97 protein-coding genes, 1 tRNA gene and 1 riboswitch (2 of these 99 only partly in view) are annotated in these 113,233 nt (G+C 66.6%); of the genes, 57 read left to right on the top strand and 41 right to left on the bottom strand.

The window, feature by feature from the left end; all coding sequences use genetic code 11:
* On the top strand, positions 1-665 hold the 3' portion of the coding sequence (locus ACTPOI_RS16305; RefSeq protein ID WP_440110650.1) for a helix-turn-helix domain-containing protein. The gene continues 541 nt to the left of window position 1, outside the view; only the last 665 of its 1,206 coding nucleotides appear in the window; the start codon falls outside the window, past its left edge; the stop codon is at positions 663-665.
* 44 nt (positions 666-709) lie between these two features.
* Here ACTPOI_RS16305 and ACTPOI_RS16300 read toward each other — a convergent pair whose 3' ends face one another.
* Positions 710-1,525, bottom strand: a complete 816-nt coding sequence (locus ACTPOI_RS16300; RefSeq protein WP_440110648.1) for a TOBE domain-containing protein — start codon at positions 1,523-1,525, stop codon at positions 710-712.
* Positions 1,526-1,615: 90 nt separating this feature from the next.
* On the opposite strand from ACTPOI_RS16300, the gene modA reads away from it, so the two are divergent.
* From modA to ACTPOI_RS16280, 4 genes are all read left to right on the top strand, one after another.
* Positions 1,616-2,380 (top strand): molybdate ABC transporter substrate-binding protein, encoded by a 765-nt coding sequence (gene modA / locus ACTPOI_RS16295; RefSeq protein ID WP_440110646.1) that lies wholly within the window; start codon positions 1,616-1,618, stop codon positions 2,378-2,380.
* Positions 2,381-2,409: 29 nt separating this feature from the next.
* A complete protein-coding gene (gene modB / locus ACTPOI_RS16290) occupies positions 2,410-3,096 on the top strand; it encodes a molybdate ABC transporter permease subunit (protein WP_440110644.1) in 687 nt (228 codons plus the stop codon).
* Complete coding sequence (gene modC, locus ACTPOI_RS16285) at positions 3,096-4,193, top strand: molybdenum ABC transporter ATP-binding protein (RefSeq protein ID WP_440110642.1); 1,098 nt, start codon at positions 3,096-3,098, stop codon at positions 4,191-4,193. Before modB ends, modC begins: the two co-directional genes overlap by 1 nt.
* Positions 4,194-4,315: 122 nt before the next feature.
* Positions 4,316-6,034, top strand: a complete 1,719-nt coding sequence (locus ACTPOI_RS16280) for an EAL domain-containing protein (RefSeq protein ID WP_440110640.1) — start codon at positions 4,316-4,318, stop codon at positions 6,032-6,034.
* Positions 6,035-6,047: 13 nt separating this feature from the next.
* On the opposite strand, the gene ACTPOI_RS16275 is transcribed toward ACTPOI_RS16280, so the two are convergent.
* From ACTPOI_RS16275 to ACTPOI_RS16260, 4 genes are read right to left on the bottom strand one after another with little or no spacing between them, the layout of a single operon-like run.
* Positions 6,048-6,881: a molybdate ABC transporter substrate-binding protein gene (locus ACTPOI_RS16275; RefSeq protein WP_440110638.1), complete on the bottom strand. Its 834-nt coding sequence runs from the start codon at positions 6,879-6,881 to the stop codon at positions 6,048-6,050.
* A 9-nt stretch (positions 6,882-6,890) separates the two neighbouring features.
* Complete coding sequence (locus tag ACTPOI_RS16270; RefSeq protein WP_440110636.1) at positions 6,891-7,661, bottom strand: substrate-binding domain-containing protein; 771 nt, start codon at positions 7,659-7,661, stop codon at positions 6,891-6,893.
* Between the two features lie 50 nt (positions 7,662-7,711).
* On the bottom strand, positions 7,712-8,518 hold the full coding sequence (locus ACTPOI_RS16265; protein ID WP_440110634.1) for an ABC transporter ATP-binding protein: 807 nt from the start codon (positions 8,516-8,518) through the stop codon (positions 7,712-7,714).
* Positions 8,515-9,252 carry an ABC transporter permease gene (locus tag ACTPOI_RS16260; protein WP_440110632.1) on the bottom strand — a complete coding sequence of 246 codons (738 nt, stop codon included), beginning with the start codon at positions 9,250-9,252 and terminating at the stop codon, positions 8,515-8,517. Before ACTPOI_RS16260 ends, ACTPOI_RS16265 begins: the two co-directional genes overlap by 4 nt.
* Before the next feature lie 50 nt (positions 9,253-9,302).
* Here ACTPOI_RS16260 and ACTPOI_RS16255 point away from each other — a divergent pair, with 50 nt between their 5' ends.
* The 3 genes from ACTPOI_RS16255 to ACTPOI_RS16245 all read left to right on the top strand — a co-directional run bounded on the left by ACTPOI_RS16255 (position 9,303) and on the right by ACTPOI_RS16245 (position 13,072).
* Complete coding sequence (locus tag ACTPOI_RS16255) at positions 9,303-10,430, top strand: substrate-binding domain-containing protein (protein WP_440110630.1); 1,128 nt, start codon at positions 9,303-9,305, stop codon at positions 10,428-10,430.
* Between the two features lie 182 nt (positions 10,431-10,612).
* The gene (locus ACTPOI_RS16250) at positions 10,613-11,248 is read left to right on the top strand and encodes a TRAP transporter small permease subunit (protein WP_440110628.1); all 636 of its coding nucleotides are present in this window, start codon (positions 10,613-10,615) and stop codon (positions 11,246-11,248) included.
* Between the two features lie 18 nt (positions 11,249-11,266).
* On the top strand, positions 11,267-13,072 hold the full coding sequence (locus ACTPOI_RS16245; RefSeq protein ID WP_440110626.1) for a TRAP transporter large permease: 1,806 nt from the start codon (positions 11,267-11,269) through the stop codon (positions 13,070-13,072).
* Positions 13,073-13,837: 765 nt separating this feature from the next.
* Here ACTPOI_RS16245 and ACTPOI_RS16240 read toward each other — a convergent pair.
* The 5 genes from ACTPOI_RS16240 to xseB all read right to left on the bottom strand — a co-directional run bounded on the left by ACTPOI_RS16240 (position 13,838) and on the right by xseB (position 19,596).
* Complete coding sequence (locus ACTPOI_RS16240) at positions 13,838-14,920, bottom strand: TRAP transporter substrate-binding protein (protein ID WP_440110624.1); 1,083 nt, start codon at positions 14,918-14,920, stop codon at positions 13,838-13,840.
* A gap of 230 nt (positions 14,921-15,150) precedes the next feature.
* A complete protein-coding gene (locus ACTPOI_RS16235) occupies positions 15,151-16,233 on the bottom strand; it encodes a TRAP transporter substrate-binding protein (protein ID WP_440110622.1) in 1,083 nt (360 codons plus the stop codon).
* A 151-nt stretch (positions 16,234-16,384) separates the two neighbouring features.
* A complete protein-coding gene (gene dxs, locus ACTPOI_RS16230; protein ID WP_440110620.1) occupies positions 16,385-18,274 on the bottom strand; it encodes a 1-deoxy-D-xylulose-5-phosphate synthase in 1,890 nt (629 codons plus the stop codon).
* A gap of 120 nt (positions 18,275-18,394) precedes the next feature.
* The gene (locus ACTPOI_RS16225) at positions 18,395-19,357 is read right to left on the bottom strand and encodes a polyprenyl synthetase family protein (RefSeq protein WP_440110618.1); all 963 of its coding nucleotides are present in this window, start codon (positions 19,355-19,357) and stop codon (positions 18,395-18,397) included.
* Positions 19,354-19,596: an exodeoxyribonuclease VII small subunit gene (gene xseB / locus ACTPOI_RS16220; RefSeq protein WP_440110616.1), complete on the bottom strand. Its 243-nt coding sequence runs from the start codon at positions 19,594-19,596 to the stop codon at positions 19,354-19,356. The genes ACTPOI_RS16225 and xseB overlap by 4 nt, the downstream gene beginning before the upstream one ends.
* 339 nt (positions 19,597-19,935) lie before the next feature.
* On the opposite strand from xseB, the gene ACTPOI_RS16215 reads away from it, so the two are divergent.
* From ACTPOI_RS16215 to flhC, 5 genes are all read left to right on the top strand, one after another.
* Positions 19,936-21,087, top strand: a complete 1,152-nt coding sequence (locus tag ACTPOI_RS16215) for an aromatic ring-hydroxylating oxygenase subunit alpha (RefSeq protein WP_440110614.1) — start codon at positions 19,936-19,938, stop codon at positions 21,085-21,087.
* 252 nt (positions 21,088-21,339) lie between these two features.
* Positions 21,340-22,251: a DMT family transporter gene (locus tag ACTPOI_RS16210; RefSeq protein ID WP_440110612.1), complete on the top strand. Its 912-nt coding sequence runs from the start codon at positions 21,340-21,342 to the stop codon at positions 22,249-22,251.
* Positions 22,252-22,357: 106 nt separating this feature from the next.
* Positions 22,358-23,260, top strand: coding sequence for a sulfurtransferase (locus tag ACTPOI_RS16205; protein ID WP_440112646.1), 903 nt, complete (start codon positions 22,358-22,360; stop codon positions 23,258-23,260).
* A gap of 428 nt (positions 23,261-23,688) precedes the next feature.
* Positions 23,689-24,015 (top strand): flagellar transcriptional regulator FlhD, encoded by a 327-nt coding sequence (flhD, locus tag ACTPOI_RS16200; protein ID WP_069103380.1) that lies wholly within the window; start codon positions 23,689-23,691, stop codon positions 24,013-24,015.
* 47 nt (positions 24,016-24,062) lie between these two features.
* Positions 24,063-24,617 carry a flagellar transcriptional regulator FlhC gene (gene flhC / locus ACTPOI_RS16195; RefSeq protein ID WP_440110609.1) on the top strand — a complete coding sequence of 185 codons (555 nt, stop codon included), beginning with the start codon at positions 24,063-24,065 and terminating at the stop codon, positions 24,615-24,617.
* 168 nt (positions 24,618-24,785) lie between these two features.
* On the opposite strand, the gene ACTPOI_RS16190 is transcribed toward flhC, so the two are convergent.
* Together ACTPOI_RS16190 and ACTPOI_RS16185 are read right to left on the bottom strand one after the other, a co-directional pair.
* Entirely contained in the window at positions 24,786-25,355 is a 570-nt protein-coding gene (locus ACTPOI_RS16190; protein ID WP_440110607.1) for a FlgO family outer membrane protein, read from the bottom strand.
* The gene (locus tag ACTPOI_RS16185; protein ID WP_440110605.1) at positions 25,352-26,125 is read right to left on the bottom strand and encodes a hypothetical protein; all 774 of its coding nucleotides are present in this window, start codon (positions 26,123-26,125) and stop codon (positions 25,352-25,354) included. Before ACTPOI_RS16185 ends, ACTPOI_RS16190 begins: the two co-directional genes overlap by 4 nt.
* A 269-nt stretch (positions 26,126-26,394) precedes the next feature.
* On the opposite strand from ACTPOI_RS16185, the gene ACTPOI_RS16180 reads away from it, so the two are divergent.
* Positions 26,395-27,723: an AI-2E family transporter gene (locus ACTPOI_RS16180; RefSeq protein WP_440110603.1), complete on the top strand. Its 1,329-nt coding sequence runs from the start codon at positions 26,395-26,397 to the stop codon at positions 27,721-27,723.
* 238 nt (positions 27,724-27,961) lie between these two features.
* Complete coding sequence (locus ACTPOI_RS16175) at positions 27,962-30,361, top strand: putative bifunctional diguanylate cyclase/phosphodiesterase (protein ID WP_440110601.1); 2,400 nt, start codon at positions 27,962-27,964, stop codon at positions 30,359-30,361.
* A gap of 105 nt (positions 30,362-30,466) precedes the next feature.
* Here the strand turns inward: ACTPOI_RS16175 and ppc are convergent, their stop codons facing one another.
* Positions 30,467-33,256, bottom strand: a complete 2,790-nt coding sequence (gene ppc, locus ACTPOI_RS16170; protein WP_440110599.1) for a phosphoenolpyruvate carboxylase — start codon at positions 33,254-33,256, stop codon at positions 30,467-30,469.
* A gap of 125 nt (positions 33,257-33,381) precedes the next feature.
* Here ppc and hemC point away from each other — a divergent pair, with 125 nt between their 5' ends.
* The 10 genes from hemC to galU all read left to right on the top strand — a co-directional run bounded on the left by hemC (position 33,382) and on the right by galU (position 45,165).
* On the top strand, positions 33,382-34,329 hold the full coding sequence (gene hemC, locus ACTPOI_RS16165) for a hydroxymethylbilane synthase (RefSeq protein ID WP_440110597.1): 948 nt from the start codon (positions 33,382-33,384) through the stop codon (positions 34,327-34,329).
* An 8-nt stretch (positions 34,330-34,337) separates the two neighbouring features.
* Positions 34,338-35,153: a uroporphyrinogen-III synthase gene (locus ACTPOI_RS16160; protein ID WP_440110595.1), complete on the top strand. Its 816-nt coding sequence runs from the start codon at positions 34,338-34,340 to the stop codon at positions 35,151-35,153.
* Positions 35,150-36,265: a uroporphyrinogen-III C-methyltransferase gene (locus ACTPOI_RS16155; RefSeq protein ID WP_440110593.1), complete on the top strand. Its 1,116-nt coding sequence runs from the start codon at positions 35,150-35,152 to the stop codon at positions 36,263-36,265. Before ACTPOI_RS16160 ends, ACTPOI_RS16155 begins: the two co-directional genes overlap by 4 nt.
* Positions 36,266-36,409: 144 nt before the next feature.
* Positions 36,410-37,687, top strand: a complete 1,278-nt coding sequence (locus ACTPOI_RS16150; RefSeq protein ID WP_440110591.1) for a heme biosynthesis HemY N-terminal domain-containing protein — start codon at positions 36,410-36,412, stop codon at positions 37,685-37,687.
* A 365-nt stretch (positions 37,688-38,052) separates the two neighbouring features.
* Complete coding sequence (locus ACTPOI_RS16145) at positions 38,053-38,631, top strand: cytochrome b (protein ID WP_440110589.1); 579 nt, start codon at positions 38,053-38,055, stop codon at positions 38,629-38,631.
* Positions 38,632-38,718: 87 nt separating this feature from the next.
* Positions 38,719-39,294, top strand: a complete 576-nt coding sequence (locus tag ACTPOI_RS16140) for a YceI family protein (protein WP_440110587.1) — start codon at positions 38,719-38,721, stop codon at positions 39,292-39,294.
* 204 nt (positions 39,295-39,498) lie between these two features.
* Positions 39,499-40,077, top strand: a complete 579-nt coding sequence (locus tag ACTPOI_RS16135; protein WP_440110585.1) for a YceI family protein — start codon at positions 39,499-39,501, stop codon at positions 40,075-40,077.
* Positions 40,078-40,276: 199 nt separating this feature from the next.
* Positions 40,277-40,897, top strand: coding sequence for a VOC family protein (locus ACTPOI_RS16130; protein ID WP_440110583.1), 621 nt, complete (start codon positions 40,277-40,279; stop codon positions 40,895-40,897).
* Positions 40,898-41,289: 392 nt separating this feature from the next.
* Positions 41,290-44,187 (top strand): valine--tRNA ligase, encoded by a 2,898-nt coding sequence (locus ACTPOI_RS16125; protein WP_440110581.1) that lies wholly within the window; start codon positions 41,290-41,292, stop codon positions 44,185-44,187.
* Positions 44,188-44,277: 90 nt separating this feature from the next.
* On the top strand, positions 44,278-45,165 hold the full coding sequence (galU, locus tag ACTPOI_RS16120) for a UTP--glucose-1-phosphate uridylyltransferase GalU (RefSeq protein ID WP_440110579.1): 888 nt from the start codon (positions 44,278-44,280) through the stop codon (positions 45,163-45,165).
* Between the two features lie 153 nt (positions 45,166-45,318).
* On the opposite strand, the gene ACTPOI_RS16115 is transcribed toward galU, so the two are convergent.
* From ACTPOI_RS16115 to cysM, 3 genes are all read right to left on the bottom strand, one after another.
* Positions 45,319-45,546 carry a sulfurtransferase TusA family protein gene (locus ACTPOI_RS16115; protein ID WP_069103394.1) on the bottom strand — a complete coding sequence of 76 codons (228 nt, stop codon included), beginning with the start codon at positions 45,544-45,546 and terminating at the stop codon, positions 45,319-45,321.
* A 23-nt stretch (positions 45,547-45,569) separates the two neighbouring features.
* Positions 45,570-46,139 carry an NUDIX hydrolase gene (locus tag ACTPOI_RS16110; RefSeq protein WP_440110576.1) on the bottom strand — a complete coding sequence of 190 codons (570 nt, stop codon included), beginning with the start codon at positions 46,137-46,139 and terminating at the stop codon, positions 45,570-45,572.
* 87 nt (positions 46,140-46,226) lie between these two features.
* Positions 46,227-47,129 (bottom strand): cysteine synthase CysM, encoded by a 903-nt coding sequence (gene cysM, locus ACTPOI_RS16105; RefSeq protein WP_440110575.1) that lies wholly within the window; start codon positions 47,127-47,129, stop codon positions 46,227-46,229.
* Positions 47,130-47,169: 40 nt separating this feature from the next.
* Here cysM and ACTPOI_RS16100 point away from each other — a divergent pair.
* A tRNA-Leu gene (locus tag ACTPOI_RS16100) sits at positions 47,170-47,254 on the top strand.
* Positions 47,255-47,555: 301 nt separating this feature from the next.
* Here ACTPOI_RS16100 and ACTPOI_RS16095 read toward each other — a convergent pair.
* The 4 genes from ACTPOI_RS16095 to ACTPOI_RS16080 form a co-directional block, all read right to left on the bottom strand.
* On the bottom strand, positions 47,556-48,686 hold the full coding sequence (locus tag ACTPOI_RS16095) for a sensor histidine kinase (protein ID WP_440110573.1): 1,131 nt from the start codon (positions 48,684-48,686) through the stop codon (positions 47,556-47,558).
* A 100-nt stretch (positions 48,687-48,786) separates the two neighbouring features.
* On the bottom strand, positions 48,787-49,143 hold the full coding sequence (locus tag ACTPOI_RS16090; RefSeq protein WP_440110571.1) for a linear amide C-N hydrolase: 357 nt from the start codon (positions 49,141-49,143) through the stop codon (positions 48,787-48,789).
* 88 nt (positions 49,144-49,231) lie between these two features.
* Positions 49,232-50,746, bottom strand: coding sequence for a phospholipase D family protein (locus ACTPOI_RS16085; protein ID WP_440110569.1), 1,515 nt, complete (start codon positions 50,744-50,746; stop codon positions 49,232-49,234).
* A 104-nt stretch (positions 50,747-50,850) separates the two neighbouring features.
* On the bottom strand, positions 50,851-51,594 hold the full coding sequence (locus ACTPOI_RS16080; protein WP_440110567.1) for a DUF3047 domain-containing protein: 744 nt from the start codon (positions 51,592-51,594) through the stop codon (positions 50,851-50,853).
* 715 nt (positions 51,595-52,309) lie between these two features.
* Here ACTPOI_RS16080 and ACTPOI_RS16075 point away from each other — a divergent pair.
* Positions 52,310-53,932, top strand: coding sequence for a methyl-accepting chemotaxis protein (locus ACTPOI_RS16075; RefSeq protein WP_440110565.1), 1,623 nt, complete (start codon positions 52,310-52,312; stop codon positions 53,930-53,932).
* Positions 53,933-54,131: 199 nt separating this feature from the next.
* On the opposite strand, the gene ACTPOI_RS16070 is transcribed toward ACTPOI_RS16075, so the two are convergent.
* The 3 genes from ACTPOI_RS16070 to ACTPOI_RS16060 all read right to left on the bottom strand — a co-directional run bounded on the left by ACTPOI_RS16070 (position 54,132) and on the right by ACTPOI_RS16060 (position 56,797).
* On the bottom strand, positions 54,132-54,470 hold the full coding sequence (locus ACTPOI_RS16070) for a DUF1090 family protein (protein ID WP_440110563.1): 339 nt from the start codon (positions 54,468-54,470) through the stop codon (positions 54,132-54,134).
* Between the two features lie 180 nt (positions 54,471-54,650).
* Positions 54,651-55,532: a DUF6279 family lipoprotein gene (locus ACTPOI_RS16065; protein WP_440110561.1), complete on the bottom strand. Its 882-nt coding sequence runs from the start codon at positions 55,530-55,532 to the stop codon at positions 54,651-54,653.
* Between the two features lie 293 nt (positions 55,533-55,825).
* Positions 55,826-56,797 (bottom strand): LysR family transcriptional regulator, encoded by a 972-nt coding sequence (locus ACTPOI_RS16060; protein ID WP_440110559.1) that lies wholly within the window; start codon positions 56,795-56,797, stop codon positions 55,826-55,828.
* A gap of 202 nt (positions 56,798-56,999) precedes the next feature.
* Between ACTPOI_RS16060 and ACTPOI_RS16055 the strand changes: the two genes are divergently transcribed.
* Together ACTPOI_RS16055 and ACTPOI_RS16050 are read left to right on the top strand one after the other, a co-directional pair.
* Entirely contained in the window at positions 57,000-58,196 is a 1,197-nt protein-coding gene (locus tag ACTPOI_RS16055; RefSeq protein WP_300460429.1) for an acyl-CoA dehydrogenase, read from the top strand.
* A gap of 108 nt (positions 58,197-58,304) precedes the next feature.
* On the top strand, positions 58,305-59,576 hold the full coding sequence (locus ACTPOI_RS16050) for a CaiB/BaiF CoA transferase family protein (protein ID WP_440110557.1): 1,272 nt from the start codon (positions 58,305-58,307) through the stop codon (positions 59,574-59,576).
* A 237-nt stretch (positions 59,577-59,813) separates the two neighbouring features.
* Here ACTPOI_RS16050 and ACTPOI_RS16045 read toward each other — a convergent pair whose 3' ends face one another.
* The 3 genes from ACTPOI_RS16045 to ACTPOI_RS16035 form a co-directional block, all read right to left on the bottom strand.
* Positions 59,814-60,365 carry a 6,7-dimethyl-8-ribityllumazine synthase gene (locus ACTPOI_RS16045; RefSeq protein ID WP_440110555.1) on the bottom strand — a complete coding sequence of 184 codons (552 nt, stop codon included), beginning with the start codon at positions 60,363-60,365 and terminating at the stop codon, positions 59,814-59,816.
* Between the two features lie 126 nt (positions 60,366-60,491).
* Positions 60,492-60,691: riboswitch (FMN riboswitch) on the bottom strand.
* Between the two features lie 120 nt (positions 60,692-60,811).
* Positions 60,812-61,300: a hypothetical protein gene (locus tag ACTPOI_RS16040; protein ID WP_440110553.1), complete on the bottom strand. Its 489-nt coding sequence runs from the start codon at positions 61,298-61,300 to the stop codon at positions 60,812-60,814.
* Positions 61,301-61,440: 140 nt separating this feature from the next.
* Positions 61,441-62,409 carry a LysR family transcriptional regulator gene (locus ACTPOI_RS16035; protein ID WP_440110551.1) on the bottom strand — a complete coding sequence of 323 codons (969 nt, stop codon included), beginning with the start codon at positions 62,407-62,409 and terminating at the stop codon, positions 61,441-61,443.
* A gap of 158 nt (positions 62,410-62,567) precedes the next feature.
* On the opposite strand from ACTPOI_RS16035, the gene ACTPOI_RS16030 reads away from it, so the two are divergent.
* From ACTPOI_RS16030 to ACTPOI_RS15995, 8 genes are all read left to right on the top strand, one after another.
* Positions 62,568-63,575 carry a TRAP transporter substrate-binding protein gene (locus ACTPOI_RS16030; RefSeq protein WP_440110549.1) on the top strand — a complete coding sequence of 336 codons (1,008 nt, stop codon included), beginning with the start codon at positions 62,568-62,570 and terminating at the stop codon, positions 63,573-63,575.
* Positions 63,576-63,781: 206 nt separating this feature from the next.
* Entirely contained in the window at positions 63,782-65,563 is a 1,782-nt protein-coding gene (locus tag ACTPOI_RS16025; protein WP_440110548.1) for an IlvD/Edd family dehydratase, read from the top strand.
* Positions 65,564-65,780: 217 nt separating this feature from the next.
* Complete coding sequence (locus ACTPOI_RS16020; RefSeq protein ID WP_440110546.1) at positions 65,781-66,995, top strand: fumarylacetoacetate hydrolase family protein; 1,215 nt, start codon at positions 65,781-65,783, stop codon at positions 66,993-66,995.
* Positions 66,996-67,122: 127 nt separating this feature from the next.
* Positions 67,123-67,680, top strand: coding sequence for a TRAP transporter small permease (locus ACTPOI_RS16015; protein WP_440110544.1), 558 nt, complete (start codon positions 67,123-67,125; stop codon positions 67,678-67,680).
* 21 nt (positions 67,681-67,701) lie between these two features.
* Positions 67,702-68,982, top strand: a complete 1,281-nt coding sequence (locus ACTPOI_RS16010; protein WP_440110542.1) for a TRAP transporter large permease subunit — start codon at positions 67,702-67,704, stop codon at positions 68,980-68,982.
* A 369-nt stretch (positions 68,983-69,351) separates the two neighbouring features.
* Positions 69,352-70,311, top strand: a complete 960-nt coding sequence (locus ACTPOI_RS16005) for a chemotaxis protein (protein WP_440110540.1) — start codon at positions 69,352-69,354, stop codon at positions 70,309-70,311.
* A gap of 452 nt (positions 70,312-70,763) precedes the next feature.
* Complete coding sequence (locus ACTPOI_RS16000; protein WP_440110538.1) at positions 70,764-71,261, top strand: hypothetical protein; 498 nt, start codon at positions 70,764-70,766, stop codon at positions 71,259-71,261.
* A 47-nt stretch (positions 71,262-71,308) separates the two neighbouring features.
* A complete protein-coding gene (locus tag ACTPOI_RS15995; RefSeq protein ID WP_440110536.1) occupies positions 71,309-71,953 on the top strand; it encodes a DUF4124 domain-containing protein in 645 nt (214 codons plus the stop codon).
* A gap of 125 nt (positions 71,954-72,078) precedes the next feature.
* On the opposite strand, the gene ACTPOI_RS15990 is transcribed toward ACTPOI_RS15995, so the two are convergent.
* Positions 72,079-73,029 carry an SDR family oxidoreductase gene (locus tag ACTPOI_RS15990; RefSeq protein WP_440110534.1) on the bottom strand — a complete coding sequence of 317 codons (951 nt, stop codon included), beginning with the start codon at positions 73,027-73,029 and terminating at the stop codon, positions 72,079-72,081.
* Positions 73,030-73,140: 111 nt separating this feature from the next.
* Between ACTPOI_RS15990 and ACTPOI_RS15985 the strand changes: the two genes are divergently transcribed.
* From ACTPOI_RS15985 to ACTPOI_RS15970, 4 genes are all read left to right on the top strand, one after another.
* Positions 73,141-74,214 carry a CDP-6-deoxy-delta-3,4-glucoseen reductase gene (locus tag ACTPOI_RS15985; protein ID WP_440110532.1) on the top strand — a complete coding sequence of 358 codons (1,074 nt, stop codon included), beginning with the start codon at positions 73,141-73,143 and terminating at the stop codon, positions 74,212-74,214.
* Positions 74,215-74,330: 116 nt separating this feature from the next.
* Positions 74,331-76,514 carry an ATP-binding protein gene (locus ACTPOI_RS15980; RefSeq protein WP_440110530.1) on the top strand — a complete coding sequence of 728 codons (2,184 nt, stop codon included), beginning with the start codon at positions 74,331-74,333 and terminating at the stop codon, positions 76,512-76,514.
* The gene (locus tag ACTPOI_RS15975) at positions 76,511-77,179 is read left to right on the top strand and encodes a response regulator transcription factor (protein WP_440110528.1); all 669 of its coding nucleotides are present in this window, start codon (positions 76,511-76,513) and stop codon (positions 77,177-77,179) included. Before ACTPOI_RS15980 ends, ACTPOI_RS15975 begins: the two co-directional genes overlap by 4 nt.
* Before the next feature lie 257 nt (positions 77,180-77,436).
* Positions 77,437-78,429 (top strand): Bug family tripartite tricarboxylate transporter substrate binding protein, encoded by a 993-nt coding sequence (locus ACTPOI_RS15970; RefSeq protein WP_440110526.1) that lies wholly within the window; start codon positions 77,437-77,439, stop codon positions 78,427-78,429.
* A 212-nt stretch (positions 78,430-78,641) separates the two neighbouring features.
* On the opposite strand, the gene folK is transcribed toward ACTPOI_RS15970, so the two are convergent.
* The 4 genes from folK to hda all read right to left on the bottom strand — a co-directional run bounded on the left by folK (position 78,642) and on the right by hda (position 82,308).
* Positions 78,642-79,127 (bottom strand): 2-amino-4-hydroxy-6-hydroxymethyldihydropteridine diphosphokinase, encoded by a 486-nt coding sequence (gene folK / locus ACTPOI_RS15965; RefSeq protein WP_440112644.1) that lies wholly within the window; start codon positions 79,125-79,127, stop codon positions 78,642-78,644.
* A 73-nt stretch (positions 79,128-79,200) separates the two neighbouring features.
* Entirely contained in the window at positions 79,201-80,823 is a 1,623-nt protein-coding gene (pcnB, locus tag ACTPOI_RS15960; RefSeq protein WP_440110524.1) for a polynucleotide adenylyltransferase PcnB, read from the bottom strand.
* A 40-nt stretch (positions 80,824-80,863) separates the two neighbouring features.
* The gene (locus tag ACTPOI_RS15955) at positions 80,864-81,574 is read right to left on the bottom strand and encodes an HAD family hydrolase (protein WP_440110522.1); all 711 of its coding nucleotides are present in this window, start codon (positions 81,572-81,574) and stop codon (positions 80,864-80,866) included.
* A gap of 35 nt (positions 81,575-81,609) precedes the next feature.
* A complete protein-coding gene (gene hda, locus ACTPOI_RS15950) occupies positions 81,610-82,308 on the bottom strand; it encodes a DnaA regulatory inactivator Hda (protein ID WP_440110520.1) in 699 nt (232 codons plus the stop codon).
* Positions 82,309-82,579: 271 nt separating this feature from the next.
* Here hda and ACTPOI_RS15945 point away from each other — a divergent pair, with 271 nt between their 5' ends.
* From ACTPOI_RS15945 to ACTPOI_RS15935, 3 genes are all read left to right on the top strand, one after another.
* Positions 82,580-83,797, top strand: coding sequence for an MFS transporter (locus tag ACTPOI_RS15945; protein WP_440110518.1), 1,218 nt, complete (start codon positions 82,580-82,582; stop codon positions 83,795-83,797).
* Between the two features lie 76 nt (positions 83,798-83,873).
* Entirely contained in the window at positions 83,874-84,944 is a 1,071-nt protein-coding gene (purM, locus tag ACTPOI_RS15940) for a phosphoribosylformylglycinamidine cyclo-ligase (protein ID WP_440110516.1), read from the top strand.
* Between the two features lie 183 nt (positions 84,945-85,127).
* Positions 85,128-86,129, top strand: coding sequence for an AI-2E family transporter (locus ACTPOI_RS15935; protein ID WP_440112642.1), 1,002 nt, complete (start codon positions 85,128-85,130; stop codon positions 86,127-86,129).
* Positions 86,130-86,327: 198 nt separating this feature from the next.
* Here the strand turns inward: ACTPOI_RS15935 and ACTPOI_RS15930 are convergent, their stop codons facing one another.
* On the bottom strand, positions 86,328-87,482 hold the full coding sequence (locus ACTPOI_RS15930; RefSeq protein WP_440110514.1) for an extracellular catalytic domain type 1 short-chain-length polyhydroxyalkanoate depolymerase: 1,155 nt from the start codon (positions 87,480-87,482) through the stop codon (positions 86,328-86,330).
* A gap of 506 nt (positions 87,483-87,988) precedes the next feature.
* On the opposite strand from ACTPOI_RS15930, the gene ACTPOI_RS15925 reads away from it, so the two are divergent.
* The 3 genes from ACTPOI_RS15925 (at position 87,989) to ACTPOI_RS15915 (ending at position 90,369) form a co-directional block, all read left to right on the top strand.
* On the top strand, positions 87,989-88,549 hold the full coding sequence (locus tag ACTPOI_RS15925; protein WP_440110512.1) for a cysteine hydrolase family protein: 561 nt from the start codon (positions 87,989-87,991) through the stop codon (positions 88,547-88,549).
* The gene (locus ACTPOI_RS15920; RefSeq protein ID WP_440110510.1) at positions 88,546-89,196 is read left to right on the top strand and encodes a DJ-1/PfpI family protein; all 651 of its coding nucleotides are present in this window, start codon (positions 88,546-88,548) and stop codon (positions 89,194-89,196) included. The genes ACTPOI_RS15925 and ACTPOI_RS15920 overlap by 4 nt, the downstream gene beginning before the upstream one ends.
* 132 nt (positions 89,197-89,328) lie before the next feature.
* Entirely contained in the window at positions 89,329-90,369 is a 1,041-nt protein-coding gene (locus tag ACTPOI_RS15915; RefSeq protein WP_440110508.1) for a GlxA family transcriptional regulator, read from the top strand.
* A 28-nt stretch (positions 90,370-90,397) separates the two neighbouring features.
* Here the strand turns inward: ACTPOI_RS15915 and ACTPOI_RS15910 are convergent, their stop codons facing one another.
* A complete protein-coding gene (locus ACTPOI_RS15910) occupies positions 90,398-92,311 on the bottom strand; it encodes a methyl-accepting chemotaxis protein (RefSeq protein WP_440110506.1) in 1,914 nt (637 codons plus the stop codon).
* 294 nt (positions 92,312-92,605) lie between these two features.
* On the opposite strand from ACTPOI_RS15910, the gene ACTPOI_RS15905 reads away from it, so the two are divergent.
* Positions 92,606-93,526: a LysR family transcriptional regulator gene (locus tag ACTPOI_RS15905; protein ID WP_440110504.1), complete on the top strand. Its 921-nt coding sequence runs from the start codon at positions 92,606-92,608 to the stop codon at positions 93,524-93,526.
* A 364-nt stretch (positions 93,527-93,890) separates the two neighbouring features.
* Positions 93,891-94,769, top strand: a complete 879-nt coding sequence (locus ACTPOI_RS15900) for a plasmid replication/partition related protein (RefSeq protein WP_440110502.1) — start codon at positions 93,891-93,893, stop codon at positions 94,767-94,769.
* Between the two features lie 74 nt (positions 94,770-94,843).
* On the opposite strand, the gene ACTPOI_RS15895 is transcribed toward ACTPOI_RS15900, so the two are convergent.
* On the bottom strand, positions 94,844-95,695 hold the full coding sequence (locus tag ACTPOI_RS15895; protein WP_440110500.1) for a SirB1 family protein: 852 nt from the start codon (positions 95,693-95,695) through the stop codon (positions 94,844-94,846).
* A 93-nt stretch (positions 95,696-95,788) separates the two neighbouring features.
* On the bottom strand, positions 95,789-97,354 hold the full coding sequence (gene murJ, locus ACTPOI_RS15890; RefSeq protein ID WP_440110498.1) for a murein biosynthesis integral membrane protein MurJ: 1,566 nt from the start codon (positions 97,352-97,354) through the stop codon (positions 95,789-95,791).
* Positions 97,355-97,620: 266 nt separating this feature from the next.
* On the opposite strand from murJ, the gene rpsT reads away from it, so the two are divergent.
* Entirely contained in the window at positions 97,621-97,923 is a 303-nt protein-coding gene (rpsT, locus tag ACTPOI_RS15885; protein WP_069103429.1) for a 30S ribosomal protein S20, read from the top strand.
* A gap of 313 nt (positions 97,924-98,236) precedes the next feature.
* Here rpsT and ACTPOI_RS15880 read toward each other — a convergent pair whose 3' ends face one another.
* On the bottom strand, positions 98,237-98,563 hold the full coding sequence (locus ACTPOI_RS15880; protein ID WP_440110496.1) for a DUF3579 domain-containing protein: 327 nt from the start codon (positions 98,561-98,563) through the stop codon (positions 98,237-98,239).
* A 263-nt stretch (positions 98,564-98,826) separates the two neighbouring features.
* On the opposite strand from ACTPOI_RS15880, the gene ACTPOI_RS15875 reads away from it, so the two are divergent.
* From ACTPOI_RS15875 to ACTPOI_RS15865, 3 genes are read left to right on the top strand one after another with little or no spacing between them, the layout of a single operon-like run.
* Positions 98,827-100,023 (top strand): aspartate aminotransferase family protein, encoded by a 1,197-nt coding sequence (locus ACTPOI_RS15875; protein ID WP_440110494.1) that lies wholly within the window; start codon positions 98,827-98,829, stop codon positions 100,021-100,023.
* Positions 100,024-100,046: 23 nt separating this feature from the next.
* Positions 100,047-100,967 carry an ornithine carbamoyltransferase gene (gene argF, locus ACTPOI_RS15870; RefSeq protein WP_440110492.1) on the top strand — a complete coding sequence of 307 codons (921 nt, stop codon included), beginning with the start codon at positions 100,047-100,049 and terminating at the stop codon, positions 100,965-100,967.
* Between the two features lie 18 nt (positions 100,968-100,985).
* Positions 100,986-101,666, top strand: a complete 681-nt coding sequence (locus ACTPOI_RS15865) for an HD domain-containing protein (protein WP_440110490.1) — start codon at positions 100,986-100,988, stop codon at positions 101,664-101,666.
* Between the two features lie 87 nt (positions 101,667-101,753).
* On the opposite strand, the gene ACTPOI_RS15860 is transcribed toward ACTPOI_RS15865, so the two are convergent.
* Positions 101,754-103,739 (bottom strand): S9 family peptidase, encoded by a 1,986-nt coding sequence (locus tag ACTPOI_RS15860; RefSeq protein ID WP_440110488.1) that lies wholly within the window; start codon positions 103,737-103,739, stop codon positions 101,754-101,756.
* Positions 103,740-103,888: 149 nt separating this feature from the next.
* Between ACTPOI_RS15860 and ACTPOI_RS15855 the strand changes: the two genes are divergently transcribed.
* The 4 genes from ACTPOI_RS15855 to kynA all read left to right on the top strand — a co-directional run bounded on the left by ACTPOI_RS15855 (position 103,889) and on the right by kynA (position 107,288).
* The gene (locus tag ACTPOI_RS15855) at positions 103,889-104,221 is read left to right on the top strand and encodes a YkgJ family cysteine cluster protein (RefSeq protein ID WP_440110486.1); all 333 of its coding nucleotides are present in this window, start codon (positions 103,889-103,891) and stop codon (positions 104,219-104,221) included.
* A gap of 106 nt (positions 104,222-104,327) precedes the next feature.
* Complete coding sequence (gene kynB, locus ACTPOI_RS15850; protein ID WP_440110484.1) at positions 104,328-104,978, top strand: arylformamidase; 651 nt, start codon at positions 104,328-104,330, stop codon at positions 104,976-104,978.
* A gap of 90 nt (positions 104,979-105,068) precedes the next feature.
* Complete coding sequence (gene kynU / locus ACTPOI_RS15845; RefSeq protein ID WP_440110482.1) at positions 105,069-106,379, top strand: kynureninase; 1,311 nt, start codon at positions 105,069-105,071, stop codon at positions 106,377-106,379.
* Between the two features lie 18 nt (positions 106,380-106,397).
* Positions 106,398-107,288: a tryptophan 2,3-dioxygenase gene (gene kynA, locus ACTPOI_RS15840; RefSeq protein ID WP_440110480.1), complete on the top strand. Its 891-nt coding sequence runs from the start codon at positions 106,398-106,400 to the stop codon at positions 107,286-107,288.
* A gap of 172 nt (positions 107,289-107,460) precedes the next feature.
* Here kynA and ACTPOI_RS15835 read toward each other — a convergent pair whose 3' ends face one another.
* The 4 genes from ACTPOI_RS15835 to acnA form a co-directional block, all read right to left on the bottom strand.
* Positions 107,461-107,820 carry an MliC family protein gene (locus ACTPOI_RS15835; RefSeq protein ID WP_440110478.1) on the bottom strand — a complete coding sequence of 120 codons (360 nt, stop codon included), beginning with the start codon at positions 107,818-107,820 and terminating at the stop codon, positions 107,461-107,463.
* A 900-nt stretch (positions 107,821-108,720) separates the two neighbouring features.
* Entirely contained in the window at positions 108,721-109,998 is a 1,278-nt protein-coding gene (locus ACTPOI_RS15830) for an FAD-dependent monooxygenase (protein ID WP_440110477.1), read from the bottom strand.
* Between the two features lie 25 nt (positions 109,999-110,023).
* On the bottom strand, positions 110,024-112,543 hold the full coding sequence (locus ACTPOI_RS15825; RefSeq protein WP_440110475.1) for an EAL domain-containing protein: 2,520 nt from the start codon (positions 112,541-112,543) through the stop codon (positions 110,024-110,026).
* Between the two features lie 410 nt (positions 112,544-112,953).
* Positions 112,954-113,233, bottom strand: partial view of an aconitate hydratase AcnA gene (gene acnA, locus ACTPOI_RS15820; protein WP_440110473.1) — the end only. It continues 2,555 nt past the right edge of the window; 280 of the gene's 2,835 nt are visible here — the last part of the coding sequence; its start codon lies beyond the right edge, outside the window; the stop codon is at positions 112,954-112,956.

Below are 113,233 nucleotides of genomic sequence, written 5' to 3'. Positions count from 1 at the left end.
GCATCGGCATGCTGGACCTGACCGGTATCGATGTGCCCGAGCGGCCCGAGCTGCGCCATCTGGTCGCACGATCTGCCCGCGCCATGGAAGATGCATTGCTGCAGCAGCAGCCGCACGCGTTGCTGCTGCGGCTGAACTGGCCGGGCTGCGCACTGGGCGGCGAAGGCGACGGCCTGCTGGCGCTGGACGCTGATGGCGTGGTGCTGGGCGGCAATACCGCAGCACGCCAGTTGTTGCCGCTGTGGGCCACATCGCCTGCTGCACCCACGCATTGCAGCGACCTCATCGCATTGCCGTGGATGCAACTGTTCGATGCGGCACGCAGCCGCAGCGCCCATGCACCGCTGGATCTACCCCTGTGGTCGGGCCTGCGCCTGCAGGGTCTGGCCCGGCAGCCCGCGCACGCCGCGGGGTACCTGGCCGATCTGCACGTCCCCACGTTGGCCGCATCGCACCCTGCAATGCGACGCCCCGGGACAGCGCTGGAGGCTGGCACCGATGCATCCCTGGCGACTGCACCGCTGCGGCAGGCAGAAACCGCACTGATCCGCCGGGCCGTGCAAGAAGCGCGCGGCAATGTGGCCGAGGCCGCGCGGGCGCTGGGCATCAGCCGCGCCACGGTGTACCGCAAGCTGGGCACCCCGAAAGGGCCGGGGCGCAGCTGACTACGCGACCGCCGCATCCGGCCTTGCGCAGCAACGCAGCAGTGTCAGACCTCCGCCAGCGCCAGCACCACCGCACTGTCTTCCACCGTAAGCGCCACCCGGCTGCCTGCACGCAGCCCGCTGCCGGCTGCGGCAAAGCCGACCATCTGCACGCCGGCATCGAGCAGGGCCGACACCTCGTCGCCCGAGGTGCCACGCGCCACGCGCACTGCCCGGGCGGCAAAGCAGAACGCGTCTGGCGTCACACCCTGCGCCGCCCTGGACGGGACCGTAGCGCGCACAACGCGCACCGCTGTGGCCTTGCACAGCGCCTGTACGGCTACGCCGGGTTGCAATCCCATCAGCTGCGCGCTTTCCTGTGTGATGCGCGAAGCCAGCGCCGTCGGGGCGCTGCGCAAGTCGCCGCCTGAAGCCAGCACCTGGGTCTCCAGCGCCAGGTGCACACGCACGATCTGCCCCTGCAGTTCGAGCCGCTGTACCACGCAGGGCCATTGGTTGCGCATGCTGGTGCGCACCGCCAGGCGCGCAAGGGCCGTGCCGGTGCAGGCTGTGGCCTGCCAGCGCGACAGCACCGCCCCACGTGCCTGCGCCATGGCATCGGCCGCCGCCAGCAGCTGACGGCCCGCTTCGGTCAGCTGTGCTCCACCACCGCCCGCACCTCCCACGGCGCGCGCCACCAACGGGGTGCCTGCCAGGTTGGTCAGCGTATCCACCGCCTGCCAGGCGGCCTTGTAGCTCACCCCGGCAGCACGGGCCGCCTGCGAGATGGAACCGCCCTCCCCGATCTGGCGCAGGATATCGATGCGCTTGTCGGCAAGCGCGTTGCCAAGGGCGGTGGCAATGGACAGCGGAGCAGTCACAGCGATCCTTGGAGATGGATGGGGCGGGTGTCCGCACTTGCGCTATTCTATGGATGAATAGCGCTCCTTCACGACATGCTGCACGCCGGAATGCTCCGCCTCCTTCAGCCGTTTCGCCGTCTCGCCTGCCTGGTGCTGGGTGCCACCTTGGCCCAGGCAGCCGGGGCGGCCACGGTGTCGGTAGCCGTAGCGGCCAACTTCATGGCGCCCATGCAGAAGATCGCTGCAGCGTTCGAAGCCGACACAGGCCACCAGACCACGCTGTCGTTTGGCGCGAGCGGAAAGTTCTATGCCCAGATCACGCACGGGGCGCCCTTTCATGTGCTGCTGTCGGCCGATGAAGCCACGCCCGCGCGCCTGGAGCGCGAGGGCAAGGCAGTGGCAGACACACGCTTTACCTACGCCACAGGCGCACTGGTGCTGTGGAGCGCCCAGCCCGGGCTGGTGGACGAGCAGGGCGCAGTGCTGCGCACTGGCAACTTCCGGCACATCGCACTGGCCAACCCCAAGGTCGCGCCCTACGGTGCGGCAGCCGTGCAGGTGATGGACAAGATGGGCCTGGCCGCCAACCTGCAACCACGCTGGGTGCTGGGCGAGAACATTGCCCAGACGTTCCAGTTTGTCGCTTCGGGTAACGCACAGCTTGGCTTTGTAGCGCTGTCGCAAGTGATGGCGGACGGGCGCATTGCACAGGGCTCTGCTTGGCCCGTGCCCGCCAGCCTGCACGCCCCCATCCGGCAGGACGCTGCCCTGCTGCTGCCCGGGCGCGGCAACGCGGCAGCCGTTGCACTGCTGCAATACCTGCGTGGCGACAAGGCCCGTAGCATCATGCGGGCACATGGCTATGGCGCCTGATACCGCCCGGGCTTGTGCCCCCAACGCCCATGCCGTTCACCAGCGCTGACCTCGCCGCCATCGGCCTCACCCTGCGCCTGGCGGCCACCACCATGGTGCTGCTGCTCGTGCTGTGCACGCCGCTGGCCTGGTGGCTGGCGCACACCCGCTCGCGCTGGCGCGGCCCGGTGTCGGCCGTGGTAGCGCTGCCGCTGGTGCTGCCGCCCACGGTGATCGGTTTCTACCTGCTCATCACCATGGGGCCCAACGGGCCGCTGGGCCAGTTCACGCAGTGGCTGGGGCTGGGCACCCTGCCGTTCACGTTCTGGGGCCTTGTGGTGGGCTCGCTGATCTACTCGCTGCCGTTTGCCGTGCAGCCGCTGCAGCACGCCTTCGAGGCCATCGGCCAGCGCCCGCTGGAAGCCGCAGCCACGCTGGGCGCCGGGCCGATCGACCGCTTCTTCACGGTGGCCGTGCCACTGGCGCGGCCGGGGTTCATCACGGCCGCCATCCTGAGCTTTGCGCACACCGTGGGCGAGTTCGGCGTGGTGCTGATGCTGGGCGGCAACATACCGGGCGTCACGCGGGTGGTGTCGGTGCAGATCTACGACCATGTGGAGGCCCTGGAATACACCCAGGCCCACTGGCTCGCCGGCGGCATGGTGGTGTTTTCGTTTGTGGTGCTGCTGGGGCTGAACCTCACGCGCCGCAATGCAGCCGCGTCGGTGGTGCGCTGATGGACACGCTCCCCGATTCCCGCCACATCACCGCGCGCCTGCACCTGGCGCGCCCGGGCTTCACCCTTGACGTGGACCTGCGCCTGCCCGGGCGCGGTGTGACCGCACTGTTCGGCCCGTCGGGCTGCGGCAAGACCACCTGCCTGCGCGCGATCGCGGGGCTGGAGCGCCCACAGCCCGGCAAGGTGGTCGTCAACGGAGAGGTCTGGCAGGACGACGCCGCGCAGGTGTGGCGCCCCACGCACCAGCGCTCCCTGGGCTATGTGTTCCAGGAGGCCAGTCTTTTCGACCACCTCACGGTGGGCGGAAACATCACCTACGGGCTGCAGCGCACGCCTGCAGCAGAGCGCAAGGTCGCGCTGGACCAGGCGGTGGCCCTGCTGGGCATCGGTGGCCTGATGGACCGGCGGCCCGCGGCGCTGTCGGGCGGCGAGCGCCAGCGCGTGGCCATTGCCCGCGCGCTGGCCACCAGCCCGCGTTTGCTGTTGATGGACGAGCCGCTGTCCGCACTGGACCCGGGCCGCAAGGCCGAAGTGCTGCCCTACCTGGACAACCTGCACCGCAACCTCGACATACCCGTGCTGTACGTGAGCCACGCCATCGACGAAGTGGCCCGGCTGGCACACCACATGGTGCTCATTGATGCCGGCCGCGTGCGCGCGGACGGCCGCACCGAAGACCTCATCACCCGCCTGGACCTGCCGCTGGCGCATGGCGACGCTGCCGCCACCGTCATCGAGGGCACGGTCACCCGCCATGATGCGCACGACCATGTCACCACGGTCGTCTTTCAAGGCGGCGAGCTGCTGCTGGTGAGCCCGGCAGCCCGCACGCCGGGCGACAGGATACGGCTGCGGCTGCAGGCGCGCGATGTCAGCCTGGCGCTGGAAGCGCCTGCCGGCACCAGCATCCTCAACGTGCTGCCAGCCACGGTGGCGGCTGTGGCGCAAGACAGCCCCGGCCAGTGGATGGTGGCGCTGGACATGGGCGGCGTGCGGGTGCTGGCCCGCATCACCCAGCGCTCTGCAACCGCACTGGGCATCGCGCCGGGGCAGCCGGTGCTGGCACAGATCAAGGGAATTGCCGTTGTGAACTGAGCGGCCATCGGCCGGACATAACGGCATTTGTATCCGGCTTGCCAGCCGGGTATGCCCCACCCCGGTACGGCCCGCCACGGGCTCCTTCAATCGTATGATTCGCCCCACAACGGGGGTGGGTGATGCTTTCAGGATCGCAGGGGTACGGCATGCTGGCGGTGGAGTTTCCGCCGCTGGGCTACGCCATGCTGTTCTGGGTATTTGCCACGCTCGTCGTGGTGGTGTGCCAGCGGCTGGTGGAACACACAGCCCATTCGGTAGACCCGTCGAGCCGGCGCATCAGTGCATCGCACTCGGCGCTGTGCATCGGCTGCATCGTGTGGGCGCTCGATGTGGTCGGGCTGTTCATGTATGCCGAACTCAAGCCCCACGCGATGGCCCTGGACCTGCTGCCAGCGCTCAGCGGGTTGATCATCATGGTGGCGAGCACACGGCTGGCACTGCCGGTGCTCAGCACCAGCACGAGCAAGCTGCGCATCACCATGGCCAGCGTGCTCCTGGGCGCGGGGATGCTGGCGGCGCACTTCATGGTGACACGCGACCATGTAGAAAGCTTCCGTACCGTCCAGTGGCTTGCCATCGGGATTGCGCTGGTGTTGGCCACGAGCATCGCGGTGGTCACATCGCTGCACCACCGCCTGACCCGCTATACCCCGCTTGCGCTGCACCCCCAGCACCGGCGAGAGGCCTGGCACCAGCACGCACTGGCCGGGCTGGCAGTGGTGGTACTGCACTGGCTGGTGGTCAACGCTTTTCCCCTGCACGCAGATGGGCCGAGCCAGCCGAGCGGCGGTAACGGGCTGATGCTGATCGTGCTGCTGTTTGGTGTGGCGCTGGCCGTAGAGCAGCTGAGCAACATGCGCTCCGATGCCAGCCGCCAGGCCATGCTGCGCAAAGGCATGTCGATGATGCGGGCCTCCAGCGTCCTGCAGTCGGAACGCCTGGACAGCCAGCTGCCGCTCATTGCCGACAACCTGGAGCGGCTGATGCAGCGCAGCGCGCTGGCCCTGCATTTCCAGCCCATGGTCGACGCCAGCCAGCGCGGGCCCGCGCAGTTCGAGGCGCTTCTGCGCATCAATGACACGCGGCTGGGCGCCATCAACCCCGAGGCATTCCTGCTGGTATGCGAACTGCAGGGCAAGACAGTGGTGGTGGACAAGCTGATCCTGCGCAACGCCATGGACTGCATCGTGCAGTGGCAGGCGCGAGGGCTTCATGACGCGTCGGTCAGCGTGAATGTGGCACCGGCCACGCTGCTCGATGTGGGCTTTGTGCCCTGGCTGCGCGAGGAGATGGCTGCCCGCAAGCTCTACCAGACCGCGCTCAAGCTCGAAATCACCGAACACGCCTTCATTGCGCTGGGCCCGCAGATGCTGCTGGCGATCCGCGACCTGAGCGCGATGGGCGTTGCCGTGGTGATGGACGACTTCGGTGCAGGCTATTCCTCGCTCGGCATGCTGGCCGACCTGCCCATTGCCGGCATCAAGTGCGACCGGCTCTTTGTGCGCGAGCTGGCCAGCGACAAGCGACGGCAGCTGCTGCTGGGCCACATCGGCACGCTGGCTGGCGCGTTCGGACTCACGGTGGTGGTCGAAGGCGTCGAATCCGCCGCCGAACTGCGCGCGGTGTCGGCGGCCGGGTTGCACATCATCCAGGGCCACCTGCTGAGCAAGCCCATGCCTGCCGACGACGTGCCCGCATGGTGCGCCGCTCAGCTGGAGCCCCGGCGTTCGGCACTGCAGGCACTGCTGGCGCAGCCGCTGCCCGCAGAGCCCGTACCCGGTCCATCGGGCACCCCCCCGGGCGCCGCGGTGCTGCCGCAAGCGGAGGCGGGTCGCTGAAGGTAGCCCAGAGTCAGGGCTGCCCGAAACCCAGCTTCTGCAAAACCGCGCGTGCTGCCGGCTCCCGCAGCGTTGCCGCGAACGCCAGCGCAGCCGGGGACGCATCGCCACGCACGGTCAGGCCGTAGGCGGCACCAACCTGTAGCGCAGCCGGGAGCTGCACCACGCGCAAGCGGGGCACCTCGGTCTGTGCGGCCACGGCGTTGGTGCAGTACGTCAGAAACACATCGGCCTGGCGCTGGTCCATCACCCATGCGTAGGTACCGCGGCCGGCGGGCGGCTTGGGCGAATCCGCACCACCCGTGAGCTTCAGTGCCTTGCGATCGAGCTGGGCATAGGCGCCTGGCTGAATCGTCTCCGCCTGGCGGAACAACGCCCAGGCATAGTCGCCCGACGGGTCGGCCCGCGGGGTGGAGGTGCCCAGGCGTACATCGCTGCGCAGCAAGGTGGCGAGCAAGGTGTCAGGGGTTGCGCTGATCTGGTCGCTGGTCAGTGCGCACAGTGCATTGCGCGTGAACACCACCGGTGGCTGCCACCCGCCACGCTCGGCGAGGCGCTGCGGGTGGCTTGTATCGGCCGACGCAAAAACCTGGGCAGGCTCGCCCTTCTCGATGCGCTCGCGCAGCAAGCCCGATGCGCCAAACGTGAGCGCCACCCTCTGGCCCGTACGGGCCTCGTGGTCGCGCGCGATCTCGGTGAACGCCTCACGCAGGCTGCCAGCGGCATACACCTGCACGGGGGTACTCTCAACCACCGGGGCCTGGGCACGGGCCATGGAGCAACCAGCCAGAGAGAGGGTCAGAGCGGCGGCAGCCACCGCGCTCCATGTCTGTGGGGGCTTGGGCATGGCCGCGCATCAAGGCGCTGCATTCGGGAAGAACAATTGCTCGCCGCCGATCTTGTAGCCCGCAATGGTTTGCTGGCCGGCAGGAGACACCACCCAGTCCACGAATTTCTGCGCATCCTGGGCTTTCACATGCGGGTGCTTTGCCGGGTTCACTGCCATCACACCGTACTGGTTGAAAAGCCGCGTGTCGCCCTCGACCAGGATGGCCATGTCTGCACGGTTTTTGAAGTTCAGCCATGTCGCCCGGTCGGCCAGCACATAGGCACCGCTGGATGCCGCAATGTTCAGGGCGGGGCCCATGCCGCAGCCGCATTCCTTGTACCCGCTGCCTTTGGCAGTGTCGGCGTTGGCCAGCTTCCAGTAGCGCAGCTCAGCGGCATGCGTACCGCTCTTGTCGCCGCGCGAGACAAAGTTGCCATTGCCTGCGGCCAGCTTTTGCAGCGCCTGCACGATGTCTTTGCCCTTGGTGCCGGCAGGATCGTTCCGGGGGCCGATCAGGATGAAATCGTTGTACATCACCGCGAAACGTTTCACGCCCCAGCCGTCGGCCACAAACTTTTCCTCGGCCGGCTGGTCATGGACGAACAGCACATCGGCATCACCGCGGCGGGCCATGTCCAGCGCCTGGCCGGTACCAAGCGCCACCACCTTCACATCCAGCCCGCTCGCCTTCTTGAATTCGGGCAGCAGGTGGCCAAACAGGCCAGACTGCTCGGTGGACGTGGTGGACGCCATCGTGATGCTTTGCGCATGGGCCATGCCATTTTCTATTGAATACATAGCAACACAGGCAAACAATACTTGGACTACAGGGCGATTTGATCGAAATTTCATGAAACAAGCTCTCCTTTGACGAACAGGCGGGCCGCCTCGGGCAGCGGGCCGTTGAAGAAGTCATGCACCGGCAGGTCGGCCACCACGCGGCCATGCTCCAGATACACCACGCGGCTGGCCAGCCGCTTGACCTGGCCCAGGTTGTGACTGCTGAACACCATGGTCATGGGCACAGTTTGCGGGGCCCGGCTGCCGCGTGCTTCGCCTGCCTCAGCCTTTTCCTCTTCGCCTTCGCCCCGCACGGCAAAGTCGGCCATCAGCGCTTCGACCTCTCGCTTGGCATGCGGATCAAGGCTGGCGGTGGGCTCGTCCAGCAGCAGCACATCGGGGCGCAGGGCCCACGCGCGCGCCAGCGCCACACGCTGCTGTTGCCCACCCGACAGCGTGCGGGCGTTCTGCCCCGCCACATCGGCCAGACCTACGCGCTGCAGCGCCAGCACCGCCTGTGTGCAGGCCTCGCGCCAGCGCGTGCCACGCAGCCACAGCGCCAGCGCCACGTTGTTGCGGGCGCTGGTGCGCAGCATGTGCGGCCGCTGGAACAGCATCGCCTGGCGCAGTGCCGGGTCGCACCGCAAGCCGCCGCCGTGCGTATCTGCCAGACCATGCAGTACACGCAGCAAGGTGCTTTTGCCGCTGCCGTTGGCGCCCACCAGTGCCACGCGCTCGCCGGGCGCGATGCGCAAGCTGACATTCGCCAGCGCCTGTACGCGGCCATAACACACGTTGACCTGCCGCAGGTCTGCCCATGCACCGGTTGCAGGCGCTGCAGCCAACCCTGCCGCCGCCACTTGCCCCGGCTTCATGCCGCCACTCCTACGGGCGTGCTGGACGCAGCTCCGTCCACACGCTCGCGCCAGCGGCGCACCAGGGCGATCAGCACGTTGAGCGCCAACACCACGGTCAGCAGGATGATGCCCAGCGCCAGTGCCAGCGGCAGGTCACCCTTGCTGGTTTCGAGCGCGATCGCAGTGGTCATCACACGTGTGAAGCCGTCGATGTTGCCGCCCACGATCATCACCGCCCCCACCTCCGAGATGGCCCGGCCGAACGATGCGATGAGCACGGTAAGAAGGGCATACCGCTCGTCCCACGCCAGCAGCAGGCTGCGCAGCAGGGGCGATGCGCCCATGGAGCGAAGCTGCTCGCCGTGGGCGCGCTCGGCGTCCTCCACGGCCTGGCGCGTGAGCGCCGTCACCACGGGCAGCACCAGCAGGGCCTGCGCCAGCACCATGGCCTTGAAGCTGAACAGCCAGCCCAGCGCGCCCAGCGGCCCGCTGCGCGACAGCAGCAGGTACACCAGCAGCCCCACCACCACCGACGGCACGGCCAGCGAGGTGTTGAGCAACGCCAGCACCGCGCCCCGGCCCGCAAAGCGCGCCACCCCCAGCCACGCGCCCAGCACCAGGCCCAGGCCACACGCCACCAGGCAGGCCGTGCCGCTGACGGCCAGCGAGCGGCCCACGATGGTCCACAGCGCGGGATCGGATTCGGCGATGAGTTTCAGCGCCGTGCTCGCGCTATCGGTCAGACTGGACATGTGTTCGGCTATCGTAGGCACCCCACCAATGTCCTGCGATATGAACACCTGTGCATAGGGTCCAACTCCACTACACGCTCAGCCGCGATGCCGGCACCGCGATGATCCGCAACCCCCTGCCCGAAATGCTGCAGGCTGTGGCCGAGCAGGGCTCCATCTCGGGGGCTGCGCGCGGGCTGGGCTTGTCGTACCGGCATGTGTGGGGTGCCCTCAAGCGCTGGGAAGACCAGCTGGGCGGCGAGCTGATCGTCTGGGGAAAGGGCCAGTCAGCGCAGCTCAGCGAATTTGGCAGCAAGCTGCTGTGGGCCGAACGCCAGGCCCAGGCCCGGCTGGCGCCGCAGATTGCCGCACTGCATGCCGACCTGGAGCGCGCCTTTGCCGTGGCGTTCGATCCCGATGCCCATGTGCTCACGCTGTATGCCAGCCACGACGATGCGCTGGGCGTGCTGCGCTCGCACGCGGCCGCACCGGGCGAAGCCGGGGCGCTGCACCTGGACATCCGGTTTACGGGCAGCGTGGATGCCATCCGCGCGCTGAACGAAGGGCGCTGCACCATCGCCGGATTCCACACGCTGGAGCAGCCGGCCGCCGGCTCGGTGGCGGCACGCACCTACCGCCCGCTGTTGCAGCCGGGGCGCCACAAGATCATCGGGTTTGCACAGCGCACGCAGGGCCTGGTGGTGGCCCCAGGCAACCCGCTGGGCCTGCACAGCCTGGCCGACGTGGCGCGCACGGGCGCGCGCTTCGTCAACCGCCCCCTGGGCTCCGGCACGCGGGTGCTGCTCGATGAGCTGCTGGCGCAGGCCGGCCTTGCGCCCGGGGAGCTGGCCGGCTACGAACGCGATGAGCCATCGCACACCGCCGTGGCCCAGGCGGTGGCGGCCGGCGCCGCGGATGTGGGGCTGGGCATTGGGCTGGCGGCACATGCGCGGGGGCTGGGTTTTGTGCCCCTGGCACAGGAGCGCTACCACCTGGCCTGCCTGAAGGACAGCCTGGAGCAACCCGCCACGCGTGCGCTGCGCACGCTGCTGCAAACGCCCGAGTGGCTGGCGCAGATGTCATCGCTCGAAGGCTATGCGCCGCTGCACTGCGGGGAGGTGCTGGCCATGAGCCGCGTGCTGCCATGGTGGCAATTTGCACGTCGCAAGGCTGTGACAGCGACTAAGAAGAAACCCTAATTGCTATTATTTTTATAGCTTTAAGTCCTTTACCGACAAGCACCATCCGCCGTCACACTGATGTCAGAATCGCTCTGCGCCCGCTCCGTAGAATCCGTGGCGTTGTAAGAATTTGTCGACTGTTGCGCCCATCTGCAAGGCAGCCGGCACATCGCATACACAGCCTTTCTATTGGAGACACCATGCAGGCTTTATTGAAATTTTCCAGAGCCATTGACGGGCTCAATGCCTTCGTCGGCAAATACGTCATCTGGCTGATCTTTGCCGCCACGGCCGTCAGTGCCATCAACGCGCTGGTGCGCAAGATCTTTGGAGTCAGCTCCAACGCCTACCTTGAAGCACAGTGGTACCTGTTTGCCTGGTCCTTCCTGGCAGCAGCCGGTTTCACGCTGCTCAATCGCGAGCATGTGCGCATCGACGTGGTCAACAGCCGCCTGCCCAAGCGCGTGCAGGTCTGGATCGACGTCGTCGGATTTGCATTCTTCTTGACCCCCCTGTGCGGCCTGGTGCTGTATCTCAGCTGGCCGCTGGTCATCCAGATGTACGAGACGGGCGAGGTCTCCGGCAACCCCGGCGGGCTGATCCGCTGGCCCGTGTGGGTGGCGATCCCCTTCGGCTTCACCTTGCTGATGCTGCAAGGCTGGTCCGAACTGATCAAGCGCATTGCCTTCCTGCGCGGCCAGGGCCCCGACCCCATGGGCCGCCTGGTGGAAAAAACCGCTGAAGAAGAACTCGTCGAACTCCTGCGCAAGCAGCAGGAAGCCGCTGCCGCCGAGAGTGCTGCGGGAACCACACCACCCGCCACGCCAGCGCGCTGAGCACGGAGCAACTTCATCATGGAATTCTTCGCGTCCAATTTCGCCCCCTTCATGTTTGCGGGGCTGATCATGTTCCTGCTGCTGGGTTTCCCGGTGGCATTCAGCCTGGGTGCCTGCGGCCTCTTCTTCGGCTTCCTTGGCATCGAGATGGGCATCTTCCCCAGCTCGGTCATGGCGTGGCTGCCCCAGCGCCTTATCGGCATCATGGCCAACGACACGTTGCTGGCCGTACCGTTCTTTACGTTGATGGGGCTCATCCTTGAGCGAAGCGGCATGGCCGAGGATCTGCTCGACACGGTCGGCCAGGTGTTCGGCCCCATGCGCGGCGGACTGGCCCTGGCCGTGATCTTTGTGGGTGCCCTGCTGGCCGCAACGACCGGCGTGGTGGCTGCATCGGTGATTTCGATGGGCCTGATCTCGCTGCCCATCATGCTGCGCTACGGCTATGACCGACGCCTGAGCAGCGGGGTGATCGCAGCATCCGGCACATTGGCGCAGATCATTCCGCCATCGCTCGTGCTGATCCTGATGGCCGACCAGCTGGGCCAGAGCGTGGGCGACATGTACAAGGGCGCCTTCCTGCCCGGCTTCCTGCTGATGGGGATGTATGTGCTGTACGTGCTGTTCCTGGCGGTGTTCAAGCCGCACCAGGTGCCCGCACTGCCCCCTGAGGCACGCACCTACCGCGAAGCCGACGGCGGTGGCGGCTACACCTCGCTCGCCGTGCTGGCGGGCCTGTCTGCCACCGTGTCCATCTTTCTGGCACGCCACATGGCCGAAGTCCACACATGGTGGGAAGGCCAGCTGGTCACTTCGGTGCCCACCGACGAAAAAGTGGTGGTCGCCATGTGCGGCGGCACGGCGGTGGCCCTGGCCATCGCGTTGCTGAACAAGGGCCTCAAGCTGGGCCTGCTGTCCCGCCTGGCAGAGCGCGTGACGTTCGTGCTCATCCCGCCCCTGCTGCTGATCTTCCTGGTGCTGGGCACGATTTTCCTGGGCATCGCCACGCCGACCGAAGGCGGCGCCATGGGTGCGATGGGCGCGTTGATCATGGCCTGGGCCCGCAAGCGCCTGGACATGAAGCTGCTCAAGCAAGCCCTGGCATCCACCACCAAGCTGTCCAGCTTCGTGATGTTCATCCTGATCGGCGCCACGGTGTTCAGCCTGGTCTTCCAGGCGGCAGACGGCCCGATCTGGGTGGAGCACCTGCTCACCACCCTGCCCGGTGGCCAGGTCGGCTTCCTGATCGCCGTGAACGTGATGGTGTTTTTCCTGGCGTTCTTCCTGGACTACTTCGAGCTGTCGTTCATCGTGGTGCCATTGCTGGCACCGGTGGCCGACAAGCTGGGCATCGACCTGATCTGGTTCGGCGTGCTGCTGGCCGTGAACATGCAGACCTCGTTCATGCACCCGCCGTTCGGCTTTGCACTGTTCTTCCTGCGCTCGGTGGCGCCTGACAAGCCTTACGTGGACCGCGTCACGCGCAAGACCATGGAGCCCGTGACAACCATGCAGATCTACCGGGGCGCCATTCCGTTCCTGCTGATCCAGCTGACCATGGTGGGCGTGCTGATCGCGTTCCCGCAGATCGTGACTGGAGCGCTGGACGCCAAGGTCGAATACAACCTGGAAAGCCTGGGCGACCAGATGCGCGAGACCCTCGGTGCGCCAGCTGGAGCCGAGTCCTACGGCGAGGAGCCGTTCGGCGCAAGCACCGAGCCCGCTGCGCCAGACGCTGCTGCACCAGGAGCTGCAGCGCCCGCTGCGGCCGCTGACGACCCGCTGAAGGCAATGGAAGATGCGCTGAAAAAGCCAGCGAACTGAAGGTAGTGAGAACTCCGGTTCTCCTCCATCCACAAAGGCCCCTCGGGGCCTTTTTTTCGTCCTGAAGCAGCGAGCACTGCTGCCCTCACAACCGATCTGCTGCGGACCACCGGGGGATACCGCATACACGCGTTGAGCACTTCAAACACTGTCTGCAAGTGACGGCACCAGATCTTGGCTCTGCCCCCTCCGGGCGCCACAGACGCTGCAAGCACGGACACCGGCTTGAGCATCGCTGCAAGCGCAGTAGGGCGCACCCGGCGACTGGCACTCAGCCGTCTAGTCTGCCCGCGCCATCCTCGTGACGACCACGGCTGGCGCATCAATCCGGGCCGCAGGCTCGCAAATCGCCTTGGAGAGCCGTCGCATTGCGTGGATGTGTCGAGGGCCGAGTTCGGGCTCAAACACTGTGCACCAGCAGCGGCCCGCGTCAGCCGCATCCAGGTTGCGCTGTGGTCGGAGCGGCCTCCGGGCCCTGAAGGCCTGCGCACGGTCCACTCACCGACCCCGCAGCGCTGCCATCAGAACGCCTCCGAGCTATGCTGGCCGACGCCGCGCTCCGGCACTGCGTCATAGCATCGCGATCAACGTGCGGTCCATGACCGGGCGCACTCGCACATCGCACTTCACCTTGCGTGTCCCCGGCGGCGCACGGCACGCAGGGGCGCGGCCGATACCTGCAAATCGGTGCGCCATGAAAAAAGCCGCGACATGCGCGGCTTGGGGGGGTGGGGAAACGGCCCGGAGGCCGTTACGGCACCAGGGTCAGATCTTGACGCCGTTCATGTACTGGTTGAACGGGTATTCGGAGAAGCGGTTCCACAGGATCTGGTCGCGCTGGAACGCACGCATGTCTTCGTAGATCTTCTTGAACTCAGGCGACTTGGCGCTGTGCTCTGCGTAAACTTCCATGCAGGCCTTGAAGCCGGCATCGATAAGCGCCTTGGGGAAGGCTGTGAGCTTGGTCTTTTCGGCCACCAGCTTCTTCAGGGCGATCGGGTTGTACGCGTCGTACTTGGCCGTCATGTCGGCAGCGGCGACGGTCATGGCAGCGTTCAGGATGGCCTTGTTTTCGTCCGACAGGGTCGCAAACTTCTTGTTGTTCACGAAGAACTCAAGGTCTGCGCCACCTTCCCACCAGCCGGGGTAGTAGTAGAACGGCGCCACCTTGCTGAAGCCCAGCTTGGCATCGTCGTAGGGGCCCACAAATTCGGCGGCGTCCAGCGTACCCTTTTCGAGCGCCTGGTAGATGTCGCCGGCCGGCATGTTTTGCGCCACCACGCCCAGCTTGGCCATGGCCTCGCCGAACACGCCGCCGCCCATGCGCATCTTCAGACCCTTGAGGTCTTCGACCGTCTTGATTTCCTTGCGGTACCAGCCGCCCATCTGGGTGCCGGTGTTGCCGCCACTGGCGGTGAAGAAGTTGTACTTTTCAAAGAACGCGTCCATCAGCTTGGCACCGTTGCCGTACTTCTTCCAGGCAGCGGACTGGCGTGCGGTAAGGCCAAAGGGCACTGCGCAGCTGAAGGCAAAAATGGGGTCCTTGCCGGTGAAGTAGTACGCAGCGGACTGCGCCATGTCGATGTTGTCGGCCTGCAGGGCGTCAACCACGCCAAAGGCGGGCATCAGTTCGCCGGCAGGGTGCACGGAAATTTCAAACTTGCCGCCCGACATGGCCTTGACCGTCTTGGACAGCATTTCGGCGCTGCCGAAAATCGTGTCCAGGGACTTGGGGAAACTGGAGGCCAGGCGCCAGCGCACCGCAGCCTGCGCGTGCACGGCAGGCGCAGCGCCCGCGGCGAGCACACCTGCGATACCAGCGTGCTTGATGATTGAGCGACGATCCATAAGTTCTCTCCGAGATGTAGTTGGCAAAAGCTGACCGGAAGTGTTGTGCACTCCCGGCCAATGGGTGGTTGTCCAAATCGATTGTAGGAATACGACCCCGCCAAACCCTGCGGGTTTTCCCCCGCAATCGGGCCAAGCGCCCCAAGCCTTCAGGATTCTGCAAGCCTCGTCTTCAGGCCGCATTGCGCAGCGCGAACTGTGCATGGAGGGCCTGTGGGTGCAGGCCGTTTTCAGATCCGCTGCGCAGACATGAAGCTGTCGTAACGGGCTTCCGCGAAGCGATACCAGAATATCTGATCACGCTGGAAGTTGCGCATGTCTGCGTAGATTTTTTTCCATTGCGCGCTTCGGGATTCATTCACCGCAAATACATCCATTGCCGCGCGAAACGATGCATCCAGCACGGGCAGTGAAAAGGGCAGCACCTTGGTTTTGGCAACCACCAGCTGTTTGAGCGCATTGGGATTCAGGGCATCGTACTTGGCCAGCATGTCGGCGTGCGCCAGCGAAGACGCAGCCCTGACGATGGCCCGGTAATCGGCCGGAAGCGCCTCGTAGGCCTTGCGGTTGACGAGGAAGTCGAGTTCGAGCCCGCCCTCCCACCAGCCGGGGTAGTAGTAGTAAGGAGCGACCTTGTTGAGCCCCAGCTTCTGGTCGTCATACGGGCCGACCCATTCGGCCGCGTCGATGGTCCGCTTTTGCAGGGCCTCGTAGATTTCACCGCCCGGCATGTCCACAGGAATGACGCCCATCGCGGCCATCACTTCACCCACAAGCCCGCCGCCGAGGCGCATCCGCATCCCCTTGAAATCCGTGACGTGCCGGATTTCCTTGAGGTACCAGCCCCCCATCTGTGTGCCGGTGTTGCCCCCGGCAAAGCTGACCATGTTGTAGCCCGCATAGAACTCGTCCATGAGGCGCCGGCCGTTGCCGTGCAGCATCCAGGCATTCATCTGCCGCGCATTGAAACCGAACGGGATGGCAGACCCCAGGGCGAATGCCTGGTTGCGGGCGTAGAAGTAGTAGGGAGCGGTGTGGGCAATCTCCACTGTGCCGCCCTGCACGGCATCCAGCACGCCGAATGCGGGCATCAGCTCGCCCGCGGCATGCACCTCGATCTCGAACCGGCCGGCGGACAGCGCCTTGACCTCCCGGGCGAACACTGTGGCGCCACCATAAATCGTGTCGAGCGACTTCGGAAAGCTGGACGCCAGGCGCCACCGCACCGCGGTCTGCGCATGTACCGCAGGGGACATGCCAGTCGCAAGCACGCTGGCGATGCCTGCGTGCCGAATGGCGGAACGACGATCCATGGGGGGTGTCTCCGAGATCAAGGACGTGGCGCAAAGCCACGCTGACGGGTGAGGGGCCGCTGAAGGCCCTGAGCCATTCTAGGTCTGCACCCGGAGCGCACCCGTTGTCGATAACCCCAACGCCCGCCTTGGGGCCGTCACCAACGGCCGATTACGGCACGAAGCGTGCCCGGATGGACCGCTCGATGCCCGCGGCATCCAGCCCCTGCAGCGCCAGCAGACGTGCGGGGTCGCCGTGCTCGATGAACACATCCGGCAGGCCCAGCTGGAGCACCGGGCGGACGATGCCCATGGCGTTCAGCGCCTCGGTCACCGCGCTGCCAGCGCCGCCCATGATGGCACCCTCTTCGACAGTGACCAGTGCGTCGTGGCCTTGCGCCACCTCGCGCAGCAGCGCCTCGTCGACCGGCTTGGCCCAGCGCATGTTGACCACGGTGGCATCGAGCTTCTCGCCGGCTTCCAGCGCCGGGTACAGCAGGGTGCCGAATGACAGGATCGCGATGCGCGGCATGGGGGCTGAGGTATCGGCAGCACCCTTGCGCACGCGGCGCACCTCGCCCTTGCCAAAAGGCAGGCCTTCCAGGCTGGCCAGCGGTACAGCACCTGCGCCGCTGCCGCGCGGGTAGCGCACGGCCACCGGGTGGTTTTGCTCAAAGGCTGTGGTCAGCAACTGGCGGCACTCGCGCTCGTCGGCCGGGCAGGCCATGCTCATGTTGGGGATGCAGCGCACAAAAGGAATGTCGTACGCGCCCGCATGGGTGGCGCCGTCTGCACCCACGAGGCCCGCACGGTCCAGCGCAAAAACCACCGGCAGGTTCTGAAGCGCAACGTCGTGGATGAGCTGGTCGTACCCGCGCTGCAGGAAGGTGGAATAAATGGCCACCACAGGCTTCACGCCTTCGCAGGCCATGCCGGCTGCAAACGTGACGGCGTGCTGCTCGGCAATGCCGACGTCGTAGTAGCGGTCGGGGAACCGCTTTTCAAACTCGACCATGCCCGAGCCTTCGCGCATGGCGGGGGTAATGCCCACCAGACGGCCGTCCTGTGCCGCCATGTCGCACAGCCACTGGCCGAAGACCTGGGTAAAGGTGAGCTTGGGCGCGGCGGAGCTGGCCACCAGCCCTACGGCGGGGTCGAACTTGCCAGGGCCGTGGTAGGCCACAGGGTCGGCCTCGGCCAGCTTGTAGCCCTGGCCCTTTTTGGTCACCACATGCAGAAACTGCGGGCCCCCCAGGCTCTTGATGTTCTCCAGCGTCGGGATCAGCGAATCCAGGTCGTGCCCATCAATCGGGCCGATGTAGTTGAAGCCGAACTTCTCGAACAGCGTGGCGGGCACCACCATGCCCTTGGCCTGCTGCTCAAAGCGCTTGGCAAGCTCCAGCAGGGGGGGCACGGGCTTGAGCACCGTCTTGCCCACGTTCTTGGCGGCGGCGTAGAACTGGCCGCTCATCAGCTGGGCCAGGTAGCGGTTGAGCGCACCCACGGGCGGGCTGATGCTCATGTCGTTGTCGTTGAGCACCACCAGCAGGTTGGCGTCGGACACACCGCCGTTGTTCAACGCCTCGAACGCCATGCCGGCACTCATGGCGCCATCGCCGATGATGGCGACCGCATGGCGGTTCTCGCCCTTGCGCCGGGCGGCCATGGCCATGCCCAGCGCAGCAGAAATGCTGGTGCTGGAGTGTGCGGTGCCAAAGGTGTCGTAAGGGCTCTCGGTGCGCTGCGGAAACCCGGAAATGCCGCCGAGCTGGCGCAACGTATGCATGCGGTCGCGCCGGCCGGTCAGGATCTTGTGCGGATAGGTCTGGTGGCCTACATCCCACACCAGACGGTCTTCCGGCGTGTTGAACACGTGGTGCAGGGCCACCGTGAGTTCGACCGTGCCCAGGTTGGAGCTCAGGTGCCCGCCGGTGCGCGAGACGCTTTCCAGCACGAAACCACGCAGTTCGGCGGCCAGCACCTTGAGGTCGGCGCGCGAGAGCTTGCGCAGGTCCGCGGGGTCGTTGATCGTCTGCAGCAGGGGAAAGGTTGTCGTGGACATTGCTATATTTCTTGTAGCTTAGAGCGCTTATAAATCATGGGCTACAGGCCATTCAGGCACCAAAACCGCCCCGTACTGGCGCAAGAGGCAACCGGGCGGCGGTATCGGCAGGGGTCCATGTCAATGCGAGCGGCGCACCACCATGGCAGCCAGTGCTGCCAGTGCGCGCGTGTCTGGCAGGCCGCTGCGATCCAGGGCCCCCAGGGCTTCGGCCAGCAGCTCCTGCGCATAGGCCTGCGCCCGCTCCAAGCCCAGCAGTGAAACATAAGTGGGCTTGTCTGCAGCAGCATCCTTGCCCGCCGTCTTGCCCAGCGTGGCCGAGTCCGCCACCACATCCAGGATGTCGTCGACGACCTGGAACGCCAGCCCCACGGCCGCGCCGTAGTCGGACAGCGCGCCAAAGGCGCCGGGCGCGGCCTGGCCGCAGACCGCGCCCATCAGCACGCTGCCCTGCAGCAGCGCGCCGGTCTTGAGGCGGTGCATGTGGCGCAGCTCGTCTTCGGTCAGGGCGCGGCCCACGCTGGCCAGGTCGATGGCCTGCCCACCCGCCATGCCGGCCGACCCGGCAGCACGTGCCAGCACACGGCACAGCGTGGCCTGGATGGCCGGTGGGATGCCGGCTTCGGCGTCGTCCGGGGCCAGCAGTTCAAAGGCAAAGGCCTGCAGCGCATCGCCAGCGAGCAGGGCCTGCGCCTGCCCGAACTTCACATGCACCGTGGGCTTGCCACGGCGCAACACGTCGTTGTCCATGCAGGGCATGTCGTCATGCACCAGCGAGTACGCATGGATCAGCTCGACAGCACAAGCGGCGCGCAGGGCCGCCTCCGCGTGGGGCTGGGCACCCTGCCCTGCCGCGCTGCTGGCTGCCTCCTGCGCAGCCAGCACCAGCAGGGGTCGCAGGCGTTTGCCGCCGTCGAGCACGGCATAGCGCATGGCTTCCCCCAGCCCGGCGGGCGCGCCGTGGCCCACCCAGCGGCCCAGCGCGGCCTCCACCGCAGCCAGATGCGCCTGGCTCCAGGATGTGAAATCCAGCGCTTGCATCTCTGGGGTGTGCCGAGGCACAGGCGCGGCGACGGCACTCATTCCTGCGTCCATGGCTGGAGCTGGCCCTCGTCCAGCACCTTGATCTGGTCCTGCACGGCTTCCAGCCGGTCGCGGCAAAAAGCCAGCAGGGTGGCGCCGCGCTGGTAGCCCGCCAGCATCTGGTCGAGGGGCATCTGGCCCGACTCGATGCTTCCCACGAGCTGCTCCAGCTCCTGCAGGGCAGCCTCGTAGCTGACCGGTTCAGAGGGAGGCGCGGGAGGGGCAGGCGTTTTGGGCATAGAGGGCGACGGGGGTGCGCAGATGCAAAACCGAAGATTTTAGGCGCAGCCCCGGGCACCGGTTTGCCCGGCGTCCCCGCAGGGCCATGTGCCCGTGAACCCTCTGTACAAATTGGCGCAGCCGGGGGACACGTTGCGTGGAATTGCGCTAGATCAGGGATCCGCGGACCGGAGCTTTTCAATACACATAAACGAGATGCGGGAATAACCCCACCGCCTATAATCCCATTCCCTTTCGAGCCGGCCGTCTTCTGAGCCGGTTTTCTTTTTCCAGATGCGCTCTCATGGGCGCACCTCCCGCACTTTTTTCCTGTGGGGAGTCTTTAGGTCAGGTCACCCATGTCTGATTTAAGTCTTCAACTGCAGCAGGCTGCAAGCCAACTACCAGTTTCAAGCTACTTTGACGATGCGCTGTTCCAGCGCGAGCTGGACACCATCTTCCAGCGCGGGCCCCGTTATGTGGGGCACCAGCTGGCCGTACCCAACGCGGGCGACTACTATGCGCTGCCCCAGGAGGGCGAGGGCCGCGCGCTGGTGCGCAATGCACAGGGCGGCATCGAACTGGTCTCCAACGTGTGCCGCCACCGCCAGGCCGTCATGCTCAAGGGCAAGGGATCGCTGCACACCCAGCAAAAGGGAAGCGCGGGCGGCAATATCGTGTGCCCCCTGCACCGCTGGACCTACAGCCCCAAGGGCGAACTGCTGGGCGCCCCGCATTTCGCCAACGACCCGTGCCTGAACCTCAACAACTACAAGCTGCGCGAGTGGAACGGCCTGCTGTTTGAAGACAACGGCTACGACGTGGCTGCCGATCTGGCCCACATGGGCCCGAAGGACGACCTGAGCTTTGAGGGTTACGTGCTGGACCATGTGGAAATGCACGAGTGCAACTACAACTGGAAGACCTTCATCGAGGTCTATCTGGAGGACTACCACGTGGGCCCCTTCCACCCGGGGCTGGGCAGCTTTGTCACCTGCGACGACCTGCGCTGGGAGTTCGGCAAGAACTATTCGGTGCAGACCGTGGGCGTGGCCAACCGCCTGGGCAAGGCGGGCAGCCCCGTGTACGAGCGCTGGCACGAGGCGCTGCTGGCCTACCGCGAGGGCAAGCCGCCCAAGCATGGCGCCATCTGGCTCACGCTGTACCCGCACATCATGGTCGAGTGGTACCCGCATGTGCTCACGGTGTCCACGCTGCACCCTATCAGCCCGACGAAGACGATGAACATGGTGCAGTTCTACTACCCCGAGGAGATCGCGGCATTCGAGCGCGAATTCGTCGAGGCGCAGAAGGCCGCGTACATGGAAACGTGCATCGAGGACGACGAGATAGGCGAACGCATGGATGCCGGCCGCAAGGCGCTGCTGGCGCGGGGCGACAACGAAGTGGGCCCCTACCAAAGCCCGATGGAAGACGGCATGCAGCACTTTCATGAGTGGTACAGGGAAGTAATGCCCCCCCCTGAGTCGCCTTTGGTGCCTTCCCCCTGAGGGGGACGCTCCCGGCGCGGCGGGGCGGGGCGGCCCTTGCGCGGGGGCGCTGGTCTGGGCCGCGCCAGTTTTTCAAGGCCTGCGCCTAGGGCCATTTTTTGAAATCCCAAACAGCGTCCTCAACACCACCCATTCGTCGGGATGGCCCCAATCGCTCTCATTACAATAGCTGCCACTGCTTGACTAACAAGCGCTGGCGGCTGTTTTCTTATCTGCACCTTGTGGTGCGCTCACCCGACTAACTGCTCCCTGATGCAAGCTCTCTGGATGGTGTTGGCCGCGTTCCTGTTTGCAAGCATGGGCGTGTGCGTGAAGATCGCTTCTGGCTTCTTCAATTCGGCCGAGCTCGTGTTCTACCGCGGCCTGATCGGCATTGCCATCCTGTGGCTGCTGGCGCGCGGCCAGAAGGTGACGCTGGCGACAAGGTACCCCGGCATGCACGCCTGGCGCAGCCTGGTGGGCGTGGCATCGCTGGGGGCCTGGTTTTACGCCATTGCCCACCTGCCGCTGGCCACCGCCATGACGCTCAACTACATGAGCAGCGTGTGGATCGCGGCTTTCCTCGTGGGCGGCACGCTGCTGGCATGGCGCCCTTCAGCTACGTCGCCGCGCCCTGCCCTGCAAGGCACCTTGATCGTGACCGTACTGACCGGCTTTGCCGGCGTGGTGATGATGCTCCGGCCCAGCCTGGATCAGAACCAGGGCTTTGCCGGGATGATCGGCCTGATGTCGGGCATGACCGCTGCGTTTGCCTACATGCAGGTGGTGGCGCTGTCGCGGCTGGGCGAGCCGGAATCCCGCACCGTGTTTTACTTTGCCGTGGGCTCGGCGGTGGCGGGCGGCGCTGCACTGCTGTTCACCGGCACGTCGGCCTGGCCGGGCTGGCAAGCGCTGTGGCTGCTGCCCATCGGCATCCTGGCCGCTGGCGGGCAGCTGTGCATGACGCGCGCCTATGCCAGCGCCAAAACCCAGCGCGGCACGCTGGTGGTGGCCAACCTGCAGTATTCGGGCATCGTGTTTGCCGCCGCCTACAGCGTGGTGCTGTTTGGCGACCAGCTTCCGCCCATCGCCTGGGCGGGCATGGCGCTGATCGTGGGTAGCGGCATTGCGGCGACAGTGCTGCGCGCACGCGCCGCGCCAGGCACACCCGCCGAAGAGCGCTGATTCGGGCCCGTGATGGGCGCGCGAACGGTCACCAAAGAAAACCCCGGCCGCAGTCTGATTGGCCACAATGTCGGCATCCGATCAACCCATTGGCGAGCACCCGCAGATGACCCCCTACACCACCCTGATTTCCGCCACTGAACTGCAGGCACTGATGGCCGGCGGCGCACCCCTGATGGTGTTCGACTGCAGCTTTGACCTGATGCAGCCCAGCGCCGGTGCGCAGCAGTACGCTGCCGCCCACATCGCCGGCGCAGTGTTTGCGGACCTGAACGAGAACCTCAGCGCAAAGCATGGCTCGCCCGGCGCCACCGGCACCCTGACGGCGCAGGAAGCCGACATGCCCGCATCCGGCGGGCGCCACCCGCTGCCCAGCCGCGAACGCTTTGCCATGTGGCTGAGCAGCGTGGGTTTTGCCAACGGCATGCAGGCCGTGGTGTACGACCGCCAGGGTGCCAACTACTGCGGCCGCCTGTGGTGGATGCTCAAGTGGGCTGGGCACGATGCCGTGGCCGTGCTGGACGGCGGGCTGCAGGCATGGCAGGCGGCGGGCGGCGCCGTCAACGCGGGCGACGAGCCGGCGCACTTCCAGTCGAATTTCATTCTCGGCGCGCCGCTGCGCCAGCTGGCCACGGCCGGGCAGGTGCTGGCCGGGCTGGGCCAACCCGGGCAAACGGTGATCGACGCGCGGGCCACACCCCGTTTTCGTGGCGAGGTCGAGCCGCTGGACCCGGTGGCCGGGCACATCCCGGGCGCACTGAACCGGCCTTTTGTGCAGAACATTGGCGAGGACGGCCGCTTCAAGCCCGCGTCCGTGCTGCGTGCAGAGTTCGACGCCCTGCTGGCAGGCCGCGATGCGCGCACCGTGGTGCACCAGTGCGGCAGCGGCGTAAGTGCCGTGCCCAACCTGCTGGCCATGGAGATCGCAGGGCTGGGGCCCACTGCCCTGTTTGCTGGCAGCTGGAGCGAGTGGTGCAGCGACCCGGCGCGGCCGGTGGAGCGCGGTTGAGGGATCTGCGGGATGCGCGGAGCTCCGCGCTGACGAGATGGCTGATGCCGCGGGGCGGGACGCTGGTCTGAGGAACTCCCAAGCAGCGCGCCCAGCCAGCATTACGGCGCGCCGCACGCATCACTGCCGTGGCGATCTGTGCAGATGCCGTGTTTTTTACATATCGGCGGATCGGGCGCCAGGCCCGGACCCGAGGGGGACGGCGAGTCCACGGCAGCACGCCTAGCCCCCTGCCATGCGGGACATTGCCTTGGTCGCGTGTAAGGCAAATTCTTACAAGGCCCACCGCACAACCAGACATGCGGCGCAGCAAGACGCCGACTTAATTTTTGATTGGGGCAGTTTCACAATCCATTTCACCGGATCACGCAAAGCCTGCAGTCTGCAGTCCACGCAAGCCCCCGGTAACTGGAACAAAGGAAGCCGCCATGACCAACGACCAAATCCTCGCAGAAATCCGCGAAGCCAATCTCACTTACCTGATGCTGGCCCAGACCCTGATTCGCCAGGACAAGGCCGAAGCGGTTTTCCGCCTGGGCATGAATGAAGAGTCTGCCGATATTCTGGCATCGCTGTCGGCAGCGCAAGTCATGAAACTGGCCTCCCGCAACACCCTTCTTTGCAGCTTCCGGGTGGACGATAACCTGGTGTGGAGCTTGCTGACCAACCACTCGGCCAAGAAGGTGGGCAACGAGGCGACCAACACGCTGCACGCCAACATCCTGATGGCCAGCCGCGTATCGGAAGTGCTGTAAGACGCACCGTCCTCAGACCTCCTTCACCTGATCGCCGAAAGCCCGCCATGACCGCCACCGCCACCAAAGCTCCCGTCAAGAGTGTCCTCAACGAGTCCAAGCAGATCGAACGCGCTGCGCTGCTCATCCAGATGGGCGCCCGCATGCAGGTGCTGGAGTCGGAAACCACGCTGTCGTACGAGCGGCTGATCCGTCTGTACAAGGAAATCGCGGGCAAGTCGCCGTCGAAGGGCCAGCTGCCGTTTTCGACCGACTGGTTCCTGACCTGGCAGGAAAACATCCACAGCTCGCTGTTTCTGAACATTTACGAGTACCTGTCCAAGGGCGTGGACCTGGATTCGGTGGAACTGCTGACCAAGGCCTACCGCCTGTACAGCGAGCAGGTGGCCACGGCCGAGATCGAACCCCTGCTGTCGTTCACCCGCGCATGGCGCCTCGTGAAGTTTGTGGACGCAGGCATGCTGACGCGCACCAAGTGCAGCCAGTGCAGCGGCCAGTTCGTGACCGAGCTGTACGAAAACCGCCACTTCACCTGCGGCCTGTGCAACCCGCCCGCCCGCGCTGGCAAGAGCAAGTCGGCAGGTGCGCTGATGCTGCACTGAGCGAGCAAACCCCAAATGCTACATAGTTGATAGCGAACAAGGCATACAAATCAAGCGCTACAGGCCGATTTCACTTGAAATCGGCCTTTTTTGCGGTCTGGGGCTGCCAATAGCCCATGCACCGCTTGCAAGCAGGCAGCGCACCGGGGGCGCACAAACGTACAGGTTTCAACGCCCCACCAAAAGCGCCCGCACGTTGTCGTCGATCGGCACCGCATAGTTGTGGGCGCTCACCACCACGTTGCCCTCCGGGCGCACCAGCTTGATGCTCACGTAAAGAATGGATGCGGAAACCGCGTAGGTCCCCACCACCACGGCCTGGGCGTCGTGCGAGCGGCTGACATCGCGCAGTTCGCGTGACAGCAGCAGTTCGCCTTGCTCGCGCTGCATGGCCACGTTGTCGCGCAGCTTCAGCTCCGTGACCGGCAGCCCGCGCTGCACCAGGCGTCCCGCAATCTGCTCCGAAAAAATGCGCCCAAGCCGCGATGATTCGCCGAGCCGGTCCACATTGACCAGCGTCGCCACCAGCACGGACTGGGTCCGGTCCAGCGGTGCACCCTGCACCAGCATGTCGGCGGCATGGTGGTTGGCGGCGATGACCGAAGTGCGCATGGCCCCACCGGAAACGCCCGCGCCCCCCGCGCTGTCGCCGTAGTAATAACTGGCGCACCCGCCCAGACACACAGCCGTGGCCATGCAGGCGGACAGGCGCAGCAGGTGGTTTGCAAGCCTGCTCATGGGCTCACCACCCGCCAGGTTTTCAGCGGCGCAGGCTGCGGCCCCGGCAGAAGTGGCTCGGGGGCCAGATACAGGAGCGCATCGTCATGGGCCACCGAATACACGTCCGATGTGCCCGCCAGATAGCGCCCGCCACTCTCGAGCGACACCACCACCAGCACCTCGGACCGGTCGGGCACGCCGGGGCGTGGATACAGCACGGGGGTGTCTTGCGCGGCCCCGCCTGCACGCCGCACCGCGGCAACTGCTGGCACAACGGACGCAGGGGCCGCCGTGACAGGCATGGGCGGCAAGATGGCGCCGAAGGCACTGGGTGCCGGCACAGGAGCCGTCTCAGCCGGTGCCGCAGCGGCAGCCACCGCAGCACCGCCCTCGGCTACCGGCGCTGCGCTGTATGCATTGGCGCCATGGAAATGCACGCCATCGCGCGCCACGCTCACACCCGCTGCCAGCGGCATCCAGTGCAGTGCACTGGAACCTGGCTGGATGTGCTGGACCACCTGCGCATCCACCACCAGGTGCACGGCGGCGGTGGGCTCGGTGGCCACCGTGATGCCACGGTCCACCAGGCGCAGGATCAGCAGCTTGCGCAGGCCCTGGTTGAACCGCGCATCGCTGCGGGCAGCAACATAAATCGGGTGCGCGCCCGGCGGCCATTCGCGCGTCTTGTCGGCAATGCGGCTGGCAATGTCGTCGGCCAGCACATCCCAGTGCTGTACGGCCCGCATGGTCTTCTGTCCCTTGGGCGCATGGCTTTCGGCAAAGGGCACATCCGGCCCTGCACACGCGGCACACAGCAACGCAAGGCCCAGAGCAGGCCATCGGCGCCAGCCACCCGTGCGTGCGCCACACGGTTCAAGTGGAGATGAATGCATGGTGGTGATGCTATGCCTGCGCGGCTTGCACCATTGCCCGAACAGGCGGGTTTTTGCGGCGCACTTTGGAGCTGAAAGCGCCGAATCCGCGCTCCAGAGCCAGCCGCCGCCGATGGCATGGCCGCCTACAAGCCGTTTGCACTTTGCTACAGCACAATCCGCGCATGACTGCGCCCGCCACCGACACCCCGCTGCCCGCTCACTCTTCCTGCCCCTCGCCAGATGCCAGCGCCGAGGCCAGAGCACCGGAGGGTGATGCAGTAGGCAAGACATCGCTTGACGGCACGGCGCCCGAGATCGCGGCGGCTGCGCAGGTGGCGCCTGGCGCAGCGCACGCAGCAGGCGCTGCCGGCGCCAGCGCGCTCCCGGCGGGCGTACCAGGGCTATCCGGCCCGCTCATGCTGCACATGCCCGTCGACGTACGCAACCTTTCGCTCGCTCTTCTGGCGCTGTTCGCGACGGTGGCACTGCTGCACTGGGCCAGCGCCGTGTTCATCCCCATCATGCTCAGCCTGCTGCTCACCACCGCCCTTCGGCCGGCGGTGGAAGGCATGTGGCGCCTGCACATTCCGCGGTGGCTGGGCGCCGGGGTGCTGCTGATCTCGATCGTTTCGAGCCTCGCGGTGGCGGGATGGTCATTGAGTGACGGGGCAGCGCAACTGGTCGAATCTCTGCCGGTGGCCGCCAAGAAGGTACGCGACAGCATCCGCGCCGAGAGCAGCCAGACCAGCACGCTCAACACGGTGCAGCAGGCCGCGACCCAGATCGAGCAGGCAGCCAGCGAGAACACCACAGCCGCCCCCCCGCGCCGAGGGGTGCAGCGCGTGATCATCGAGCGCCCGCCCTTCAATATCCGCGACTACCTCTGGAGCGGCACCATGGGCCTGGTGTCAGCGCTTGGGCAGCTCACGGTGGTGGTGTTTCTCACGTATTTCGCGCTGGCGTCAGGGAACCTGTTTCGCACCAAGCTGCTGCGCATCGCGGGCAGCAGCCTGGAGCGCCGCAAGGTCACCATCCACGTGCTGGAGGACATCACCCACCAGATACAGCGGTACCTGCTGCTGCAGGTGTTCACCAGCGTGCTGGTAGGCGTGGCCACAGGCCTGGCGTACTGGGCGCTGGGCCTGCAGAACGCGGCCGTGTGGGGCACGGTGGCAGCGGTGCTGCATCTGGCGCCCTACATCGGCTCGGCACTGGTTACGGGGGCGTCGGCCCTGGTGGCATTCCTGCAGTTTGGCACCCTCGACATGGCACTCGCAGTGGGGGGTACATCGCTGCTCATCCACACCATCATCGGGAACCTGCTGACGCCCTGGCTTACCAGCCGTGCCAGCAGCATGAGTCCGGTGGCCGTTTTTGTGAGCGTGCTTGTATGGGGCTGGCTCTGGGGCCTGTGGGGCCTGCTGCTGGGTATCCCGGTCATGATGGCTGTCAAGGCTATCTGCGACCGGGTGGAAGACCTGCGCGGGGTGGGCGAGCTGCTGGGGGACTGAGGCCTGCCAACGCGATTCGTCGCCGCGGCTTGTTCGGGGCGCGGCCTTTGCGTCCGGGTTGGCACCAGCGGACGGCTTTCGCGATGACAAAATAGCATTCACGAGCCCAAAGCAGCCGAGATCAGCGGCGCCAGGCAACCCCGGCTACCAAGCTCCCCTAAAGACAGCAAATTGCGGCGGCTCTGTCCGCGCCTGAGCGCTGCGGTGGGATAGAGGCGATGTGATACAACTCGACACAATGCCTTCCACCCTGATTGATGAGCTGCGGACCGTAGCCAATGGCGTGCGCACCCTGTACGGTGACGACGGCGCCACGGCGGGGCGCATGCGGTTCGAACATTTGACTGCGGTGGTTCGCCTCACCCCGGTGGCCATGGCCGCCAATGTGGGCAACGCCAGCCTGTTGCTATGGGCTTTCCATGGGCAGTGGACGGTAGGGCTGGTGGCCTGGTGGTGTGTGATGGTGATCATGGCGTCGATGGCAACGTGGCGGTGGCTCACGTTCCGGCGCAAGCCGCTGGCGGTTGTCTCGTGCAGGGGTATCCACCGGGCCACCTTGCATGCAGCGCTGCTGGCAGCCAACTGGGCGGTGTTGCCCATCGCCTGGTTTGCGGACGCCAGCCACGGCCAGCAACTGGCCATTGCCACGCTGTTCACCGGCATGATGGGCGCGGGCACCTTTGTGCTCGGGGCTTTGCCCCTGGCCAGCCTGGCCTACGTGCTGCTGTTTGCAGCCTCGTCGCTGATTGCGCTGCTCATGACCCACGACCCCATCATGGCGGGCGTGGCCGTTCTTGTGGGCCTGTACGCAGTGATGGTGTATGTGGGCGGCATGTCGTACTGGCGCAAGGCAACGGCACTGATGCTCTCGCAGGGCGAAGCGGTACGCCACGAACAGATGCTGGAGGTGATGCTGCGCGACTTTGAGCAGAACGCCACCGATGCCCTGTGGGAAACCGACCGCCAGGGCCATTTGCGCCACCCATCCCCGCGCCTGGTCAAGCTCATGCGCACCAGCGCCGAGCAGCTGGTCACGCTGTCGCTGGAGCAATGGCTGCACCAGCACTGCACCCAGGGGGCGCAGGAGGTGGCGGGCGCATTGCGCAAGGGCCTGCCGTTTCACAGCCTCATGGTCACGCTGGAGCACGAGGGGCATCGCCACCACCTGGCCTTCAACGGCAAGCCGCTTTTCGACGAACTGGGCCAGCCAGGCGGCTGGCGGGGCGTACTGGCCGACCGGACGACCGTGGTGCGCGCACAGGATCAATTGCACCGCCTGGCGCATACCGATTCGCTCACCCAGCTGGCCAACCGCTTTGCGCTGCACACGGCCATTGCCGAACAGCTGCACGCTGGGTCACACGGTGGCGCGCTGCTGTTGCTCGATCTGGACCACTTCAAGGCCGTCAACGACAGCTTCGGCCATTCGACCGGAGATGCATTGCTGTCGGGCGTGGCTGCGCGCCTGCGCCAGCATGCCCCTGAGGGCAGCCTGGTGGCTCGGCTCGGTGGGGACGAATTTGCCGTGCTGCTGCGGCCCGCCACAGACGCGGCGGTACAGGGCGACGCACCGGAGAGCGATGCGGAGCAGCTGGCGGCCTCGCTGGTCAGCGCACTGGGGCGGCCGTACCTCACAGGCGAGCGGCGCCTACGCATCGGCGCCAGCATCGGCGTGGCCCACATGGACGACGAGGTGACCAGCGTGGACGAGCTGCTAGTGCGCGCTGACATTGCGCTGTACGAAGCCAAGGGCCAGGGCCGCGGGCGCGCCGCGGGCTACACGTCCGCCCTGCGCCAGCGTACCCAGCGCCGCGCCACCATCGAGGAAGGACTTCGGCAGGCGGTGCAGCAGGACCAGCTATCACTGCACTGGCAGCCGAAGGTGGACCTGGCGACCTGGAAGGTGAACGGCGCCGAGGCGCTGATGCGCTGGGACCACCCCGAGATGGGGCGCGTGAGCCCCGGAGAGTTCATCCCGGTGGCCGAACAGGGCGGCCTGATCGAGCTCATTGGACTGTGGGGCCTGCGCCATGCCTGCGAATGCGCCCAGCGCCAGTTGCCCGGCATTGTGGTGGCCGTCAATGTGTCGGCAGTGCAACTGGCGGACCCACAGTTCGTGCAGCTGGTGCAGTCGGTGCTGGAATCCACGGGCCTGCCGGCTCACCGGCTGGAGCTGGAGATCACCGAATCGATCTTCATCGAGGACACGGCAGCAGCGCTGCAGCAACTGCACGCGCTGCACGCCATCGGGGTGCGCATTGCATTGGACGACTTCGGCACGGGCTATTCGTCGCTGAGTTATCTGTGCCAGTTTCCCTTCAGCACCCTCAAGATCGATCGCAGCTTCGTCGAGGAAGCCATGATTCGCCCTGAAGCACTGGCCGTGGTGCACGGCATCGCCCAGCTGGCGCGGTCACTGGGAATGAAGACCGTCTGCGAAGGCATCGAAACGCCGGAGCAGCTTGCCATGGTGATTGGTGCCCGCATTGACGAGGCACAGGGCTATTTGCTCTCTGCGCCGCGCCCGCTGGAGCACTTCAGAAGCTTTACCGAAGGCTGGGATACCAACCTTGCGCCGCTCGAATTTCTGCCCCCCCTTGCGGCGGGCAAATCCGCTACACCTGCGCCAGGGCGGTAGCTACGCCGCACCGCGGACGGGCACACGGGCGCTGCGCAGCCCGTTTGCCGCCGATGTCCGCCCACCGGCCAATCTTTGCCTGGCCGAGAACAGCCTTCGCTGCCTTCAGCCCGTGTTGCGCAGCCCCGCCGCAATCCCGTTGATCGAGATGTGGATACCGGTCTGCACGCGCTCATCGCCCTGCCCCGCGCGCCAGCGGCGCACCAGCTCCACCTGCAGGTGGTGCAGCGGGTCGATGTACGGAAAGCGGTGCTTGATGGACCGCGCCAGTGCCGCGTTATGCGCCAGGCGCTGCTTGTCGCCCGTGATGCGGGTCAGGGCCTCGGCAGTGCGGTGCCACTCGGCCTCGATGGCGGTGAACACCTTCTTGCGCAGACGTGCATCGGTCACCAGCTCACTGTAGCGCGAGGCCAGGGCCAGGTCGCTCTTGGCCAGCACCATGTCCATGTTGGACAGCAGCGTGCCAAAGAACGGCCACTGGCGGTACATCTTCTGCAGCAGCGCCATCTGGGCCTTGGGGTCCTTGCCTTCTGCGTTCACAAACGCGTCCACCGCCGAACCAAAGCCGAACCAGCCGGGCAGCGTGAGGCGGCACTGACCCCAGCTGAAGCCCCATGGAATGGCACGCAGATCCTCGATCTTCTGGCTGGCCTTGCGGCTGGCGGGGCGCGAGCCGATGTTCAGCTCGGCAATCTCGCGGATGGGCGTGGAGTTGAAGAAGTAGTCGGTGAAGCCTGGGGTCTCGTACACCAGCGCCCGGTAGCTGGCCATGCTGGCCAGGGAGAGCTGCGCGGCCGCGTCCAGAAACGCCTTGGTCGCGGGCTTGGTCGGCTGCAGCAGCGTGGCCTCCAGCGTAGCGGCCACCAGGGTTTCGAGGTTGCGGCGGCCGATCTCGGGGTTGGCATATTTGGACGCAATGACCTCGCCCTGCTCGGTCAGGCGGATCTGCCCGCGCACCGTGCCCGGAGGCTGGGCCAGAATGGCCTGGTAGCTGGGGCCGCCGCCCCGGCCCACCGTGCCGCCGCGGCCATGGAACATGCGCAGCTGGATGCCATGGCTGGTGGCAAGCTGGTCGAACAGTTCCACCAGTGCGATCTCGGCGCGGTACAGCTCCCAGTTGCTGGTGAAAATGCCGCCGTCCTTGTTGCTGTCGCTGTAGCCCAGCATGATGTCCTGCTCGCCGCCGCTGCGCTGCACCAGGGCTGCAATGCCCGGCAGCGCATAGAACTCGCGCATGATCGGCGCGGCATTGCGCAGGTCTTCGATGGTCTCGAACAGCGGTACCACGATGAGGTGGTTTCTGGATTCGGCATCCAGCGTGCCGCTCATCAGGCCCACTTCCTTTTGCAGCAGCAGCACCTCCAGCAGGTCGCTCACCGTTTCGGTGTGGCTGATGATGTAGTGACGGATGGCCTCGTGCCCGAAGCGCTCGCGCATCACGCGGGCCGTCTCGAAGATCGCAAGTTCGCCTTGCGCATGCGCGCTGTAGTCGGCGCCCACCACGCGCAGCGGCCGGGCATCGTTGAGCAGGCCCATCAGCAACTTGCGCTTGGCGTCTTCCGTCAGGGCTGCGTAGTGCGCTTCGATGCGCGCAGTGGCCAGCAGTTCGGCCACCACTTCCTCGTGCTTGTCGGAGCTCTGGCGCAGGTCCACGGTGGCCAGGTGAAAGCCGAACACCTGCACCGCGCGGATCAGCGGGTGCAGCCGCTCGGCCGCCAGCGATTCGCCGTGGTGAGACTTGAGTGAGGCCTCAATGACGCGCAGGTCGGCCAGGAATTCGTCGGCGCTGATATAAGGGTTTTGCGGTGCCACGGCATGGCGCGCGGCATCACCACCGGTCAGCTGCTTGAGCGATGCGGCCAGGCGCGCGTAAATGCCCGTCAGGGCGCGTCGGTAGGGCTCGTCCAGGCGGTGCTCGCTCTGGTCGGGCGAGCGTTCGGCCAGCGCTTCCATCTCGGCCGACACCTGCATCAGCCGGGCCGACAGCGACAGCTCGCCGCCCAGGTAATGCACTTCCGTCAGGTAGTGCCGCAGCGCCACCTCGGCCTGACGGCTCAGGGCGTACTGCAGGGTCTGCGCCGTCACATTGGGGTTGCCGTCGCGGTCGCCGCCAATCCACTGGCCCATGCGCAGAAAACTGTGTACCGGATACTGGCCCAGCTCGCTTTCCAGGTCGGCATAGATCTTGGGGATCTCGCGCAAGAACGTGGCTTCGTAGTAAGACAACGCGTTTTCGATCTCGTCTGCCACCGTGAGCTTGCTGTAGCGCAGCAGGCGGGTCTGCCACAGCTGTGCCACGCGGGCACGCAACTGGGCCTCGTTGGCGGCCAGCTCGCGCGGGGTAAGGGCATCCTTGGCGGTGTTGTAAAGCTGTGCCCGCACACGGATGTCGTCGCGTGCGGCGAGGAGCCGTGCGATGTCGCGCTCGGCATCCAGAATGCTCTTGCGCTGCACTTCGGTGGGGTGGGCGGTCAGCACCGGGGCCACGTAGCTGCTCGCCAGCGTCTGCGAAATCGTCTTGGGCGCAATGCCGGCCCAGCGCAGACGCGACAGCGCCACTTCGATGCTGCCCTCCTGCGTGTCGCCCGCGCGCTCGTGCACGGCGCGGCGGCGGATGTGGTGGCGGTCTTCGGCCAGGTTGGCCAGGTGACTGAAATAGGTGAAGGCTCGGATCACGCTCACCGTCTGGTCGCCCGACAAGGCCTTGAGCAGCTTCTTGAGCGCGCGGTCGGCTTCCTGGTCGGCATCGCGGCGGAAAGCCACGGACAGCTTGCGCACCTGCTCGACCAGCTCATACGCGGCCACGCCCTCCTGGTCGCGGATCACGTCCCCCAGAATGCGCCCGAGCAGGCGGATATCATCAATCAGGGGCTGGTCCTTGTCGGATCGTTTCATCGGGTTGTCTCCGGGATGGATGGGGGGCCCGGCGCCGCCAGCCCCCGTTTTCCGGGCGCACCGGCCCCAGTGCGGGCGGATGCTAGCATCGCCCGCCGCCGAATAATTACAAACAGGTTACGAACTTGAACCCCAACAACGACGCCCCCCCCATCGTCATTGCCACGCGCGAAAGCCGCCTGGCCATGTGGCAGGCCGAGCATGTGCAGGCGCTGCTGCAAGCACGCGGCCACACCGTGCAGCTGCTGGGCATGACGACCAAGGGTGACCAGATCCTGGACCGCTCGCTCTCCAAGGTGGGCGGTAAGGGCCTGTTCGTGAAAGAGCTGGAAACCGCGCTGGAAGAAGGCCGCGCCCACATCGCCGTGCACTCCCTCAAGGATGTGCCGATGGAGCTGCCCCCCGGCTTTGCCCTGGCCTGCGTGATGGAGCGCGAAGACCCGCGCGATGCCTTCGTCTCGCCTGCCTACGCCAGCATCGACGCGCTGCCCCAGGGGGCGGTGGTGGGCACCTCCAGCCTGCGCCGTCAGGTGCTGCTACAGGCACTGCGGCCCGACCTGCGCATCGAGCCGTTGCGCGGCAACCTGGACACCCGCCTGCGCAAGCTCGACGAAGGGCAGTACGACGCCATCGTGCTGGCAGCCGCGGGCCTCAAGCGCCTGGGGCTGGAGTCCCGCATTCGCGCCACGTTCGAGCCTGCCCAAATGCTGCCGGCTGCGGGCCAGGGCGCGCTGGGCATTGAAGTGCGCAGCGACCGGCAGGACCTTGTCGACGCGCTGGCGCCGCTGGCCGACCAGACCACCTGGCTCACGGTGGCGGCCGAACGTGCCGTGAGCCGCGCCATGGGCGGCAGCTGCTCGATGCCGCTGGCGGCCCACGGCACTTTTACCTCCGGCACGCTGCAGCTCGATGCTGCGTGGGGCGACACCGATGGCCGCCTGCCGCTGGTACGCGCCCACGCCAGCGCCCCCGTGGCCACACTGGCACAGGCCGAGGCGCTGGGCCTGGCCATTGCACAGCGCCTGCGCGAAGGCGGCGCGCGCGGTGCAGAGCACGCTGCGCCACAGGCTTAGGCGGCGCCGTGCCCCTTCCACCGCGCGTGATCGTCACGCGGCCCGCCCGCGAAGCTGCGCATTGGGTGCATGGGCTGGCCGGCCACGGCATCGCCGCCGTGGCGCTGCCGCTGATTGCCATTGGCCCCTGTACCGCCCCTGATGCCATCGAAGCGCTGGAGGCGGCGCGCGCCAGGGCTGGCAGCTACCGGGCATGGATGTTCGTCAGCAGCAACGCCGTAACGCACTTTTTCGAGTCAAGAAGCGCTCAAGCCCAATCACAATCACCCCTCACAGCTATCAAATCAAGAGCATGGGCCCCAGGGCCGGGAACGGCCCGGGCACTGGCAGAGGCGGGCGTGCCCGCCGCGCTCATCGACGGCCCGGCGCCGGATGCGCCGCAGTTCGATTCCGAAGCGCTGTGGCAGCAGGTGGGCCCGCAGCTGGCGCCGGGCGACCGCGTGCTGATCGTGCGCGGCCACTCGGGCGGCGTGCACGACGTGCAGCAGGGCACCGGCCGCGACTGGCTGGCCCGCCAGATTGAAAGCGCCGGCGCCAGTGTGGATTTTGTGGTGGCATACCAACGCGGCGCGCCGATATTCGATGCGCAGCAAACCGCGCTGGCGCAGCAGGCCGCCCACGACGGATCGCTGTGGTTGCTCAGCAGTTCAGAAGCCGTGGCCCATCTCGCAGAGGCGTTACCGGGGCAAAGCTGGGCAGACGCCCGTGCGCTGGTCACGCACCCGCGCATCGCGCAGGCGGCACGTGCCGCCGGTTTTGGTCGCGTGGACGAATGCCGTCCGTCATTGGAGGACGTGGTGGCGTCGATAGAATCGGCCGCATGAGTTCCGTGCCGCCCATTGCTTCGCCTTCATCGCCCCCCGCCCCTGTGGCGGCCCCGGCAGATGCGGCCATGCAGGCGGCGTTGCCCACGGCCCCACGCGGCAATGCCCTGCAGTGGATTCTGGCGGCCATGGCGGCCGCGGCGCTCGTCAGCACCGGCCTGCTATGGCAAAAGCTCAGTGGCATCCAGGAACAGCTGGCACGGCAGTCGGCCGACTCCGGCGCGCTGGCCATCGAGGCCCGCACCATGGCCCGCCAGGCTGAAGACCTGGTGCGTGAGACGGCGGCCCGCCTGTCGGTGGCCGAAGCCCGCGTGAGCGAGGTCGCCCTGCAGCGCAGCCAGCTCGAAGAACTGATGCAGAGCCTGTCGCGCTCGCGCGACGAAAACCTGGTGGTCGATATCGAGTCGGGCATCCGGCTGGCGCAGCAGCAAACCCAGCTCACGGGCAGCCTCGAACCGTTGGTGGCGGCCCTCAAGTCGGCCAACCTGCGCATCGAGCGCGCCGCGCAGCCCCGGCTCGCGCCCGTGCAGCGCGCCATCGGCCGCGACCTGGATCGCCTGACCCGCGCCGCCGTCACCGACACCGCAGGCCTGCTGGCCCGGCTGGATGACCTGGTGCGCCAGGTGGATGAACTGCCCGTGCAAAACGCCGTGGCCCAGGCCGCAGCCACCCGCCGACTGGGCGCCGGGCCGGCCACAACGCCTGCTGCATCTTCGGCAACGCCACAAGACACCACCGCCTGGTGGCAAACCGCCCTGCAGCGCAGCTGGGAAGTGGTGCGCGACGAGGCCCGTGGCCTGGTCCGCGTGAGCCGCATCGACCAGCCCGAGGCCATCCTGCTGGCGCCAGAGCAGGCGTTTTTCCTGCGCGAAAACCTCAAGCTCAAGTTGCTGAACGCACGGCTGGGGGTGCTGGCCCGCCAGTACGACTCGGCCCGGGCCGACCTGACGGCGGCCACCGCGGCACTGAACAAGTATTTCGACCCGGCCTCGCGCCGCACGCAAGCCGCGGCCAGCACGCTGCAGGCCGCGCAGGCCAGCATGAAGGTGGCCGAGCTGCCGCGCCTGGACGAAACACTGGCGGCGCTGGCAACCGCCGCTGCAGGACGATGATGAGCCGCCAGGAGTCGCTCCGCGCCTTCCCAGCAAGGGGGACGGCGCCCTTGCTGTGGGGCCGTCCTTGCCCGGTGTTCCTGGCCTGCGCTGCGGCTGTTCCGATGGTCGCGGGCGCACCCTGCGCGATGGGCGACCACTGACATGCGCGCAGCACTCTGGCTTCTGGCGTTGTTTGGCGTGGCCGTGGCCGCTGCGCTGTTTGCGGGCAACAACCAGGGCACCGTCACGCTCTACTGGCCGCCCTACCGCATCGACCTGTCGCTCAACATGGTGGTGCTGTTGCTGGTCGGCAGCTTTGTCACCCTGTACGCGGCGCTGCGCGCCCTGGCCGCGCTGCTGGAACTGCCCCGGCAAGCCCGGCGCTGGCGCCTGCAGCAAAAGGAACGCGCCATGCACGCATCGCTGCTCGATGCCCTCACCCACATGCTGGGCGGGCGCTTCATCCGTTCGCGCAAGGCCGCGGCGGCCGCGCTGGCACAAGAGCACGCGCTGGCCGCCGCCAACGAACCGGTGCCCCATGCGCGCCAGCTGCGCGCCCTCTCGCACATGATTGCCGCTGAGGCCTCGCACGCGCTGCAGGACCGCGCCACGCGCGAATCGCACCTGCGCGATGCCCTGCAGGAATCGCCCCTGCGCGGCACGGTGATGGAGCAGGAACTGCGCGAAGGTGCGCAGATGCGGGCCGCCCGCTGGTCGCTGGACGACCGCGATGCCAGCGCTGCCCTTGACCGCCTGGCCGAGCTGCCCCAGGGCGCCGCGCGCCGCACGCTGGCACTGCGCATCAAGCTCAAGGCCACGCGCCTGGCGCACCAGACGCGCGAGGCACTCGACACGGCCCGCCTGCTGGGCAAACACCGGGCGTTTTCGCCCAGCGCGGCGCAGAGCATCGTGCGCGGCCTGGCCACCGAACTCATCAACAGCGCACACGACACGGCCCAGCTGCAGCAGATCTGGCAGTCGCTGGAATCCTCGGAACGCCAGATGCCCGAGATCGCCATCCACGCCGCCCAGCGCCTGGCGCTGCTGGGGGGTGAAAGCGCGCAGGTGCGCAGCTGGCTGCTGCCCGTGTGGGAGCGGCTGGTGAACACGCCCGATGCGCTGGCCGAGCAGCACGCCCTGAAGCTGGTGCGTGCGCTGGAGGCGGGCCTGGGTGCCATCGATGCCCCGTGGCTGGCCCGCATCGAAGCAGCCCAGCAGGCCAACCCGCGCGACGCACGCCTGCAGTACCTGGCGGGCATGGCGTGCCTCAAGCGCCAGCTGTGGGGCAAGGCGCAACAGCTGCTCACGCAGTCGGCCCAGCAACTGGCCGACACGGGCCTGCGTGCCAGCGCCTGGCGCCATCTGGCCGAACTCGCCGAGCAGCGCGGCGACGCAGCTGCCGCTGCCGCTGCCTGGAAGATGGCAGCCCTGGGCCAGTAGCCTAAAGGCCTCACCGGGAACCAGGCCGCGGCGCTTGCGGCTCCGCAGTCACTGCCAGCGGGGCTAACAGGACAGCTGGGCATGCCCCGAATCGCGCCCGGCACCGACACAGGCTTCCGACCTCCTGTTGCCCCATCGAACGAGCCTTGTCCCGCACGTCGCGCTTCCACGGCGGGAACATTACGTTACTTTGTTGATCCACCCCACTTCAATTCAGTTTTTTTGAATCGAAGCATCAATACGTATGAAACGCCGGTGGGCAAGCCGTTCCTACACTGCCCTCAATCCAGCCCGCCCCGCGGAACCTGCCACGGCCAGCCCACGGTGCGATGCAAGCACCCCGCCTTCCACTGTCAATCCGTCCCATGACCCTTGCCGTCAACCCTTCTGCCGACAAAAGCGCCCGCTATACCGGCACTGCCATCCTGCTGCACTGGGTGCTGGGCCTGGCCATCCTCGGGCTGCTGGGCGTGGGCATTTACATGACGGGGCTGCCGTTTTCGCCGCAGCGGCTCAAGCTGTACAACTGGCACAAGTGGGCCGGGGTCACGCTGCTGGCCCTGTCCGCGCTGCGCCTGCTGTGGCGGCTCACGCACCGGCCACCTCCACTGCCTGACCGCATTGCCCGCACCATGCCCGGCTGGCAGAAGCTGGCGCACCACGGCACCCACTTTGCGCTGTACGCGCTGTTTTTTGCGGTGCCGCTGATCGGCTGGGCCTACAGCTCGGCGGCCGGCTTCCCCATCGTGTTCCTGGGGCTCTGGCAATTGCCTGATTTTGTGCCTGTGAGCAAAGAGCTGGCAGACGCGATCAAGCCCTGGCACCAATACACGGCCTTTGCCCTGGGCGGCCTGGTGCTGCTGCATGTGGCGGCAGCGCTCAAGCACCAATGGGTGGACCGCGATGGTCTCCTCCAGCGCATGTTGCCGGGCAGGCGTAGCTGAACGCAACCCGCACTTTGCGCGCACCACCTCATCCAACCATGGCGCTGCACCCCGCGCCCTCATTCCTGCGCCTTCGGAGTTAGAACCATGCAAGCCTTGACCCTCATCGCCCGCCTGTCTGTGGCCAGCGCCCTCCTGCTGGGCAGCCACGTTGCCCTGGCCCAGCAGCAGCTGGTGCCCGCCCAGAGCGAGGTTCAGTTCACCGCCCGCCAGATGGGCGTGCCGCTGGATGGCCATTTCAAGAAGTTCAGTGCCCAGGTGGCGTTTGACCCGGCCAAGCTGGCCACCAGCAAGATCACTTTCACCGTGGATACCGGCAGCGCCACGCTGGGCTCGCGCGAGACCGATGCCGAGCTGCCCAAGCCCACCTGGTTCAACGTGCCCAAGTTCCCTCAGGCCACGTTCGAATCGACCAGCATCAAGGCGCTCGGTGGCGGCAAGTTTGAAGTGGCGGGCAAGCTCACCATCAAGGGCAACGCGCAAAACGTGGTCGCCCCCGTCACGCTCACGCAAAGCGGCACGGTGACCACCGCTGCCGGCTCGCTGCCCATCAAGCGCCTGGCTTTCAAGATTGGCGAGAACGAGTGGGCCGACACCTCGATGGTGGCCGACGACGTGCTCGTGAAGTTCAAGCTGGCGCTGACGGGTGTGGGGAAGATTTGATACTCCCCCTGAGTCGCTTCGCGCCTTCCCCCTCTCTCGCGTTGCTTTGCAATGCGGGAGGGGGACACTCCCAGCGCGGCGGGGCGGCCCTTGCGCGGGAGCACTGGCCTCGGCCGCGCCCAGTTCCAGCGTGAGCCAGCAGCTCAATCCGTGTTCGTGTTTTTTGTATTCATCAACGTCCCTTTACCTTCAGGAGTTTTAACCATGCGCAAGTCCCTGTTCTCCCTGCTCGCCGTGGCTGCCGCCACCGCCATGACCGCTGGCGCCGCCCAGGCCGCACCGTATGCCATCGACCCCACGCACACGTTCGTGACGTTCGAGATCAGCCACTTTGGCGCCTCCACCAACCGCGGCCGTTTCGACAAGAAGCAGGGCACCGTGGACTTTGACCGCGCTGCCAAGACCGGCAAGGTGGACATCACCATCGACACCACGTCGGTCAACACCGGTACACCCGCTTTTGACAAGCACCTGCAAAGCGCCGACCTGTTCGACACCGCCAAGCACCCCACCATCAAGTTCGTATCCGACAAGTTCACGTTCAGCGGCGACAAGGTCAGCGAAGTGACCGGCCAGCTCACGCTGCTGGGCAAGACCGGCCCCGTCACGCTCAAGTCCACGCAGTTCGCCTGCTACGACAGCCCCATGCTCAAGCGCGAAGTGTGCGGTGGCGACTTTGAAACCACCATCGACCGCACCCAGTGGGGCATGAACTACGGCGTGGAATGGGGCTTCCCCAAGAACGTGCGCCTGGTGATCCAGATCGAAGCCGTCAAGCAGTAAACGCGGCGCACGCCCGGCAGATGCCGGGCGCCAACGCGAAAGCCACCGCGGCGGAAACGCCCGGTGGCTTTTTTCGTGGGGGGATTGCTCCGGACAATGCTGCAAACCCGTGGCGCGACCACACAATGTGGCATTAAATTAACTTAACGTAAATCAATTACGAATAGTAGAATCAGGCCATTATTCGATGGAGACCTGCATGACCCCCGTTGCCAAGCCAGACCTCGCCACCCTGCCCGCACCTGCCGCCATCCAGCAGCTGCACCACTATGCCTACAAGGCCCGCGATGCGGAAGAGACGCGGCAGTTCTACGAAGACATCCTGGGCCTGCCGCTGTACCACATCATCCAGAGCGACTATGTGCCCAGCACCGGCGAATACTGCCCCTACACGCACTTCTTCTTTCGCCTGAAAGACGGCTCGTTCATCGCCTTCTTTGACCTGGGCGATGACGTGAAGGCCGAGCCCTCGCCCAACACGCCGCTGTGGGTCAACCACATCTCATTTCGCGTCGATACGGTGGAAGAGCTGCAAAACACCAAGGCGCGCCTGGAAGCCCACGGCATTGAAGTGCTGGGCGTTACCGACCACCACATCTTCAAGAGCATCTACTTCTTCGACCCCAACGGCATCCGCCTGGAGCTGACCGCGCAGCTGGCCAACGAAGAGCAGATGGCCAAGGACAGCACGGTGGCCCACGACCGCCTGAACGAGTGGACAGCCCGCAAGGAACAGTGGCGCAAGGAGCGCGCCGAAGGCAAGGTGGCCGAGCCCCTGAAGCCCCAGCAAAACGATCGGCCGGAGTTTGTGCGGGCCTAAACGCCATCCCAACGGGTGCAGCGGCACTTTTCAGGTCAAAACGGCCTGTAGCGCTTGATTCATATGCACCCATTGCTATTACTTAAATAGCATCTGATGCACTGGGCAGTTGCAGCCTTGGCACAGGCTTCCTGCGCGCTGCAACGCCTTCTGCGCAGTCACTGCACCTCGTCGCGGTGGGCACGTTTGAGGGAGCGATGGTGACCGGTCACCACAGTCCCGGCAGCGGGCAACCCACGCCAGCAAGCAAGGCCTGCGGCCCGGAATGCCCCGCCCCAAGCCTGCCGGGCCTGCCCCGCTGCGCGGCGTGCCGCTCCCTTAAAATGGCCGGTTCATTCCTCTGACCAGCGAGGCACGCCCCAGCGGCCTGCCCGCCTCACCGCCCTACCCCCATGAGCACGCCCCTGCAACAACCCGGCCTCGAAAGCCTGTCCAAGTCGTTTGAACCCGCTGCGCTGGAAGCCCACTGGGGCCCCGAATGGGAAAAGCGCGGCTATGGCACCGCAGGCCACCGCGGCACGGGCGCTGCGCAGGCGGGCGAGCCGGCGTTTTCCATCCAGCTGCCGCCCCCCAATGTGACGGGCACGCTGCACATGGGCCATGCGTTCAACCAGACGATCATGGACAGCCTCACGCGCTACCACCGCATGCGCGGCTTCAACACCGTGTGGGTGCCGGGCACCGACCACGCGGGCATTGCCACGCAGATCGTGGTGGAGCGCCAGCTGCAGGAACAAGGCATCAGCCGCTACGACATGGGCCCCACCCCGCCCGAGGCACGCAAGAACTTCGTGAGCAAGGTGTGGGAGTGGAAGGAAAAGTCGGGCAACACCATCACCACGCAGATGCGCCGCATGGGCGACAGCGTGGACTGGAGCCGTGAATACTTCACCATGGACGACAAGCTCAGCAGCGTCGTCACCGAAACCTTTGTGCGCCTGTACGAGCAGGGCCTGATCTACCGCGGCAAGCGCCTGGTCAACTGGGACCCGAAGCTGCAGTCCGCCGTGTCCGACCTGGAAGTCGAGAGCGAGGAAAAAGACGGCTCGCTGTGGCACATCGCCTACCCACTGGCCGATGGATCGGGCAGCCTGACGGTGGCCACCACCCGCCCCGAAACCATGCTGGGCGACGTGGCGCTGATGGTGCACCCTGAAGACGCGCGCTACACCCACCTCATCGGCAAGATGGTGAACCTGCCGCTGTGCGACCGCCAGATTCCGGTGATTGCCGACGACTACGTGGACAAGGAATTCGGCACGGGCGTGGTCAAGGTCACGCCTGCACACGACCAGAACGACTATGCCGTGGGCCAGCGCCACAAGCTGCCGATGATCTGCGTGCTGACGCTGCAGGCCACCGTCAACGAAAACGCGCCCGCCAAGTACCAGGGCATGGACCGCTTCGTGGCGCGCAAGGCCGTCGTGGCCGACCTGGAAGCCATCGGCGCACTGGTCGAGGTGAAGAAGCACAAGCTCATGGTGCCGATTTGCACCCGCACCGGCCAGGTGATCGAGCCCATGCTGACAGACCAGTGGTTCGTGGCCATGAGCAAGGTTGGCGATGGTGACGCCACCGGCAAGAGCATTGCGCAAAAGGCGATTGACGCCGTGGCCACCGGCGAGGTGACCTTTGTGCCCGAGAACTGGGTCAACACCTACAACCAGTGGATGAACAACATCCAGGACTGGTGCATCAGCCGCCAGCTGTGGTGGGGCCACCAGATTCCGGCCTGGTACGACGAAGATGGCAACGTGATCGTGGCCCGCAACGAAGCCGAAGCACAGGCCAAGGCCCCAGGCAAAACGCTGCGCCGTGACGAGGACGTGCTGGACACCTGGTATTCGTCCGCCCTGGTGCCGTTTTCCACCATGGGCTGGCCGAACCAGGGCGACAGTGCCACCGATGACTTCAACCTGTACCTGCCTAGCAGCGTGCTGGTCACGGGCTACGACATCATCTTCTTCTGGGTGGCCCGGATGATCATGATGACCACGCACTTCACCGGCCGCGTGCCGTTCAAGCACGTGTACATCCACGGCCTGGTGCGCGACGCGCAGGGCAAGAAGATGAGCAAGAGCGAAGGAAACGTGCTCGACCCGGTGGACCTGATCGACGGCATTGCGCTGGAGCCCCTGCTCGACAAGCGCACCACCGGCCTGCGCAAGCCCGAGACCGCGCCCACGGTGCGCAAGAACACGCAAAAGGAATTCCCTGAGGGCATTCCAGCCTACGGCGCCGATGCGCTGCGGTTTACCTTTGCCGCGCTGGCATCGCTGGGCCGCAGCATCAACTTTGACAGCAAGCGCTGCGAGGGCTACCGCAACTTCTGCAACAAGCTCTGGAACGCCAGCCGCTTTGTGCTGATGAACTGCGAAGGCCAGGACTGCGGCCTGAAAGAGCACACCAAGGCAGAATGCCAGCCCGGCGGCAGCGCCCATGGCTACATGCAGTTCAGCCAGGCCGACCGCTGGATCAGCTCGCTGCTGCAAAAGACCGAGGCCGAGGTGGAAAAGGGCTTTGCCGAGTACCGCCTGGACAACGTGGCCAACACGATCTACGACTTTGTCTGGAACGAGTACTGCGACTGGTACCTGGAGATCGCCAAGGTGCAGATCCAGAACGGCACCGAAGCACAGCAGCGCGCCACCCGCCGCACGCTGATCCGCACGCTTGAAGCCATCCTGCGCCTGGCCCACCCCATCATCCCATTCATCACTGAGGCCCTGTGGCAGACCGTGGCACCCGTGGCCGGAATTGCAGGCGAGTCCGTCAGCATTGCCCGCTACCCGCAGGCCCAGCCCGAGAAGATCGACGACGCCGCGATTGCCCACATGGCCCGCGTCAAGGGTCTGGTGGACACCTGCCGGGCCCTGCGCGGCGAGATGAACGTGTCGCCCTCAACCCGCCTGCCTTTGTTCGTGGTGGGCGATGCCGACTTCATGCGCGGCGTGGCCCCGGTGCTGCAGGCGCTGGCCAAGCTCAGTGAAGTGAAGGTGTTTGACGACGAGGCCGCCTGGGTCGCAGCCGCCCAGGCCGCGCCTGTGGCCGTGGTGGGCGAGGCGCGCATGTGCCTGTTCATGGAGATCGACGTGGCGGCCGAAAAGGCCCGCCTGTCCAAGGAAGCGGCGCGCATCGAGGGCGAAATCACCAAGGCCAACGCCAAGCTGGGCAACGAGGCCTTTGTGGCCAAGGCCCCCGCTGCCGTGCTCGACCAGGAGCGCAAGCGCGTGGCCGACTTCACGGCCACCCTCGGCAGATTGCGCGATCAGCTGACACGGCTGGGCTGACCGCCGGGCCATACTGGCCGCCGATTGCCATCCCGCAACTGCCACGCCCGGGCACCCCACCCGGGCTTTCGCATCGCCTGAAGGAAACCCATGTCCGTTGTCACCACCGTTCGCAAAGCCGTGTTCCCCGTTGCAGGGCTGGGCACACGCTTTTTGCCCGCCACCAAAGCGTCTCCCAAGGAAATGCTGCCCGTGGTGGACAAGCCGCTGATCCAGTACGCGGTGGAAGAAGCCTACGCCGCAGGCATCCGCCACATGATCTTCGTGACGGGCCGCAGCAAGCGCGCCATCGAAGACCACTTTGACACCGCCTACGAGCTGGAAAACGAGCTGGAGGCTGCTGGCAAGCACGATCTGCTGAAACTGGTGCGGTCGGTCATGCCCGACGACATGGACTGCGCCTTTGTGCGCCAGCCCCGGTCACTGGGCCTGGGCCACGCCGTGCTGTGCGCCGAACCGCTGGTGGGCAACGAGCCCTTTGCCGTGCTGCTGGCCGACGACCTGATGGTGGGCCCGCAGGATGGCGAGCCCGTGCTCAAGCAAATGGCTGCGGCCTTCCGCCAGCAGGGCCGTTCGGTGATTGCCGTGCAGGAGGTGCCAGAGGATCAGGTGCACAAATACGGCATCGTGGCGGGCGAGCCCGCGGGCGGCCCGCTGATGCGCATCGAGCGCATCGTCGAAAAGCCCAAGGCCGCCGACGCGCCATCGCGCATGGGCGTGGCGGGCCGCTACATCCTCACGCCCGGCGTATTCAACGAGATCCGCAACCAGCCGCGCGGCGTGGGCGGCGAGATCCAGCTCACCGACGGCATTGCCCGGCTGATGGAGCACGAGGCGGTCTACGCCTTCGAGTACGCGGGCAAGCGCTACGACTGCGGCAGCAAGGAAGGCTTTCTGGAAGCCACGGTGGAGCTGGCCCTGCAGCACCCGCAGGTGAGCGAACACTTCCGCGCGTATCTGAAGGGGCTGAGCCTGTAAGCAGCGGCCACAACGGCGCACGCCGTTGTTTCGGGTGCGCACGTAAAAAATCCTCCGCCAGCAGCCGCGCTGCTCCGGAGGATTTGTTTTTGGAGCCGAGCCCCTGGGCTGGGGCCGCAGACCGCGGTGACTGCCCGCAGGGCCCTGCGCCTCTCAGCGGCGGCGCAGCACGTGGATGAATTCCTCGCCCACCGTCTGCTGCTCGACCAGCTCATTGCCCGTCTGCTTGGCAAAGGCAACAAAGTCACGCAGCGAGCCGTTGTCGGTGGCCACCACCTTCAGCAGCTCGCCGCTGGCCATGTCCGACAGCGCCTTCTTGGCCTTGAGGATGGGCAGCGGGCAGTTCAGGCCGCGGGTATCGATTTCTTTGTGGATGTGCATGGTGGTCAGGTCGTCCGTCGTGGTCAGTTCTTGGGCAGCGCGGCATCCAGGCCGCGGCGCCGTTCCTCATTTTCCTCTTTGGTGAAGAACACCGGCTCGTGCCCCCGGGTGCGCAGCCAGTCTGCCAGCGCGTAGCCCGTGCCCGCAGGCCAGCAGCGCAGGTCGGGCAGGTCGTACAGGCGGTAGTCCACCAGCTCGGGCGACAGCCGCACCTCGCCCGTGGCCACCACATGGTAGGCAATGATGACCTGGTTCATGCGCATGAACTCGTAGGCACCCACCAGCGTGGTGGCCTGCACATCCAGGTTGGTTTCTTCCTTCACCTCGCGGGCAATGCCCTCTTGCGGCGACTCGCCGGCCTCCATGAAGCCGGTGATCAGCGCAAACATCTTGCCCGGCCAGGCGGCATTGCGGGCCAGCAGCACCTTGCCGTCCACCTCCACAATCGCCGCCAGCACGGGGGTGGGGTTGTTCCAGTGCGTCCAGCCGCAGGCCGGGCAGCGCAGCCGTTCCTTGTCGCCGCCGTCTTCCGCCAGGGTGATGGGCTGCAGCCCCGTGCCGCAGTGGGTGCAAAAGCGCGTCTCGTAGTGCATATGCTCTTATTTTGATAGCGTAAGGGGCAATAAAAGCAAGCGCTACAGCCTGTTTTTATCCAAAAACTGCTTTCAGCGACCCAAAAATCAGGCCGGGAAAACGCCGGTGGACAGGTACCGGTCGCCGCGGTCGCACACGATGAACACCACCGTGGCGTTGGTCTCGCGCGCGGCAATCTGCTGCGCCACCCAGCACGCACCTGCGGCCGAAATGCCGGCAAAGATGCCCTCCTCGCGCGCCAGGCGGCGGCACATCTCCTCGGCGTTGTCCTGGCTTACGTACACCAGCTCGTCCACCGTGCTGGCGTCGTAGATCTTGGGCAGGTATTCCTGCGGCCATTTGCGGATGCCCGGAATGCGCGAGCCTTCCTCGGGCTGCGCGCCGATGATCTTCACGCCGGGGTTCTTTTCCTTCAGGAAGCGCGACACCCCCGTGATGGTGCCCGTGGTGCCCATGGCGCTCACAAAATGCGTCACGCGCCCGCCCGTCTGCTCCCAGATCTCGGGGCCCGTGGTTTCGTAGTGGATGCGCGGGTTGTCGGCATTGGCAAACTGGTCCAGCACCTTGCCCTCGCCGCGCTTTTGCATGGCCTCGGCCAGGTCGCGGGCGTGCTCCATGCCACCGCTCTTGGGGGTCAGCACCAGCTCGGCGCCAAACGCCTTCATGGTCTGCGCGCGCTCAATCGACAGATCCTCGGGCATCACCAGCACCATGCGGTAGCCCTTGATGGCCGCTGCCATGGCCAGCGCAATGCCGGTATTGCCCGACGTGGCCTCGATCAGCGTGTCGCCGGGCTTGATGTCACCGCGCTCCTCGGCCCGGCGGATCATCGACAGCGCAGGCCGGTCTTTGACCGAACCCGCAGGGTTGTTGCCCTCCAGCTTGCCCAGCACGATGGTGCCCCGGGCGTTGTTGTCTTGCGCCCCAATGCGCTGCAAAGCCACCAGCGGCGTGTGGCCCACCGCGTCCTCAATCGTCAGGTATTTCATGCGCCCTACTGTGCCATAATTTGCGGCTTCACGAATTCCCGCCCGGGTGGTGAAATTGGTAGACGCAGGGGACTCAAAATCCCCCGCCGCAAGGCGTGCCGGTTCGATTCCGGCCCCGGGCACCACAGACAAGGCCGGTAGCTTCCACAAGCTTCCGGCCTTTTTCTTTTTGCCTATGGGAAGTGGCTTTGACCAGTGCGCAAACGTGCGCCGAAATGTGCCCGAATCCGGGGGTGGTGCCCGATATCGCCAGAAGAGGCATCCATGGAACTGACGGATTGGCGGAGGCTGCAGAATATGGCGCCAAGCCCGGGCCATCAGTAGCCACGATTGCAGCGACGCACCGCATCAACGGGCATGGACATCCTTAGGAGCTCCATTTCGCGATGAACTGGAAGAGTCTCCCAGGTGCAGTGCATCACTGCGCTACGCCAGCCTTCGCATCGGCATGCTGATGGTGAAAACGCACCCCTTGCCCGGCAGGTCTTGTACGGTCAATCGCCCACGATCCGCTTCCACACTGCGCCTGGCGATCGACAGCCCCAACCCGAGACCGCGCTTGTCGTCGAAGCCCTGCTGGAAAGGCTTGAAGACCGTATCGACACTACCCTCGGGGAGTCCCCCGCAGCAGTCCTCTACGTCAATGCGGATCCAGTCTGCGGACGTATGCGCATGCAGCGTGACTTCGCTCCCAGGTCGCGTGAACTTGAACGCGTTCTGCAGCAGGTTGCCGAGCGCTGCCAGCAGCAGTTCGCGATTGCCTTCCATGGCGATTTGCGGATCCACCTGCGCGATGCTAAGCGCGCACCCTGTGTCAGCCGCGTAGAGCTCGGCTACGCGGCCCGCGTCGGCCAGGAAGACCGCGAGCGAGAAGATGCGTGGATGCACAGGTGCAAGAGCTGCTTCACGAACAGCCGCCAGCGAATGGTTGATCAAACCTTCCATCGAGCCAAGGCTGCGTTTGAGCACGGCGCCAGTGGAGCCGCCCACCGGCAGCCTGCCTGACTCCAGGGCTGCAAAGGCGAGCTTGGCAACTTGCAGGTGATTGCGCAATTCGTGGGCGATAAAGCCCAGGCGTTCATTCTCGTCTTCGGCCTGTTGTCTCGCCACTTTGACGTCGCGCTGGGCGGCAAATTCGGTCACTGCGTCGGCAATGGCGTTGTCCAGGCAGCGATTCAACGTGCGGAAATGATCGACCGAAAAAGGCGCGTCACGCTCCACGGCAAGGTCTGTAATGGCTTGGCACAGATCGCCATAGTCATGGACGACTTGATCCACGGTATAGCCGAGGGCCAGCAGTTCGCCGCCATGCACGGTGGCCGAAACGCCCATCTCAGACAGCGCCGAGCCCTCACCGCCCGATGCGCCTGAAATTTGGAGGCCACCGACGGCGTCGCCCCCATCCTCCGCTTCCAGCGTGCGCGTCAGCTGGTCGAGAAACATCGGCACGCCGTGCGAAAGCTGGTCCGGGGTCGCGTCGCGTGAAGGCCTCAGAGCGACCTTGTCCTTGCATCTTCGGATCAGTTCGTCGCGATTGTTGAGTAGAAAGCCGCGCATGTCAGTGTCCCCGGTGGGCTGCGGCGTGACGCCGGTCGCCGCGAGGTGAAGGCGGAATCATCTCGCGTCGCCTGAATGGAATACCCAGTATGCGCGAGTGTCAGGGTTGTCTTGTTACTGATTGCGGGGCTCGACTGTTTCCGTCCGCGCAGGCCGTGGACAAGGGGAACTTGCACAGAAAGCTCCGACGGTTGTGGCTGCATGGCGTGATGTTGAACCTGACAAGAATGCGAAAGGCCTCGAACACGGCCTCGGTCGATGTGTCCAGCGGTCGCACCAGGGCCTTCAGGACCGCGGCGCGCACAAAACTTGACGGCGGTGAGAAGCCACCCGGCAAGCCCACAATGCCAGACCCTACCGAACGGAGCCAGACGCACGCTGTCCATGGTGAGCGGCTCTGAGGGCGCTTGACTCGGTCGTGATGCGCGTCGCTCAGCCCACTCGACGGTTCGTGCACCTACAGAGCCGCCGTCGGGCGATTACAGAGAGATGCCAGTACGCACCAAGATCCAGTCTTAGGGGCGGGGCTGGGGTCTGTTCAGGCCCTAAAGCATGCCTTCAATAGGCAGCCACGAGAGAACCCGCGCGCCCACGCGGCGCAACAGGCCGGTTTTGGGTTCGCTGGCATACACCCGCTCGCCCGAGGCATCGCGTTCGGTCCATTGCAATGAGCCATCGGATGCCAGCGTTACCCTGTAGCTGGTGTCCGGCAGTTCCCGGTCAATGCCTTCAGCGAGCGATCGGGCCATGGCTTCGTTGTCCACGATCAGACCCATTTCGGTGTTCAGATAGGTCGAGCGAGGATCAAGGTTGAACGAGCCCACAAACAGCTGCCGCTTGTCCACCACGAAAGTCTTGCCGTGCAAGCTGGCGGTGGACGACGCCCCCAGCCGCACGCCGGTGGGCAACTTGGGGCGGCGCGTTTCGGCATCGGGTTTGAGTTCGAAAATCTGCACGCCCGCTGCAAGCAGGGCCTTGCGGTGCCGTGCATAACCCGCGTGAACGGCCAGCACGTCCGTGGCCGCCAGCGAATTGGTAATCACGCGCACAGACACCCCCTTTTGCACCAGCGCAGAAAGCTGCTCCACGCTGATATCCCCGGGCACAAAGTAGGGCGACACCAGGTCCAGCGTTTTCTCGGCGGCACCCAGCCAGGCGCTGAGGGACTGGAACACGCGCCGGTCGGCGCCCGCCAAAGGCGCAGCCCCGCTGGCCTTGTGGGGCGGGTCGGACAGGACTTGCACTGGCGCCCACTGCAAAAGCGGGTACGCCGACACGGGGGCTGTCAGCCAGGGTGTCTTTTGCAGACGGGCCAGCAGCAGCGCCGCCTCTGGCATGTGGCTCAAATCGGCCATTTGTTGCTGGAGGCGGGCCAGTTCGGCAGGATCAACCGCAGACACCAGGGCTTGCAGCGGATACGCCAGCGGGCTGTTCCAGTACCCGTCAAACTGGACAGCGGTGGTTTGCGCCGCCGGACCAATCGCCAGGAGGTCGAGGTCCGAGAAGAGCACGTTGGCATTCACGCCGTAGTAGACGTCACCCACGTTGCGCCCGCCAACGATGGTCGCCTGGCTGTCGGCCGTGAACGACTTGTTGTGCATGCGGTGGTTCAACCGGTTGAAATCGGTCAGGTACCCCATGGCCTTGAAGGTGCGCTGCCTGAAGGGGTTGAACAACCGGACCTCGACCCCCGGCTGGGCCGCCAGCGCCTGCAGCCAGATGTCCATTCCGGCGCTGCCGTTGTCATCGATCAGCAGGCGCACCCGTACGCCGCGCTGCGCGGCGCGCCGCAGCTCATGCAAAAGGACATGGCCCGAGACGTCGGGCTCCCAGATATAGACCTGTACATCCAGCCCCTGCTGGGCAGCGCGTGCCAGCAACACACGGCTCGCCAGCGCCTGTGTCGGATCGCTCAGCAAGGCCACGCCAGTGAGGCCGCTGTTGCCAGAGGGCGGGCTGTACGCCCGCCCCAGGGGGCTGTCAGAGCCAGCAACGATGTGCGACGAGGCCTGCCGGTCGGACAGCGTCGGGAGGCCGTGGCCGCAGCCGGGCAACACCATGCAAGCTGCCAAAGTCAGGGCCAGAAGCCTCCATGCGCCACGCAAAGGTTCAGCAGCGCGATGGACAACCATGCCAATCGGAGGATGGCCTGGGGTGCCGCGTTTCATGGGTGTGCGCAATCCAGTGAGAAATCGGCGTACAGCCCGTCTGCTTTCTCGCCCGTGTTGTCCGTATCGGTCATGGCTGCAATGCCCAGCACCGGGCCTGGTGATGTGCCAAAAGCGCGGACATAGTCCTCGCGAAGATTACGGCTCACCTGATGCCACTGGCCAAGGCCCTCGGTACCTGACTGCACGACCAGCATCTTGATCTGGCTGGTGTGTGCCGAGGGGATGATGGTGCCGGGCGCCTCGCGGCTCCCCCAGATGTACATGAGGGCGGCAAAAGGAGGTGCCCGACCGGAGATCGTTTGGGCCAGCCTGCGTTGGGCGCGTTCGCCAAAAGGCAGCTGGGAGGCGTCCCCGTCGAACGCGACCACCACCCGAAGTGGTGCATCTTCGCGATGGCGATCGGTGTTGTCGGCCCGGGGCACCAGGGCGTCGGTCTTCCAGGCCCAGCTCAGCCAGCCATGGGCTCGGCGCGGTGACTTCAACGTGGTGCCGAACATCGATGCCGAGCCCTCCGCATGCGCACGTAGCACCTGCCGACCGTCTTGCGCGATCAACGTGTACTGGGTGTCTTTCTTGAGTTTGGAAAAAGATGCACGCCCCCAGGGGCTCGATGCAGCATCAAAAGGCAACGCCAGCGCGACACAGTCATCGGCCCAGGCCGCCGAAGGGAAGGCGCCCAGCACCAAAAGACCCAGAAGACCTGCCAAGACCCACTGTTTGCTGCACTGAATGCCCACTTGTGCTCCCTTTTGATGGTGTCCAGCCCTGTCGTGGCGAAACCGAAGTACAGCAACCACCGTGGCGCAATGCGTTGCCCACTATACCTTTCCAGGCACGTTTTGAAAGAGACCCGTCCTGCCCCTCCGCTCGGGTTTCCTGAACGGTTACCAAGACGTTCTTTCAGTGTGCTTTCGGCGCTGTTTCCTCGAAGTAAAGGGGCTGAGACCGTTGGGTTCGCGAGTATCCGTAACGGGTCCAGAACCACTTGATATGGGCGCACACGTCCGCTCTGACCTGTTCAGGGAGCGGTGTTTCCATTGTCGCGACGTCCCGCCAATCACCGCACCGGCTCATGCAGCAGCTGGTTTTTTGGCTCGCCAATCACTGCAGGAACTCGTCGATGGTGTGAGGGCTGCTTGGGTCCGATGGGTGCATCACGGCGCCGCTTTGCCGCTTTCCCGCTTTGCCGCTTTGCCGCTTTGCCACAAGGCAATCAGCAGCGTCGCACGCCGATCGGGCCTGCATGGTCTCGCTCAGCCGCGGGGCGCCCCACCCTTTGCCCTCTACAGCGGCGAGCCTACTGATGCTTCCAACCGCTCACACAGAATATTATTTATGTCATTAGCATCAAATGCTTTGCGTCATTTACACCAAATCTTTGCCATTTATATTACATTTTGAGCATCTACCCGCAGGATCGTTACCCGTGGGCATCTTTGACGGAGGTTCCCTTTGACAAACTTCAAAATCTCCATGCGCCTCCTGGGCCTTCTGGCGGCCCTTTGCACACTGGTTCTGCTGGTGGGAGGGCTGGGCCTGTTTGGGCTTCAGCAATCCAACAACGGGCTCCGGTCCGTGTACTACGACCGGGTCGTGCCGCTCAAGCAACTCAAGATCGTTTCCGACATGTATGCGGTCAACGTGGTTGACGCCGCGCACAAGGTTCGTGACGGGGGCATGACGCCCGAGCAAGGGCTCCGGTCGATTGCCGATGCACGCAAGCTGATCGAACAGAACTGGCAGGACTACCTTTCCACAACCCTGGTGCCCGAAGAAGAGAAACTGGTCGCGGAGTTCAAGCCACTGAAGACGAAGGCCGACGCTGCCAATGAAGCCCTGGAGAAACTGGTGCGTGCCGCAGACATGCCGGGCCTGACCAGCTATGCCGCGAAAGAACTGTATGTGGCAATGGACCCGCTGCAGGATGTACTTGCGCGATTGATCCAGGTCCAGCTCGACACCGCGCAAGCCGAATACACCAGCGCAGAAGCCCGCTACAAAAGCATTCTTGCGCTCACCATCGCGGCCATCGTGGCAGGACTGCTGCTGGCGATCCTGGTGGGGGGCAGCATGACACGCCAGATATCACGATCCCTGGCCCAGGCAGTGGATACAACCAATGCCATCGCCAAAGGAGACCTCTCCATCAGCATCCAGCCCGTGGGCAAAGACGAGATCGCGCACCTCATGGGCGGGCTCAAGGTGATGCGGGGCAGCCTCTCCAATGTGGTCGCCGGAGTGCGCAGCCACTCCGAAGGCGTGGCCGCCGCCAGCACAGAAATCGCAAGTGGCAACAATGACCTGTCGATGCGCACGGAACACCAGGCCAGCGCCCTGGAGGAAACGGCAGCCTCCATGGAAGAGCTCAGCTCCACCGTGAAGCTCAATGCCGACAATGCCCGCCAGGCCAACCAGCTCGCCGTCAGCGCATCCAACGTGGCCGTCCAGGGCGGCAATGTGGTGGCAGAGGTCGTGCAGACCATGAAGGGCATCAACGAAAGCAGCAAAAAGATTGCCGACATCATTGGGGTGATCGATGGCATTGCCTTTCAGACCAACATCCTGGCGCTCAACGCGGCTGTGGAGGCCGCGCGGGCCGGCGAGCAAGGCCGCGGCTTCGCGGTGGTGGCGAGTGAGGTACGCAGCCTGGCCGGGCGCAGCGCCGAGGCCGCCAAGGAGATCCGGAGCCTCATCCTGGCCAGCGTGGCCCGGGTCGAACAGGGCAGCCAGCTGGTGGACAAGGCCGGGACCACCATGACCGATGTGGTCAAGTCCATTCGCCGCGTGACGGACATCATGGGTGAGATCAGCTCGGCCAGCAGCGAGCAAAGCACCGGCGTGTCGCAAATTGGCGAAGCCGTGACCCAGATGGATCAGGTCACCCAGCAAAACGCCGCGCTGGTGGAAGAAATGGCCGCCGCAGCCAGCAGCCTGAGCCAGCAGGCGCGCGCTCTGGTGGAGTCGGTCGCAGTGTTCAAGCTCGACCCGGAAGACACGCACGCCGCGATCACCACAGGGGCACTGCAAGCCGCAGCGCCGCACCGCGGAAGCCGCTTGTTGCTCGCAACGCCCTGACACGTCCGCCGATAAAAGGCTCGTTGACGGGGTTTCACCACAGATACGCGGATGGCTGCAAACTCTGGCATCACTCCCCGGGTGCTGACGAACCAGTGCAGGCCAGGGGCTATGCGCTCGTCGTGATCCTCAGGCTGCGTGACAGGGGAATCGGAGCGGCATGGGGCCGTGGCCCCTGCTCGCCAAAACACCGGGAAGCTCAGCGGCTGGGGGTATCTTTCAGGATGCGCAGCTGCCGTTCCGCCTCGGCCAAATCGGCGCGCAGGGCACCGATCTCTTTTTCGAGGCTGGCGATGCGTGCTGCACGGCTCTGGTCTCCGTCGAGCGGCTTGCAACCCGCCTGGAGCACGGCAAGCTGCGCAGCCAGTTCGCGTCGCTGCAGCATGCGCCCTTTGGACTGGGCCTCTGCAATGCGCTTTTCCAGATCGGCCTTTTCAGCAGCGCACGCCGCGGTGTCTGCAGCCTTGACGGCGGGTTGCGCCATGGCAAAGCCCGAGAGGAACATCAAGAGGGCGAGAATGCAGCTGCGGATAGGCATGACGGTAGTGGAACAAGCGGAGCCTGAGCATGACAGCATTGTCTGCATCCGCTGCCGCTGAAAGCCAGATGACCCGTGTTGGACAGGGGGCGTCTGCGCCGCTGGCAGATGCGGGAGTGGTGCGCAACGGTGGCGCCGGGTTGCCTCCCAGCCCGCTCAGCCGGGCCTCACGATGCGCACTCAGCGCCCGGCGAGCACCCAGAAGTCCTGCGCGTACCCGGCCACCGATTGCACGGCTTTCGCACGCTGCGCGGCGGTCATCACGTTGTGCACGCGGGCGAAACCGGCGCAGCCTTCGTCTACCAACTTGCGCGCGTAGCGCTGGTAGTCGGCGTCGGGTGAGGCGTTGAATCGCTCCAGGTAGCCGCGCAGCAGCTCACTGTTACGCTCGGCGTTGGCAGGCTGCGCAGAGACCTCGCGCAGTACCTGCACCAAGTCTTTTTGCCGGCGCAGGCGTTCGACATACGTGCGCTGCGCATCAAAGCTGGACTGCGCCACAAATTGCCGCAAGGCCTGCTTTTGCGGCGCCTCCAGCGGGCCGTAGAAGCCTTCGGCGCGGGAGAGCAGTTGCTTGTAGCGTCGCTCGGCCAGCTTTTCGGGCGTCACGCTCACCCATTCCTTCCTCCAGTCGGCGTTGCTGTCGGCCTGCTTTTTTTCCAGGTTACGGATCTGGGCATCGGTCAGCTGCGCGGCCACCACTGCCAGTTTGGGCTGCAGCTCGTCGATCACCCGGTCGATCTGGGCCCGCACGTCGGCGTAGGTGCGGCAAGCCTGGTCCCCAGTGATGTCGGACGGCAGCTGCTGCTGCACCTTTTGCAGCAGCTCGGCGTGGCGAGGGAGCATGGTGTCGCGGTGCCACTGGTGCAGGTCGCCGAGTTCGCTGCGCACCCGCTCGGCCTGCGCATCAGACAGGCCCAGGTAGCTATTGATCTGCCAGTACGCCAGCTGCGGCGCCTGGTTGTAGGCCAGCTTCACGGTGCTGCAGGCCTGCAGCAGCACGGCGCTGGCCACCAGAGCGGCCACCCGCAAGGCTTTGGATGAAGGAAGCAACAGTATGTGCACGAAGGCTCCTTGACGAGAACAGCTGTGCCAGGTCCGGCAGGATAGGGGCAATGCGGCTGCGATGCCTGGGACCCTCGGCATAACCCTCGCGAGAATGCTGGCACGCACCGGGACGGGCTAAATGGCGTCTTTTGCAGCCAATCTCCGCGCTATTGCCACGAAAAGCAACGCGGTCGAAGGCCGGCGGCCGTGTCGGCACACCACAGGGAGTGATGCAGGGGTTACCCACCGCAGGTGCAACACCCGCCTCGATGGTGGGCCATGCGCGCCCTGCACCGCCCCACACAGCGCGCTCAATCCGTGTCGGACAGCGCCGCGCCCGTGTGCGTGGCAGTGCGGGGCGGCGCACCGGCCATGCGCTGCAGCCACTGCGAAAACGTGGCCAGCACCGGCGGCGGGTTCTGTGCGGGACTGATGAGGTAGTAGGCGCGCTCGCCGCGCAGCGCGCGGGCGCAGGCCACCACCAGCTCGCCGCTGGCCAGCTCGGCCTCGATCAGCAACGGCGGGATGAGCGCCACGCCCATGCCGTGGGTCGCGGCCACGGCTAGCATCGAGAAAAGCTCGTAGCGCGGGCCATCGAGCGCATGGGGTGCCTCCACCCCCATCGCATCAAACCACTGCCGCCAGCCGTAAGGGCGCGTGCTTTGCTGCAGCAGGGGCAGGGCCGACAGCGCTTGCGCCGGCAGTGGCTGGTGGGCGCGGCCCCGGCCCCGGGGCGCGGCAGATTCGAGCAGGCGCGGGCTGCACACGGGCACCACGTCTTCGTGCATGAGCAACTGCGCCTGCACGCCCGGCCAGTTGGCCACCTGCTCGGCCGTGCCGGCGTACAGGGCGGCGTCAAACGTGGTGTCGGCAAACAGAAAGGGCCGGGTCTGCGTGTCGATGTGCACCACGATGTCGGGGTGCTCCTGTGCCAGCTGCGGCAGGCGCGGGATGAGCCAGCGCGTGGCAAAGGTGGGCACTGCCGCCAGCGCGATGGTGCCGCCCTCGCCCTGGTGGGCCATCACGTCAAGCGTGTCGCGCTCCAGCCCCTGCAGCCAGCGCGCCACCTGGCGGCCGTAGTGCGCGCCCGCCGGCGTCAGCACCACGCCGTGGCGTGTACGGCGAAACAGCTGCACGCCCAGAAACTCTTCCAGCGCCTGGATCTGGCGCGAGACGGCGCTTTGCGTGAGCGAGAGTTCCTGCGCGGCGCGGGTATAGCTTTCGTGCCGGGCAGCGACTTCAAAGCACGCCAGTGACTGGATGGACGGGATGTTGCGACGCATGACGGATATGAACTTGATACCGGCCACTGCAAAGGCAAACCGGTATGCGCTCAGTATTCCATATATTCCAGAAACGCATTTCTGGATGAAAAGAAGTCGCTTGCTGGAGCTGTGCACCGCGCCTACGATGCGTCTCAAGCAGGTTCAATCAAGACCTGCCACCACCCGAATTCTTTCCCTGTACCGATCTGGAGACACGCACATGGCCCACGCCGCTTTTCAATGGGATGACCCGTTCCTCATCAGCCAGCAACTGACCGACGACGAGCGCGCCATCCGCGATGCCGCCGCAGCCTACTGCCAGGACAAGCTGGCCCCCCGCGTGCTCGAAGCCTTCCGCCACGAAAAAATGGACGTGAGCATCTTCCGCGAGATGGGCGAAGTAGGCCTGCTCGGCCCCACCATCCCCGAGCAGTACGGCGGCCCCGGCCTCTCGTACGTGGCCTACGGCCTGATCGCCCGCGAAGTGGAGCGCGTGGATTCGGGCTACCGCTCGATGGCCAGCGTGCAAAGCTCGCTGGTGATGGTGCCCATTTATGAGTTTGGCAGCGAAGCCCAGCGCCAGAAGTACCTGCCTAAGCTGGCCACCGGCGAATGGATCGGCTGCTTTGGCCTGACCGAACCCGACCACGGCTCGGACCCCGGCAGCATGGCCACCCGCGCCTACAAGGTGCCCGGCGGCTACAAGCTCAAGGGCAGCAAGATGTGGATCACCAACAGCCCGGTGGCGGATGTGTTCGTGGTCTGGGCCAAGGAAGTAAGTGAAGGCGGCGCCGTGGGCCCCATCCGCGGCTTTGTGCTGGAAAAGGGCATGAAGGGTCTGACCGCCCCCGCCATCCATGGCAAGGTGGGCCTGCGCGCATCGGTCACCGGCGAGATCGTGATGGACGACGTGTTTGTGCCCGAAGAAAACGCGTTTCCTGAAGTGCAGGGCCTCAAGGGCCCCTTCACCTGCCTGAACAGCGCGCGCTACGGCATCGCCTGGGGCGCACTGGGCGCGGCCGAGTTCTGCTGGCACACCGCCCGCCAGTACACGCTGGACCGCAAGCAGTTTGGCCGCCCCCTGGCTGCCAACCAGCTCATCCAGAAGAAGCTGGCCGACATGCAGACCGAGATCGCCATCGGCCTGCAGGCCTGCATGCAGTTTGGCCGCATGAAGGACGCCGGCACCGCCAGCCTGGAAGGCACCTCCATCATCAAGCGCAACAGCTGCGGCAAGGCGCTGGACGTGGCCCGCATGGCCCGCGACATGATGGGCGGCAACGGCATCAGCGACGAGTTTGGCGTGGCCCGCCACCTGGTGAACCTGGAAGTGGTGAACACGTATGAAGGCACGCACGATGTGCACGCGCTGATCCTGGGCCGCGCCCAGACCGGCATCGCGGCATTTGCCAACTGACCTTTCGGTCACCTGCATCGGGCAAAAACACCGCTTTTGCGGTGTTTTTGCGTTGTAGCCCAGGTAAATCAATCCCTGACAGCTATTATTTTCATAGCAAACAAAACCATGACGCAACCTTCCACGAACCAAGGCGCCCTGGCTGGCATCAAGGTGCTTGACCTTTCGCGCGTGCTGGCTGGCCCCTGGTGCACGCAAATGCTGGCCGACCTGGGGGCCGACGTGGTCAAGGTGGAGCGCCCCGGCCTGGGCGACGACACGCGCCAGTGGGGCCCGCCCTTCTTGAAGGACGCCGACGGCAACGACACCACGCAGGCCGCGTACTTCACGGCCTGCAACCGCAACAAGCGCTCGGTGACCATCGACATGGCCACAGCCGAAGGCCAGACGCTGATCCGGCAGATGGCGCAAGAGGCCGACATCGTGGTCGAGAACTTCAAGGTGGGGGGCCTCAAACAATACGGCCTGGACCATGAAAGCCTGCGCGCGCTGAACCCGCGCCTCATCTACTGTTCGGTCACCGGCTTCGGGCAAGACGGCCCTTATGCCGAGCGCGCGGGCTACGACCTGATGGTGCAGGCCATGACCGGGCTGATGAGCATCACCGGCCAGGCCGATGGCCAGCCCGGCGGCGGCCCCATGCGCGTGGGCGTGGCCGTCATCGACCTCTTCACCGGCATCTACGCCAGCAACGCCATCCTGGCCGCGCTGCACGTGCGCGACAACGCCACCAGCGGCACCGGCCAGGGCCAGCACATCGACATGGCGCTGCTGGACGTGGGCATGGCCGTGCTGGCCAACCAGGCGGCGGGCTTTCTGGCCACGGGCAAGGCGCCCGGCCGCATGGGCAACAGCCACCCCAGCCTGGCGCCCTACCAGGACTTCCCCACCGCTGACGGCAACATGCTGCTGGCCATTGGCAACGACGGGCAGTTCCAGCGCTTTTGCGCCGCGGCCGGGCAGCCCCAGTGGGCCAACGACCCGCGCTACGCCACCAACACCCTGCGCGTGCAGCACCGCGCGGACCTGATCCCCGCCATGGAGGCCGTCACCCGCACGCGCACCACAGCAGCGTGGATTGCGCTGCTGGAAGACAAGGCCGTGCCCTGCGGCCCCATCAACACCATTGCCCAGGCGTTTGACGATGAGCAGGTCAAGGCCCGCGGCCTGGCGGTGACGCTGCCGCGCTGGAAAGAAGGCGATGGCGGCGACGGCGTGGCGCGCATCACCGGCGTGGCCAGCCCGCTGCGCCTGTCGGCTACGCCGCCCGTGCTGCGCAACGCACCACCCGCGCTGGGGCAGCACACCGACGAGGTGCTGGCGGAGATGGGGCTGGATACCGCACGCATTGCGGCATTGCGCGCCAACAAGGTGTTGTAGGGCGCAAGCGGGACGCAGGAGGGCGCTCTCGCTGGCTGCAGGGAAGCGGCCGTGCGGCCGACGCCCGTTCAGGGGAAACCTGCCGAAGCACAAGGTGCGCACGGCCGCCACGCCGGCTGAGCTGGTCAGGAGCGCCCCACAGGCTCGAATATCAGCATTTTCAAGCCATATTGGGCTATAGCGCACGTTCTGATTGCCTCTATTGCTATATTTTTTATAGCAATAGAGGAATGGTGGCTACACCACTTCGGCCGCCACCACCGCGGGCTCTGCCTGCGCTGCAGCCTTGCCCACCGTTGGCGAGGCCAGCTTGCGCAGGTACGCCATGGTCTGCAGGCAGGCCTGCGCCACCTCAGTGCCCTTTTTCACGAAGTGCCCGCGGAAGAACTGCAGGTGGTCTTCATGGTCGTGGAAATCGCGCGGCGTGAGCACGGCCGACATCACCGGCACTTCGGTGTCCAGCTGCACCTGCATCATTCCGTCAATGACGGCCGAGGTGACGAACTCGTGGCGGTAGATGCCGCCGTTGACCACCAGCGCACAGGCCACGATGGCGTCGTAGCGCCCGCTGCGGGCCAGCTTGCGCGCCAGCAGCGGTATCTCGAACGCGCCGGGCACGTCGAACAGCGCTACCTGGGAGGGTGGAAGGCCGTTGCGTTCGAACTCGGCCAGCGCCGCATCGCGCGCCTGGTGGACGATGTCCTGGTGCCAGCTGGCACTGATGATGGCCACACGGGCGCCACGGTGCGCGGCAACGGGTGTGGGTTGGGAGAGGGAGAACTGATTCATGGGTTCCTCAAAGCAAGGTGGGGCCAGAATCAGGGCGCGCGCGAACACGGCTGCCGCCGGGCGACGGCGCAGCCGGCAGGCGCACAGGCGCCCGCCAGCCGGCCACCCACCAGGGCACCGGAGCTTTCGCGATCTCTTTCATCCGGACTGTGACCGTCGGCCCTGGCCTCTCACCAGGTCTGCTGACCCCGCCGCCCCGGCCAGCCGCCACCCGAAGGCAGCGCCAGCAAGGCACCGGGCGCTCGCGGGCTGCTGCAGTGCCGCCGTGAACACAGCCGCCTGCAGATACCGCCGGTGGGGAATTCCGCCCCGCCCTGAGAACGCTGCCTGCCGGGCAGGCGCAGATGCTGCGCAAACCCGGTCGACGCCCAAATTTTAGGTGGCGCGCCGCACCGGCGCAGTCACCAGCGCGATTGCCGGGCGTGCCGGCGCAGGGCGGCAGGGCCTCAGCGCGGGCGCTCGAAGTCGCCCTCGGCCCAGGCCGTGGCGCTGGCCATGGTCAGCCGGAAGGTAGGTGGCACGGCCACGCGGGCCAGCTCCTCGCCCAGGTCGTCGGTGGCGCTCAGCGTGGCCGTGGCGCCCTCGTCGTCGGGCACGATGCTCAGCGCCACCCGCAGGCGCCTGCCCTGTACGGTGACCGCCACGCTCTTGTTCAGCTGCGCATGCAACTGCTGTTCATGGCGCCTTACCACCTCGCTGGCGGTCTTCACCAGCGTGTTGAAAGCCGATACGTCGAGCGGCTTGGGGTTCTTCTTGTCGCGCCCCATGGTCCAGGGGCCCACCAGCGCGGGTTCGGCCTCGCCGTGCAGGGTCATCGATACCGCCCAGCCGTCGTCGTCCTCGTTCTTGATGACGCGCGCGGTCCACTGCCCGTCGCTCCACAGGCGGGGTTCCTGGATGGTGGCGGGCGCGCCGTCGTCGTCGGTGTCGCTCATGGAAGGATGCCTGCTTTCAAGTCAAAGGGCGCCGAGCATAAGCCACCCGGCACCCCTGCGAAGCGAGGTGGCATTGGGATACAACAAAAGCGCAGATTCAATAACCGGAAGTTATCGGTCTGCAAGCCGTGCCACGCACATCAGCTGGCGTCCGGGGCCCGCCCGGCCGTGCCGCACAGCACCTCGATGAAGGCCTGCGCAGCCGGGGTGGGCGGCTCGCTCAGACGGGTGATGAGACCGTAGCCCGGCATGTGGTCGGGCCAGTCGACCGGGATGCGCGCCAGAAGTCCGCGGTGCACGTACTTCTCGACCAGCGCCGCGGGCTGCAGCGACAGCATGGGCGTGGTGTTCATCAGCTCCAGCGCGAACAGGAACGACGGTGTTTCCACCACGCCCGCGGTCAGCGAGAGCCCGGCCCCGCCAAAGAGGTCGTCGGACACCTTGCGCACTGCGGTGGAGGGCGGGTACAGGATCCACGGCCAATGGGCCAGCTCCGTGAGCGACAGGTCTGCCGCGCCGCGCAGCGGATGGTGCAGCCCCGCCACCACCGACATCGGCTCCGCCGACAAGTGCTCGTAATGGAACTGGCTGCGCTGCGCCTCGCTGGTGAAGCGGCCGATCATCAAGTCGATCTTGCGCTCGGCCAGCCAGGCAATGAGCTGGTCGCTGCTCTGCTCCAGGATCTTGAGCACCAGGAGCGGGCGCAGCCGCTGGATCTCGACCACCGACGCCACCAGCAGGTGGGCGGCCGAGCCGGTGATGGCGCCGATGGTGAGGTGGCCGTGGCCGCCCTGCTTGAGGGCGTTGAACTCGTCCACAAACCTGCGCTGCCCGTCGAGCGCCGCGCTGGCGTAGCGCAGCGTGAAAAGCCCCAGTTCGTTGGGTCGCATGCCGCGCGACAGGCGGTCGAAAAGCCGCGCTTCCAGGATCGCTTCGATGTCCATCAGGATCTTGGTGGCCGCCGGCTGCGTGACGTGCATCTGCTCGGCCGTCAGGCGCAGGTTGCGCGTGCGCCCAAGGATGTCCAGAAACTGCAGATGGCGAAACCGCAGCCGCGCACAGGCCTGTGCAAGCGACAAGGGTTTACCCGGAAATTCGTCTGGACTCATAAGCGTTTGGAATGGATCGTAGCAAAACATTCAGTGGACCAGGACCAGGTCGCTACCTAACCTGTGGTCTGCGTCAGGACGGCCTCGCAGAGGGCCTGCACGACGCCGGTGCGCCGCCCCTTCCGGCACGACACAGCCATTCCAACGGAGACAAAGACATGCATTTCAAAACCCTCGCCGTGGCCGCCACGGTGCTTGCTGCCCTGGCCGCCCCCGTTGCCGCGCAGATCAAGGAACACACCTTCAAGGTGGGTATCGGCCTGAGCGAAGACCACCCACAGGCCCAGGCCGTGCGGCACTTTGCCGAGCGGCTGCAGGCCAAAAGCGGCGGCAAGATGAACGCCAGGCTGTTTGCGAGCGGATCGCTGGGCAACGACGTGAGCATGACATCGGCCCTGCGGGGCGGCACGCTGGAGATGACGATTCCGGATTCGTCCACGCTGATGTCGCTGATCAAGCCTTTTGGCGTGCTCAACCTGCCCCTGACCTTCAACAACGAGCAGGAGGCGGACGCCGTGCTGGACGGGCCGTTTGGCCAGAAGCTGCTGGCCAGCTTGCCCGACAAGGGCTTGATCGGCCTCGGATTCTGGGAGAACGGCTTTCGCCATGTAACCAACTCGCGCCGGCCCATCAACAAGGCCGACGACCTGGCGGGCCTGAAGCTGCGCGTCATCCAGAGCCCGCTGTTCCTCGATACCTTCAACGCGCTGGGCGCCAACGCCACGCCCATGCCGTTCACCGAGCTGTACACGGCCATGGAACAGTCGGCCGTGGACGGCCAGGAGAACCCGCCCGCCACCATTCTGGCCAGCAAGTTCTACGAAGTGCAAAAGCACCTGGTGCTGTCGCGCCACATGTACAGCGCCTGGGTGCTGCTGATGTCCAAAAAGACCTGGGACAGCCTCTCGGCGGACGAACGCAAGATCGTGCAGGAAGCCGCGCGCGAAGCCACGCTCTTCGAGCGCAAGACCATCCGCGCCTTCAGTGAAACGGCGCTGGGCGAGCTGAAGAAGGCCGGCATGCAGATCACCGAGCTGCCCGCCGCCGAGCAGGCCAGGCTGCGCACCAAGCTGCAGCCCGTGCTGGCCAAGTACGCCAAGGAGTTTGGCGAAGACACCACGAGCGAGCTGATGAGCGAGCTGGCCAAGGCACGTGGCGGAAAGTAGTCCTTCGCCCACGTGTGCGATGTGATGCTGTCGGGGCGTGGATCTCTGAATCCACGCCCCGACAACACCCGTTCCGGCCGAGCCGGTCAAAGCGCTGCGCGCGGCTTCACCCAGCTCAACGTGACCCGATTGGCGTAGTAGCCCCATCCCAAAAAAGCACTCGCTACATAGCGTTGTGCCCCCGCTTTGCTGCAACGTCGCTTTCCATGACAAAAACTCCCCGCCGCCCTTTCCGATCCCGCGACTGGTTCGCCGCGCCCGAGCGCTCGGACATGACTGCGCTGTACCTGGAGCGGTTCATGAACTACGGGCTCACGCCCGGGGAGCTACGCTCGGGCAGGCCCATCATCGGCATTGCGCAGACGGGCAGTGACCTGTCGCCGTGCAACCGTATTCATGTGGACCTGGCGCGCCGGGTGCGCGAAGGCATCCGCGATGCGGGCGGCATTCCGATGGAATTCCCGGTCCATCCCATCTTCGAGAACTGCCGTCGTCCCACGGCTGCGCTGGACCGCAACCTGGCGTATCTGGGCCTGGTGGAGATCCTGTACGGCTACCCCATCGACGCGGTGGTGCTGACCACCGGCTGCGACAAGACCACACCGGCGGGCGTGATGGCCGCATCCACGGTGGACATCCCGGCCATCGTGCTCTCGGGCGGGCCCATGCTGGACGGCTGGCACGACGGCGAACTGGCCGGATCGGGCACCGTGATCTGGCGCAGCCGCCGGCAGCTGTCAGCGGGTGAGATCGATGAAGAAGAGTTTCTGCAGCGCGCCTGCAGCAGTGCACCTTCGGCAGGCCACTGCAACACCATGGGTACGGCATCGACCATGAACGCAGTGGCCGAGGCGCTGGGCCTGTCATTGCCCGGGTGCGCCGCCATACCCGCGCCTTACCGCGAACGCGGACAGATGGCCTACGAAACCGGGCGGCGCATCGTGGACATGGCGTATGAAGACCTGCGACCCTCGCGCATCCTCACGCGCGAGAGCTTCCTGAACGCCCTGTCGCTAGTCAGCGTGGCGGGCGGCAGCAGCAACGCGCAGGTGCACATCATGGCCATGGCGCGCCATGCGGGGGTAGACCTGAGGCCCGAGGACTGGACGCGGCACGCCTACGACCTGCCGCTGTTGCTGAACATGCAGCCGGCCGGCAAGTACCTGGGCGAGCGTTTCTTTCGCGCCGGCGGCGTGCCAGCGCTGATGTGGGAGCTGCAACAGGCCGGCCGCCTGCACGAAGAGTGCGCCAGCGTGACCGGCAAGACCGTGGGCGAGAACCTGCAGGGCCGCGAATCGCGCGACCGCGAGATGCTCCGGCCTTTTGCGGAGCCACTGATGGAGAAGGCAGGGTTCCTGGTGCTCGGCGGCAACCTGTTCGACTTCGGGATCATGAAGACGTCGGTGATCTCCGAGGCGTTCCGACAGCGCTACCTGAGCCGCCCGGGCCACGAGGGCATCTTTGAAGCCCGCGCGGTCGTTTTCGAGGGTGCCGACGACTACCACGCACGCATCAACGAGCCAGCGCTGAACATCGACGAGGGCTGCATCCTGGTGATGCGCGGCGCCGGCCCCATCGGCTGGCCCGGCTCGGCCGAAGTGGTGAACATGCAGCCGCCCGACGCGCTGATCCGGCGCGGCATCCACACGCTCCCTACGCTGGGCGACGGGCGCCAGTCGGGCACGGCCGACAGCCCGTCCATCCTGAACGCGTCGCCTGAGAGCGCGGTAGGCGGGGGCCTCTCCTGGCTGCAAAGCGGCGACACGATCCGCATCGACCTCAATACCGGGCGCTGCGATGCGCTCGTGTCAGACGAAGAGATAGCGCGGCGAAAGCGCGAGCATCCCGCGCCGCCCACGCCGGCCAGCCAGTCGCCGTGGGAAGCCCTGTACCGCGAAAAAACCGGCCAGCTGGCCGATGGCGCAACGCTGGACTTTGCACTGGAATTCCGCCGCATCGCTGAAAAGACGCCGCGGCACAACCATTGATGGGGATGCGGATTGCAGACCAGGACGTGCGCCGCACAACTACTCCCCGTCGGGCTGAGCCCGCCCAAGCCTTGTGCAGCGCCCCGACACGCCCAGCGTGAATGGTTCATCACGGCCGACGCCGAGTCCATGAAGGACACAGGGTCGCGTTCGCATCAGCACCCCGAGGGTCAGCCCGACATCGTTCAAACACCTTTGTTCCATCGAAAGAACCTCCATGAATGACACGACAGCGGCTGCGACGGCCGACACAGCCCTGCACGACCACATGCTGCCGGACGACGGATTGGCAGGCACTCTGGTCGGCCGCGTCTGGATGCCCGGCGCCGTGCCCGGCCCGGCCGTGGTGGTACTGCGGCCCGCCGGCGTGTTCGACCTCAGCGGGCACTACCCCACCATGAGCACGTTGCTCGACACGCCCTGCCCCAGCGAAGCCGTGCGTGCAGCCTCGGGCCAACACCTGTGCAGCGTTGACGATCTGCTGGCCAACAGCCTGCCAGGCACGCGCGACACCACGCGCCCCTGGCTGCTGGCCCCGTGCGACCTGCAGGTGGTGAAGGCCGCAGGCGTGACGTTTGCCGCCAGCATGATCGAGCGCGTGATCGAGGAGCAGGCACGCGGCGACGCCAGCCGTGCGCAGGGCCTGCGCGCCCAGGTGGTCGGACTCATCGGGGGCAGTCTTGCAGACATCCGGCCCGGCTCGGCCCAGGCGATGGCGCTCAAGGTGCTGCTGCAGGAAAAGGGCCTTTGGTCGCAGTACCTGGAGGTCGGAATCGGCCCCGACGCAGAAGTGTTCACCAAGGCGCCGGTACTCGCTGCGGTGGGCTGCGGGGAAGACATCGGCATACGCTCCGATTCCGCCTGGAACAACCCCGAGCCCGAGGTGGTGCTGGCGGTGAACAGCCGCGGCCAGATCGTGGGGGCTGCACTGGGCAACGACGTGAACCTGCGCGACATCGAAGGCCGCAGCGCTCTGCTGCTGGGCAAGGCCAAGGACAACAACGCGTCGTGCGCCATCGGTCCGTTCATCCGGCTTTTCGACGACGGCTTCGGCATCGGGCAGGTGCGCAGCGAGACCGTGCACCTGCGGGTGGCGGGTACCGACGGTTTCGAGCTGCGCGGGATCAACACCATGGCCAGCATCAGCCGCGATCCGCTCGATCTGGTCGCTCAGACCATCGCGGCCCATCAGTACCCGGATGGCTTCATGCTGTTTCTGGGCACGCTGTTCGCACCGGTGGAAGACCGGGACCAGCCCGGAGGTGGCTTCACCCACAAGCTGGGCGACCTGGTCACGATCCGCAGCGCGTGGCTGGGTGCACTGCACAACCGCGTGACCCACAGCGAAAAGGCGCCACCGTGGCGGTTCGGCCTGCGGTCCCTGATCGGCAACCTGCAGCAGCGCGGCCTGCTGGAGCGCACAGCGCTCTGAACCGCGCGAGAGCACCAATCCAAAGCGCCGCATCAAAGCGTCACGTCAAAGCCCATCGCAAGGACCCGCACCATGCACCTCCCACCTTCCTGCACCCATGCCACCCATCCACCCATGGAGACACCACATGTTTGACGCACTGATGGACCGGATCTGCCGCGGGATCAAGGTGCTCATTGCTCTGGCACTTGCCGTGATGGTGCTGCTGGTGTTCGGCAACGTCGTGCTGCGCTACGTCTTCAACTCGGGCATTTCCGTGAGCGAGGAGCTCTCGCGCTGGCTGTTTGTGTGGATCACGTTCCTGGGCGCCATCGTCGCCGTGCGGGAGCGCGGCCACCTGGGCACCGACGTCCTTCTGGCGCGCCTGCCCCCGCTGGGGCAGCGCATCTGCCTGGCCGTGAGTTACGCGCTGATGCTGTTTTGCACCTGGCTGCTGTTCAGCGGCGCCGCGACGCAGGCAAAGATCAACTGGGACGTGCAGGCCCCCGTCACCGGCGCTTCGATGGCGATCTTCTACGCGTCCGGAGCGGTCTTTGCAGCCGCGTCGGGGCTGATGCTGCTGCGCGACCTTTGGCGCCTGCTTTCCGGGCAGATGCGCGACGACGAACTGGTACAGGTGACCGAATCCGAGGACCTTGCCGCTGCCCACGATCTGCCCCCGGCCCCCGGGCAGCCCGCGCGATAGCCGCACCGGAGACGCACCGCCATGACCATCTTTGTTTTTCTCGGGTCCCTTCTGGCCGCCATGGCCATCGGTGTGCCCATTGCCTATGCGCTTCTGGTCTCTGGCGCCGCACTCATGTGGCACCTGGACCTGTTCGACGCCCAGATCCTGGCGCAGAACGTCATCAACGGGGCCGACTCGTTCCCGTTGCTGGCCGTGCCGTTCTTCATGCTGGCCGGCGAGATCATGAACGTGGGCGGCCTGTCGCAGCGCATCGTCAAGCTGGCGCTCACGCTCGTCGGGCACAAGCGAGGCGGCCTGGGGTTTGTGGCCATCCTTGCGGCCTGCATGCTGGCGGCGCTGTCGGGCTCTGCCGTGGCCGATACCGCAGCCCTTGCCGCGCTTCTGCTGCCCATGATGGTCAAGGCCGGGCACGACAGGGCGCGAGCGGGCGGGCTGATCGCTTCGGCAGGCATCATTGCCCCCGTCATTCCACCCTCCATCGGTTTCGTGGTGTTTGGCGTGGCAGCCAACGTGTCCATCAGCAAGCTTTTTCTGGCCGGCATCGTGCCGGGCCTGCTCATGGGGCTCTCGATTGCCATCGCCTGGTACTTGGTGTCGCAGCGCGAAGACGTGACGCCCCCTGCCCCGGCGACCACCGCCGAGAAGCTGCAAGCTCTCAAGGAATCGACCTGGGCGCTTTTTCTGCCGGTGATCGTGATCGTCGGCCTGAAGATGGGCGTGTTCACCCCCACCGAGGCGGCGGCGGTGGCGGCCGTCTATGCCCTGCTGGTAGCCACGCTGGTCTACCGCGAGCTGCACTGGCGCCAGCTCACCGCAGTGTTTGTGAGCGCAGCAAAAACCACCGCCGTGATCATGTTCCTGGTGGCTGCGGCGATGGTGAGCGCCTGGCTGATCACGGTGGCCGACATCCCCCGGCAGCTGGTGCAGCTGCTGCGCCCCGTCATGGACCACCCCAAGCTGCTGATGTTTGCCATCATGCTGCTCGTGATGGCCGTGGGAACGGCCATGGACATGACGCCCACCATCCTCATCATGACCCCCGTGCTGATGCCGCTGGTCAAGGCCGCTGGCATTGACCCGGTGTACTTCGGCGTGCTCTTCATCATCAACAACGCCATCGGGCTGATTACCCCGCCGGTGGGCACGGTGCTGAACGTGGTCGCTGGCGTCGGCAAGATGCGCATGGACGAGGTGACCCGCGGGGTGATCCCGTTCATGCTGGCGCAGGTCATCGTGATGTTCCTGATGGTGATCTTCCCCTCCATCGTGCTGGTGCCAATGCGCTGGTTCACGGGGTGAGTGCCAGGGCAGGTTTGCGTCGCCCGCCCCTCGAGCGCCTGAGGCGATCGCACCAACGTTGCGCCACCACCGGCCGGCGAGCGCCCGGCAGGGGTATCGTGCAGGCGTGGCAGACTACCTAGCAGCAGGCTGTGCGGGCGCGAGCCGCTAGCGTTTTTGCCGACTTTTCGCGGAGCACTGCTTGATGCGTGAGGACCTGCCGCGCGATGACAGGGATCGGCGCACCCTCGAATGTTTGTAACAACGCAGCAATACGGCGTTTTTTGTCCCTATTCGGGTATTGCCTGAACATTTACCGAACCGCACCGTTCGTTCTGATCCTAAAATTTGTAAAGAAGCGTATTTTTCAATTTGCGCGAAGGACTCATCATGAAAGCAGTGCAGCAGGACATCGACGAACGGACAAACCTCACCAGCACGAACAAGTTCGAGCTGTTGCTGTTTCGTCTGGGCACGGACGCAGCACTGGGGAAGTCGGAGCTGTTCGGCATCAACGTGTTCAAGATCCGCGAGATCGTGGCCATGCCCAGCATCACGCCGATTGCCGGTACCACCGCGCACTCTCTGGGGGTGGTCAACCTGCGCGGCCAGGTGATCCCGGTGCTGGACCTGCCGGCTATCGTGGGTTGCAAGCCCGAGACCGGCCTGAACATCATGCTGGTGACCGAGTACGCGCGCACCACCCAGGCCTTTGCGGTGGAGTCCGTGGAAGACATCGTGCGGCTCGACTGGAAGCAGGTGCTGTCGGCCGAAACCAGCGGCGCTGCCGGCAAGCTGGTGACCAGCATCGCACGCCTGGACGGCAATACCGACGAATCGCGCCTGGCGCAGGTGCTGGACGTCGAAGCCATCCTGCAGATGATCTCTCCATCGGACGGCCATGAAGTCACCGAAGAGAAGGTGGGCCCCAAGCTCAAGCTCAAGCCTGGCACCATCGTGCTGGCAGCAGACGACTCGTTTGTGGCCCGCTCGCTCATCGAGCGAGAACTCAAGGTACTCGCAGCGCCCTACGAAATGGTCAAGTCGGGCAAGGAGGCATGGGATCGCCTCAACGCTATCGCCAAAAGCGCCGAAGCCGAAGGCAAAACGGTGCTCGACCGCGTGGCCATGGTGCTGACCGACCTGGAAATGCCCGAGATGGACGGCTTCACCCTGACCCGCAACATCAAGCAGGACGCGCGCTTTCACGGCCTGCCGGTGGTCATCCACTCGTCGCTGTCAGGCTCTGCCAACGAAGACCATGTACGGAGCGTGGGTGCAGACGGCTACGTGGCCAAGTTCGTGGCCGAGGATCTGGCCGAAACCATCCGCCGGGTATTGCCCAAGTAAGCGGTTACTGCGGTCATCCGGGCCGGACCGGAGTGCATTGCACAGGGGGCAGGATGCATCTGAAAAGGGCACCTGCCCTTTTCACGTGCAGACCCCCTGCGATTCGCTGCCGAGGGCAGGCACCGCAAAGGACTCGAGGCAAGCAGTGCTATCGGGGGGGTGCGCCCCGCATCCAACGCACCTGAGCGGCGGTCCGCCAGATACCCGCGCCTCCGGGCGCCGTGAGGCTTTCGCAAATGGCCTGTTACGGATCCACCGCACTTGGGCCTCCCCCTGCTGTGTCAATGTCCTACCCCAGTGATCGCAAGCCCGGTCAACCGGCAACCCCTCTCAAACGCTACATTGAGAGGGCGTGTGCAGTCATGCCGCCATCGGTTACGAAGGTGGCGCCACTTTTCGGCAGCTTTACGATCGCGATGGAACGCACGCCCTCCAACCGGGTTCTGACCACCATGAAACACTTCCTCTTCCGCCTTGTCTCCCTCGTGGCACTCGGCGCGGCCGTTACCGGTTGCGCCACGGTCCCCGGGGACCCGTACTACCAGGCCCCGGGCTATACGGTGTACGAGCAGCCGGGCTACGTGTACGGTGGCGGCACTGTGTACCGCGCACCGCCCGCCCCCATCGTGTACCCCTACGGCACACCTCCAGCTCCGGTGTACTACGGCGGCCGAGACCGCTGGGACAATGATCGCGACCGGGATCGCCACTGGCGTGAACGCGAGCGCGACCGGGACCGCGAGGCGCGCGAACGCGACCGCGAACGCCGCGAGCAACTGGCCCGCGAAGCTGACCGCCGTGCACGCGAGCAGGCCGAGCGTGACCGCCGCGCTGCCGAATCCCGCCGCCCCGATTACCAGCGCCCCGGACAGATGGCGCCCGGCAGCTATGCACCCCACCCGCAGGACTGGCGCAGCCGGCAGCAGACCAACAACCCCGACAAGCCCTGACCGATATCAGGCAGAGGCCGTCCACCAGCCACCGGGAAACCCACGCCATGCATAAACTCTTTAGCGTTGCCGTGGCCGTAGCGGGCCTTGTGCTGGCGGCCACGGAGGGGCAAGCCCAGGTGGTACGCTGTACCGACCCGGCCACCGGCAAGGTGACCTATACCGACGGCGCATGCCAAAGCGGTGCGGCTGCGCGCGAGGTGGAAGCCCGCAAGAGCGCCGCCGACATCCAGCGGGAGCGGGCCGAGGCAGCGCAAGCGCTGGAGCGCAAGCAGCAAAGGCTGCAGGCAGAAGCCGCGGCGCAGGCTCAGGCGGAACGCAATGCGCCGGCACCTTCCCCCGCAGCCCAGCAACGTCCCGACTACGCGCGGTCGCCAGAATGCGCACGCTCCCGGCGCAATCTCGACACAACGATCAGCGCCGGCGACTCCGGCACGTACGAGCAGAACCAGCGCGTTGAGGCCGCCCAGCGGCAGGTGGACCTGGATTGCCTGGGGCCTGCCGCGTATGCCGAGCTGGAAAAGACCCGAGCGATGCGGCCGGTGGTGGTGCCGCCCACCACCATCGTGGTGCCGCCACGGTATCCGCGCCCTGTGCCCCCACCGGTGGTGGTGCAGCCGAACCCGCCCAAGTTCACCCAGTGCAACGTCTTCCGTTGCTACGACAGCCAGGGCAACAGCCACCCGCGCTGAACATCCCGCCAACGCGGCCCGTCAGCGCGCGATGAAAACTGGTTATCCGTGCGGCGCCTGGGCTGGCCCCCGTCGACCCCTTACAAGATCACGACACTGCCAGCCAGGCACGGCAATCAAGCGACTCAAAGACCGGAACGCAGCCCCGCCGCCACGTCGGGATAACGCAGCCGCACGCCCAGTTCCTCCAGCATGCGCCGGTTATCCAGCCGGCGCGACTCGCTCATGAAGCTCAGCAGCATCAGCGACAGCTGCTCCCTCGCTGCACTGCGCGGCACGCGTGGCGGGCGTGGCAGCGCGTACAGATCAGCCGCCAGGTCGAAGTAGTCGCCCATCTTCATGTGGGTGGAATCGCTGGCGTTGTAGATGCGTTGCGGGCGCCCGCGCCACAGCGCAGCCATGCAGGCCCGGGCCAGATCGTCCGCATGGATGTGGTTGGTGTAGACGTCGTCTTCGCTCACCAGCACGGGCGTGCCCCGCCGCAGGCGGGCCTCGGGGGTGCCGCCTTCGCGGTCGGGTGCGTAGATGCCGGGAATGCGCAGCACGCTCGCCCGCACGCCCGTGCGCCCCAGGTGGCGCACCGCTCGCTCTGCGTTCACGCGCCGCTGGGCACGCGGGGTGGCGGGGGCCACAGCCCGTGTCTCAGCCACCAGGTCGCCCTGGCAGTCACCGTACACACCGCTGGTGGAGGCATAAACGAGCGACACCGGCTTGCTGCGCAGACGCAGAACCCTGGCCAGCGCCACGGTGCGCGGATCGCGCCACCAGGCATCGCCACCTGCGCCTTCGCCCGGGGGCGGCGCCAGGTGCATGACCCGGGTGGCGATGCCCGCCAGGCGCCTGAGCGACTTCTCCACGTCCAGATTGCCCACCAGGGGGCGAACTCCCAAGGCACGCAAGCTGGCCCTGCGGTCCGGGCTGGACGTGAGGGCCATCACCTGCAGTCGACCAGCGCCCGGCCGGGCATTCAGGTCGCGTGCCACGCGCTGACCTACGTCACCACATCCCACAATCAACAGGCGTTCGCGCCGAAAGCGCGCCGGCAGCGCGCCAAGAGGGCTTTGGTTTGAAGGCAAAATCGGTCCCGTTTGCTTGACACCCGGGCCACCTGTTGCAGGGCTGCACATGCAGCCGCGCTGGCGCCCGTGGCGGATGAAAAAGATATACGTTCCGAGGATACCCACAACATGACCAGCCCAGACGCGGCTGCCGGCTCCGGCGCGGCATCGTTCCAGATCACCGTGCAGCCCAGCGGGCGCGCATTCAGCACCCAGGCGGGCGAAACCATCCTGGCCAGCGCCATCCGCAGCGGGGTGGGCCTGCCCTACGGTTGCAAGGACGGGGCGTGCGGCTCGTGCAAGTGCAAGAAGCTCAGCGGCGCCGTGCACCACGGCGAACACCAGTCCAAGGCGCTCACGGCCGACGAGGAAGAGGCCGGATTTGTGCTGACCTGCTGCGCGCAGCCACTGACTGATGTGGTGCTCGAATCACGCCAGGTCACCGACGAGAGCGCCTTCCCCATCAAGAAGATGCCCGTGCGCGTGTCCAGCCTGGAGAAAAAGTCGCACGACGTGATGCAGTTGCGCTTGCAACTGCCGGCGGCAGACACGTTCCGCTACCACGCCGGGCAGTACATCGAGTTCATCCTGCGCGATGGCGCGCGCCGCGCTTACTCCATGGCTAACGCACCGCACACGCAAAGCGATGTGCCCGGTGTGGAGCTGCACATCCGCCACATGCCCGGCGGCCGGTTAACCGACCACGTGTTCGGCGCGATGAAAGAAAAGGAAATCCTTCGGGTCGAAGGCCCGTTCGGCAGCTTCTTCCTGCGCGAGGAGTCGACCAAGCCCATCGTGCTGCTGGCGTCAGGCACCGGCTTTGCCCCCATCAAGGCGCTCATCGAGCACATGCAGTTCAAGGCCATCACGCGCCCTACGGTGCTGTACTGGGGCGGGCGCCGCCCGGGCGACCTGTACATGCACGAATGGATGCTGGCCCGCACGGCCGACATGCCCCACCTTCGCTACATTCCTGTGGTGTCGGATGCACTCCCCGAAGACGTCTGGAAAGGCCGCACGGGCTTCGTACATCAGGCTGTGCTCGATGACTTTGCAGATCTCTCCGGCCACCAGGTGTATGCCTGCGGTGCGCCCATCGTGGTCGAGAGCGCCCGTGACGCCTACAGCGCGCACCGCGGCCTGCCGCCCGACGAGTTCTTTGCGGACTCGTTCACCTCCGAAGCCGACAAGCACGGCGGCTGACTGCCCGCTGGACTGCACCGCCCCGGATGTGCCATGCGCAGCCTGCACTGTGTGGTTCACGGCCCCGCGCCGGAGCGGTGTAGCAGCCTGACGTGCCGCAGGAGCGGCATCCCGCAGTGAATCCAGCCGAGCAAGTCACCGTACAGCGCCGCGGCTGGGCCGTTGCGGGCACTGCTGCCACGATGCTCGCCCTGTCGGGCCTCCTCGTCTGGGGCGCGGGCGAATGGGCAGCACAAGCCGAGCTTGACAACCAGTGGGACAACCTGCGCCGGTCCAGTGAAGTGCAGACGCTGGCCTTGCGCGGTGTGGCCACGCGTTACAGCTTTCTGCCCTTTACGGCCGCGCAGCAGCCGCTGGTGACGGCGCTGCTCAAGACGCCGGATTCCGAGCGCGACCGCGCGGCAGCCAATGTGTACCTCGAAACTGTCAACGCCCACGCGGGCTCCGACGTGCTGTACGTGATGGACACCAGCGGGCGCACAGTGGCGTCCAGCAACTGGCAGTCGCCGCGCAGCTTTGTGCACCAGAACTACAGCAACCGGCCGTATTTCAGCGATGCGCTGGCAGGGCTGGCAGGGCGCTTTTATGGCGTGGGCAAGACCACCGGCGAGCCCGGGCTGTTTGCCTCGGCCCCCGTGCGCGAAGGCGACCGCGTCATCGGCGTGGTGGCCGTGAAGATCGACATGCAGCCCATCGTGGCCACCTGGGCACAGTTGCGCGACCCGGTGTTCGTCACCGATGCGCAGGGCATCGTATTCCTGGGGTCGGTGTCCCCGTGGCTCTACAAGACCACGCGGCCCCTGGCAGCCGCAGACGTGCAGCGCGTGCGCAACGCAGAACAGTACGGCAGCGACTGGACCCCGGTGGCAGTGCCCTGGACCCTGCGCCAGCAAGGGGACGAGCGGGGCATGGAACTGGCGCTCCCCGAGGGCGGCAACCGCTACCTGGCGCTGAACGAGGCCCTGCCCGACCTGGGCTGGACGCTGACGCTCACCGCCGACAGCCGGGCCGTGGCCCTGGCACGCCAGCAGGCCTGGGCGCTGGCCAGCCTGGCCTCAGGCCTCCTGGTACTGGCGGCGCTGTACTGGCGTCTGCGCGAGCGGCACCTGCAGGAAAACCAGCGCGCACGCATCGACCTGGAGCAGCGCGTGCAGGAGCGCACCCATGCCCTGCAGCAGGCGCAGGCGTTTCGCCAGTCCATGGAAGATGCCTTGCTGGTGGGCATGCGTGCCCGCGACCTGGAAGGCCGCATCGTCTACGTGAACGCAGCGATGTGCGAGATGGTCGGCTACCAGGCCGAGGAGCTGATCGGGCAAATGCCGCCCTACCCCTACTGGCACCCCGACGAGCTGGACCGTCACTGGAACGACAGCGACACCGTGCTGGCCGGCAACGCATTTCCGCAGGGGCGGGAGAACCGGCTGCGGCATCGCAACGGCGCAGACGTGTACACCATGTTCTACACCACGCGCCTCGTCGACGGCAGCGGCCAGCACATCGGCTGGATGAGCTCGGTGGTGGACATCACCGCTCAGAAGCGCGCCGAAGAGATGCAGCAGCAGCGCGAAGCCCAGCTGCAGCGCGTGCAGCGCGTAATCACCGTGGGCGAAATGGCATCCACCCTGGCCCATGAACTGAACCAGCCGCTTGCAGCGCTGGTGAACTACGCGGCAGCGGCCCGCGCGCTGGCCGCCCAGGGCCGCAACGACCTGCTGACCGACAGCCTGGCCGCCCTGTCGGACCAGGCCCTGCGCGCCGCCGACATCGTGGGCCGCATCCGCCGCTGGGTGCGCCAGCAGCCGCAGTCCCGCGAGCCCTGCGACCTCAACACGGTGGTGGACCAGTCTCTCGCGCTGCTGCTGCGCGCGGAGGCACGCCGGCATGGCATTGGCGTTCAGCTGGACCTTGCCACCACGCGGGTGTGCGTCAACGCCGACCGTGTGCTGCTCGAGCAAGTGGTACTCAATCTCGGACTCAACGCATTGCAGGCCATGCAGGGCGCGAACGCAGGCGACGGCCGACTGGAGCCGGAACCGTCACCGCCCGAACTGCTGCTACGCACCCGGGCCGAGGCGGGCCACGCGCTGCTCGAAGTGCTGGACCGCGGCCCCGGCCTGCCACCGGAAATCGCTGCCCGGCTGTTCGAGCCCTTCTTCACCACCCGGGCCGAGGGCCTGGGCCTGGGCCTGAACATCTGCCGCTCCATTGTCGAGAGCATGGGTGGCGAACTGCAGGCCTCCAACCGCGAAGGCGGCGGTGCCGTGTTCGTGATCCGCCTGCCCGAGGCCCCTGAAAAATGACGCCAGCCGCTGCTCTTGATCCCCTTTCCACCCAGGTCTGCATCGTGGATGACGATGACGGGGTGCGCCACTCGCTGGCGGCGCTGCTACTGGCCGGGGGCCACAGCGCACAGCTGTTTGCCAGCGGGACCGATTTTCTGCACCGGGCCGACCTGCAGCACCCGGGCTGCGTCCTGCTGGACTTGCGCATGGACGGGATGAGCGGGCTGCAGGTGTTCGAGGAGATGCGGCAGCGGCGCTCTGCGCTCAAGGTGGTCTTCCTGTCGGCGCATGGCGAGCTTTCGTCCGCTGTGGCCGCCGTGAAGCAAGGGGCGGTGGACTGGCTGGAAAAGCCCTGCAACGAGCACACCCTGCTGGCTGCCGTGTCCCGCGCCACCGAACTCTCGCAAGCTGAGGCCGTGCGAGCCCGGCAGCAGCAGCAGCTGCGCGAGCGCTGGAGCGCGCTCAGCCCGCGGCAACAGGAAGTGGCCCGGCTGCTGGCCACCGGCCAGAGCAGCAAGGAGGTGGCCCGCACCCTCGGCCTGCGCGACCCCGGGCGCCCGATCGACCCGCGCACGGTGGACACCCACCGCTCAGCCATCTTCCTCAAGCTGGACATCCGCTCCTCGCACGAGCTGGGGATGCTGGTGGAAGATCTGGGAGCCTCTGCACGAATCACGCGGTAAGTGAGCGCTGCGGATCGGGATGGGCCGCTAGGCGCAAAACGCAGCAATAGCCGTAGCTATTGCGAGTATTTGCAACGACGCAGACCACCCGAGACCGCAGATGCACACGGCGCGGTGATTCGTGCAGAGGGTCCCATAGGGCTGGCCCGGGAAAGCTGGCCCGCGCAATGAGTCTGGGCGCTACGGCCCGGATGGCCCCGTGCACGCCACGGGTTATGCCCGACGACAGCAGGGCGGCACCTTTGCACAATGGCGGCATGACGCGCAGACACCTCCTCCTTACCAGCACCGCGGTTGCCGCGGCCCTTTTCTCATCCTTTGCGGCGCCGCTGGCGCTGGCGCAAGACAACGCCGGCCAGCCCATCAAGCTGGTGGTGCCCTATGCCGCCGGCGGCCCGATCGACGTGACCGCACGGGCGCTGGCCGAGCGCGTGCGCGAATCACTGGGTACCGTGGTCATCGACAACAAGGCCGGTGCAGGCGGCAACATCGGCGCAGACGCCATCGCCAAGGCCGCGCCCGACGGCCTGACCATCGGCATCGCGGCCACCGCCACGCATGCGGTCAACCCTTGGCTGTATTCAAAAATGCCCTACGACGCCGGCAAGGACTTCGCCGGCATCACGCAGATGGTGCGGGTGCCCAATGTGCTGGTCATCAATGCCGCGCGTGCCGAGCAACTGAAGATCAACACCGTGGCCGACCTGATCGCCTACGCCCGGGCCAACCCGGCCAAGCTGAACTACGGCAGCGGCGGCAACGGCAGTGCGGGGCACCTGGCAGGCGAGATGTTCAAGCAAAGGGCTGGCATCTTTGCGCTGCACATCCCCTACCGCGGCGCCAACCCCGCGCAGCTGGCGCTGCTGGCGGGCGAGGTGGATTTCAACATCGACAACCTGGCAGCCGCTGCGCCCAACATCCGCTCGGGCAAGCTCAAGGCGCTGGCCGTGACCTCGCTGGAGGCCTCGCCCTCGCTGCCCGGCGTGCCATCGCTGTCGGCCACGTTCAGCGGCTTCTCCATTGACACCTGGTGGGGCCTGGTGGCCCCAGCTGGCACGCCACGGCCCGTCATCGACAGGCTCAACAAGGCTTTTGTGGCGGCGCTGAATGCGCCCGAGACGAAGACCCGCTTTGGCGCATTGCTGGCCGAACCCGTGCCCACCACGCCCCAGCAGTTTGACGCCTTCATGGCCAGCGAGCGCGCCAAGTACCAGCAGGTGGTGAAAGCGTCGGGCGCCAAGGTGGACTGACGGTCAGGCGCCGCACTGGCGGGCTTCGCAAGCCCGTTGCGCCCATGGCGTTGCGCCGCCCCTGGCGCGGTCTGTTCGGGTGTGTTGGAAGGGCAATAGCGGACGCCGCCTGGCCGTATGAGCGGCGGAGCGCTTCTGCCCGCAGCAGGTTGCCTGTCAGTCGTTTTCAGGTCTTTTTGGTCTGAAGCCCTTAATTTATCTGCACCGAATGCTCACTTTTCAGGAGCATCCAATCCGCTCTGCCGATCGGCCCATCCAGAGCCTTCCAGCATGCGGATCGCCTGCAATGCCACGGCTTCCAGGGCTGCGGCGGTCACCCGGTGCGGCGCCAGGTCGGACAGCGGGCGCAGCACGAAGGCGCGCTCCATGATGCGTGGATGGGGCACGGTCAGCTCGGGCGTGCCGATGCTTTCATCCCCGAACCACAGGATGTCCAGGTCGAGCGTGCGCGGTGCGTTGCGGTAGGGGCGCTCGCGGCCTGCATCCAGCTCCAGCGCCTGCAGGGCCTGCAGCAGGGGCAGCGGGGGCAAGGTGGTGGCGAGCTCGGCCACGGCGTTGAGGTAATCGGGCCCGCCCGCATCCACGGGGGCGCTGGCGTACAAGGCAGACACGCGCTGGACGCGTGTTCCGGGCAGACGGTCCATGGCGGCCAATGCGGCGCGCAGGGCACCCTGGCGGTCGCCCAGGTTGGCCCCCATCCCCACATAGACCTGCACCGGTTGCGATGCAGGTACGGCACCCGATGGCAGCACCGCGCCAGGCGTGGGCGTGTCAGTCACCGGCCGCTGCAGAGGCCGGGGCGTTGTCGCCGCCCGCAGACTCACCACCGCCGGGCTTGCGGCGACGACGGCGGCGCTTCTTGGGCGCATCGCCCTGGCTGGCCAGTTCGCCCTCGCCATCACCCTCGCCGGCGGGGCCTGCACTGCGGGGTGCAGAGTCTTGCCCGTCGGGCGCGCGGGCGGGCGCGGGCGCTGCACTGCGCGGCACGCGCTTGACCACCGGCTGCGCCTTCTGGCGGGCCTTCTGTTCTTCGCGGGCCTGGTCCATCAGGTCTTCGCGGCGCTCGTCGTCGGCGGTCTGGAAGTCCTGCCACCACTCGGCCAGCGCTTCCTCGACCTCGCCCACATCGGCACGCAGGCGCATGAAGTCAAAACCTGCGCGGAAACGCGGCTGCATGACCATGCCGAACGGCGTGCTGCCCACGCGCTTTTCAAAGCGTGGCTGCATGACCCAGATCTCGCGCATGTCGGCAGCCAGTTTGCCGCGGCCCGACACATCGCCAATGCGCTTGTCGAACACTTCGTCGATGGCGTCCTGCAGCGCGGGCAGCGGGTGCTGGCGCTGGTTCAGGCGCAGCTCCCAGCCATTTCGCACGTCTTCCCACAGCACGCAGGCCAGCAAGAAGCTGGGGGCCACGGGCTTGCCTTCATTCACGCGGCGGTCGGTGTCGATGAGCGCGGCTTTCACAAACGGCGTATCGGCGCGCTCCACGGCCACGTCCAGCAGCGGGTAGATGCCCCGGGCCATGCCCAGCTTGCGCAGCTGCTCGATGCTGGCCAGCGAGTGGCCGGTCTGCAGCAGCTTGAGCATTTCGTCAAACATGCGGCTTTGCGGCACATCGGCCAGCAGGGCCTGCGACTGCACCAGCGGTGCGGCCGTCTTGCTGTCGATGGTGAAGCCCAGCCCGCTGAGCTTGGCGGCAAAGCGCACGGCGCGGATGATGCGCACCGGGTCTTCGCGGTAGCGCGTGGCGGGGTCGCCAATCATGCGCAGCGTCTTCTTCTTGGCGTCCTGGATGCCCTTGTGGTAGTCCACCACGATCTGGCTGACCGGGTCGTAGTACATGGCGTTCACGGTGAAGTCGCGGCGCGTGGCGTCTTCGTCCTGCGGGCCCCACACGTTGTCGCGCAGCACGCGGCCGCTGGCGTCCACCGCATGCTGCATGCCCGACAGTTGGGCCTTGCTGGTCTTTTCGTTGCCGGTGACCTGGCCGGCCGTGGTGTTATCAAGATACGCGCGGAAGGTCGAGACCTCGATGACTTCATGCTCGCGGCCCCGGCCGTGCACCACGTGCACGATGCGAAAGCGCTTGCCGATGATGAAGGCGCGGCGGAACAGCCCCTTGACCTGCTCGGGCGTGGCGTTGGTGGCCACGTCGAAATCCTTGGGGCGCAGGCCCAGCAGCAGGTCGCGCACAGCGCCGCCCACGATGTAGGCCTCATACCCTGCCTGCTTGAGCGTGGCCACCACCTCGGCGGCACGGCGGTCCACCAGCTCGGGGTTGATGCCGTGGACGGTGACGGGCACCTCTTCGCGCTTGCCGAAATGGGGCTTGCCGCCCGAGGTGCCGGGCGTGGATTTGCCCATCAGCTTGTCTAGGAACTTCTTGATCATGGGTAGGGGAGGTGTCAGGGGGTCTGCGCGCGCGCAGTGGTCAGGCCGTTGCCGGGCTGGCTGGGGCTGCAAACAGGTCCAGTATGCGCCAGCCGCGCTCCTGGGCCAGGGTGCGCAGGCGCGGGTCGGGGTTGGTGGCCACGGGGTGGTTCACCTTTTCCAGCAGGGGCACGTCGTTCATGGAGTCGCTGTAGAAAGTGCTTTCCACATCGCCCCAGGCCAGCTGCCGCGCTGCCAGCCATTGTTCCATGCGGCGCACCTTGCCTTCGCGCATGGTGGGGATGCCGTCGATCTCGCCGGTGTACCAGCCGCTGGCATCGCGCACCAGCTGCACGGCCAGAAGCTGCGGCACGCCCAGCGCCTGGGCGATGGGCGTGGTCACGAACTCGTTGGTGGCCGTTACGATCAGCACCTCGTCGCCCGCTGCCTGGTGCTGGCGGATCAGGTCGAGCGCCTGGGGCTTGATGGCCGGGGTGATCACTTCGCGCATGAACTGCTGGTGGGCGGCCGCTGCAGCCTCGGGCCCGCGCAGGCGCACGGCCTCGGTGGCAAAGCGCACGTAGTCGTGCACATCCAGCGTACCGGCCTGGTAGTGGGCATAGAACTCGTCGTTGCGGCGCGCGAACTCCACGGGGTCGTTCCAGCCGATGCGGATGGTGAACTCGCCCCACTCATAGTCGGAGTCGAGCGGCAGCAGCGTATGGTCCAGGTCAAACAGCGCAAGCCGCAGACGACGGGGTTCAGAAGTCATTCGGATTCACAAAGGGCAATAAGGGGCGCGCAGCATCATTCCGACTCGAGCATGGTTTTCAGCAGCGGAATCGTGATGGCGCGCTGGGTGCGCAGCGCAAAGGCATCCAGCTGGTCCAGCAGCTGCATCAGGCTGCCCAGGTCGCGCGAGAAGCGGTTGAGCATGTAGTCCATGACGTCGTCGCCCAGGAACACGCCGCGGGCGTCGGCCTCCTGGCGCAGCACGGCGCGGCGCTCGGCCTCGCCCAGCAGCTGCAGCTGGAACACATGGCCCCAGCCCAGGCGGCTGCGCAGGTCGTCGCGCAGCGGCAGGTCGGCCGGGGGCAGGTTGCCGGCGGCCAGCACCCAGCGCTGGCTGCCGCTGGCCGGGCTGATGGCGTTCACAAACCAGTTGAAGGCCGTGGCCTGCAGGGCGGTGCTGTACAGATGCACGTCGTCCATCACCACGGCGGCCCAGTTCTCGTCGAACTCGGGTGGCTCGGCCACAGAGGGGTCGAGCCAGCCCACGCCATTGCCCTGTTCGCGCAGCGCGTGGCGCACGGCCTGCAGCAGGTGCGTCTTGCCACTGCCGGGCTCGCCCCACAGGTAGGTGGGCACCGGCGAACGCGTGGCGACGCTGCTGCCATCGCCAGCGGCCAGGCGCAGGTGCTGCAGGGCGGCCTCGTTGGGGCCGGCAAAGAACCGGGCCAGCGTGGGGCCCGAGGCCAGGCCGATGTCCAGCGCCAGCTGCTTCATGCGCGGCAGGCGGCGGGCATGAAGCCCTCCGGCACGGTGGATGCGAAAGCGGCGGGCATGGGCAGGTTCGGGATCAGGATCGCAAGGGGAAAAGAAGGTGTCCGGGGGCGCCTGCCGCAGTAGCAACGGGCGCCAGCGACGCACTGGCTCCGGGCTCAATGCGGCCCGAGGGCGCCCGGGGTGCGGCGACAATGCTACGGATTTTAGTCTGCCGCCAGCGCCCGGGCTGCCGGCCCGCCGCCGCACCACCCCACTCCGCCCAAGACCCGCCATGACCCCTGCCGATCCCGCCTCCCGGCGCCTGCCCGGCGCCATCTGGGCCCTGGGCTTCGTGAGCCTGCTGATGGATGTCTCGTCCGAGATGATCCACAGCCTGCTGCCCGTGTTCATGGTGGCCACGCTGGGGGTGAGCATGGTCACCGTAGGCCTGATTGAAGGCGCGGCCGAGGCCACGGCCCTCATCGTCAAGGTCTTCTCGGGCGCGCTCAGCGACTGGTGGGGCAGGCGCAAACCGCTGGCCGTGCTGGGCTACGGGCTGGGCGCGCTGTCCAAACCCCTGTTTGCGCTCGCCACCACCACCGGCTGGCTGGTCACCGCCCGGCTCATGGATCGCGTGGGCAAGGGCATCCGCGGGGCGCCGCGCGATGCCCTGGTGGCCGACATCGCGCCGCCCGAGCAGCGCGGTGCGGCCTTCGGGCTGCGGCAGTCGCTCGATACCGTGGGCGCGTTCCTCGGCCCGGTGCTGGCCATTGCGCTGATGTTGCTGTGGGCCAACGACTTCCGCGCGGTGTTCTGGGTGGCCGTGATACCCGCCGTGCTATGCGTGGTGCTGCTGGTGGTGGGCGTGCGCGAACCCGAGCGCGCCCCCGGCGCCGTGCGCACCAACCCCATCCGCCGCGAGAACCTGCGCCGGCTGGGCGGTGGCTACTGGTGGGTGGTGGCGCTGGGCGCCATCTTCACCCTGGCACGTTTCAGCGAGGCGTTTCTGGTGCTGCGCCTGCAGCAGGACGGGCTGGGCCTGGCCTGGACGCCGCTGGTGCTCATCGTGATGAACGTGGTGTTTGCGGCGGGCGCCTACCCGCTGGGCAAGCTGTCCGACCGGGTCAGCCACCACCGGCTGCTGGCCGCCGGGCTGGTGGTGCTGATCGCCGCTGATGCCCTGCTGGCCTGGCGGGGCCACGGCCCGGCGGCCTGGGCTGGCGTGGCGCTGTGGGGCCTGCACATGGCCATGACGCAGGGCCTGCTGGCCGCCATGGTGGCGCACCACGCCCCCGCGGACCTGCGCGGCACGGCTTTTGGCATGTTCAACCTGGTCAGCGGGGTGGCGCTGCTGCTGGCCAGCGGCGTGGCCGGGCTGCTGTGGGACCAGCTGGGCCCGCGTGCCACGTTTGCGGCCGGAATGGGCTTTGGCGCACTGGCGCTGGCGGGCGTGCTGTGGCGCGGCGCCACCGCGCGGCAGGCGCCAAAGCCAGACCTGCCGCAGGGCTGACGGGTTACTGCCGGGCCGCACCCTTAAAATCGCGGATTCCCGCCCCGTCTGCGGGCCACCTGCACATTTATCTTCCATGAGCTCTTCTGCCTCCTCCACCCCCATTTCCTACAAAGACGCCGGTGTTGACATCGATGCAGGCGACGCACTGGTCGAGCGCATCAAGCCGCTGGCCAAGAAGACCATGCGCGAAGGGGTTCTGGCAGGGATCGGCGGCTTTGGCGCGCTGTTTGAAGTGCCCAAGCGCTACAAGGAACCCGTGCTGGTGTCGGGCACCGACGGCGTGGGCACCAAGCTCAAGCTGGCGTTTGAATGGAACATGCACGACACCGTGGGCATCGACCTGGTGGCCATGAGCGTGAACGACGTGCTGGTGCAGGGCGCCGAACCGCTGTTCTTCCTCGACTACTTTGCCTGCGGCAAGCTGGATGTGGACACCGCCGCCGCCGTGGTGGGCGGCATTGCCCGCGGCTGCGAGCTCTCGGGCTGCGCGCTGATTGGCGGCGAAACCGCCGAAATGCCCGGCATGTACCCCGCAGGCGAATACGACCTGGCTGGCTTTGCCGTGGGTGCGGTCGAAAAATCAAAAATTCTGACCGGCAAGGACGTGAAGCCCGGCGACGTGGTGCTGGGCCTGGCCTCGGCCGGGGTGCATTCCAACGGCTTCAGCCTGGTGCGCAAGTGCATCGACCGCGCGGAAAGCCAGGGCACGGTGCCCGCCACGCTCGACGGCAAGCCCTTCAAGCACGCCGTGATGGAGCCCACCCGCCTGTACGTGAAGAACGTGCTGGCTGCGCTGGCCGCCCACCCGCACGCGGAAGGTGCCGGCGGCATCAAGGCGCTGGCCCACATCACCGGCGGCGGCCTGCTGGAGAACATCCCCCGCGTGCTGCCCGAAGGCACTGCCGCCCACCTGAAGAAGGGCAGCTGGCCCCAGACCGAGCTGTTCGCGTGGCTGCAGACCACTGCAGGCATAGACGACATCGAGATGAACCGCACGTTCAACAACGGCATCGGCATGGTGGTGGTGGTTGACGCCGCCGCGGCTGCGGCCACGGCCGCCACGCTGCGTGCCGCTGGCGAGGCGGTGTACGAGATCGGCGTGATTGCCGCCCGCGGCGACGGCGCTGCCGTGACGGTGGGCTGAACACAGCCCCGCGCGCTCCCTTAACCCGCCCTCCACACCCGGCCCCGCAAGCGCATGGCGCTCCCCCCTGCCCTGTACGAGACCAGCCCCGACGCGCCCCCACCGCCCGGCAGCGCCCCGGTGGCCGACCCTGCAATTGCATTGCCCGCACCACCGGGCCCTGTGCTGACGCGCGGCGTGGTCATGGCCAGCTACCTGCTGGTCGCAGGCACGCTGCTGCTGGTGATGTGGCGCGGCCTGCTGCCCGGCCTGCTGTGCGTGTGCCTGGGCTTTTTGCTCACGCGCTGGCTCACCGGCTGCCTGGTGAAGGCGGCGCGCCGCGTCAGCAACACGCCGGTGCGCACCTTGCGCCTGGCGCAGGTGGCCGCGGCCGGGGTGGTGATGCTGCTGCCGCTGGCCCTGCTGGCCATCGGACTGACGCATTCACGCGGTTACCTGGTGGAAGCGCCCCAGCAATACCGCGAGCTGCTCGACTACATGGCCCGCACGGTGCTCGAATTGCGCCTGAAGCTGCCGCCCGACATGGCCGCCCATCTGCCCGAAGGCGCCGCTGAAATCCAGCGCACCATCGCTGCCTACCTGGGCGCCAAGGCCGGCGCGCTGGCCATGGCGGGCCGCGCGTGGCTGGCCGGGCTGCTGTTTGCCTACGTGGGCCTGCTGATCGGCGCGCTGGCCGCCGTGCGCCCACCCCCGGTCGACCTGGGGCCGCTGGCGCAGGCGCTGCGCACCCGCATCATCCTGTTTGGCGAGGCCTTCCGCCAGATCGTGGCCGCGCAGTTCTGGATTGCCGCGTTCAACACCGTGCTGACGGCGCTGTTCCTGCTGTTCGTGCTGCCCATGTGGGGCATGACGCTGCCCTACACGCCCATGCTGATCACCTTCACGTTTGTGGCGGGGCTGGTGCCCATCGTGGGCAACCTGGTGTGCAACGTGGTCATCACCATCGTGGGCCTGTCTGTGTCGCCGCTGACGGCTGCCGCCTGCCTGGGTTTCCTGATCCTGATCCACAAGGCCGAGTACGTGATCAACGCCAAGGTGGTGGGCCGCCGCACGCACATGGGCGTGTGGGAGCTGCTGTCGGTGATGTTTGTCTCCGAGGCCGTTTTTGGCCCCGCCGGGCTGGTGGCGGCGCCGCTGTTCTACGCGTACCTCAAGAAGGAACTGGTGGCCGTGCGGCTGGTGTAACGGCCCAGACACCGCCACCCAGCCATCACAAGCCCGGTACCGCCGGGCTTTTTTACGCCCGTGATAGCGGAGCGGCGTTGCCCGATGCCGAGAGGGCTCCACGCGGGTGGCGCGGGCACCCATCACCAACCCGTCAATTTGCTATTTTATTGATAGCAATACAGGCAAATAAGCCGAGCACCATCGGCCTGTTTGACCTCAAACCACTGCTTTACGGCCCTGAAACTGCCGCGCAACAAACGCCCAGACCAGCGCAGAAGCGTCCGGCCCATCCGGGTCGCTATAGGGAAGGCTGGCAGCGCCGCCGCTCCAGGCGTGGGCCAGGCCATGCACTTCGCGCAGCGTGACCACCGTGCGGCCGCGGGCCTTGAAGTCGGTCACCCGCATGGCGTACCGCTGGCCGCGCTGCAGCGTGCGCACCGGGCCAGGGCGGGCCCCCAGCGCGTCGGCCCACAGCGCAGCCGCCGCGGTGGCGTTGCGCAGCGACACCACACCATCAGCATCGCCGTGCACCACCAGCAGCGGGGGCAGGTGCCGGGCGGCCTGCTCCGTGCGCGAAGCTGATGCCGTCGCGGCGACCACCGCACGGGTCGCACTGGCGCCCTCCCCCGCTGCATCCACCGGCGGCAGGTCGGGCAAAAAAGCCTCGCGCCGCCCCTGCATGGCCACCAGCGCGGTGCCAGACGATTCGGCCGTGCCGGGCGCCACGCCCGAATGCATCACCACCGCGCAAAAGCGCGACGGGTACAGCGCTGCCATCAGCACGGCCATGCTGGCCCCGGCTGACAGGCCCGCCACCGCCACCCGGCCCAGGTCCACCGGGTAGCGCAGAGCCACCTTGTCGACCGCGGCCAGCAGCGTGGCGGCTTCGGCGTCGGCCTTGCCGCTGCGCCGCTCAAACCAGTTCCAGCAGCCATGCGCGTTGGCCACACGCTCCTGTTCGGGGTACAGCACCAGAAAGCGCTCGCGTGCGGCCAGCCGGTTCATGCGCGTGCTGACGGCCAGGTCCCGCCCCGTCTGGCCGCAGCCGTGCAGCATCACCACAAGAGGCAGCTTCTCGCCCGGGCGCAGGGCCAGCCCGGGGGGCACAAACAGGTGGTAGCGGCGCGCCCCTGCCGGCCCCGGGGCCAGGCCGCCCACCCATTCGCCGCGCGCCAGCGCGGGCTTGCGCGGCGCGGGCCGCTTGCGCACCACGGCAGCGGCCAGGCGCGGCTTGGCCACCGCCTTGACCAGCGCCTTTTTGGCCGCCGGCCGCGCACGCGGCGGGCGAGTGGCGCGGGCCAGCACCTTCAGGTTGCGGTGGTAGGCCCGGGTCAGCGCCGACAACGAAAACAGGGAGGTACTGCGGGCCATGGGTAGGAGGATTAGGGTGCGGCCAGTGCAAGGCCACGATCACCAGAACAAGGGAAAACCCGAATCACCATAACAGCTTCCCTGGACAGGAGCTGTAGGCCAGGGTGCCCGGCAGTGGGTGCGAAGCACTCGGCCAGGGCGGGCGGGGAAGGTGGGGTGGCGCAGAGTCCGCCAGCAGCGCACCATTTACTATTACTTTCATAGCATCAGAACCAATTAATACATGGGCTACCGGCCTTTTCGTATCAAATGTGCGTTCCAGGGCCGTTTCTGGGCACCTGGGAACCCTCCCTCCCTCTGCGCCTATAGGGATGGAGCCGGCGGGTGCCGCGCCATGTCGGCGTGCCCCCATCGCAGGTGCCGGCAGCACCTCTGACCCGTGTGCACATACCTGGATGCCCTATCTGTCTCAAAATGACTGATATCCGGCCGCTACAGACCGGCCAGAACGCTCCAGCCGCTGGAAGATAAAGCCCTGTCCCACACCCATCTTCTGGAAGAGCTTCATGAAAACCTGTCTGATAGTGATTGATGTGCAAGAGTCTTTCCGCCACCGCCCGTACTTCACCGAGCACGGCCTGCCCGCCTATCTGGCCGCGCAGAACGCGCTGATCGACGGCTGTGTGGCGCGCGGGGTGCCAGTGGTGCGCATCTTTCACAGCGAAGGCCCCGAGGTGGAAGCCAATGCGTTCTCGCAGGTGTCGGGCCATGTGCGGCCGCTGCAGGGCCTGGCCGCATTCGAGGCCGCCGCCACCTTCACCAAATCGCGCCACAGCGCACTGGTGGGCACGGGGCTATCGGTGTGGCTCACACAGCATGGTATCCAGCGGCTGATCGTGAGCGGCATCCGCACCGAACAATGCTGCGAAACCACCACGCGCCATGCCTCCGACCTCGGCTTTGCCGTGGACTTTGTGACCGACGCCACGCTGACCTGGGACATGCAGCAGCCCGACGGCCGCACGCTGGCAGCCGCCGACATCAAGGTGCGCACGGCCACGGTGCTGCAGGACCGCTTTGCCACGCTGTGCACCGTGGCGCAGGCCCTGGGCAGGGCAGCCCCATGAGCAGCGCCGCCCTGCCTGCCACGCCCCTGCCCCGGCCGCTGCACGTCGCCATCCTGGTGTTTGACGACGTGGAAGCGCTGGACCTGGGCGGGCCGTACGAGGTGTTCACCACCGCCAGCCGCATGCACCATCGGCTGCACCCGGGCGCAGCCGACTTGTTCAGCGTGACATGCGTGGCGCGCAGCACGGCCCCGGTGCGGGCACGCGCAGGCCTGCGGGTGCTGCCAGACGCCGCCTTTGCAGACCTTGCCAGCGCACCGCCGCCCGATGTGCTTATCGTGCCCGGCGGCGTGGTCGATGCCGCCGCGGCCTGCCCCGAAACGCGGGCCTGGGTGGCGCAGGCCGCCGCGGGTGCGCAAATCACCGCATCGGTATGCACGGGCGCCTTCATGCTCGCTGCGGCCGGGGTGCTGACGCACGGGCCTGCCACCACCCACTGGGAGGACGTGGCCGACCTGCGCCAGCAGTACCCGACCCTGGATGTGCAGGAAAATGTGCGCTGGGTGGACTGCGGCGCCCTTGTCACCTCAGCCGGCATCAGCCCAGGCATCGACATGAGCCTGCACCTCGTCAGCCGCCTGGCCGGTGCCACGCTGGCGCAGCGCACGGCACGCCAGATGGACACGCCGTGGAACCCGCAGCCGTGAGCCCGCCGCCAGCGCGCTGCCCTCGTGGCTACCGGAACACGCTGGCTGGCAGCCTTCGGCGCATGGCATCCGCCCATGACCAGGCAGGCGCGCTGGCCCCGAGCGCTGCGCGCCCAGCATAAGGACCCATTGATGCAGGCCACCCTGTCTTCGCCAACCGGCTCACCCGCCTCAACCGCCGCATCCGCGCCCATCCATGTCTATTTCGCGCTGCTGCCCGGCAGCCTGGTGCTGGACTGGGCCGGCCCGGCCGAGGCCTTGCGCATTGCCAACCAGGCACTGGTGGCCCAGGGGCAGCCCGCCCGGTTTGTGCTGCACTTCGTGAGCCCCACACCCGAATCCGTTACATCGGTCGGCGCGGTGCTCACCGGCCTGGCCCCGCTGCCCACCACGCTGGCTGCACCCGCCTGGGTGGTGCTGGTGGGCCTGGCCGGTACGCACATCGACGTGCAGGGCGATGAAGCCCGCGCCCTGCTGCACTGGCTGCGCGGCCTGCGCCCGGTCGCGGGGCGGCTGGAGCTCATCACCGTCTGCGCGGGCTCGGTGCTGGCGGCGCATGCCGGTCTGCTGACTGGCCGCCGCGCCACCACCCACCACCAGCACCTCGATGAACTGGCTGCGGTAGACCCGGGCTGCGACGTGGTGGCCAACCGGGTCTTTGTGGCCGATGGCGCCGTGTACAGCAGCGCGGGCGTTACCACCGGCATCGACCTGCTGCTGCACCGCCTGTCGGACACCTGCGGCCCGGCGCTGGCAGCCCAGGTGGCGCAGGCCATGGTGGTGGCCTTGCGGCGCGGACCGGATGACCCGGAGTTTTCACCCTTCATGCACCACCGCAACCACCTGCACCCCGCATTGCACCGCGTGCAGGATGCGGTGGCCCAGCAGCCGCAGGCCGAGTGGAACGTGCCGCATATGGCGCAGGTGGCGCACACCTCGCCACGGCACCTCACACGGCTGTTTCTGGAACACGCGGGCATTGCGCCCCTGCAGTACCTGCGGCGGATCCGCCTGGCCACTGCCGAAGCCGCGCTGCGCTCGGGCCAGAACGTGACGCAGGCCGCGCTGATGGCAGGGTTCAGCTCGGACACGCAGCTGCGCCGCGCCTGGCACCAGTTCGGGCAGGGCGGAACGCCGTCACACAGCGCCCGGCAACGCCCGGCCGCCACCTGAGCCGCGTTCCGACCGGGGCGGGGCGGGGTCAGGCCAGGCGGAACCGCTGAAGCTCGGCCATCAGCACTTCTGCCTGCTGGTGCAGTGCGGCGGCGGCACCCGCGGTTTCTTCCACCAGCGCAGAGTTCTGCTGGGTGTCGCGGTCCAGCGTCTGAATGGCCTGCACCACCTGCTCAACCCCGGCGGCCTGCTCCCGCGAGGCGCCCGAGATGTCGGTCAGGTGGCCCTTGATCTGCTTGGCGTTGGCCACCACGGATTCCATGGTCTGGCCAGCATCACCCACCACGCGGGTGCCGCCTTCAACCTTTTCGACACTCGCTGTGATCAGGCTCTTGATCTCCCGGGCGGCTTCGGCACTGCGCTGGGCCAAGCTGCGCACTTCACTGGCCACCACTGCAAAGCCGCGGCCTGCTTCGCCGGCGCGCGCTGCCTCCACCGCTGCGTTCAGGGCCAGGATGTTGGTCTGGAAGGCAATGCCGTCGATCACGCCGATGATGTCGCCAATCTTGGCCGACGAGGCCTGGATGTCGCGCATGGTCTGCACCACCTGCGCGATGACCTCGCCCGCACGTTCGGCCACCTGTGCGTTGGTGCCCGAAAAATCCGACGCCGCCCGGGCGCGCTCGGCCGTACCAGCCACCGTGGTGCCGATCTGCTCCATGGCCGCAGCCTGTTCCTCCAGCGATGCAGCGCTGGCCTCGGTACGGGCCGAGAGGTCCATGCTGGCCGATGAGATCTCTTCTGCCGTGTGGTTGAGCTCGCGCGCCGAATGCCCCACGTTGCGGATCAGGTTGTAGAGCGAGTCGTAGGTGTGGCGCAGGTCCACGATCACTGCGGCGGGTTCGTCCTTGCCCCAGGGCTGCTCGGGCGCCTTGCGCAGGTCGCCCGACGCCATTTCGTTGAGGTGCTCGCTGATCAGGCGGAGCCCGCCGCGCGTCACCAGGAAGAAGCAGTAGAAGAAATAGGCGGCCAGCAGCACAAACACGGCGGCCACCGAGCCCAGCAACACCAGGCGCTGCTGCAGCCCAGCGATGCGGTCGGCGAGCAGCCTGTCGAGGGCGGGCAGCGCGTTGTCGCTCATGCGCATGAGCTGGGCGAGCGCGGCATCGCCGCGCTCGAAGAACGCAGTTGGCGTGAGCTTGTCGTCGGCAAGCAGCTTTTCCAGGTCGGACGCAAAGGCCAGATAGGTTTTGGCCGCTTCCAGCGGCTGCAGGTTCAGCGTGCCCTTGAGCTGTGGGTTGTGCGCGATGCTGCGCTCCATGAAACGCCCGATCTCGGCAGCACCCGCGTCCGCCTTGGCCGCCCAGACGGTGTAGCGCTTGAGGTCTTGCGTGGGCAAGGTGGCCTGCTTGAGCCGAGACTGTGCGAGCGCATACGTACCCCAGCCCCAGGTCTGGCCCATGTTCTCGGCCAGGGCAGGCATCACCAGCACCATGGAGTTGATGATGTAGAAACTGTCGACATCCGGGTCGAGCACCAGGCCGGAACGGTCTCCCGCCTCATTGATGAGCAGGGCAAGCGCCTTGCTCACGGGGCCAAAAACCGTGCCCCCCTGCGCGTCCACGCCATTCTTGGCGGACGCTGTTTCGGCCCACGCCGCCTTGAATTCCTTCACCCGTCCACTCAGGGCCAGGGGATCGCCGCTGTCGTTGACGTGTTTTTCAAGCGCTGCCAAGGCCGCGTCGGTTTCAGACCGAGCGGCGGCGTAGCGGCTGGACAAATCCAGGCCTCCCAAGGAAGCCCGCGTCACGTTGCGAATGGACAGCACACCCGCCTTGACAGCGTTCAGGCGGGCGATGACGGCCACGCCATGGCGCTCGTTCTTGGCAAACTGGATCTGGTCGTTTTGCGACGCCACGAAAAAGTAAAGCGCCATCGCCAGCGGCACGATGAAAAGCGCACAGATGATCAGCGCCTTGTAGGCAAAGCTGATGTTGCGCATTAATCGAACGCCCGGGGCCCACACCCCGTGTGCTGCAAAAAGGCTGGCTGGTGCTGGCTGGCTGGCCGGAGCAAAGGCCCCGGGGGCCTGAAAAGTCGTCAGGGATGCTGGTGGGGTAGCGAGCGTCATGGCGGGACAGGCAAACGTGGTGCGGAATGGCTTTGACCGAAGCCCACTCCCGGCCCATCCGGGGAGCAGGCCGATACACCGTATCGGGGCTCAGCCCGCGCGTCCAATGCATTATTGATACAGAATCAATGCGTTTGATACATATTCCTACCCGGAGACTCCCCCATGGATCTGCACCGCCTCCAGCACGTCATCGCTCTCGCAGAGACAGGGCACTTCGGCCGGGCCGCGCTGCGCGCGCACATCAGCCAGTCGGCCCTGAGCCGCAGCATCCAGGCGGCGGAGCGGGAGTTTGGATTTGCGTTGTTTGACCGCAACGGCGCGTCGGTAACGCCCACCACAGCGGGCAAATTCATCATCGAGCGCGCGCACAAGCTGCTGTTTGACAGCCGCTGCCTGATGCGCGACGCCGACCTGTACCGTGAGCGGCGCATCGGGGCACTGGCGTTCGGCACGGGCCCCTATTCGGGCGCGGTGTTCCTGCGCACGCTGTTGATCACGTTGCGGCAGCACTTTCCGCAGGTGCAGGCGCGGGCGGTCATGGGCGGCTCGGACCCGCTGCTTGCCCAGCTCAAGACCGAAGAACTCGACTTTTTTCTGGGAGATATGCGCACGCTCCGCTCCGATGCCGACCTTGTGGTGACGCCGCTGGTACAGATGGAGGCCGCCTTCTTTGTGCGGCCTGGACACCCCCTGTTGGCAGAGGCCGTCATCACCCCCGCCATGCTGCTCACGCACGGGATTGCCAGCGTTCGCGCACCGCACGACGTCAAAGTGGCCCTGGGCAAGGCCATGGGCCTGCAGAACGATACGCCCGTGCCCCAGGTGATTGAACTGGACGATCTGGGCGCGCTCAAGGACATCGCCATGCAGACGGACACCGTGATTGGCTGCGCGGTAGCGGCCACGCACGATGAGGTAGCGACCCGGCGGCTGGTGCGGCTGCAGGTGCCAGCCATGCCACCCATGCACGCCATGATCGGCATCGTGGTGCTGCGTGGCCGCACGCTCTCGCCCATGGCGCAGTGGGCCTGCGACCATCTGCAGCAGCGGGCCCGGCACATGCTGCCGGGGAGCGGTGCATAGCTGGCGCCGCGCCGGTTGCATGGCGCGCCTGCGCAGCCGCCTCCAGAAAAAAATCGGGGTACGAGCATCCGTAGCGGTGCGGCCCGGCACAGGTCTTCAAGGGACTGCGCATGCTCCGAGACAACGTCCTTTTGCCAGCGTCAGGGCAACCCCCGTGGTCCGTCCGCCATGAGCTGGCCGCATCGGCCAGCGGAATTCCCGAGGGCACTGCATCGCGCACCCTACAATCGCGCCCCCCGCACCGCCGGTGCCCACGCGCCCGCACGGTAGCAGATCATTGGCTGCAAAGTGCGACACACCGGCTTCGCGTCGACGCCTTTCTCCGCACAGGCTACTGGCCGGCCCTGACTCCCTGATCCCATCCATGAACATCGTCGTCAACGAAGAACTCAAAGCCTATATCGAGCCGCTCACACCCGATGAGCACGAAGCGCTGGAGCGCAGCCTCCTGGCCGAGGGCTGCCGCGACGCGCTGGTGCTGTGGGGCGATGTGCTGGTGGATGGCCACAACCGCTACGGCATCTGCCAAAAGCACGGCATCCCGTTCCAGACCGTGCAGAACCCGCGCTTTCAGTCGCTGGAAGACGTGCATCTGTGGATGATCGACCAGCACCTGGGCCGGCGCAGCGTGTCGGACTTCCAGCGCGGCGTGCTGGCGCTGCGCAAGCGCGAGATCGTGGCCGGGCGCCGGGCGCGCGCGCAGGGTGCCGCCCCCGCTGCGGGCTCGCAGCCTGGCGAGGCCCCGGCAACGGGCGGCACAGACCAGCCGGCCGACCTGCCCGAAGCCCAGGCATTGACCAGCCGCGAATCCATTGCAAGGGCGGCCCGGCTAAGCAGCAGCCAGGTGGTGATGATCGAAAAGATCCAGAAGCAGGCCGCGCCCGAGCTGGTGCAGGCCGTCAAGGCCGGCGCCATCTCGATCAACGCAGCCGCTGCAGTGGCCACTCTGCCCGCAACGGAGCAGGTGGCCGCCGTGGCCGCGGGCAAGGACGAGCTGCGCCAGGCGGCCAAGCGCGTGCGCGAGGAACAAAAACGCAACCGCAAGCCCCGCGAGGGCAAGGCCGAAACGGGCGAGACAAGGGATGAGGGTGAAGGCGCATCTGCGTCGGTTGCAGCCCATGGCGACGAAGAAGTGCACGCACTGCGCCAGCGCGTGGCCGAACTCACGGCCGAAAACGCCGAACTGCGCCGGTTACTGGCGCAGGCTCAGGCAGCACAGCCGGCAGACAGCCCGCCGTTTTAACCGGGGGCCGTGGCGCGCCCGGTTGAGCGGGAAAGCTCAGGTGCGGAAAGTCAGGTGAGAAAAGCGCAGCGGGTTCAGTGGTGTGGTCCGCGCAAGGCGCTCAGCCGGTCGGCGATCAGGTCCACATCCAGACCATCTTCCACGTTGTCCAGATAGGCCTCCAGGTCCGCCACGGCCTGGCTGGCATCGCCGCGCTCGGCATGGGCCAGCCCGCGGTCGCGGCGCTCGCCCCAGGCCTGGGGCAGCAGCACGATCAGCCGGTCCTGCACGGCCACCAGGCGCTGCCAGTCCTGTTGCGAGCGGTGCACTTCCTTGAGGTTGCGCAGCATGCGCGCAATGATGTCGCGTGGCGTGGCGGCCTGCAGGTACAGGCCCAGCGGCACGTCGTAGTCGTCCACCAGGCCGCTTTGGCGCTTGTAGGGCTCCAGCCGCTCGGCCAGCTCTTCGCGGCTGAGCGACTGGCCCGTGATCGGATCGAGCACCACCTGCCCCTTGGGCAGCAGCACCTTGACCATGAAGTGGCCCGGAAACCCGATGCCCCGGGCGTGCAGGCCCAGGCCCTGCGCAAGCTCCATCCATACCACCGCCAGCGATATCGGGATGCCGCGGCGCGTGCGCAGCACGGCGTTGAGGTAGCTGTTCTCGGGGTCGTAGTAGTTGTTGACGTTGCCGGCAAAACCCAGGTCCACGAAGAAGAACTGGTTGAGCGTGCGCAGCCGCTGCAGCGAAGGCGCATCGGCCGGGAGCCGGCGCTTGAGTCGGGCCAGCATCTGGTCGACATCGCCCAGCAGCTGTTGCACGTCCAGCTCGGGGTATTCATCCTGCGCCAGGCTGGCGGCCGCCTCCAGCAGCGGGAAGTGATCGTCGCTTTGCACCAGCGATGCAAAGTACTCCAGCGAGGTGGGCACGGAATAGCTCAGGGTCATGGCACAGTTTTAAGGGGGTGGCCCTGCGGCGTCAAGCAGCAGAACACGCGGTTTCAAGGGGCAATTCCGGTCGTCATGGCCCATGCATGCAGGTCAGCGGCGCAGCATCTGCCGCAGTTTGAGGCCCGCAGCCCAAAGTGCACCGAAATAGAGCACGGCAGAGGCCGCCATCAGCGCGGCCAGCAGGCCCACCCGCTGCAGGCTCTGGGCGCGCATGGCGATCCAGTCGAAGTGCTGCGAGCTCCACACCAGCAGCACCGCCAGCAGGGCACTGGCCGCTACCACCTGCAGCACAAACTTGCCCCAACCCGGCTGGGGCTTGAAACTGCCCCGGCGCAGCAGGCCCACCAGCAGCCATACGGCATTGATGAGTGCCCCCAGCCCGATCGACAGCGCCAGCCCCGCGTGCGCGATGAACGGCACGAGGGCAATGTTGAGCAGCTGGGTGATGACCAGCACGGCAATGGCGATCTTGACCGGCGTGCGCACATCCTGGCTGGCGTAATAACCGGGCGCCAGCACCTTGATGGCCACCAGGCCGATCAGCCCCGCGCCGTAGCCCGACAGGGCCACCGCGATCTGCCCCACATCCGAATCGGCCAACTTGCCGTGGTGGAACAGCGTGGCGACCAGCGGTGTCGAGAACGTGAGCAGCGCCACCGCACAGGGCACGGCCAGCAGCACCACAATGCGCAGCCCCCAGTCGAGCATGGCCGAATATTTCTGCGCATCGCCCGCCGCCTTGGCTGCCGTGAGCTGCGGCGTGAGCACCACGCCCAGCGCCACGCCCAGCAGTGCAGTGGGGAATTCCATCAGGCGGTCGGCATAAAAAAGCCAGGTCACGCTGCCCGGCGTGAGGTACGACGCAATCTGCGTGTTGATCATCAGCGAGATCTGCGCCACGCCCACACCCAGCAGGATGGGCCCCATCAGGGTGAGCACGCGGCGCACGCCGGGGTCGGCCCAGGCGCTGCGCACGCGGCCCCAGGTGACGCCAATGCGCGGCAGCAAACCCAGCCGCGCCAGTGCCGGAATCTGCACCGCCAGCTGCAGCACGCCCCCGAGCATCACGCCGCCGGCCATGGCATAGATGGGCGGGATGCCCCGGGCCTCCAGCTGGGGCGCGCCCAGCCAGGCGGCGCCGATCATGCACAGGTTGAGCAGCACCGGCGATGCGGCGGGCACGGCAAAGTGCTTCCAGGTATTGAGGATGCCCGCGGAGAGCGCCACCATCGACATGAAGCCGATGTACGGGAACATCCAGCGCGTCATCAGCACGGCGGCGTCATAGGCCTCGGGGGTCTGGCGCAGGCCGCTGGCCAGTGCCCATACCAGCGCGGGCGCACCCAGAACGCCCGCCACGCACACGATAAGCAGCACCCAGGCCAGGGCAGTGGCCACCGCCGCGATCAGCGTGCGGGTGGCGTCGTCGCCCTGCTGCGTGCGCGTGGTGGCCAGTACCGGCACAAAGGCCTGGCTGAAGGCGCCTTCGGCAAACAGGCGGCGAAACAGGTTGGGGATGCGGAAGGCAACGTTGAATGCATCGGTCAGGGCGTTGGCCCCGAAGACGGACGCCATGAGCAGGTCGCGCGCCAGGCCCGTCACGCGGGAGGCCAGGGTCAGCAGGGAAACGGTAGAGGCAGCTTTGAGCAGGGACACCCGTGGGAGTGTATGTGCTGCGGCAGGTACGGCAGTGGCGGCAGGGCGGCCTGCAGGCATGGGTGGCGACAAGGTTCACTCCGCAAGGAAAAGAACCAGTCTCCGATGGCTGTGTGAGCCAGGGATGAAGTCTGTGCGCCCGGCGTGAAGTGCACAGCCATGCGGCGGGCTGCCGCCTGCCGAATGTGCGACAGGCTGCAGAAATGCCGGCTGGGCTATAATCGTCGGCTTTGCTGGCAACATCCACAGACTCTAAGGAATAAACAATGGCATCCGCAAAACCCAAGAAGAAGAACCCGCGCCTGGCGTCGGGCCGCAAGCGCGTCCGTCAGGACGTCAAGCTCAACGCTGCGAACACCTCGCTGCGCTCCAAATACCGTACCGCTGTCAAGAACGTCGAAAAGGCTGTTCTGGCTGGCGACAAGACCAAGGCGACTGAACTGTTCGCCAAGATGCAAGCCGTGGTGGACACCGTGGCCGACAAGGGCATCTTCCACAAGAACAAGGCAGCTCGCGACAAGAGCCGTCTGTCTGCCAAGGTGAAAGCCCTGGCCCTGGCAGCAGCCTGATTTTCATCGCCTGCTCCGGCAGGCAAACAGCCCGAACGGCATGTGCCGTTCGCCGTTTGTAACGGGTGCGCTGCCAGCAAAGAAAAACGACCAAACCGCCTTCGGGCGGTTTTTTCGTTTCCAGAGCAACCATTCCGATCGAAGGGGTCCAGCGTGCGGCCAGCCCATGCCTTTTGGGCGCGGTCGCAGGCAAAGTCGGGCAGGCTACGGTGTGACAACCGGTGCAAGCCAGCAAAGCGGGCCTGCCCACAGGCCAATGATGCGGAAAACTATGTTGCCTCGGTGCGCTCACCGGGCACACGCACCCAGAGGCTCAGGCCTTGGGCTGCGGGGGGGCGTCGGGCAGCAGGCAGGCCTCGGCCACCTGCAGGTTGTTGTCGCGCGCGAAATTGATGACGAAATCCCAGGCCATGGGCTCGTGGTCGCGCAGGTCGCTGTGCACCACCACGCACTTCACGCCATTGAGCGTGGTCGGGATGCACCAGGGCGAATAGCTCAGGTGGCTCCCGGGGCGGGCCCCGCCCGGGCGGAAGCTGCTCATCACCCCGGCCAGCCGTTCGGCCCAGTCGCTGGGTCGAAAGGTTTTCCCATCGTGGGTGATGCCCTGGATGAAGACTTCTTTGGCGGAGGGAGAAACCATCGGATTGGGTTGGTGGGGGTGGCGGAGGCACAGGATCACTGCATGCTGCACCGCAACGCGAGATTCTAACTCTTATATAAGAGCTGGCTCTCTAATTCCCCGCCAACGCGCTCCGGCGCTACCGCCGCAAAGGGATGGCCAGCATTGCAGTAATGCGTATTCGTCAACAGATGGGCTGCACGCTCCCCCTAGAATCGTGCTTCGATTTCAGGGGCACATGGCCACAAGCCGCCCCACCACCGTACCGTCTGGAGATTTGTGCAATGACCGCTTCCACACCGGCAGCTTCGCCCCACGTGATGAACACCTATGGCCGCGTACCGATTGCGCTGGCCCGCGGGCAGGGCAGCCGAGTCTGGGATGTGAACGGCAAGGAATACCTGGACGGCCTGGGCGGCATTGCCGTGAACACGCTGGGCCACAACCACGCCAAGCTGGTGCCCGCGTTGCAGGACCAGCTGACCAAGCTCATCCACACCTCCAACTACTACCACGTGCCCCTGCAAGAGCAGCTGGCAGCCAAGCTGGTGGAGCTGTCGGGCATGACCAACGCGTTCTTCTGCAACTCGGGCCTGGAGGCCAACGAGGCGGCTCTCAAGATCGCACGCAAGTACGGCGTGGACAAGGGCATCGCCAGGCCCGAGATCGTGGTGTACGAAAAGGCCTTCCACGGCCGCTCGATTGCCACGATGTCGGCCACCGGCAACCCCAAGATCCACAGCGGCTTCGGCCCGCTGGTAGAGGGCTTTGTGCGCGTGCCCGTGAACGATATCGAAGGCATCAGGAAGGCCACCGAAGGCAACCCCAACGTGGTGGCCGTGTTCTTCGAGACCATCCAGGGCGAAGGCGGCATCAACCCCATGCGGGCCGAGTACCTGCAGCAGCTGCGCAAGCTGTGTGACGAGCGCGACTGGCTGATGATGATCGACGAAGTGCAGTGCGGCATGGGCCGTACCGGCAAGTGGTTTGCCCACCAGTGGGCGGGCATCGTGCCCGACGTGATGCCCCTGGCCAAGGGCCTGGGCTCGGGCGTGCCGATTGGCGCCGTGGTGGCGGGCCCCAAGGCCGCCAACGTGCTTCAGCCCGGCAACCACGGCACCACCTTTGGCGGCAACCCGCTGGCCATGCGCGCCGGGGTCGAGACCATCCGCATCATGGAAGAAGACGGCCTGCTGGCCCATGCCGCCATGGTGGGTGACCATCTCAAGGCCGCGCTGCAGCGCGAACTGGGCAGCCTGCCCGGCGTGAAGGAAATCCGCGGCCAGGGCCTGATGCTGGGCATCGAGCTCACCAAACCCTGCGGCGCACTGATCGGCCGCGCGGCCGAAGCCGGGCTGCTGCTGTCGGTCACGGCAGACACCGTGATCCGCCTCGTGCCCCCGCTGATCCTGACCCCCGCCGAGGCCGACGAAATCGTCGCCAAGCTGGTGCCCCTGGTTCAAGCCATCCTGGCCGAGTAAGCGCCGGGCCGCGAGACATTGCCATGAAACATTACCTGCAGTTCACCGACCTCAACGCCGACGAATACGCCTACCTGTTCGATCGCGCGGCCCTCATCAAGAAGAAGTTCAAGGCCTACGAAAAGCACCACCCGCTGGTGGACCGCACGCTGGCCATGATCTTCGAGAAGGCCAGCACCCGCACGCGCGTGAGCTTTGAGGCCGGCATGTACCAGCTGGGCGGCAGCGTGGTGCACCTGACCACCGGCGACAGCCAGCTAGGCCGCGCAGAGCCCATCGAGGACAGCGCCAAGGTCATCAGCCGCATGGTGGACCTGGTGATGATCCGCACGTTCGAGCAAAGCAAGATCGAGCGCTTCGCCGCCAACTCGCGCGTGCCCGTCATCAACGGCCTGACCAACGAATACCACCCCTGCCAGATCCTGGCGGACATCTTCACCTTCATCGAACACCGCGGTTCCATCCGCGGCAAGGTGGTGGCCTGGGTGGGCGACGGCAACAACATGGCCAACACCTGGCTGCAGGCCGCGGCGCTGCTGGGCTTCAAAGTACACGTCAGTACCCCCCGCGGCTATGAAATTGACGAGAAACTGGCCGCTGGCGCAGGTGGAATCAGCGCTGACTGCTATCAATTTTTCAGCGACCCGCTGGAGGCTTGCAAGGGCGCCGACCTGGTCACCACCGACGTGTGGACCAGCATGGGCTACGAGGCCGAAAACGAAGCCCGCCGCGTGGCCTTTGCCGACTGGTGCGTGGACGCCGAGATGATGGCCGCCGCCAGGCCGGACGCCCTCTTCATGCACTGCCTGCCCGCGCACCGCGGCGAAGAGGTCGAGGCCGACGTGATCGACGGACCGCAGTCGGTAGTGTGGGACGAGGCGGAGAACAGGATGCACGTGCAAAAGGCGCTGATGGAGTATCTGCTGCTGGGCAAGGTTGCCTGAACCTCCGGGGCCACGCCCATGCCCTGGCGCCGTCAGCCCGCTCACTGCGCTGAACTGCTGGCGCACTGGCAGTCCCTCGGGCAGGCTCTCCACCGCGACAACCCTGCGTGGCGCGCCGAAGGCCGCCGCCTGATCCTGGCCTGGGCGCGCTGGCCCCGCGCGTACCACGACACCAGCCACCTCTGGGCCTGCCTGCGGCATTGGCAAACGGTGCAGGACCAGGAACCCAGCGCGCTCGACAACCCGCACGCGGTGGCGCTAGCCCTGTGGTACCACGACGCCATCTACTGGCCGTGGAGCCGGCACAACGAAGAGCGCAGTGCCGATTGGGCCAGCCGCTTCATGCTGAGCCAGGATCTGCCCCATACGCTGGCCCAGACAGTGCACCAGCACATCCTGGACACCCGCCACACCCCCGGCCCACTCATCGGTGATGCCCGATGGGTGGTGGATATCGACCTGGCCATCCTCGGCCAGACCGACGCGGTGTATCGCCAGTTCGAGCGCAATGTGCGGCGCGAATACTTCTTTGTGCGCTGGCCGCGCTACGTGGCCGGGCGCAGCGCCGTGCTGCGGGGGTTTCTGGACCAGCCGCGCATCTATGGCAGCGACTGGTTTTTCGACCGCTGCGAGGCGCAGGCGCGCATCAATCTGGGCAGCGCACTTGCAGCGCTGGCCGAAGGCAGGCTCCATCAGTGAGCCAGGCCGCTTGAACGCATGCAGCGGTGGTTTGGATGCGTCGCCTGCACTTGCCGGCCGCAGAGCACCCTGCCATGCGGCGCCCCGTCAAAACGCCCACGCCCCCAGCTGGTAGTAGTCAAACCCGCTGGTGCGCCCGCCCAGGCATTTCGCCAGAAAGTCTTCGGTCTTGCGGTACATCGTGAGGTTGTTGGGCCAGCGCTGGTTGCCGTGGCCGTCGCCTACAAACGTGACGTAATCCACGTCCTTGCCCGCCTTGCGCAGCGCAGCCACCATCCACTCAGACTGCTCCAGCTTCACGCGCGGGTCGTTCACGCCGTGCATGATGAGGATGGGCTTTTGTGCATGGTGGGCGCGATTCAGGGGCGATTTGGCGTCCATGCGGGCGCGGTCTTCGGGCACGGCCGGATTGCCCACGTAGCGATGCCACCAGGGCAGGCCCAGTTCCCAGTACGGCGGCGCGGCCTCCAGCAGGCGGGCGATGTCGGTCACGCCCACCACGTCCACTGCACAGGCAAACACCTCGGGCGTGAAGGTGGCGCCCACCAGGGCCGAATACCCGCCGTAGCTGGCCCCGTAGATCGCCACGCGCTCAGGGTCGGCCACGCCGCGCTCTACCGCCCAGCGCACGCCGTCGATCAGGTCGTCATGCATGCGGCCGGCAAACTCGCCCATGGCTTTTTCCATGTGCGCGCGGCCATAGCCGCTGGAGCCGCGGTAATTGACCTGCAGCACGGCGTAGCCGCGATTGGCCAGGAACTGCTGCATGGCACGGCTGGTGGCGCCGTCGCCCCAGCGATCCCGCGCCCAGGGGCCGCCATGCACCAGCAGCACCATGGGCAGCCGCTGCGATGCCGCGCCCACAGGCCGTGTGAGGTAGCCATGGATGGTGAGCCCGTCACGGGCCGCATACGTGATGGGCTCGGTGGGCGCCAGGTCCTTGGCAATCAGGCTGAGCCGGTTCTCGCCCAGAAATCGGGGCGCTTGCCCCTCGCGCAGCAGGTAGGAGCGCGTGCCCCGGTCGGTGGCGACCGCCACCGTGAGCACCTTGTCGGTCTGGTCCGCGCTCGTCACCAGCACTTCTGCGGGGCTGTCGCCCACCAGCGCGGTCAGCTGGGCATTGAGGCCCGGGTCGAACACCTTGCGCGCGGGGTAGCCCGGCATGAAGTACGCGAGCAGGGGCTCGCGGGTGCGGCGGCTCAGGGTCACGTTGTCCAGGTCCACATCGGGCGAGGCAAACCACTCCTCCTCGACCCCGGTGGTCAGGTCCAGCCGCACCAGCGCCAGCTTGTCGCGCCCCCGGTTCGACAGCGCCCAGGCCTTGCGCCCCTCGTCATGCAGGCCAAAGACGTTCAGGGTGTCCCAGCGGCTGCGTTCTGCCACGGGCACCCACGTGCCGGGGTCTTTGCCCGGCCGCTCCAGCAGCACCTGCTCGCCCTTGATCTGCGCACGGGCACGCAGCTGGCCGGTGGTGTCTACGCCCCACCAGCTCACGTTGCCAGGGTTGGTGGCCATGAGCACCGGCGCACCGCCCGCCGGGTTCACGCGGTACAGGTCAAACACTTTCTTGTCGCGCTGGTTGGAGGTGACGATGAAGTCCGGCGACGCATCCACCGCCTCCGCAAAATGCGCCACCGACCGCGGCGCAGGCATCAGCTCGCGCAGCTCGGTGCCCGGGCCATCCACCGGCCCGGCATAGATGCGGGTGTTTTCATCGCCCGTAGGGTCGGCTGTGACGCCAAGCCAGCGGCTGTCTGCACTGAAGCGGATGGAGCGTGCACGGATGCGAAACGCCTTGGCGTCACCCCCATCGATGGACTGCACCCACACCGCGGGCACCACGCCATCGGTGCCAAACCAGGCAATGCGCTGGCCGTCCGGCGACACGCGATAGCCGCCCGTGGACTGCCGGCTGGCGACGAAGTCGCGCACGGGCACCAGCTCCGGCAGCTGGGCGCCTGCCAGCGCCGGGTGCGTGGGCCCGGTGGCGCAGCCCGACAGGGCCAGCGCTACCGCCAAAGCCGCTGCGGCGCGCCACCTCCATTGCCACGCCGTTGCGTTGGGTTGTGCCATGTTTTTTGCTCCGTCCCGTTGAAGAAGGCCATTGTGCAGACGGGCGTCCGCCATGGCGAGCGTGGTGCACGGTGTTTTCGTTAGCATTCGCCTGCCCTGCAGCACCTGCCGCTGTGGCGGCCTCGCTCCATTTCCATCGCCGTTCTCCCATGTCGGACTCCACCCACCCCTGCCTTACCTGCGGCGCCTGCTGCGCCAGCTTTCGCGTGGACTTTGCCGTGTACGAGATGCAAGCCATGGGCGGCATGGTGCCAGACGACCTGGCGGTCGAGGTCAATGGCAGCACCTGCCGCATGCGCGGCACAGAGCACGTGCCCATCCGCTGCGTGGCACTGACCGGCAAGGTGGGCGAGCAGGTGGCGTGCAGCATCTACGAGCGACGCCCGTCGCCCTGCCGCGAGTTTGAGGCGGGTGACTATGCGTGCAACAAGGCCCGCATGCGCCACGGCCTGCCACCGCTGGAAGAGGGGGGGCTTTTCTGACCCGGCACCGCGCAAGCAGCCAGATCGTTTAAGCCTCAACAATTTTTCAGAGGCTGTTGGAAATAACCGACACCACGGTTTTTAGGGGACATGCAAACTTTGCCCCATGCCAGCCAGCCCACCCTTTCACGCCCGCCAGCTCTGGGACATCTCGCCCCCCGTGCACGCAGGCAGCCCCGTGTTCCCCGGCGACACGGCCTACAGCCAGCAGTGGTGCGCCACCATCGGCCCCGGCTGCCCGGTCAACGTGAGCGCCATCACGCTATCCCCCCATGTGGGTGCCCATGCCGATGCGCCCCTGCACTACGACGCTCAGGGCGCCAGCATTGGTGATGTATCGCTGGATGCCTTTCTGGGCCCCTGCCGCGTGATCCACGCCATCGGCTGCGGACCGCTCATCAGGTGGGAGCACATTGCCCACGCCGTGGACGACGCCCTGCCCCCCCGTGTGCTGGTGCGCACCTATGCCCAGGCACCGGCGGATTGGGACGGCCAGCTCACCGGCTACGCGCCCGACACCATCGAGCGCCTGGCCGACCGCGGCGTGCTGCTGGTGGGCATCGACACCGCCAGCATCGACCCGGCCGACAGCAAGACGCTGGACAGCCACCAGGTCATTCGCAGCCGCGGCTTGCGCGTGCTGGAAAACCTGGTGCTCGACGACGTGCCCGAGGGCGACTACGAGCTGATCGCCCTGCCGCTCAAACTGACCACGGCCGACGCCTCGCCCGTGCGCGCGGTGCTCAGAGCGCTGTAGCGCGCCCTTTTCAAGCCTTTTTGGCCTGTAGCGCTTGATTCATATGCACCTGCCGCTATCAAAACAGAAGCAGACCAACCTTTGACCGCCATGACGACCACTCTTGAAGACTGCCGCGCGCTCGACGCGCAAGACCCGCTGCGCGCCCTGCGCGAACACTTCAGCCTGCCCCCGGGCGTGATCTACCTCGACGGCAATTCGCTGGGCGTGCTGCCCAAGGCCGCCGCCGCGCGCGTGGCCGATGTGGTGACCCGCGAATGGGGCACCGACCTCATCCAATCGTGGAACACCGCGAGCTGGTTCGACCTGCCCCAGCGCCTGGGCAACCAGCTGGCACCGTTGATCGGTGCAGGCAAGGACGAGGTGGTGTGCACCGACAGCACCTCCATCAACCTCTACAAGGTGCTGAGCGCCGCGCTGAACATTGCGCGCGAAGACAGCCCCGCCCGCCAACGTATCGTGAGCGAGCGCAGCAACTTCCCCACCGACCTCTACATTGCCGAGGCGCTGTGCAAGGAGCGCGGCCTGGAGCTGGTGCTGGTGGAGCCCGAAGAGATCGCCGCCGCGCTGACCACCGACGTGGCCGTGCTGATGCTCACGCACGTGAACTACCGCACTGGGGCCATGCACGACATGGCGGCCATCACCGCCGCGGCGCACGCGCAAGGGATCTTGTGCGTGTGGGACCTGGCGCACAGTGCAGGGGCCGTGCCGGTCGAGCTGAACGGCGCAGGCGCTGATTTTTCGGTGGGCTGCGGCTACAAGTACCTCAACGGCGGCCCCGGTGCCCCGGCCTTTGTGTGGGTGCATCCGCGCCACGCCAGCCGTTTCTGGCAACCGCTGTCGGGCTGGTGGGGCCACGCAGCGCCGTTTGCCTTCACTCCCGACTACCAGCCTGCACCCGGCATCACACGCTACCTGTGCGGCACGCAGCCCATCATCAGCCTGTCGGCCCTGCAGTGCGGGCTGGATGTGTTCACCGCGGCCGAAAGCCTGGGCGGCATGGCCGCGCTGCGCGCCAAGTCGCTGGCGCTGACGGACCTGTTCATAAAGCTGGTGGAAGAGCGCTGCGCAGGCCATGGCCTCGGCCTGGCTACACCACGCAGCCATACCCAGCGGGGCTCGCAGGTCTGCCTGACGCGCGACGAAGGTGCGGGCGTCAACGGCCAGGGCAGCGGTGCCTATGCCATCGTGCAGGCATTGATTGCGCGCGGCGTCATCGGTGATTTCCGAAAAGGCGATGGCGGCAAGGGCCCGCACAAGGACATCCTGCGCTTTGGCTTCACGCCCCTGTATATCGGCTTTGAAGACGTGTGGAACGCGGCGGAGCACCTGCGCCAGGTGCTGGAGAGCGGCGAGTGGCAGAAGGCCGAGTTCAACCAGACGCACGCCGTCACCTGATCGGAAAGGCAAACCGCCATGTGCCCTTTCTCGCAAACCCCTGTGGGTGACAACAACAACGCGGCATCTGCCGCCCTGCCCGAATCCATCGTGCACGCAGAGCGCGCCCAGCTCGACTTCAGCCAATCGATGAGCTACGGCGACTACCTGCAGCTGGACGCCATCCTCACGGCGCAAAAGCCGCTGTCGCCTGCGCATGACGAGATGCTGTTCATCGTGCAGCACCAGACCAGCGAGCTGTGGATGAAGCTCATGCTGCACGAGCTGCGCGCGGCCATCGCCCACATTGCCAACGACGAGCTGCAGATGGCTTTCAAGATGCTGGCGCGCGTGAGCAAGATCATGGAGCAGCTGGTGCACGCCTGGGACGTGCTCGCCACCATGACGCCGCCCGAATACACCGCCATGCGCCCGTACTTGGGGCAGTCCAGCGGGTTCCAGAGCTACCAGTACCGCAGCATTGAATTTGCCCTGGGCAACAAGAACCGCGCCATGCTCAAGCCCCACGAGCACCGCGCCGATCTGCTGGCCCAGGTGCAGGCCGCGTACGAGGCGCCCTCGCTGTATGACGAGGCCCTGCGCCTGCTGGCCCGGCGCGGTATCCCCGTGCCCGCCAGCCACCTCGAGCGCGACTGGACACAACCCTACGCGGAAGACGCAGGCGTGGAACAGGCTTGGCTGGTGGTGTACCGCAACCCCAAGGAACACTGGGACCTGTACCAGCTGGGCGAAGAACTGACCGACCTGGAGGACGCGTTCCGGCTGTGGCGCTTTCGGCACGTGACCACCGTGGAGCGGGTCATTGGCTTCAAGCGCGGCACGGGGGGCACGGGAGGCGTGAGCTATCTGCGCAAGATGCTCGACGTGGTGCTGTTCCCGGAGATCTGGAAGCTGCGCACCGACCTGTAAGGCCGGCTGGCAGGGCCTGCGAGGGCGTTTTCAGGCCAAACTGGCTGCCAGCCCAGGCGAATAAATGCCTTGCAGCTATCAATATATGAGCAACTGACGGCCGTAAGCTGCGGCCGCCACCGGGCAGTGCAGCAATTACAACCCGCGGTGCGGCGCCGCCGCAAAGCGGTGCTCAGCGCCCGCCGGCCACCATCATCACGCCATTGCCGCGGCACCAGATGGGTGCCAGATGCCCGATCTGGATGGTGAGTTCATTGCCCTTGCCCATCACGGTGGTCGGGCCGTTGCTGAAGGCATAGCCGGTGTCGGCAGTCTGGCGGGGCAGGTCCACCGTCCAGCCGCTGCGCAGCAGCACGCCGCGGCCCTGCTCGGGGTAGAACTGCATCTCGACCTTTTCACCGTTGCCGCAGGCAAAACGCATGCTGCTGCCATCGGCCGGGTCGGCAAACGCCTGCTGCAGTGTGGGCTGGCTGGCGCAGCCTGTGAGCACTACCGCGGCCACTGCGCCGCACAGCGAAAACATCTTCTTCATCGCTTACTCCTGAGTTGCGCCATGCACTGGTGCACAACGCCTGCCTGGTCGCTGCTGCCGCCCGGGATGCCGAGGGCTACTGCTCTTCCAAGCACATTCCTTGCCACTTGCGCGCTCAGGCCCTGTGCACCTGATCGACTCGCTGGTCAACGTCTTTCGCGCTTTGGTTTGTGGCCTTCAGATTGCCTGACCGCTCCGGTCGCGTCATTGGGGTGATCCCCCAGATCGGGAGACCCCTCTAAAGTCTGCAGAGGGCGGATGGCATGGCGGTGACTGTGAGATGTGGGGCTGGCGGCGGCCGGATTGACCTCCCAGGTCAATGCAATCGCGCATGCGTAAGGCCGATTGGGCTGCGGAAGGGGCGTTAAGAGAGTCCAATGCCGCCGCACCGAGGGCCAGAGTCCGCCAGCGCCTGAGCCCCTGGTACATACCCGTATGCACGCCGTTTCACTGCAACGAAGCAGCCACAGCAAGCCGCGCGCACCCGCGCCGGAGCCTTGGCAAGCCGGCTCTGGATTCGGCGTTGCCCTTGCCTTTGCGTTGGCCGCCGGGTAGCTGGCCCCGGCATGGGGCACAGACCTGCATGGCGCAACCCGCGCACTTTGCGTGCCGCGCGCATGCTGGCCGTTGGGAGGCTTCGGCAGGCTGAAAGCGCTGCCGATGTCGGCCGCGCCGTGGGTATGACCGCATTAGCAAACACCCGGGGTGCCATTGCAGCGTGGCGCGGGTCCCCCCTTGGTGCCTTCCGGCCCTCTCCGCCCGGCCTGCCGCCGGTCTGAATCAGGGGATGTTCCGTGCTGCTGAGGGCGGCTCATGCAACTCGATGGGCCTGGTGCATGCTGGCCGGAAGGCAACGCCCTTCAAGCTCACCTGCACCTGCACTGGCGCAGCGTGAGGGCGTCAGAGCGACGTGGCGCCTGCGCCGTCGCCCCGGTACAGCCAGGGCACGTCCAGCAGTCTTTCGCCCAACAGGCGCAGCGATAGATCGCGCCCCCAGCGCACGGGCCCTGTGGCGTGGAAGATGCGTCCGTTGCGGATGGAGCGGGCCTGCACGCGGGCGTTGCGTTCCCACCGGTTGAGCGCGTAGCGGCGCAGGCGCAGGGGCACGTCCAGGTCGTGCATCGACAGCGCGCGCTGCAGTTCGGCCGCATCTTCAATGGCCATGCCCGCACCCTGCGCGAGGTAAGGCCGCATCGGGTGGGCGGCGTCGCCCAGCAAGGCCACCAGGCCCTGCGCCATGTCGTCTGCGCTCTGAACGGGCGGTCGGTCGCACAGCGGCCACAGGCGCCAGCCTGCGCCCCAGGCGGCTGGTGCGCTGGAAACACGGGCCGAGCTGGCCGGGTGATCGCCCACCCGCGTCGGCCCCTGCTGGCTGCCCACGCTGCGCACCAGGTCCTGCAGCGCGGTGCAAGTGCCGCGCAGGGCCTGCTCCAGCCCGGCGGCATTGGCGGCGTGGTCCCAGTTTTCCAGATCGGCCGGGGCGGGCCCCTGCACGATGACCACCAGGTTCATCAGCTCGCCGCGGCGCACGGGGTACTGCACGGCATGGAGGCGCGGGCCCAGCCAGGCGGTAACCTGGCTGGTGCGCAGGGCATCAGGCAAGGCATCCTGCCGTATCAGAGCGCGGTAGGCCAGGTGCCCGGTCACGCGCGGGGGCACGGCGCCCAGCAGCTGCGTGCGCGTGCGGCTCCACAGCCCGTCCGCACCCACCAGCGCGTCGGCTTCTATCTGCTTGCCGCGGCTGGTGCGCAGCGTGACGACGCCATCGGCATCGGCAAAGCTGTCGATGGCATGGTCCAGGTGGCATTGTGTGTCGGTGTATTTGCCCACCGCTGCCAGCAGCAGGCCGTGCAGGTCGGCCCGGTGGATGGAGGCATAGGCTGCGCCGTAGCGCTGCACGGCGGTGGCGCCCAGTGGCAGCGCGGCCAGCTCGTCGCCGCTGACGGCACTGCGCACCTGTAGGCGTGTGGGAAAGGCCGCCACATCCTGCAGCGGGCGCTGCAGGCCCCAGGCCTGCAGGCGGCGCACCACGTTGGGCCCCAGCTGCACGCCCGCGCCCACTTCGCTGAAGGCTGCGGCGCGCTCGAAGAGCCGCACGTCCCACCCCGCGCGCGACGCGCCCAGCGCTGCCGCCAGACCCCCGATGCCGCCACCTGCCACCACCACCTGTTTTTTCATGCGCGTGATTGTGACTTGGGCGCGATCAAGGAAGCGCTGGCCGCAGCGCGCGCTCCAGCACCTCGGCGGGCATCGGCCGCCCGAACAGATAACCCTGAAAGCCCGTGCAGCCATGGCGCTGCAGAAATTCGAGCTGGCCCGTGGTCTCCACCCCTTCAGCCACCACGGCCAGATCGAGGCTGGCAGCCAGGGCAAGGATGGTGCGCACGATGGCCGCGTCGTTGGGGTCGGTCTGCAGGTCGCGCACAAAGCCCTGGTCGATCTTGAGCTGGTCGAGCGGCAGGCGCTTGAGGTAGCTCAGCGATGAATATCCGGTGCCAAAGTCGTCGAGCGAAAAGGTCACGCCGAAACCGCGCAGGCGCTCCATGCGCGCAATGATGTCCTCCACATCGGCCAGCAGCAGGCTCTCGGTCAGCTCCAATTTGAGCCGTTCGGGGTTGGCGCCGGTGGCGTTCAGTGCACCAAGCACCTGCTCGACAAAGTTAGGCTGGCGGAACTGCCGCACGCTCACGTTGACCGACAGCACGAACTGCCGCGTGAGCGAGCTGCGCGACCAGGCCACCAGCTGCGCGCAGGCTGCCTCCAGCACCCACTGGCCCAAAGGCAGGATCAGGCCCGTCTGCTCGGCCAGGGGGATGAACTCGCCGGGCGACACCAGGCCGCGCCGCGGGTGCTTCCAGCGCACCAGGGCCTCTGCGCCCTGCAGGCGCCCCTTGGCATCCACCACAGGCTGGTAGTACAGGACCATCTCTTGCTCCTGCAGGCCGCGGCGCAAGTCTGTCTCCATCGCAGAGCGCGCGCTCACTGCCGCCTGCATGTCGGGGTCGAAAAACCGCTGCGTGTTGCGCCCCGCGGCCTTGGCCTGGTACATGGCCAGGTCGGCCTGCTTGAGGAGTTCGTCCACGCTGCAGGGCTCAAGCCCGAACAGCGCAATGCCGATGCTGGGCGTGCTGTGGTGGCTGGCGCCGCCCAGCTCGTACGCCTTGCACAGCGTGGTGATGATGTGGCTGGCCACCAGGGCGGCCTCGGCGCTGGCGTGGGCGGGCTCGGCACTCAGTCCCTCCACCAGCACCACGAATTCGTCCCCGCCAAAGCGGGCCACGGTATCTGCCTCGCGCACGCAACCCTTGAGTCTTTTGGCCACCTGCAGCAGCAGCTGGTCGCCTACGTCGTGACCGAGGGTGTCGTTGAGGTCCTTGAAATTGTCGAGGTCGATGAACAGCAGCGCGCCCTGGGTGCGGGCGCGCTGCGCGACCACCGTGGCACGTTGCAGGCGGTCCACCAGCAGGCGCCGGTTGGGCAGTCCTGTGAGCGGGTCGTAGAACGCCAGGTGCTCGATCTGCAGCTCGGCCTGCTTGCGCCCGGTGATGTCGCGCCCCACGCCGCGGTAGCCGCGCAGGGCGCCCTGGGCATCCAGCACGGGCACGCCGCTGACCGAGATCCAGTGCATGGTGCCGTCGGGGCGCTGGCGCTGCAGCTCCAGGTCGCGAAAGGGCTGGCACGACTGCAGCACGGTCCGGTGCGCAGCCCAGTCGGCCTCGGTCATGTTCAGCGCGCCGATCTCCCAGCGCGTGCGGCCGATCACGCTCGATATCGGGATTCCATTGGTGCTGAGGTCGCCCGCCAGCTGCACAAACCGTCCGTCGGCGTCGTGCTCCCAGTACCAGTCGGACGACAGGTCGCTCAGTGAGCGAAAGCGTGACTCGCTCTCGCGCAGTTCATTCTCGACCCGCACATAGTTGCTCACGTCGGCGAACGTGCGCACCAGCCCGCCATCGGGCAGCAGGCAGGTGCGTATTTCCAGCGTGCGGCCGTCGCGGGTGGTGCGCCAGTAGACCTCGGGCGAGGCGCCTTCCGCCCCCTGGGCGATGTAGTCATGGCCTCGCGGATCTACCAGCGAATAACCCGGGCCAAAGTCTCCCCGCTCTTTCTGGATGCGGGTGAGGTCGGCCAGCGAGGGCCGACGGGCCATCACGGATTCGGGCAGGTCCAGCAGCTCCAGCACACGCTGGTTGTAAATGGTGATGTGCCCGTCAGGCGCTGTCTTGAAGATGCCCTGCGTCATGCTCGCCAGCGTGCCCTGCAGCGCCGCACGCTGCTCTTGCAACAACGCCAGGGCCTGGCTGGAAATGACCGTGTCTGCCCCCGCAACCTGCTTGCGGCCTGCCCGGCGGCCCTGCACCAGTTCCTCCAGACGCCATGCCAGTTCGGGCAAGTGCGCGTGCTCTCCGCCCTGTCCCCGCAGCACGTAGTCACCGAGACCAATGCGGAAGGCGCGGGCCGCCAGCGCCTCTTGCGATACCCCGGCGCACATCAGCACTGCCGAACCCGCGAATAACTCAAGCAGCACGGGCAGGCTCAGCGTCGCGGGGTCGAGACACAGCACCACGGCATCCCAGGTGTGGGAGGCAAACGCGGCCGCACTGGCTTCCGGCGTCGTCGAATGCACCACACGCCACTGCGGATGCCGCTGGGCCAGGAACTGCCGTGCGTTTGCCGCGTGCGCCGTGTCACCATCGACCCAGAGAACGGCCGCCGCACTCATGGGCGCCGCGCCTCCCGCGCACGGCCTGCGCTGCCCTCACCGGAGATGCACGACGTGACAAAGAATCCGTCCGTCGCGCCTGAGGGCCTGCGGCGTTTGCGCGCGGGGACGACGCGGCACCTCGGGCCCTCCACCTGCTGCCCGGTCAGGCGCGGGCGGCCCTCTCCCGTCCTTGGCATGGCAGGCTGGGTACGTGGCGGGTGCAGTGAAATGGGCATGGGGGATGCGGTAGCCAGCAGGGTGGCTGGAATGCGTAACAAGTGTATCGAGCAGCGCCCTCCGACGCACGCATATCCCGTCAATACGGGGCATCGGCCGGGCTTGCTCCCACGACCCTGCACAGCCTGGGCTGCGACCGCCCATCGGCCGCGTAACCCGCGCAGCGGAGCCACGCCGAGAGATGGAGAGGGTCAGCCCCCCAGCAATTGCCTGAGCACGTACGGCAGGATGCCGCCAGCACGGTAGTAGTCGGCTTCGATGGGGGTGTCGATGCGCAAGGTCACCGGCACTTCCCGGCGGGTACCGTCGGCCCGGTGGATGACCAGCAAGGCCTCGCTTTGCGGGGTGAGGGCCGGGTCGGGGATGACATCCAGCGACTCGGCACCCGTAAGCCCCAGCGACTGCCACGAATCGTCGTCCCTGAACTGCAGCGGCAGCACGCCCATGCCGACCAGATTGGAACGGTGGATG

Source organism: Acidovorax sp. BL-A-41-H1 (assembly GCF_051942715.1).
This window is presented reverse-complemented; position numbering and strand designations above follow the sequence as displayed.

What these genes read in the sequence shown, in the direction of transcription:
- modA (WP_440110646.1), top strand. Translation starts at nt 1,616, where the DNA reads ATGCTCCGCCTCCTTCAGCCGTTTCGCCGTCTCGCCTGCCTGGTGCTG.
- modB (WP_440110644.1), top strand. Translation starts at nt 2,410, where the DNA reads ATGCCGTTCACCAGCGCTGACCTCGCCGCCATCGGCCTCACCCTGCGC.
- modC (WP_440110642.1), top strand. Translation starts at nt 3,096, where the DNA reads ATGGACACGCTCCCCGATTCCCGCCACATCACCGCGCGCCTGCACCTG.
- ACTPOI_RS16280 (WP_440110640.1), top strand. Translation starts at nt 4,316, where the DNA reads ATGCTTTCAGGATCGCAGGGGTACGGCATGCTGGCGGTGGAGTTTCCG.
- ACTPOI_RS16275 (WP_440110638.1), bottom strand. Translation starts at nt 6,881, where the DNA reads ATGCCCAAGCCCCCACAGACATGGAGCGCGGTGGCTGCCGCCGCTCTG.
- ACTPOI_RS16270 (WP_440110636.1), bottom strand. Translation starts at nt 7,661, where the DNA reads ATGTATTCAATAGAAAATGGCATGGCCCATGCGCAAAGCATCACGATG.
- ACTPOI_RS16265 (WP_440110634.1), bottom strand. Translation starts at nt 8,518, where the DNA reads ATGAAGCCGGGGCAAGTGGCGGCGGCAGGGTTGGCTGCAGCGCCTGCA.
- ACTPOI_RS16260 (WP_440110632.1), bottom strand. Translation starts at nt 9,252, where the DNA reads ATGTCCAGTCTGACCGATAGCGCGAGCACGGCGCTGAAACTCATCGCC.
- ACTPOI_RS16250 (WP_440110628.1), top strand. Translation starts at nt 10,613, where the DNA reads ATGCAGGCTTTATTGAAATTTTCCAGAGCCATTGACGGGCTCAATGCC.
- ACTPOI_RS16245 (WP_440110626.1), top strand. Translation starts at nt 11,267, where the DNA reads ATGGAATTCTTCGCGTCCAATTTCGCCCCCTTCATGTTTGCGGGGCTG.
- ACTPOI_RS16240 (WP_440110624.1), bottom strand. Translation starts at nt 14,920, where the DNA reads ATGGATCGTCGCTCAATCATCAAGCACGCTGGTATCGCAGGTGTGCTC.
- ACTPOI_RS16235 (WP_440110622.1), bottom strand. Translation starts at nt 16,233, where the DNA reads ATGGATCGTCGTTCCGCCATTCGGCACGCAGGCATCGCCAGCGTGCTT.
- dxs (WP_440110620.1), bottom strand. Translation starts at nt 18,274, where the DNA reads ATGTCCACGACAACCTTTCCCCTGCTGCAGACGATCAACGACCCCGCG.
- ACTPOI_RS16225 (WP_440110618.1), bottom strand. Translation starts at nt 19,357, where the DNA reads ATGAGTGCCGTCGCCGCGCCTGTGCCTCGGCACACCCCAGAGATGCAA.
- xseB (WP_440110616.1), bottom strand. Translation starts at nt 19,596, where the DNA reads ATGCCCAAAACGCCTGCCCCTCCCGCGCCTCCCTCTGAACCGGTCAGC.
- ACTPOI_RS16215 (WP_440110614.1), top strand. Translation starts at nt 19,936, where the DNA reads ATGTCTGATTTAAGTCTTCAACTGCAGCAGGCTGCAAGCCAACTACCA.
- ACTPOI_RS16210 (WP_440110612.1), top strand. Translation starts at nt 21,340, where the DNA reads ATGCAAGCTCTCTGGATGGTGTTGGCCGCGTTCCTGTTTGCAAGCATG.
- ACTPOI_RS16205 (WP_440112646.1), top strand. Translation starts at nt 22,358, where the DNA reads ATGACCCCCTACACCACCCTGATTTCCGCCACTGAACTGCAGGCACTG.
- flhD (WP_069103380.1), top strand. Translation starts at nt 23,689, where the DNA reads ATGACCAACGACCAAATCCTCGCAGAAATCCGCGAAGCCAATCTCACT.
- flhC (WP_440110609.1), top strand. Translation starts at nt 24,063, where the DNA reads ATGACCGCCACCGCCACCAAAGCTCCCGTCAAGAGTGTCCTCAACGAG.
- ACTPOI_RS16190 (WP_440110607.1), bottom strand. Translation starts at nt 25,355, where the DNA reads ATGAGCAGGCTTGCAAACCACCTGCTGCGCCTGTCCGCCTGCATGGCC.
- ACTPOI_RS16180 (WP_440110603.1), top strand. Translation starts at nt 26,395, where the DNA reads ATGACTGCGCCCGCCACCGACACCCCGCTGCCCGCTCACTCTTCCTGC.
- ACTPOI_RS16175 (WP_440110601.1), top strand. Translation starts at nt 27,962, where the DNA reads ATGCCTTCCACCCTGATTGATGAGCTGCGGACCGTAGCCAATGGCGTG.
- ppc (WP_440110599.1), bottom strand. Translation starts at nt 33,256, where the DNA reads ATGAAACGATCCGACAAGGACCAGCCCCTGATTGATGATATCCGCCTG.
- ACTPOI_RS16155 (WP_440110593.1), top strand. Translation starts at nt 35,150, where the DNA reads ATGAGTTCCGTGCCGCCCATTGCTTCGCCTTCATCGCCCCCCGCCCCT.
- ACTPOI_RS16150 (WP_440110591.1), top strand. Translation starts at nt 36,410, where the DNA reads ATGCGCGCAGCACTCTGGCTTCTGGCGTTGTTTGGCGTGGCCGTGGCC.
- ACTPOI_RS16145 (WP_440110589.1), top strand. Translation starts at nt 38,053, where the DNA reads ATGACCCTTGCCGTCAACCCTTCTGCCGACAAAAGCGCCCGCTATACC.
- ACTPOI_RS16140 (WP_440110587.1), top strand. Translation starts at nt 38,719, where the DNA reads ATGCAAGCCTTGACCCTCATCGCCCGCCTGTCTGTGGCCAGCGCCCTC.
- ACTPOI_RS16135 (WP_440110585.1), top strand. Translation starts at nt 39,499, where the DNA reads ATGCGCAAGTCCCTGTTCTCCCTGCTCGCCGTGGCTGCCGCCACCGCC.
- ACTPOI_RS16130 (WP_440110583.1), top strand. Translation starts at nt 40,277, where the DNA reads ATGACCCCCGTTGCCAAGCCAGACCTCGCCACCCTGCCCGCACCTGCC.
- ACTPOI_RS16125 (WP_440110581.1), top strand. Translation starts at nt 41,290, where the DNA reads ATGAGCACGCCCCTGCAACAACCCGGCCTCGAAAGCCTGTCCAAGTCG.
- galU (WP_440110579.1), top strand. Translation starts at nt 44,278, where the DNA reads ATGTCCGTTGTCACCACCGTTCGCAAAGCCGTGTTCCCCGTTGCAGGG.
- ACTPOI_RS16115 (WP_069103394.1), bottom strand. Translation starts at nt 45,546, where the DNA reads ATGCACATCCACAAAGAAATCGATACCCGCGGCCTGAACTGCCCGCTG.
- ACTPOI_RS16110 (WP_440110576.1), bottom strand. Translation starts at nt 46,139, where the DNA reads ATGCACTACGAGACGCGCTTTTGCACCCACTGCGGCACGGGGCTGCAG.
- cysM (WP_440110575.1), bottom strand. Translation starts at nt 47,129, where the DNA reads ATGAAATACCTGACGATTGAGGACGCGGTGGGCCACACGCCGCTGGTG.
- ACTPOI_RS16095 (WP_440110573.1), bottom strand. Translation starts at nt 48,686, where the DNA reads ATGCGCGGCTTTCTACTCAACAATCGCGACGAACTGATCCGAAGATGC.
- ACTPOI_RS16085 (WP_440110569.1), bottom strand. Translation starts at nt 50,746, where the DNA reads ATGGTGTTGCCCGGCTGCGGCCACGGCCTCCCGACGCTGTCCGACCGG.
- ACTPOI_RS16070 (WP_440110563.1), bottom strand. Translation starts at nt 54,470, where the DNA reads ATGCCTATCCGCAGCTGCATTCTCGCCCTCTTGATGTTCCTCTCGGGC.
- ACTPOI_RS16060 (WP_440110559.1), bottom strand. Translation starts at nt 56,797, where the DNA reads ATGCGTCGCAACATCCCGTCCATCCAGTCACTGGCGTGCTTTGAAGTC.
- ACTPOI_RS16055 (WP_300460429.1), top strand. Translation starts at nt 57,000, where the DNA reads ATGGCCCACGCCGCTTTTCAATGGGATGACCCGTTCCTCATCAGCCAG.
- ACTPOI_RS16050 (WP_440110557.1), top strand. Translation starts at nt 58,305, where the DNA reads ATGACGCAACCTTCCACGAACCAAGGCGCCCTGGCTGGCATCAAGGTG.
- ACTPOI_RS16045 (WP_440110555.1), bottom strand. Translation starts at nt 60,365, where the DNA reads ATGAATCAGTTCTCCCTCTCCCAACCCACACCCGTTGCCGCGCACCGT.
- ACTPOI_RS16040 (WP_440110553.1), bottom strand. Translation starts at nt 61,300, where the DNA reads ATGAGCGACACCGACGACGACGGCGCGCCCGCCACCATCCAGGAACCC.
- ACTPOI_RS16035 (WP_440110551.1), bottom strand. Translation starts at nt 62,409, where the DNA reads ATGAGTCCAGACGAATTTCCGGGTAAACCCTTGTCGCTTGCACAGGCC.
- ACTPOI_RS16030 (WP_440110549.1), top strand. Translation starts at nt 62,568, where the DNA reads ATGCATTTCAAAACCCTCGCCGTGGCCGCCACGGTGCTTGCTGCCCTG.
- ACTPOI_RS16025 (WP_440110548.1), top strand. Translation starts at nt 63,782, where the DNA reads ATGACAAAAACTCCCCGCCGCCCTTTCCGATCCCGCGACTGGTTCGCC.
- ACTPOI_RS16020 (WP_440110546.1), top strand. Translation starts at nt 65,781, where the DNA reads ATGAATGACACGACAGCGGCTGCGACGGCCGACACAGCCCTGCACGAC.
- ACTPOI_RS16015 (WP_440110544.1), top strand. Translation starts at nt 67,123, where the DNA reads ATGTTTGACGCACTGATGGACCGGATCTGCCGCGGGATCAAGGTGCTC.
- ACTPOI_RS16010 (WP_440110542.1), top strand. Translation starts at nt 67,702, where the DNA reads ATGACCATCTTTGTTTTTCTCGGGTCCCTTCTGGCCGCCATGGCCATC.
- ACTPOI_RS16005 (WP_440110540.1), top strand. Translation starts at nt 69,352, where the DNA reads ATGAAAGCAGTGCAGCAGGACATCGACGAACGGACAAACCTCACCAGC.
- ACTPOI_RS16000 (WP_440110538.1), top strand. Translation starts at nt 70,764, where the DNA reads ATGAAACACTTCCTCTTCCGCCTTGTCTCCCTCGTGGCACTCGGCGCG.
- ACTPOI_RS15995 (WP_440110536.1), top strand. Translation starts at nt 71,309, where the DNA reads ATGCATAAACTCTTTAGCGTTGCCGTGGCCGTAGCGGGCCTTGTGCTG.
- ACTPOI_RS15985 (WP_440110532.1), top strand. Translation starts at nt 73,141, where the DNA reads ATGACCAGCCCAGACGCGGCTGCCGGCTCCGGCGCGGCATCGTTCCAG.
- ACTPOI_RS15975 (WP_440110528.1), top strand. Translation starts at nt 76,511, where the DNA reads ATGACGCCAGCCGCTGCTCTTGATCCCCTTTCCACCCAGGTCTGCATC.
- ACTPOI_RS15970 (WP_440110526.1), top strand. Translation starts at nt 77,437, where the DNA reads ATGACGCGCAGACACCTCCTCCTTACCAGCACCGCGGTTGCCGCGGCC.
- folK (WP_440112644.1), bottom strand. Translation starts at nt 79,127, where the DNA reads ATGGGGGCCAACCTGGGCGACCGCCAGGGTGCCCTGCGCGCCGCATTG.
- pcnB (WP_440110524.1), bottom strand. Translation starts at nt 80,823, where the DNA reads ATGATCAAGAAGTTCCTAGACAAGCTGATGGGCAAATCCACGCCCGGC.
- ACTPOI_RS15955 (WP_440110522.1), bottom strand. Translation starts at nt 81,574, where the DNA reads ATGACTTCTGAACCCCGTCGTCTGCGGCTTGCGCTGTTTGACCTGGAC.
- hda (WP_440110520.1), bottom strand. Translation starts at nt 82,308, where the DNA reads ATGAAGCAGCTGGCGCTGGACATCGGCCTGGCCTCGGGCCCCACGCTG.
- ACTPOI_RS15945 (WP_440110518.1), top strand. Translation starts at nt 82,580, where the DNA reads ATGACCCCTGCCGATCCCGCCTCCCGGCGCCTGCCCGGCGCCATCTGG.
- purM (WP_440110516.1), top strand. Translation starts at nt 83,874, where the DNA reads ATGAGCTCTTCTGCCTCCTCCACCCCCATTTCCTACAAAGACGCCGGT.
- ACTPOI_RS15935 (WP_440112642.1), top strand. Translation starts at nt 85,128, where the DNA reads ATGGCCAGCTACCTGCTGGTCGCAGGCACGCTGCTGCTGGTGATGTGG.
- ACTPOI_RS15930 (WP_440110514.1), bottom strand. Translation starts at nt 87,482, where the DNA reads ATGGCCCGCAGTACCTCCCTGTTTTCGTTGTCGGCGCTGACCCGGGCC.
- ACTPOI_RS15925 (WP_440110512.1), top strand. Translation starts at nt 87,989, where the DNA reads ATGAAAACCTGTCTGATAGTGATTGATGTGCAAGAGTCTTTCCGCCAC.
- ACTPOI_RS15920 (WP_440110510.1), top strand. Translation starts at nt 88,546, where the DNA reads ATGAGCAGCGCCGCCCTGCCTGCCACGCCCCTGCCCCGGCCGCTGCAC.
- ACTPOI_RS15915 (WP_440110508.1), top strand. Translation starts at nt 89,329, where the DNA reads ATGCAGGCCACCCTGTCTTCGCCAACCGGCTCACCCGCCTCAACCGCC.
- ACTPOI_RS15910 (WP_440110506.1), bottom strand. Translation starts at nt 92,311, where the DNA reads ATGCGCAACATCAGCTTTGCCTACAAGGCGCTGATCATCTGTGCGCTT.
- ACTPOI_RS15905 (WP_440110504.1), top strand. Translation starts at nt 92,606, where the DNA reads ATGGATCTGCACCGCCTCCAGCACGTCATCGCTCTCGCAGAGACAGGG.
- ACTPOI_RS15900 (WP_440110502.1), top strand. Translation starts at nt 93,891, where the DNA reads ATGAACATCGTCGTCAACGAAGAACTCAAAGCCTATATCGAGCCGCTC.
- ACTPOI_RS15895 (WP_440110500.1), bottom strand. Translation starts at nt 95,695, where the DNA reads ATGACCCTGAGCTATTCCGTGCCCACCTCGCTGGAGTACTTTGCATCG.
- rpsT (WP_069103429.1), top strand. Translation starts at nt 97,621, where the DNA reads ATGGCATCCGCAAAACCCAAGAAGAAGAACCCGCGCCTGGCGTCGGGC.
- ACTPOI_RS15880 (WP_440110496.1), bottom strand. Translation starts at nt 98,563, where the DNA reads ATGGTTTCTCCCTCCGCCAAAGAAGTCTTCATCCAGGGCATCACCCAC.
- ACTPOI_RS15875 (WP_440110494.1), top strand. Translation starts at nt 98,827, where the DNA reads ATGACCGCTTCCACACCGGCAGCTTCGCCCCACGTGATGAACACCTAT.
- argF (WP_440110492.1), top strand. Translation starts at nt 100,047, where the DNA reads ATGAAACATTACCTGCAGTTCACCGACCTCAACGCCGACGAATACGCC.
- ACTPOI_RS15865 (WP_440110490.1), top strand. Translation starts at nt 100,986, where the DNA reads ATGCCCTGGCGCCGTCAGCCCGCTCACTGCGCTGAACTGCTGGCGCAC.
- ACTPOI_RS15860 (WP_440110488.1), bottom strand. Translation starts at nt 103,739, where the DNA reads ATGGCACAACCCAACGCAACGGCGTGGCAATGGAGGTGGCGCGCCGCA.
- ACTPOI_RS15855 (WP_440110486.1), top strand. Translation starts at nt 103,889, where the DNA reads ATGTCGGACTCCACCCACCCCTGCCTTACCTGCGGCGCCTGCTGCGCC.
- kynB (WP_440110484.1), top strand. Translation starts at nt 104,328, where the DNA reads ATGCCAGCCAGCCCACCCTTTCACGCCCGCCAGCTCTGGGACATCTCG.
- kynU (WP_440110482.1), top strand. Translation starts at nt 105,069, where the DNA reads ATGACGACCACTCTTGAAGACTGCCGCGCGCTCGACGCGCAAGACCCG.
- kynA (WP_440110480.1), top strand. Translation starts at nt 106,398, where the DNA reads ATGTGCCCTTTCTCGCAAACCCCTGTGGGTGACAACAACAACGCGGCA.
- ACTPOI_RS15835 (WP_440110478.1), bottom strand. Translation starts at nt 107,820, where the DNA reads ATGAAGAAGATGTTTTCGCTGTGCGGCGCAGTGGCCGCGGTAGTGCTC.
- ACTPOI_RS15830 (WP_440110477.1), bottom strand. Translation starts at nt 109,998, where the DNA reads ATGAAAAAACAGGTGGTGGTGGCAGGTGGCGGCATCGGGGGTCTGGCG.
- ACTPOI_RS15825 (WP_440110475.1), bottom strand. Translation starts at nt 112,543, where the DNA reads ATGAGTGCGGCGGCCGTTCTCTGGGTCGATGGTGACACGGCGCACGCG.